Origin of the sequence: Achromobacter sp. Marseille-Q4962, from assembly GCF_943737005.1 — a bacterium.
Classification (GTDB): domain Bacteria; phylum Pseudomonadota; class Gammaproteobacteria; order Burkholderiales; family Burkholderiaceae_B; genus Achromobacter.
In genome coordinates this window covers 1-110,599 of record NZ_CALSFU010000008.1, presented here as the reverse complement: position 1 = coordinate 110,599, position 110,599 = coordinate 1, and the positions used below count along the sequence as shown (strand labels likewise).

Sequence of the window (110,599 nt, the reverse complement as noted above, 5' to 3'; positions counted from 1 at the left end):
CTGCTGGCCGACCTCCTCATCAACGAAGACACCGTGGTCGGCATGGAAGACCCGGGCTATCCCGATGCGCGCAACATCTTCGCCAGCCGCACGCGGCACCTCCTGCCCTTGCCGGTGGATGGCGAGGGCCTGTGCACCGGCACCCACCTGCTGGGCTGCGACTACATCTTCGTCACGCCGGGCCACCAGTGCCCGACCACCGTCACCCTGTCGGCCCAGCGCCGCCAGGATCTGCTGACCCTGGCCGGCCAGACCGACAGCCTCATCATCGAAGACGACTTCGAAAGCGAGAGCCGCTGGGGCGAAGGCGCGATTCCCGCCTTGAAGAGCCTGGACCGCGAAGGCCGCGTCATCTACGTGGGCAGCCTGGCCAAGTCGTTCGCGCCCGGCCTGCGCATCGGCTACATCGTGGCCCCCCGCGAACTCACCAGCGAGCTGCGCGCGCTGCGCCGCCTCATGCTGCGGCATCCGTCGGCCTATATCCAGCGCGCGTTTTCGCTGTTCATTTCGCTCGGCCATCACCATGCGCTGCTGCGGCGGCAGTCGCAGGCCTACCAGCAGCGTGGCGCCGAACTGGCGCGCGCGCTGGCCGAGCACTTGCCCGATTTCCGGGTCACGCCGATCACCGGCTCGTCGTCCTGCTGGGTGCAGGGCCCCGCCTGGCTGGACGCCGTCGAGCTGGCGCAGGCCGCGCTGGCCGAAGGCGTCGTGGTGGAACCCGGCGACGTGTTCTTCATGGACGGCGCGCACGCGCCGCGCAACTGCCTGCGCATCGGCTTCACGTCCATCCGCGCCGGACAGATCGCGCCGGGCATCGCGCGGCTGGCCGACGTGGCGCGCCGCTGCCGGATGCGGGCGGCGGCCTGAACGCCGCGCCCCGGGGCCAGCCCGCGCCGCCAGGCTCCGCCGCAGCGTCTTCTACAGCACTTCGTCGCGCAGGTAATACCAGCGGTACAGCAAGCCCTGTCCGATGCGCCGGAACGGCGCGAAAACATGGCCGGGCAACGGCGTGTCGTAAATGGGCAAGTCCCAGGGTGCGCCGTCCTGGCCCATGATGCGTTGCGCCAGCCGCCTGCCCGCCTGCGCCGAAAACGAGACGCCGTTGCCGCCGTAGCCGAATGCGTAGTAAAGCGGCTGGTCCGGATCGGGCTGGCTGATGCGCGGCATCATGTCGTGGCTCACATCCACCCAGCCCCACCACGAGTAGGCCACCTCCACGTCGCGCAGCGCGGGAAACTTGCGCGCCAGCCCCTCGCGCAGCAGCGCCAGGTGGCGCGGATTGCGGGCATCCGCGCCGCGCAGGGCGCTACGGCTGCCGATCTGCATGCGGCCGTCGGGCAGCAGGCGGTAGTAGAAGCGCAGCGTGCGCGTGTCGGTGATGAACACCGTGCTTTTCAGGCCGGCGCGCTCGCGCTCCTCGGCGCTCAACACGCGCGTCACCATGGAGTTGGAAAGCACGGGCATGATGCGGTTGTCCAGCAAGGGATCGATGCCCTGCGCGGTGTAGCCGCCCGTGGCGAACGCCACCTTGCGGGCCCGCACCGTGCCGCCCGGCGTGCGCAGCAGGTAGGCGCCGTTTTCGCGCCGCCACCCCAGCACGGGACTGGCCGGATGCAGGCTCGCCCCCAGGGCGCGGGCCTGCCTCATGTAGCCGAACGCGAGCTTCAGCGGATGCACGCCCACGCCGTCCGGCTCCAGCATGGCTCCTACCGCCTCGTGGTCGTCCACGTAGCGCTCGCGCAGCTCGTCTTTGCTCAGGATGCGCGTGTCGTAGCCGAACACTTCGCGCATGACGCGGGCCTCGCTGCGCAGAAAGCCCATCTTCTTCTCGCGGTGCGCGGTGTAGAGGTGGCCGCCGGGCTGCGCGTCGCAATCGAACTGCGCCACCAGGCTTTTCCAGTATTCGAAACCGTCGCGGATTTCCGCGTCCAGGCGGCGGGCGGTGTCCACGCCCCAGCGCTGGATCCACTGCGAGCGGTACAGGCGGCCCGATGCGTTCTGCCCCTGCCCGCCGTTGCGGCTGGTGCAGCCCCAGACCGCCCGGTTGGCTTCCAGCACCGTCGCGCGCACGCCGAAGTCGCGCGCCAGCGTCAACGCCGCCGACAGCCCCGTGAAGCCGGACCCCACGATGACCACGTCTGCGTCCGCGTCGCCCTCGACCGGCCCGTCGTCCTCGGGCGGCGGGCCGGCCGTGGCGACCCAGTACGTAGGCGCATAGTCCTGCCCTCGCCCGGGGCGGGAAACCAACGGATCGTAGTCGGGATCGTAGGGGCTGGACGGCGGGCGCGCGCCCGCAACGGAAGTCTGGACATCCATGGCGGCTCCTTGGCAGCGGCGCGTCAGGCTTGTGCGGGCAGCGGCGGGCGCTGCTTGCGGAAGGCGTTCTTGACCTGGATCTTGCCGTCCTTGAACGTGAACACATCCACCATGTCGGCCTCCACGCGCGTGCCGTCGGCCGCGGTGCCCGTGAACGTGGACTCGGACACGCCGCGGTCGCCGGCGACCCAGTGGCGGCCGTTGCGCCATTGCGCGTCGGGAAAGTTCTGCCATGCCGCCGCGAAGGCCGCGCGCACCGCGTCGCGGCCCGTATGCCGGCTGCCCCAGGCCTCGGGGCCGGCCACGGTTTCGAACACGCAATCCTCGCTCATGAACGACATCAGGGCCTCGATATCGTGGCGGTTCCACGCGGCCGCGAACTCGGCCAGCATCTCCACGGTAACGGTCTTCTGCATTACGGCTCTCCTCCGCGCGACATGCGCCATGCCAGATGCCAAGGTAAAAGGCGCGCGGCGCAGGGTCTAGAACCAGACGCGGGGAATCGCTTGCACCAGTTGCGGCCCCCTCTGGAGATGCCCTCCCCCGAAACGCCCGCGGCGCGCCCTCCTCGGCCGGCCCTGCTCGAGGGGGGCGCGCCGGTTGCTTGCGCGGGGCATCTTGCCTGGCTGCGGGGCGGCATGTCGCATGCGCGCGCCGCGGCTCAGGATATGTGTGCGGCGCGGTTCAGGTTTGCGGCGATGAGATCGGGGGAGGTCTGGCCGCGCAAAGCGATGAGCACCAGGGCGGGGAAGGATGCGTCTTCCGGCCGCGCCGCCTGCGTGTCGTAGCGCACGCGACCGCCGGCGAGCTGGACGAGAACCCAGCCATGGCGCTGCGTGCGCACCCATCCCTTGGCGCGCAGGATGGCGCGTGGCAGTTGCCTGAGTGCCTGCGCGAAGCGGTCGGCGTCCAGCAGCGCGGGAGCTTGCCAGGTCCAGCTCTGGAAGGGATGGACGGCGGGTTCGGGGTGCGTCTGGCGCGCGAGCACGCCGCCATGGACGGGCGCGCGGACCTCTTCATGCGGATGCCCGGGCGCGCAGCCGCCGGCGCGGCATTCCGCCTGCCCGCCGGCGTCGAGCAGTGCGTGCAGATCGACCCTGCCCTCGCTCGTCTCCAGCACCGGCGCTCCGCCGGATGCCTCTTCCAGCCAGCGGCGCAGGTTCCCGGCCTGCGCCGGGTCGGCCAGGTCGGTCTTGTTCAGCACCAGCAGCCCCGCCGCGCGCAACTGGCGCGCCAGGGTATCGGCCAGCAGCGGATCGGCGGCCTGGGCGCGTATCGCGGCCGCGTCGGCCACGACGACCACGGTTTCCAACTGCAGCAGCGGATCGGACAGGCCGACCTGCGCGATGCGTCCCGGGTCCGAGACGCCGCTCGCCTCGATCACGATCCACGCCGGCGGCGGGTCCAGCGCCAGCATGCGCGCCAGGGCCTCGTCCAGGCCGCTGGACAGCGAGCAACAGACGCAGCCGTTGGCCAGCCGCACGACCTCGTCCGCGCGGCCGGCGACCAGCCCCGCGTCGATGTCCATCGGCCCGAAGTCGTTGACCAGCACCGCCGTGCGCCGTGGCGCCGATTGCAGGACATGGCGCAGCAGCGTGGTCTTGCCCGCACCCAGGAAACCGCCCACCACCGTCAGGGGAATGCGCGGCATCTCAGGCGGGCTCCAGGTCCAGCGGCCGGCCGCCGATCACCGTGCCGCGCGGCGCGATGTCCTTGAGCCGCTCGGGCGCGGCGGCGGAAGGATCTTCGTCCAGCACGCAGAAATCCGCGTACTTGCCCACTTCGATCGAGCCCGCCAGGTGGTCCATGTGCAGCGTGTAGGCCGCGCCCAGCGTAATGGCGCGCAGCGCCTCGCCCACACCGATGCGCTCGCTTTCGCCCAGCACACGGCCGGACGCCGTGCAACGGTTGACGGCGCACCAGGCGGTGAACAGCGGACCCAGCGGCGTAATGGGCGCGTCGGAGTGGATGGCGTATGGCACCCCGGCGCGGGCGGCCGACGCGCATGCGTCCATGCGGTTGGCGCGGTCCGGACCCATGGTGAGCGCGTAGTGCGCGTCGCCCCAATAGTAGATGTGGTTGGCGAACAGGTTGGCGCACATGCCCAGGCTGGCCATGCGGCGGAATTGCGCCGCGTCCGCCATCTGGCAATGCTGCAGGGTATGGCGGTGATCCAGGCGCGGATGCTTCTGCAGCGCGCGCTGCACGGCATCGATGGCCAGCTCGGTGGCTTCGTCGCCATTGGTGTGGATGTGCAGCTGCACGCCGGCCTCGTGATACGCCTGCACCATGGCGTCGAGCTCGCCGGGCGCAATGACCCAGATGCCGTTCGGCGCGCCGTTGTAATAGCCCGGCCAGCGGACCCGGGCCGTGAACCCCTGGATGGAGCCGTCCACCACCAGCTTGACCATGCCCAGCCGCAGCTTGTCGTGGTTGAGCCGGCGCACTTCCTGCAGCCTGGCCAGGCAACGCGCGGGATCGCCCGCATAGGTCAGCGCGGAAGCGGCCGGCACGATGCGCACCGGGTAGTCGTCCTCGGCCGTGATGCGCGCGAGCCGCGCCAGGCCGTCGCCGTCGAGCTCGTTGACCAGGTCGGTGGCGGTGGTGACGCCGGCCCACTGCGCCACCTTGCCGAACAGGCGCAGGCCGTCTTCCGACAGCCCCACGGTGCGGAACGGGTTGCCGATCAGCCGCAGCACCGGGAACATGGCGGCGAACTCGCACAGCTCGCCGCTCGGGCTGCCGTCTTCCAGCCGGCTGACGCCGTCCACGTCGGTATCGGCATCGATGCCGGCGCGCTCCAGCATGAGCGTGTTCACGTTCATCAGGTGCATGCTGGCGTGCATGACCACGACCGGCCGCGCGCGCGACACCGCGTCCAGATGCGCGCGGTTCATGCGCTCGCCGCCGAAGAAGATCGGGTCGAAGCCCCAGCCGATCAGGGTTTCGCCCGGCGCCAGCGACCGCTCGGCCTCGCGCAGGCGGCCGGCCACGGCCTCGAAGCTGCGCAGGCCCTCCCACAGCCTGCCGTCGGGCCCGCGGCGGTCGTAGTAGCCCACGTAGACGAACTTCCACATGCCGCCCTCCGGCAGGTGGCAATGCCCCTCCACCAGCCCGGGCATGAGCACGCGGTCCGCGTAACGGTCGTCCAGTTCGGCCGGCCCCCAGCCCGCCAGGTCGTCCCGGCCGCCCACGCCCAGAATGCGTCCGTCGCGCACCGCCACATGGGTGGCGCGCGGCTGCGCCGGATTCATGGTCAGGATGGTGCGCGCGGCGTAGATGGTCGTCCTGGCGCTGGATGAATGCATGGTTCTGTCCTCGATATTTGAGAAGCGGGAAATATGGCGCGGAAGGCCGTTGCGCCCGGATCATGTCCAGCCTAGAGCGGCGCGGTCACGGCGCCGTCGCGCACCGCCACGAAATGACAGGCCACGCTGTGGCCGGGCGCCACTTCGCGCAGCGGCGGCTCGCGCTCGGAACAGGCGGGCGCCGCGGCGGGACAACGGCCCGCGAAGCGGCAGCCTGGCGGCGGGTCCACGGGGCTGGGCGGGTCGCCCGACAGCCGCACGCGGCGGGCGGCCACCTCGCGCCCGCCCTTGACCGTGGGCACCGCGGACATCAGCGCCACGCTGTACGGATGCAGCGGCCGCGTGAAGAACGCCCGGCGCGAGGCGCGCTCGATGATCTTGCCCAGGTACATCACGGCGATGTCGTCGCAGATGTGCTCCACCACCGCCATGTCGTGCGAAATGAAAAGAAACGACTGTCCCTGCTCGCGCTGGATGCGCCGCAGCAGATTGAGGATCTGCGCACGGATGGCGATGTCCAGCGCGGAAACGGGCTCGTCGCACACGATCAGGTCCGGCGCGCTGGCCAGCGCCCGCGCCACGTTGAGCCGCTGCCGCTGGCCGCCCGAGAACTGATGCGGGAACATGGTCCGCTGTTCGGGCCTCAGCCCCACCAGTTCGAACATCTGCGCCACCCGCGCCTCGCGCCCGCCCGGCGGGTCGATGCCCATCAGGTCCAGCGGCGCGCGCACGATGTCGCCGGCGCGCTGGCGCGGGTTGAGCGAGGAGTACGGATCCTGGAATACGAGCTGCAGCCGGCGCCGCATCTTGCGCAGCGGCTCCCCGCGCAGGGCGGTGAGGTCCTGCCCGTCGAAATGGATGGAGCCGGACGTGGGCTCGGACAGGCGCAGCACGGACAGCGCCGTGGTGGTCTTGCCCGAACCGGACTCGCCCACGATGGCGAGCGTGCGCCCGCGCTCCAGGTCGAACGACACGCCGTCCACCGCCTTGACCACCACGGGCCGCCCGGCGCGCCGGCCGGCCGGGAAATGCACCGCCAGGTCCCGCACCGACAGCAGCGGCGCGGCCCCGCCGGCCGCCGATTGCGCTTGCGCCATTACGTCGTCTCCGGATAGAGCCAGCATGCCACGTCGTGCCCGCGCGCGCCCGCCTGTGCGAGCGGCGGAAAGGCGCCGCGGCAGCGCGGCATGGCCTGGCCGCAACGGTCGAAGAAAGGACAGCCCTCGCCGCGGTCCCAGATGGAAGGTACGACGCCCGGAATCTCGGGCAGGTCCGGGCGCAGGTCGCCCGGCGCGCGGTCCAGCTCGGGCAGACAGGCGATCAGCCCCCGGGTGTATGGATGCAGCGGCCGCGACAGCACCTCGCCGGCAGCCCCTTGCTCCACCACGCGGCCGCCATACATCACGACCACGCGGTCCGCCATTTCCGATACCGCGCCCATGTCGTGCGTGATGAGCAATACGGCGGTTCCCCGCCGCGCCTGCTGTTCTCGCAACAGGTCGAAGATCTGCGCCTGCACGGTAACGTCCAGCGCCGTGGTGGGTTCGTCGGCGATCAGCACCTCCGGGTCACAGGCCAGCGCGATGGCGATCATGACGCGCTGGCGCATGCCGCCCGACATCTGGTGCGGATAATCGTCCACGCGCCGCTCCGGCAGCGGAATGCCCACCGAGCGCAGCATCTCGACGGCGCGTTCGCGCGCCTGGCGCCGGTCCAGGCCCTGGTGCAGACGCAGCGGCTCGGCGATCTGTTCGCCCACGGTGTAGACGGGGTTCAGCGCCGTCATGGGCTCCTGGAAAATCATGGAGAGATGGTTGCCGCGCACCCGCCGCATGGCCGCTTCGTCCAGGCTGGCGAGGTCGGCGCCGCGCAGGCGCACCCGTCCGCCGCCGATGCGGCCCGGCGGCGGCACCAGCCGCATGATCGCCAGCGCCGTCATGCTCTTGCCACATCCCGATTCGCCCACCAGGCACAGCGTTTCGCCGGCCCGCAGCGCGAAGCTCACGCAGCTCAGCACCTCGGCGCTGCGGCCGCGGGCGCGGAACTCCAGCGACAGGTCTTCCACCTGCAGCACCGTGGCGGGCGCGCCCGCCGATGCCGGCGCATCGCCCGCAATATCCATCGCGGCCTCGCGCGCCGCCGTCATGCCCGCCCCCGCGAGTTGGGATTGAGGGCGTCGTTCAGACCGTCGCCGATCAGGCTGACCGCCAGCACCGTGAGGAAGATGGCGGCGCCGGGCAAGGTCACGGCCCACCAGGCCGTGAGAATGTAGGGCCGGTTGCTGCCTATCATCAGGCCCCAGCTCATGATGTTGGGGTCGCCCAGGCCCAGGAAGGACAGGCCCGCCTCGAAGAGCACGGCCGTGCCCACGGCCAGCGTGGCCGACACGATGAGCGGGGCCAGCGCGTTGGGCAGGATCACGCGCCAGATGATGCGCGCGTCGCGGGCCCCGATGACTCTCTCGGCAAGCACGTATTCGCGCCGCTTGAGCCGCAGGAACTCGCCGCGCGCCAGGCGGGCGGTGCCCGTCCAGCTCACCACGCCGATGGCCACGGCGATGGTCGCCAGCGAGGGCGAGAACAGCGTCACCAGCACCATGGCGAAGAGCAGCGTGGGCAACACCTGGAAGAACTCCGTCACGCGCATCAGCGCCTCGTCGATCCAACCGCCGTAGTAGCCGGCGAGCGCGCCCACGGTCACGCCGATCAGCACCGACAGCACGGCCGCCACCACGCCCACCAGCAGCGTGGCGCGTCCCCCGTGCACGATGCCCACGAGCACGTCGCGGCCCAGGTAGTCGGTGCCCAGCGGCAGGTCGGCGCCCGGCGGGTCCATGGGAGCCCCGGCGATTTCGAACGGGTCGGCGGGCATGAGCACCGGCCCGACCAGCGTGACCGCGAGGATGGCCAGCAGCAGCATCACGCCGAACACGGCCGAGGGGTTGCGGAAGAATACGCGCAGGGATTCCCAGGACTGCGGAGCCGGCGCGCGGCTCGCGGCGGCGGGAACCCGGTCGAGGGGTGCGACGGGAGTCTGGCTCATGAGGTCTTGATCCTGGGGTCTATCAGGCGATAGGCCGCGTCGGTGAGCTGGTTCATCACCACCACCAGCATCGAGGCGAACAGCAGAATGCCGAGCAGCGTGGGATAGTCGCGGCGCAGCACCGAATCGAACGCCAGCCGGCCCAGGCCGGGCCAGTTGAACACCGTCTCCACCAGAATGGCCCCGGCCAGCACATTGCCGAACTGCAGGCCCAGCATGGTGACCACCGGCAGCACGCCGTTGCGCAGGGCGTGCTTGTAGAGCACCGTGTTTTCCGCCAGACCCTTGGCGCGGGCCGTGCGGATGTAATCCGCCGACAACGCCTCCATGACGCTGGCGCGCGCGAGCCGGCTGTACTGCGCCAGGTACACGAAACCCAGCGTGAAGGCGGGCAGCGCCAGATGATGCAGCACGTCGGCCGCGCCCGCCCAGCCTTCGTCCGGCCCGCCGGCGCTGCGCATGTCGGATACCGGAAACACCGGCAGCACCGAGGCGAACAGGATGATGAGAATGATGCCGGTCCAGAACACCGGCGCCGAGTACCCCACGATGGACAACAGCGTGATGCCCTGCGAAAGCGGCCCGTTGGGCTTCCTGGCGGCCAGCGTGCCCAGCAGCGTGCCCGAGATGAAGGCGCCCAGCACGGCCGTCACCACCAGCAGCAGCGTGGCGGGCACGCGGTCCCAGATCAGCTGCGACACCGGCAGGTTGAAATAATAGGAATAGCCAAGGTCGCCATGCAGCACCTGCATCAGGTAGAGCCCGAGCTGCGTCAGGAACGGCTTGTCCAGCCCGTACTGGGCGCGCAACTGCGCCCGCAGCTCCTCGCTGATGCCGCCCATGGATCCGGCGATGGTTTCGACCGGATCGCCCGGCGAGATGTGGATCAGCAGGAAATTCAGCGTGACCACCGCCAGCAGCAGCAACAATGCATACGCCAGACGTCGCCCCAGGTATCGCAGCATGGCGCCCTCCCGCTACTGGATGTAGGTTTCGTCCAGGGGCGAGAGCAGGCCCCAGATGCCGTCGGGCAGCCCGTGCACCTTCCTGGAGTAAAGGGTGTGGTATGGGATCACCGTCAGGAAATCGATCGGCAGGTCTTCCGTGACGATCTTCTGGAATTCCGCGTACAGCGCCTTGCGCCTGGCTTCGTCGGTTTCCACGCCGGCCTGCTCCAGCAGCGCGTCCACCCTGGGGTTGGCGTAAGACTGCGTATTGGTCCAGATGATGTCGCGGATGTTGGTGGACAGGTAGGTGCGGTGCACGCCGATGACCGGATCGCCCCAGTTGAAGACGATGTCGGTGGTCATGTCGAAATCCTTGCCGGCGATGCGCTTGGCCCAGGTCGGAAAATCGGGCGAAGCGCGCACCTGCACCGCCACGCCGATCTTCTTGAGCTGGCTGCGCAGGTACTCGGCCACGTTCTTGCCCTGCACGTCGCTGCCCGGCATGTAGTCCACGGTGAGCGACATGCGCTGGCCGTTGCCGTCTTTCTTGAACCCCGCCTCGTCCAGCAGCTGCTCCGCGCGCTTGAGATCGAGCGGATACTTCTTGACGTCCTGCGCGGCGAAGGGGCTGGTGCCGATGATGGGGCCATCGGCCGGCGTGGCGAAGCCGCCGTTGAGCGCCTTGGTAATGAAGCGCTTGTCCACCGCGTAGGCGATGGCCTGGCGCACGCGCACGTCGTCCAGCGGTTTGCGCGCGGTATTGAAGGCCAGCCAGCTCAGCGCGCCGATGCCCTCGTAGCCGCGGCCGGTCATGGCCAGCGCGGCGTTGTCCTTGGCCCGCCGCAGAATGGAGGGCTCGGTCATGTAGGGCAACACCTGGATGTCGCCGCGTTCCAGGCCGATGAGCAGGTTGGTGGCGTCGGGGTTGATCTTCACCACCACGCGGTCCAGATAGGGCCTGCCCTTGAGGAAGAACTTGTCGAAGCGCTCCAGCACCACTTCCTGGCCCGGCTTGAACTCCTTGAGCACATACGGCCCGGAGCCCACCACGTTCGCCGAATTGCGCGGATGCGACTTCAGGTCCTGCCCATCGCCATAAATGTGCTTGGGCAGCACCGGCATCAGCGCCGGCGACATGGCCAGCAGGATCGCGGGGTGAGGCTTGGACATGTGCAGCACGGCCGTATGCGGGTCGGGCGTGTCCACCTTCTCCACCGGCGCCAGCATGCTCTGGAACGGATGATTCTGCTTGACCGCCATGACCGAGAACGCCACGTCTTCGGCGGTGACGGGCTTGCCGTCGTGGAACACCGCGTCCTTGCGCAGATGCAGGGTCAGCGTGCGCGCATCGGGCGACAGCTCCCAGGACTCGGCCAGGTAAGGCTGCGGCTTCCAGTCGGCGTCTAAACGCAGCGGACTGGCGAACAACTGCGTGCTGGGCATGGCGGTGGCGATGCCCGATTGCACGGCCCCGTTGAGATGCCGCGGCACCTGCGTGGAGCCGATCACCAGCGTGCCGCCGGGCTTGGGCGCGTCGGCCGCCAGCGCGCCCTGCGCGCCCGCCGCCATCGCCGCCGCGGCGGCCATCGAAGCCAGGAACTGCCATGCGCTGCGCATATTCATCCCCTTGAGTTATTGCGCCCGGGCCTTGCGTGGCCGGGCTGTGGCATAAGCGTAGCCATCCGGGCGGGCCGGGCTTAGTACCAGACGGCCACACTTGTTGGTGCCAGCCGCCCGCGCGGGCCCGCGCTACCCTTCCAGCGCGCGGGCATACAGCACGGCCAGCGCGCAGCTGTCCACCCGCGCCTGCACCGTGTCCGAACGGCTGGTGAGCAGCACCGGCACGCGCGTGCCCAGCACCAGTCCCGCCGCGCCGGCGCCAGCCATCCAGGTCAGTTCCTTGTAGAGCATGTTGCCGGCCTCGATGTCGGGCACGAGCAGGATGTCGGCGTCGCCCGCCACGCAGGAGCGGATGCCCTTCTGCTCGGCGGCCTGGCGCGATATGGCGTTGTCGAAGGCCAGCGGCCCGTCGATGTCGCCGCCGCGTATCTGTCCGCGGTCGGCCATTTTCGAGAGCGCCGCCGCGTCCAGCGTGGCCGGCATGGACGGGTTGACGGATTCGGTGGCGCACAGCACCGCGGCCTTGGGACGCTCCACGCCGAGCGCGCGCGCCAGGTCGATGGCGTTCTGGGCGATGTCGGCCTTTTCCTGCAGGCTGGGTGCGATGTTCACCGCCGCATCGGTCAGCAGGAAAAGCTTGGGATAGGCGTGCGCGGACATCACGAAGGCGTGGCTCACCCGCCTGCCCGTGCGCAGGCCCGCGTCGCGCGCCACCACCGCGCCCATGTAGCGGTCGGTATGCAGGCTGCCCTTCATGAGCATGGCGACCTCGCCGTCGCGCGCCAGCGCCGCGGCCGCCTGCGCCGCCTGCGTCTCGTCGTCGGGCGTGTCGACGATCTCCAGCCCTTCGCCGCCCAGGCCCATGGCCTCCAGCAGCGCGAGCAGCCGGCTGGCCGGGCCCACGAGCACGGGTTCTATGTAGCCCGCGTCGCGCGCGAGCACGGCCGCGCCGATGCTGCTCTCGCACAGCGGATACGCGACGGCGGTGCGCCGCCTGCCCGCCGATCGCGCAGCCGCGCGCAGCGGGTCGAACAATCCATCGCTTGCCATGTCCTGATGCTCCCGCCGGCCGCTCGTTGATGGACGCGGCCGGCACTGGACCCGGCGCGCTCGCGCCGGGTCGGACGCGCGCCGCGCGAAGGCGCGGCGCGTTGCCGCCTTGTTTCCGCGCGCGCCGCGGACCGTTCAGCGGCCCGCGGGCTCCACCGGCAGCGGCGTTTCGCCCGGCTCGAAAGGCTGGTTCACATAGGGCTTGTACTTGTCCAGGAAGCGCACCGGCTGCTTGAGCGCATCGCGGCGGAACGGGTCGCCCAGCTCCTGGCTCACCATCATTTCCAGCACGGTGGTCTTGCCCTCCGCCTGCGCCTGGCATGCCGCCTGCAGCGCCGCGCCCACCTGGTCGGCGTGCTCCACGCGCACGCCCTCGGCGCCCATGGCGCGCGCCAGCTCGGCGAAGTTCGGGTTCTTCAGGTTGCTGCCCACGAAGCGCCGGCCGTAGAAATCGACCTGGTTCTTCTTCTCGGCGCCCCACTGCCCGTTGTGGAAGACCACCGCCGTCACCGGAATCTGCTCGCGCACGCAGGTCAGCAGCTCCTGGAAGCTCATGCACCACGCGCCATCGCCCACATAGGCCACGGCCGGCCGGTCGGGGCGCCCCAGCTTGGCGCCGATGAGCGCGGGCAGCGCATAGCCGCAATTGCCGAAGCTCATCGCGGCCAGCATGGAATTGGGCTCGTCGAAACGCAGGTAACTATTGGACACCGAGCAGATGTTGCCGATGTCGGTCGACACCATGACGTGCCGGGGCATGGCGCGTTCCAGCTCGCGCAGCATGCGGCGCGGGTGCATGCGGCCGCCGCTGTGCTCGATGATGTCCACGCTCCAGTCGTCGCGCTCGTGGGTCCACTCGTTCAGCTCGTTTTCCCAGGCGGCCTTTTCGTCGGCGATGGCCCGGGCGCGCTGCTCGCGGGTGGCCGCGCTGGCCACCTCGAGGGTCTTGAGCCGTGCCGTCAGCGAGGCGGCCGCGGGCCTGGCGTCGCCGCAGATGCTAACCGACACCGGGCGCACCAGGCCCAGCATGCGGTGGTCGGCGTCCACCTGGATGATGCGCGCATTCTGCGGCCAGTAGTCCAGGCCGTGCTGCGGCAAGGTGCCGAAAGGCCCCAGCCGCGTGCCCAGCGCGAGCACCACGTCGGCCTGCGACAGCAGCTTCATGCCGGCCTTGGAACCCTGGTAGCCCAGCGGGCCGCACCACAACGGATGGCTGGCCGGGAAGGCGTCGTTGTGCAGATAGCTGGTCACCACGGGCGCGCCCAGCAGTTCCGCCAGCGCCACGCATTCCGCCTGCCCGTCCGAGAACAGCACGCCGCCGCCGGCCACGATGACGGGAAACTTCGCCTGAGCCAGCAGGCGCGCCGCCTCTTCCAGGTCTTCCTCCGCGCCCGGTCCGCGGCGCAGGCGGCGCGGCTCGGGAATGGCCACGTCGATCTCGCCATAGAAATAATCGCGCGGAATGTTGAGCTGGGCCGGGCCGCGCTCGGCCATGGCATTGTCAAACGCCTTGGCCGTGAATTCCGCGATGCGGTCGGGCCGGTTCACGTGGGCCTGGTACTTGGTGATGCGCGAGAAGATCGGCATCTGGTCGGTTTCCTGGAACCCGCCCAGGCCCATGCCCGACGTGCCGGTTTCGGGCGTGATGGCCACCACGGGGCTGTGGGCCCAGTACGCGGCCGCCACGCCAGTGACGAAATTCGTGATGCCGGGGCCGTTCTGCGCGATGCACACGCCATGGCGGCCCGTCACGCGCGAATAGCCGTCGGCCATGTGCGCGGCGCCCTGCTCGTGCACCGTGGGCACGAAGCGGATGCCCGCGGCGGGAAACAGGTCCAGCGCGTCCATGAAGGCCGAACCCACAATGCCGAACACGTCCTTGACGCCCTGGGCCACCAGCGTCTCCACGAACGCTTCGCTGGGGGTCATGTGTTGCTTGCTGCTCATGTCTCTCTCCTGGCGGGACCGGCCCGGAACGCATTGCATATTGGCCGGAGTGATCCGATACTGCAGCAGAACCCGCGTCATGCCCACCCTGGTGCGTTCCATTTTTCGCAAAATCCGCAATCCCACGCCGCCAGGCCGCCGAATCTTCAATTATTGAAAGATGAAAGACGAATCCTCCGCCGCGCTGCGCGCGCTTTCGCTGCTGGAACAGGTGGCCCGCTCCCCCAATCCGGTGAGCCTGGCCGCCCTCACCGAAGCCACCGGGCTGCCCAAACCCTCGGTGCTGCGCATCCTCTCCAGGCTGGTGGACGCCGGCATGCTGCTGCGCGAACCGGCCGGCAAGAGCTACGTCAGCGGTCCCCGCCTGTGCGCCATGGCGCGCGACACCCTGCTCAACTCGCCGCTGCGGGCCGAACGCCACCGCATCCTCGACAGCCTGGTCGACGCCATCGGCGAAACCTGCAACTGCACCATGCTCGACGGCGACGAGGTCATCTACCTGGACCGCGTCGAAACCGCCTGGCCGCTGCGCGTCAACCTGCAGTCGGGGTCGCGCGTGCCGCTGCACTGCACGGCCAGCGGCAAGCTGTTCCTCGCCCACATGCGGCGCGAGGCCCGCCAGCGCGTGCTGCGCGCCGCCGAGCTGCCCCGCTACACGCCCAACACCGTGTGCGACCCGGACGCGCTGGAAGAAGAGCTGCGCGTGATCCGCAAGGAAGGCGCGAGCTTCGACCGCGAGGAATTCCTGCTCGGCATCGTGTGCATGGCCGCGCCCATCATGCAGGGCAACCGCGTCGTGGCCGCCGTGGCCCTGCATGCCCCCGTCGCCCGGCTCACGATCGACGCCGCGCGCGCCTGGCTGCCGCGCATGCAGCAGGCCGCCACGGCGCTGGCGCGCACCTACGAGCCGCCCGCGCCGCCGCCCGCCGGCTAGGGCGCGCCGACCCGCCAGGGCTTACACTCACGCCCTACGCTTCTTATTGCGCCCCCCCTTCGTGGCGGGCCCGCCTTGCCGTGACCGACACCGAGTTCTCCACCCTGCCCCTTGCGCCCGCCCTGCTTCAGAACCTGCAAAGCCTGGGCTTCGAGCGCATGACGCCCATCCAGGCGCAAAGCCTGCCGCTCATCCTCGAAGGCCGCGACCTGATCGCCCAGGCCAAGACCGGCAGCGGCAAGACCGCCGCCTTCGGCCTGGGCGCGCTGCAGAAAGTCAACCCGCCCTGGTTCGCCCCGCAAACGCTGGCGCTGTGCCCCACGCGCGAACTGGCCGACCAGGTCGCCCAGGAACTGCGCCGGCTGGCCCGCCTCATTCCCAACATCAAGGTGCTCACCCTGTGCGGCGGCGCCGCGGTGCGCCCGCAGGCCGAGTCCCTGGCCCGCGGCGCCCACGTCGTCGTCGGCACCCCCGGCCGCGTCCTGGACCACCTCGCGCGCGGCAATCTAGACCTGGCCGGGCTCAACACCCTGGTGCTGGACGAAGCCGACCGCATGGTCGACATGGGCTTCTACGACGACATCGTGGCCATCGTTTCGCACTGCCCGGCCAAGCGCCAGACCCTGCTGTTCTCGGCCACCTACCCGGACAACATCCGCAAGCTCAGCGCCCGCTTCCTGCGCAACCCCGCCGAGGTCAAGGTCGAAGCCCGGCACGACGCCAGCCGCATCGAACAGATCTTTTACGAAATCGCCCCCGAAGAACGGCTCGACGCCGTCGCGCGCCTGCTCGCCCACTTCCGCCCCGCCTCCACCCTGGCCTTCTGCAACACCAAGGCCCGCAGCCACGACCTGGTGCAAACCCTGCGCGACCAGGGCGTGAGCGCCCTCGCGCTGCATGGCGACCTCGAACAGCGCGAGCGCGACGAGATCCTCATCCAGTTCGCCAACCAGAGCTGCGCCGTCCTCGTCGCCACCGACGTGGCCGCCCGCGGGCTGGATATCCAGAACCTGGGCGCCGTCATCAACGTGGATGTCACCAAAGACACCGAGGTGCACATCCACCGCATCGGACGCAGCGGCCGCGGCGAACAGAAGGGCCTGGCGCTCAGCCTGTGCGCCGCCGACGAAATGCGCTGGGCCACCCTCATCGAGCAATACCAGGGCGCCCCCCCTGGTCTGGGGCGATCTCCAGTCGCTGCGCCCGCGCGCCGACCGGCCGCTGCGCGCACCCATGGTGACCCTCTGCATCCAGGGCGGCAAGAAAGACAAGCTGCGCCCCGGCGATCTGGTCGGCGCCTTCACCGGCGAAGGCGGGCTGGCCTTCGAACAGCTGGGCAAGATCAACGTCACCGAATACAACACCTATGTCGCCCTGGACCGCCGCATCGCCAGGCAGGCCTACGGCCGGCTTTCCGCCTGCAACATCAAAGGCCGGCGCTTCCGCATGCGCTATCTGGAAGAGCTGTAAGCGTTAGTTAACGCTCCGGGGACAAAAGCTTGATGATTTTCCCCGGGTCTTGCCATAATGGCCGCGCCTGTCCGGCATTCCGGACTAAAAAAGAGAATCCAGACATGTTCAAATCCGACGACACTGGCAAGCTGGTCCTGCGCCTGGCGCTGGGCATCCTGATCCTGTTGCACGGTCTTTTCAAGATCACCGGCGGCGGCGTCGGCGGCATCGCCGGCATGCTGTCCTCGCACGGCCTGCCCGGATTTCTCGCCTACGGCGTCTATATCGGCGAAATCCTCGCCCCGGTGCTCATCATCGTGGGCATCTACACCCGCCTGGGCGGCCTCATCATCGCCATCAATATGGTGGTCGCCATCCTGCTCGCGCACACCGGGCAAATCTCCAGCCTGAACAATAGCGGCGGCTGGGCGCTGGAACTACAGGGCATGTTCCTCTTCTGCGCGCTCGCTATCGCGTTCATGGGAGCCGGAAGGTTCAGCCTGGCCGGAAATGGCGGCAAGTGGAATTAAACGCGCGCGCCGCTTGGGCGCACGGACCGGCGGCGCCAGCCGCCGCGCCGGAAGGAGCGGCCGCCGAAGAGGCGGCCTTTGTTTTCGAGGCCGGCCGATATTCAAGGAATGCGCATCTTCATTCCCGAACCATAAAGCTTGAACTATTATTGCCCCGCGTTCCTGCATGTACGCATCGCAGCACCGATCAACTCCGAATAACAACATAGGAGATTTTCATGAGCGGTTACTTTGAATTGAAGCGCAGCGGCGATCAGTATGTGTTCAACCTGAAAGCGGGCAATCACGAAATCATTCTCAGCAGCCAGCGCTATTCCTCGAAAGCCAGCGCCCAGGACGGCATTGCGTCGGTCCGCCAGAATGCGCCGATCGATGCGAGGTATGAGCGCAAGACGGCGGCCAATGGTTCGCCGTATTTCACGCTGACCGCGGCAAACGGGCAGGTGATCGGCCAGAGCGAAATGTATTCGGGCACCGCGGCGCGGGATAACGGCATCGAATCCGTCAAGGCCAATGCCCCCGCCGCCACCGTGAAAGACCACACCTGATCGTGGCCCGGGCCGCGCCGGCCTTCCGGTCGCGGCGGCGCGGCCCGCCCTTCGACCCGTCACCTTTATCCTTGCGCCCGCCGCCGTTATTCTTGGCATCCGACGCAGCCCCATACAAGGAAACGCAGATGTCACGTTGGACTTTCTATACCGCTCCCGGCACGTGCGCGCTGGCCACTCATATCGCGCTGCGCGAGGCGGACGCCGATTTCGATCTGGTGAAGCTCGATTTCTCCGCCGGGCAGCAGCAGAGCGCGGAGTACCTGCGCGTGAATCCCAAGGGCCGGGTGCCGGCGCTGGCCACGCCGCAGGGCGTGCTGACGGAGACGCCTGCCCTGCTGGCTTTCGTGGCGCAGAGCTTTCCGGACGCGAAGCTGGCCCCGCTGGACGATCCGTTCGCCTTCGCGCGGCTTCAGGAGCTGGCGAGCTATCTGGCTTCGACGGCGCACGTGGCGCATGCGCACAAACGGCGCGGCGCGCGCTGGGCGGACGACCCCGCGGCGCACGAAGCGATGCGGGCCAAGGTTCCCGAAACGATGACGGCCTGCGCGGCCTACCTCGAAACGCAGATCGCCGGCCCCTGGGCGGCGGGCGACCGCTACAGCTACGTCGACGGCTATCTGTACACGATCGGCAGCTGGCTGGAGGGCGACGGCGTGGACATGACGCGGTTTCCCAAGCTGACGGCCTACCTGGAGCGTGTCGGCAACCGCCCGGCGGTGCAGCGCGCGGTGGCGGAGGCCCAGGCCTGAACCTGAACGTGCGGCCCCCGGCTGCCATGAAGTGAAGTCCGTTGCGTGCCGGCCCGCGCGCGCCCTTTCCCGGGCGCCGCGCCGTGCACCGCCTTTCCCCGTTTCATTGCAATTCCCTGTTCGTCTCTTATATGTCCGTTCCGATGGTCCTGCCGCGCCTGGTGGTCCGCGCGCTCTTCTGCGCGCTCGTCAGCCTGATCTCTTGCCCTGCGCAGGCCGCCCCGCCCTCGCTGGCGCAATGCCACGGCATCAAGGACCTGGCTTTCGTGGCCCACCTGGATGACGATCTGCTGTTCATGAACCCGGATATCGCCGCCAACATCGAGGCGGGCGGCTGTGTGCGGGTGGTGTACCTGACCGCCAGCGACGCCGGCGAGGGCGAAGGCTATATGCTGGGCCGCGAGCGCGGCATACGCTCGGCCTACGCCTATATGGCGCATCAGCCCGACGACTGGCGGGAAGACGCGGGCACCGTGAGCGGGCGCACCATCGCGCGCTTCACCTTGCGCGGCAATCCGCGCGTGCAGCTCTGGCACATGCGCCTGAAAGATCCCTGGCTGGGCAAGGGCTGGGGCAGCCTGACGCCGCTGAGCCGCACCGAGTCCGAGCCCGGGCAGCGCGTGGACACGCTGGGCCCGCATGTGGAGGTCTACACGCGCGCGCAGCTCGTGGATACCCTGGCCGGCCTGATCCGCCAGTACGGCCCGACCACGGTGCGCCACCTGGACGATACGATCAGCGTTCCGTACACGGAGCTGTGCTGGCGTTGCGCGGGCCACGGGCATCCCGACCACATCGCCAGCGCGCGGCTGGTGCGCGAAGCCATGCTGCGCGTGCCCGGCAACTATGCCGAGGCGGGCTACATCGACTATCCGAGCCAGGAACGCGCCAGCAACCTGGACGACGCGGAAATCGCCGATAAGTCCATGATCTTCCAGCACTACGCCTGGAACGACTACCACTACTGCGCGGGGCCGACCGGCTGCAAGGAGCCCGCGGGGCCGGCCGCGGCCTGGGTGCAGCGCGCCTATTACGTGTCGCGCAAGGACATGGCGCCGCAGGTGTATTCGGACGGGCGCGGCGGGCTGGTGGTGTTTGCCGCCGGCGAAACCAACGCGGCCGTCAATCGCTGGGATTCCGGCCAGCGCCGCTGGCAATGCCTGGGCGGACGCACCAACGGACCGCTAGTGACGTTCGCCCATGCCGACGGCACGGCCGGCCTGATGGTGCGCGACCCGCTGGGCGGCGTGTGGGCGAACAAGCAGCGCCATGACGGCACCTGGCAGGGCTGGCAGGCGCTGGGCGGCTTGCGCGTGGCCAAGATCCCCGTCGTGGCGCCGCTGGGCGAGGCGGCGGCCGTGGCGCTGGGCTACGACGGGCAGCTGCACTGGATCGCGCCGTCCGGCATCGATGGCAGTTGGGGCGCCTGGCAGGCCCTGCCCGCGCTGGAAGGCGTGACCGGCGCGCCGGCCGTGGCGCGCGGCGCGGACGGGCGCTACGTGGTTTTCGCCGTCACCGAAGCGGGCGAGCTTTTCTATACGCGGCAACTGCCGGCCGGCAAGGGCGAGCAGCCCGCCTGGCAGGCATGGCGCCGCGTGCCGGCGCCGCAGGCGGCCGGCGGCCTGGCGGCGATCCGCGGCCGCGACCAGCGCGTCGAGCTCTATTTCCGCCGGCGCGACGACAATCACCTGACCCGGCTGGTGGAAGATGGCGACACCAGCAACCTGGACATGGAATGGAGCGCCCCGGCGGACCTCGGACTGCCCTATGTCGGACGGCCCGCCATCGGCGCCGATGCGCAGGGCAACGTCGTGCTCGCGATCCTGGAACGGACGGGCGGCCAGCTCTGGCTGATAGAGCACGGCAAGCCGGTGAGCCTGGATGCCGAGGCCGCTTCGCCGCCCGCGCTCAGCATTATCGGCGACACGCTTTACATCGTCGCGCGCACGGCTGGCGCGCGCCAGCGTTACCAGGTGCTATCGCGCCACGGCGGCGCCTGGGCCCAGCCCCTGACCCTCGACGGCTTGCCGCCCAGCGGCGGCGGACCGTTCACGGCCGTGGCCGCCCGCCCCGCCGACCTGCCCAACCTGGGCGCCGGCCACGCCGACAACGCCGTCGTGGTGCGGCCCTCGCCCAGCCACCCCGACACGCTTGCCGTACAGCGCATGCCCAGCCAGGCTTCGCGCACGGCCACGCCGACTTCCGTGCATTGACGCGCGGTTTCCCGCCGGCATGCGCCCGGCGGGGACGCGATCGAAGCGCACCTGAAGGGCCCGGTCCTGCTCTCCGAAGCCTGACGCCCCCCAAATCGCACAGACCGCTACGCCAGACACGCCCGGTCACCGGCGCGCAAACATCGGTCACGCGAAAGCTGTTTCGGAACGATTACACGGACGAACGCCGGACCGCGAGTCGTGGCCTAATCTGCACGAGCCCGGATCTGGCGGTGCCAGGGCCGCGCGCTCGCAGGAGTTTGTCAAAATGAAGAAAAGCCTGTTGTTGCTGCTTGCGCTGACCAGTCTGCTGAGCGGTTGCATCGTGGTGCCCGCGCGGCATGCGCCGCATTATCGTCCGGCGCCGCATTACTACTATCCCGTCTACCCGGGCCCGCATTACTACTACCGCGCCTATTGAGGGCGCATCGGGGAACCGCCATGACATTGCGCCCTGCCTGGAGGCGGCCCGCGGCCGCCGCGCTCCTGTCCGCCGCCTGCTTCGGGGCATGGGCCCAGGTCGCGGCCCCGGCGGCGCCCGCCGCGCCAGCGGCGCCGGCCTATGACTATGACGCAACGGATCCGGCCGGCGCGAACCTCGCGCCGGTGGACCGCAGCCCCGAGCCGCCGCCGCCCCTGCCCGTCTACACACAGCCGCCGCCCCCGGCGGACGGCTATATCTGGGTGCCCGGCTACTGGAGCCGCAACGCCTACGGCTTCTTCTGGGTGCCGGGCGCATGGGTGCCGGCGCCCTACACCGGCGCGCTCTGGACGCCGGGCTACTGGGCTTACGCCGATGGCGCATACCTGTGGCACCCGGGGTACTGGGGCCCTCACATCGGCTTCTACGGCGGCATCGATTACGGTTTCGGCTACATCGGCATCGGCTTCGTGGGCGGCTACTGGAAGAGCGGCCATTACTACTACAACCGCGCCGTGACCAACGTGAACATCACGCGCATCACCCACGTGTATTCGCATCCTGTGACGATTCGCCACGACAACCGCCGCATCAGCTATCACGGCGGCCCGGGCGGCATACGGCGCGCGCCCGATCCGCGCGAGCTGGCCGCGCGCCATGAGCGCCACGATCCGCCCACGGACATGCAGCGCGGTTTCGCACGCGAGGCGGGCGCCAACCGCGCGCAGTTCTTCGAGCACAACCGCGGCCGGCCGCCGCATGCCTACGTGGACCATGCGCCGGAACGCGGCAGGCCCGGACGCGACGGGCGCCCCGATGCGGCGCACGCTCCTGGCCCCGACGCAGGCCGCGGCCCCGGCCGCCGCCCTGGCGCGCCGGACGTGCCCGATGCTCCGCGCGGCGCCGGCTTGCGGCCGGGGCATGACGCCGTCCGTGGACCATCGCCGCAACCCGGGCGCGATGACTTGCACCGCACAGGCCAGCCCGGGGCCGATGCCGCGCGCCCGCCGGGCTCGCAACCCGGGCGCGATGCCCTGCACCGCGCGGGCCAGCAGCCGGGGCACGACGGCGCGCGCGGGCCTCGGCCGCAGCCCGGGTCCGATGCCGGGCCGCGCGGACCGGCGCGCGATGCCGGTGCGGAACGCTTCCGCGCGCCGCCGCGCGGCGGCCAGGAACGCGCTCCCGAAGCGGACCGGCGCGGCGGCGACAGGCCCGGCTGGCAGGGCTCGCGTCCGGAGGCGCAGCCGCGCGAACGCCGCGACACGGGCCCGCGCGCGGAACGCGGCGGGCCGCAGGCGGGCGACCGCGGAGCGCGCGGCGCGCAACCCGGCGGCGAACACCGGGGAGGCCGCGGCGAGCGCGATGGCCCGGGTCGGGACTAATATCGGGAAAGATGGAACAAGCCGCCGCCGTTCGCGGCGGCGCCGGATTTCTCCAGGGAGATTTCAATGACGCGTATCGCCACCCTGCTGCTGGCCTGCGGCCTGCTCGCCACTTCGCCCGCCCGGGCCGCGCTGGACGTGGGCGCGCCCGCCCCCGATTTCACCGCCCCCGCCTCGCTGGGCGGCAAGGTGTATGACTTCCACCTGCAGCAGGCGCTCAAGCAAGGCCCCGTCGTGCTGTATTTCTTCCCGGCGGCCTTCACCCAGGGCTGCACCATCGAGGCCCACGATTTCGCCGAAGCCACGGACGAATACAAGGCGCTGGGCGCCACCGTCATCGGCGTGTCGGCCGACGACATCGACACCTTGCGCAAGTTCTCGGTCAGCGAATGCCGCAGCAAGTTCGCGGTGGCCGCCGACGGCGACGGCAAGATCATGCGCGCCTACGATGCCGTGCACGACCGCCGCCCCGACCGCGCGCAGCGCGTGTCCTATGTGATTTCGCCGCAGGGCAAGGTGCTGTACGAGTACACGGACATGAATCCCGACCGGCACGTGGCCAACACACTGCGCGCCCTGAAGGAATGGAAGGCCCGCCAGCCGTAGCGGGCCGGCTTCTCCGGCGGACGGCCCCGGCCGCGTTTACGCAAAAGGCCAGACGGGCGGATGCGTGCCCGGCGGGCACGACGGACGGGTCCAGCGCGCCGGCGTGTCCGCGAACTGCGCGGCGTGCCGCACGGCCTCGAGCTCGCCGAAACCGGAAGGCCCGGTTTCCAGCAACCCGTCGAAACCCGGCATGGGACAGGACAACCCGCCCTCGACGCGGCCCAGGCCGCGCAGCCAATGGGCGGTCTGCGCCAGCGAAACGCGGACGTGCCAGCTTCCGCCTTCGGTGGCCTGGCGCGCCAGGGCCACCTGCGCGCCGAACGCCATCAGATAGCCCGAGGCATGGTCCAGAATCTGTACCGGCATGGGCTTGGGCGCGGCCTGGCCCGCGGCCTCGGCCTCGGCGTGGTTGAAGCCGGTGGCCGTCTGCACCAGCGAGTCGAAGCCGCGCCGCCCGGCCCAGGGCCCTTGCGTACCGTAGGCCGACAGCGACACATAGACGATGCCGGGCCGGATGCGCGCGGCGTCTTCGGGGCCGAAGCCCAGCGCCGCGAGCCCGCCGGGCCGATATCCCTGCACGAACACGTGGGCCGTGCGCAGCAGGTTGCCCAGGGCGATGCGGCCGTCGGCGGTGTCCAGGTCGGCCAGCACCGAGAGCTTGCCTCGGCTGGTGTCGATGATGTTGTCGATGTTGGGCAGCAGCGGCGAATTGACCAGCATCACGTCGGCGCCGTAGGCCGCCAGCGCGCGGCCGCAGACCGGGCCCGCGATGATGCGCGTGAGGTCGAGCACGCGGATGTCCTTCAGCGGCCGGGCGTCGGGCGCGTACTTGGGCAGCGGCCGGGGATCGGCCTCGCCGATGCGCTCGATGGTAAAGAGCGGTTGCCTGGCCACCGCCTGGCCCTGCGGGTGGCGGTCCCATTCATCGAAGCTGCGCATGGCCGCGGCCACCATGCCGGCGTCGGCCGCCACCTGCTCGAAATCGGCGGCGCGCCAGCGCTGCAGGGCGCGTTCCACCGCTTCGCGTTTGGTGCCTTCGCCGGGCGGGCAGCCCAGCAAGGCCAGCGCGCCGTCGCGATGATGCGCGAAATTGGCATGGATGCGCACCCAGCCGTCGGCGCAAGGATACACGCCGGTGATCGGATCCCACGGATTGGGGATGATGCCGTTGATCTTGAAATAGCTGCGGCATTCCTGCGCGGCGTGCAGCATGTCCACGGACACCCGCTGGCGCGGCCCGCCGCGCAGGTGGCGCAGTTCGGCCGCCGCCAGCGCCGCCGCCGCGATGCTGGCCTGCGCCGCGGTGCCCACCGCGAAGGAAGAAGGCAGCACCGGCTCGGCGCCGGGCAGGTCCACGAAATCGAGCGCTTCGCCCGGCAGGTCAGCGAGACGCCACAATCCCTGCAGGACCTGTTGCGGCGACAGGCCGGCGCAAGTGCGTCCTTGCAGCGCGGACGGGCGGAAGTCCATCAGATGTCCCATGGTATCGATCTTGTTGATTGTTGGTCCGATTACATGCCCGCCCCCAGGCCGCGTCAATACGCCGGCCGGGCCAGCGTGTTTCACGGTTTGACGGACCGCGCGGGCCGCGCCGCACGCTCCGCGGACGCATCCGCCGCCGCATGAAGCATCCTGGCGCGCCCTCGGCAGGCCGGATGCCCAGGCACGCCGCCAGACACATCTGCTCTTAGTTTTTACATCGGCTTCCATGCCCGGGCCCGGTCGGGCGCGTCTTGCCTAGCTGCCCTCGCCGCGCGTGGCGGCCTGCTTGTCCAGGCGCTTGAGAAAGACCTGGATTTCCTTGACGACCTGCTGGTCGCCGCGCGCCTGCGCGGCTTGCAAGCCGGATTCCCAGGCCGCGCGCGCGCCCTGGACATCGCCGGCGCCCAGGCAGGCCTTGCCCAGCCATTTCCAGGCCACCGAGTAGCCGGGGTCGAAAGCCAGCGCGGCGCGCAGATGCGCCTGGGCCTGCTCGTGGCGCTCCTGCTCGGCATAGGCCTTGCCCAGCGAAAATCGCAACAACATGTTGTCCGTGCCCTGGGCCAGCATGGCTTCGAGCCGTTCCGTCATTCCCTGCAAGGTCTTCTCCCGAGAAAGCCGATACGCCCAGCGGGCGCGTGGCGCCTGCCTGCATCATAGGCCGGGCTCGCGGCGGGCGCTGCCATGGCCCTGCCGGCGCCGCGGATTGCGCGCTTTCGCAAACGATCCGTTTCCTCGCGTTTCAAGCGGCGCCGCGCCGGGAGCGGCCGGCCGATTATCCTGTCCCACGCTAGTCGAGTCCAATAAAGGTGCCCGTTTCATGCCGTACCCGCGCCTGCTGTCGCTGTGCCTTGCGCCCCTGATGCTGCTGCCCCTGGCGGCGCAGTCCCAGCCTCCCGCCGCTCCCGCCGCGTCGCCGCGCGATGCGGCGCTCGTCAACCGCCTCACCTGGGGCGCCACGCCCGCCGAACTGGCCCGCCTGCGCGAGCTGGGGCCCGAACGCTATCTGCAGGCGCAACTGCGCCCCGACCCGAAAGCCGCGCTGCCGCCCGACGTGCAGGCCAGCATCGACGCCCTGCCCATCGCGCGCGAGAGCGCGGCGCAGGCGCTGGCCCGGCAGCAGGCCATGCGGCGCGAGGCGAAAGACAAGCCGCCCGCCGCCGCGCAGCAGATCCAGCGCCAGGCGCGCCTCGTCTCGCGCGAGCGCGCCGAGGCCACCGCGAGCCGGGCGCTGCTGCGCGCCGTGTATGCGCCCAACCAGCTCCAGGAGCAGATGACCTGGTTCTGGATGAACCATTTCAACGTCTACGCCAACAAGAGCGATATCGGCACCTATATCGACCAGTACGAAGACCGCGCGATACGCCCGCATGCGCTGGGCAAGTTCCGCGACCTGCTGGCCGCCACGCTGCGCTCGCCGGCCATGCTGGTCTACCTGGACAACACGCGCAACACCGCGGGGCACATCAACGAAAACTACGCGCGCGAGCTCATGGAGCTGCATACGCTGGGCGTCAAGGGAGGCTACACGCAGACCGACGTGCAGGAACTGGCGCGCATACTCACCGGCCTGGGTGTGAACACCAGCGGGGAGCCGCCCCGCGTCAAGCCTGCGCTGCGCGCGCAAGTGGTCCAAGACGGACTGTTCCTGTTCAACCCGGCCCGCCACGACTATGGCGAGAAGCGCTTTCTCGGACGCCGGATCGCCGGCGCGGGCATGGCCGAAGTGGACCAGGCGGTAGACATGCTGGCCCGCCATCCCGCCACCGCGCGGCATATCAGCGCCAAGCTGGCGCAGTTCTTCATGGGCGATGCCCCGCCCGACGCCGCCATCGCGCGCATGGCCCGCCGCTTCCAGGAAACGGACGGCGACATCGCCGCCACGCTGGAGGCGCTGTTCCGCTCGCCCGAGTTCGCGCAGTCGCTCGAAAAGGGAGTTTTCAAGGATCCGGTGCATTATGTGTATTCGTCGCTGCGCCTGGCCTATGCCGGCCTGCCGCCCATCGTCAACCCGCGGCCCGGGCTGGCGCTGCTGCGCCGCCTGGGCCAGCCGCTCAATCTGCGCCTCACGCCCGACGGCTACCCGCTGTCGCAATCGGACTGGTCGGGATCGGGCCAGATGACGGCGCGTTTCGAGGCCGCCCGCGCCATCGCCGCCGCGCCGGCCGCGTTCTACCGCAAGAACAAGAACGAAGCGCCCGAGCCCGTCCGCCTGCCCGACCTGCTCGAGGCCGACGCGCGAAGCGGCCTGTTCACCGGGCTCTCGTCCGCCACGCGACAGGCCATCGAAAGCGCCCGCAATCCTCGCGACGCCAACACCTACCTGCTGGCCTCGCCCGAATTCATGCGGCGCTGAGGAGTTTTCATGGATCGCCGACAACTGCTCAAGACCCTGGCCGCCGCTCCGCTCGCGCTGGGCGCCGGCCGCCTCTATGCCGCGCCCGCCGCCGGCGGCAACCGGCTGCTCGTCGTTTTCATGCGGGGCGCCTACGATGCCGCCAGCCTGCTGGTGCCGGCGGACAGCGATTTCTATTACGAATCGCGTCCGCACATTGCCATCGCGCGGCCCGGCTCCGGCGCGCAGGCCGCGCTGCCGCTGGCCGACGGCTGGGCCCTGCATCCGGCGCTGGCCGAAAGCCTGCTGCCCTTCTACCGCAAGCGCCAGCTCGCCTTCGTGCCTTTCGCGGGCACCGGCGACACCAGCCGCAGCCATTTCGACACCCAGAACCGGATCGAGCTGGGCCAGGGCGCGGCCAAGGGCGCCGATGGCGATTACCGCTCGGGCTTCCTCAACCGGCTGGCCGTGGCGCTCGGCGGCCAGCGCGCCAGCCCGGCGGCCTTCACCTCGGATGTGCCGCAGATCTTCCGCGGCCCGGACCGGGTGCCCAATATCGACCTCGGCGGCGCGGCCGGCAAGTCGCGCCTGCGCGAGCAGGACAGCGCCGCCATCGCCGCCATGTACCGGGGCACCGACCTGGCCGCGTCGGTCAGCGAGGGCCAGCGCATCATGAGCGCCGCGCAGGCAAACCTGCAGGCCGAGATGCAGGCGGCCAACGGCAACGCGGTTTCGGCCGACAGGCTCGAGCAGGAGGCCCGGCGCATCGCGCGCTTCATGAGCGGCAGCTACAACCTGGGCTTCGTGGACGTGGGCGGCTGGGACACCCACGTCGGCCAGGGCGCCGCCTCGGGGCTGCTCGCCAACCGGCTGGGCCAGCTCGGCCGCGCGCTGGCCGCTTATGCAGACGGCATGGGCGCGGCCTGGAACCAGACGACCGTGGTCGTCATCAGCGAATTCGGCCGCACCTTCCGCGAGAATGGCAACAAAGGCACGGACCACGGCCACGGCACGGTGTACTGGGTGCTGGGAGGCCAGGTGCGGGGCGGACGCATCGCGGGCCGGCAGGTGGCGGTGCGCCGCGACACCCTCTTTCAGGACCGCGATTACCCGGTGCTCAACGAATACCGCGCCGTGTTCGCCGGCCTGTTCTCGCGGCTGTACGGGCTGGACCGCTCGCGGCTCGCCCAGGTGTTTCCCGGGGTGACGCCGGCCGATCTGGGCCTGGTGTAAGCCGGCCGGCATCAGGGTATACCCTGGTCGACGGCAGGGGCTTGCGGGGGCCGCCTGCGCGCCTGCCCTAGAATGGCGGGCGTTTTTTTCCTTCGCGCCGCGCTGTCTTTTTCGCCGGCGCCTCCCGCTGCGCCCTCTCCCATGCCCCTGCACCTCATTGCGCTGGCCGCCGCCGCTTTCGGCATCGGCACGAGCGAATTCGTCATCATGGGCCTGCTGCCCAATGTGGCGGCCGACCTCCACATCTCGATCGACATCGCCGGCTTGCTGATCACCGGCTACGCCATGGGCGTGGTGATCGGCGCCCCCATCATGGCCATCGTCACGGCGCGCCTGCCGCGCAAGGCCACGCTGATCGGGCTGGCCAGCACCTTCGTGCTGGGCAACCTGCTCTGTGCGCTGGCGCCCGGCTACGGGCTGCTGATGGCCGCGCGCGTCTTCACGGCGTTCTGCCACGGCGCGTTCTTCGGCATCGGGGCCGTGGTGGCGGCCGATCTGGTGCCGCGCCATCAGCGCTCCAGCGCCATCGCCCTCATGTTCACCGGCCTCACGCTGGCCAACGTGCTGGGCGTGCCGCTGGGCACCGCGCTCGGGCAGGCCGCCGGCTGGCGGTCCACGTTCTGGGTGGTGAGCGGCATCGGCATGGCCGCCGTCGCGGCCCTGGCGGCCTGGATTCCCGGCCGCATCCCCATGCAGCCCGGCAACATCCTGCGCGAATTCCGGGTGCTGAAAGACGTGCGCGTGCTGTGGCCGCTGGCCGCCAGCGTGCTGGCGTCGGCGGCCCTCTTCTGCGTGCTGACCTACATCGCCCCGCTGCTGCGCGAAGTAACCGGCGTTTCCGAGCGCGGCATCACCGGCGTGCTGCTGCTGTTCGGGGTGGCGCTCACGGTAGGCAGCACCCTGGGCGGCAAGCTGGGCGATCGCAGCCTCGAAACCTCGCTGCGCCGGGTTTTCGCGGGGCTGCTGGCGGTGTTCGCCGTGCTGCCCGGGGCGTCGCACGCGCTCGCGCCCATGCTGACGGTTACCTTCGTCTGGGGCGTGCTGGGCTTTGCCGTGGTGCCCCTGCTGCAGACGCTGATCGTGGACCAGGCGGCCGACGCCCCCAACCTGGCTTCCACCCTCAACCAGGGCGCGTTCAACCTGGGCAATGCCTGCGGCGCCGGCCTGGGCAGCGTGGCGCTGGGCCACGGCCTGCCCCTGACCGGGCTGCCGTGGCTGTCCGCGGCCATGACGGCCGCCGTGCTGCTGCTGGCCTCCTGGGGCACGCGCCGCCACGGCCGGCGTGGCGCTACACTGCCTACGCCATCCTCCGCGCTGACGCCGTCGCGCTCGGATGCCTGATACGCCCCGAGGAGCCTCATGAGCACGATCTACGATTTCTCCGCCCGCACCATCGACGGCGCGGAACAATCCCTCGACACCTACCGCGGCCGCGTGCTGCTGGTGGTGAACGTGGCCTCCAAGTGCGGTTTCACGCCGCAGTACTCCGGCCTGGAAGATCTGTACCGTTCGTACCGCGAAGACGGCCTCACCGTGCTGGGCTTCCCGTGCGACCAGTTCGGCCGCCAGGAGCCGGGCGACGAAGCCGAGATCCGCAATTTCTGCACCACGCAGTACGACATCACGTTTCCGCTCTTTGCCAAGATCGAGGTCAACGGCGAGCAGGCGCACCCGCTGTACCGCTGGCTCAAGTCGCAACAGCCCGGCGTGTTCGGCACCGAGGGCATCAAGTGGAACTTCACCAAGTTCCTGGTGGGGCGCGACGGCCAGGTGATCAAGCGCTATGCGCCCACCGACGCGCCCGACAGCCTGCGCGACGACATCGCCCAGGCCCTGGCCGCGCCCGCGCCCTGAGCCGGCGGCCGGCTTGCGCTCAGCGCAGCGGCGGCAGGCGCCGCCGCACGGTGTGGTCCTTGACGATGGCGGTATTGGTTTCGGCGTGTTCGCTCAGCCTGTCCAGGATGCCGTCCAGGTGGCCGATAGAACGCAGCGCCATGCGCGCGATGAAGCAGTCGTCGCCGGTGACCTTGTCGCACTCCACGAATTCCTCGATCTCGCGGATCAGGCCTTCCACCCGCTTGAGCTGGCCGGGCAGCGGCCGGATGCGCACGATGGCCGCCAGCGTGTAGCCCAGCGCCTGCGGGTCCACGTCCAGCGTGTAGCCCCGGATCACGCCCGATTCCTCCAGCCGCCGCAAGCGGTCGGCCACGCTGGGCGCGGACATGCCCACCTGGCGCGCGAGATCGGCCGTGGTCGTGCGCGCGTTGGCCGTCAGCAGTTCCACCAGCCGGCGGTCGATGCCATCCAGGACGGGATTTTCGTTTCTAAGGTTTTCCGGCATAAATATCCCTCCAAAAAAGGCATTTGGTCGAAATCTTCGATTTCTCATCATATGTCCGGCCGGATCCGCCTGGAATAATTTCTCCATGAAATGCCCGGTCATGCCGGGCCAGGAGAAACGACATGCCTATCCCGTCCGAACGCGGCGGCCTCTGGCAGATGGCCGCCGCGATGACCCTGTCCGGCACCCTGGGCGTCTTCGTGCTGGAATCCGGCCAGAGCGCCTGGAACGTGGTGTTCTTCCGCTGCCTCTTCGGCTCGCTCTCGCTGGCGGCCTATTGCGCGGCGCGCGGCCTGCTGCGGCCCGGGCTGTACACCGCGCGCACGCTGGGCCTGGCGCTGGCCGCCGGCGCCGCGCTGGTGCTCAACTGGGTGCTGCTGTTCTCGGCCTACCGGCTGGCCTCCATCTCGCTGTCCACCGCCGTCTACAACGTCCAGCCGTTCTTCCTCATCGGCCTGGGCGCGCTGCTGCTGGGCGAGCGCCCGTCGCGCGGCAAGCTGGCCTGGTCGGTGCTGGCGTTCGCCGGGCTGCTGCTGGTGCTGCGTCCCTGGGCATTGAGCGCGCCGCAGGGCTATCTGGCGGGCCTGATGCTGGGCCTGGGGGCCGCCGCGCTCTATGCCGCCGCGGCCGTCATCGTGAAGCACCTCAAGCACATCCCGCCGCAGGTGCTGGCCCTGACGCAGGTGACGCTGGGCGCGGCCATGCTGCTGCCCATGGCCGACTTCCACGCCCTGCCCGCCGCGCCCTCGCAATGGGCCTGCCTGGTCGCACTGGGGCTGGTGCACACCTGCCTGATGTACATCCTGATGTACTCGGCCATCCAGAAGCTGCCCACCACCTCCACGGCGGCGCTCAGCTTCATCTACCCGGCCGTCGCCATCGTGCTGGATTTCGCGGTGTACGGCCACCGCATGAACCTGGCGCAGGTCGGCGGGGTGGCGATGATCTTCCTGGCCGCCGCGGGCGTGAGCCTGGGCTGGCGGCTGCCGCGGCGCGCGCGGGCGCTGGGCGCGGGCGGCGGCTGCGCTTAGGATGGATTGCCGCCAGACGCGCAAACCCGCGCCGCGGCCCCGGGTATTCGGGGCCGCGCTCGGCCTGAGCCGCTATCATGGGCGGCCAGCCCGCCCGGCCCGCGAAGGGCCGGGCGCCGTTTCCGCCACCCAGGAAGCCTCCATGATCGATCTCTACTACTGGACCACCCCCAACGGCCACAAGATCACGCTGTTCCTCGAAGAAACCGGCCTGCCTTACAAGATTCACCCCGTCAACATCAGCAAGGGCGACCAGTTCAAGCCCGAATTCCTGGCGATCTCGCCCAACAACCGCATTCCCGCCATCGTGGACCAGTCGCCCGCCGATGGCGGCGGCCCGCTCTCGCTGTTCGAGTCCGGCGCCATCCTGCTGTACCTGGCCGAGAAAACCGGCCGCTTCCTGCCGCGGGATCTGCGCGGGCGCGCCGACGTGCTGCAATGGCTGTTCTGGCAGATGGGCGGCCTGGGCCCCATGGCCGGCCAGAACCACCATTTCTCGCAGTACGCGCCCGAGCGCATTCCCTACGCCACGGAGCGCTACGTCAAGGAAACCAACCGGCTGTACGGCGTGCTCGACAAGCGCCTGGCCGACCGCGAATTCGTGGCGGGCGAGTACTCCATCGCCGACATGGCGGCCTACCCCTGGATCGTGCCCCACAAGCGCCAGGGCCAGGACCTGAACGACTTCCCCCACCTCAGGCGCTGGTTCGAGGCGATTGCCGCGCGGCCGGCCACGCAGCGCGCCTACGCGCTGGCCGACACCATCAACACCGCGCCCTCCGTGAGCGACGAGGAATCGCGCCGCATCCTGTTTGGCCAGACCGCGCAAAGCACGCAGCGCTGAGGCCCGCCATGACCGCTGCGCCGCTGACGTTCCGCCGCGCCCGCATCGGCGATCTGCCGGCCATCATCGCCATGCTGGCCGACGACGCGCTCGGGTCCGCGCGCGAAGACCCCGCGCTGCCTCCCAACCCCCGCTACACTGCGGCTTTCGCGGCTATCGAACACGACGCCAACCAGTTCCTGGCCGTGGCCGAACGCGGCGGCGAGCCGGTGGGCTGCCTGCAGCTGACGTTCATCCCCGGCCTGTCGCGGCAAGGCATGTGGCGCGGCCAGATCGAAAGCGTGCGGATCGCCGCGGCGGCGCGCGGCCAGGGGCTGGGCCGCGCCATGTTCGAATGGGCCATCGGCCAGTGCCGCCGCCAGGGCTGCGGCCTGGTCCAGCTCACGACCGACCGCGCCCGCCCCGACGCGCGCCGTTTTTACGAAAGCCTGGGCTTCGAGGCCACCCACGACGGCATGAAGCTCAGCCTCGACCTTTGATCCAAGGAGCGCCCATGCATGGCGAATACAAAGTCCCCGGCGGCAAGCTCGTCGTCGCGGACGTGGAACTGCGCGACGGCCGCCTGGCCGAGGTGCGCATCAGCGGCGATTTCTTCCTGGAGCCGCCCGAGGCCCTGGACGCCATCAACCGCGGCCTGACCGGCATGCCGGCCGACGCCGGCGAACTCGAACTGGCGCTGGCCGTGCAGTCGTCCCTGCCCACGGAGGCCGAAATGTTCGGCTTCTCGGCCGAGGCTGTCGCGGTGGCCCTGCGGAGGGCGCTGGCATGACGCGCACCGACTGGAACGACTACGACTGGCAGCTCATCCACGAAGGCCCGCAGATGCCCGCCTTGCACATGGCGCTGGACGCTGTGATCACCGACGAGGTGGGCGCGGGGCTGCGCCCGCCCACGCTGCGCATCTGGGAGTGGGCCGCCCCCGCGGTGGTCATCGGCCGCTTCCAATCGCTCAAGAACGAAGTCGACCCCGAGGGCGCGCGCCGCCACGGCATCACGGTGGTGCGCCGCGTAAGCGGCGGCGGCGCCATGTTCGTGGAGCCGGGCAACACCATCACTTATTCGTTGAGCGTGCCGCAAGCCCTGGTGCACGGCATGAGCTTCCAGGAGTCCTACGAATTCCTGGACGCGTGGGTGCTGCAGGCGCTGAAGGATCTCGGCATCAAGGCGTGGTACCAGCCCCTGAACGACATCGCTTCCGAGGCCGGCAAGATCGGCGGGGCGGCCCAGGCCCGCCGCGGCGGCGCGGTGCTGCACCACGTCACCATGTCTTATGACATCGACGCCGATAAAATGGTGCAGGTCTTGCGCATAGGGCGCGAGAAACTGTCGGACAAGGGCACTACGAGCGCCAAGAAGCGGGTGGATCCGCTGCGCACCCAGACCGGGCTGCCGCGCGAAACCATCATCCAGCGCATGGTCGACACCTTCGCGGGCATGCACCGGCTGACGCCGGGCGAGATCGGCGCCGGCACGCTGGCCAAAGCCCAGGCCCAGGCCGACGAGAAGTTCTCCACCGTCGAATGGACGGCGACGGTGCCTTGATTTCTGGAGGTTTTCCGATGCGTTCCCTCTGCTCGCCGGCCAGCGCGCCGCGCCTGCTGCTTGCCGCGACGCTGCTCGCCCTGGCGGGTTGCGGCAGCTCGCCGCCCGCCAACATCACCCTGGCTTCGCCCGCCGACGCGGCCGCCACGCCCCGATCCGTGGGCGACCTGGATGTGCAGCGCATCGAATGGTCGGGCGCCAAGCCGGGCTGCGAAGGCGACTGCCCCCGCATCGAAATCGACAGCGTGGCGTTTCCGGGCATTCCGAAACTCACTGCCCTGGTGGATCACGTGCTGGCCTACATGACCGGCACCGACGCCAACCGGCGCGGCCCCTACGACACGCTGTCGGAATATACGCGCTATTTCTGGACCGTCGCGCGCGCGCGCGACGCCACCTATTTCAAGGCCCGCGTCAAGGACACGGTGGGCGACATCATCGCCATCGAGCTGCATACCGAGCAGTTCATCACCGGCGCGGCCCACGGCATTCCGGCCACCCAGTACCTGAACTGGGAACGCAGCCGGGGCCGGGTCATGAGCCTGGAAGAGGCGCTCATCCCGGGCCGGCATCCGCAGTATGTCGAAGCCCTGCGGCGCGCGCACGCCAAATGGCTGGCGCAGAATCCCGACGCCCAGCGCGACCCGGCCGCCTACGACAAGATGTGGCCGTTCCAGGAAAGCGACAACTTCGCGCTCACCCGCGAGGGCATGGTGGTGAAGTACAACGCCTACTCCATCGCGCCCTACTCGCACGGCGAGCCCGAGCTCACCCTGCCCTACGCCGAACTGCGCGGCATACTCAAGCCGGCCCTGCTGCCGGCCTCCTGAGCAACCGCCGATAAAACAAGCCCGCCCGGCGCGGGCGCCGCGGGGCCGGCCCGACGGCGCCGCCCCATGGGCGGGCTTTTCCTGTCCCGGGCGGCCCGCCCGAAGCGGGCGCCCGGCCGCGGGAAGCGGATCAGGGATACAGGCCGCGCACCTGGCGAGCCTGCAGGATGCGCGTGCAAGCCACGATGAACGCGGCGGTGCGCAGGGTCACCTTGTGCTCGCGCGCCACCTGCGACACGGCGGCGTAGGCTTCGCGCATGATGCGCTCCAGGCGCACGTTGATTTCCTCTTCGCTCCAGAAGAAGCTGGAGAAGTCCTGCACCCATTCGAAGTACGACACGGTCACGCCGCCGGCGTTGGCCAGCACGTCGGGCACCACGTACACGCCGTGCTCGAACAGGATGTCGTCCGCTTCGGGCGTGGTGGGGCCGTTGGCGCCTTCGACCACGATGCGGGCGCGCACCTTGGGCGCATTCTCGGCGGTGATCTGGCTTTCCAGGGCAGCCGGGATGAGGAACTCGGTTTCCAGCGTCCAGAATTCCTGCTTGTCCATGGCTTCGCCGCCGGAGAAACCGCCCACGCCGCCATGCTGCGCCACGTAGGCCAGCAGCTTGTGCACGTCCAGTCCGTTGGCGTTGTGCACGGTGCCGGTGTGGTCCTGCACGGCGATCACCTTGGCGCCGGCCTCGTGGAACAGCCGTCCGGCGGTGCCGCCCACGTTGCCGAAGCCCTGCACCACCACGCGGGCGCCGGCCACGTCGATGTTCAGGTCGCGCGCGGCTTCGCAAGCCACCACGAACACGCCCCGGCCGGTGGCTTCCACGCGGCCCAGGCTGCCGCCCAGCGCGATCGGCTTGCCGGTGACGACGCCGGTGGCGGTGGCGCCTTCGTTCATGGAGTAGGTGTCCATCATCCACGCCATGACCTGGGCGTTGGTGTTGACGTCGGGCGCGGGAATGTCCTTGGCCGGGCCGATGATGACGCCGATTTCGGAAGTGTAGCGGCGGGTCACGCGCTCCAGCTCGGCCATGGAAAGCTTGCGGGGATCGACGCGGATGCCGCCCTTGGCGCCGCCGTACGGCAGGTTGACCGCCGCGTTCTTGATGGACATCCACGCCGCCAGCGCCATGACTTCGGAGAGGGTCACATCCTGGTGGAAGCGCACGCCGCCCTTGCCCGGACCGCGCGAGGTGTTGTGCTGCACGCGGTAGCCCTCGAAGTGGGCGATGCTGCCGTCGTCCATTTCGATAGGCACGTCCACGATGAGCGAACGCTTGGGACGCTTCAGGGTCTCGACCCAGCGCGCGAGCGGGCCGAGGTACGGCGTGACCCGATCGACTTGTTGCAGGTAATTACCCCAGGGGCCGAGATCGTCGGCATTCAGATAAGACGGCAAGGCGTGGGTGGAGGTTTGAGACATGAGCATGCTCTCCTGACAAAGTTGCGCCATTTTATCCATGAAACCAGTATCGTCCCCATTTTAAAAATAATATTTTAAATAGGGACACAATAATGGACCCGCGGCGGAGCCTGCATCGCCAGTCCCATTCTATGCGCCCGGACGCAAGAAGGCGCTACGCGTAGACCCTGCCTCCAGGAAAACGCGCAGCGCCTTGCGGGGAACGATTTGCGGGGCGCGTTTCCGGCGGCGCCCCGTCGATTTCAGACCGAGAGCAGTTGCCAGGCCAGGCGGGCGGCGGCGCGCGCGCCGTGCCCGTCTATATCGAAGCGTGGGTTGTATTCCGCCAGGTCGGCCAGCCTGAGCTTGCCGCTCGCCTTGACCCGCAGCACGATCTCCTCGATCACGGCCAGCGGCACCCCATAGGGAGCAGGCGCGGACACGCCCGGCATGACGGCGGCCGGCAGCACGTCCAGGTCCACCGTCAGGTAGACGTGGGCCGCGTCGGCCAGCAAGGCGTCCACGTCGGCCAGCCGGTCGGCCAGGTGCCGCTCCTGCATCTCGCGGTCTTCGCGCCACACTGCCCCCACTTCGGCCGCGCGCGCGTAAAGCGCCGGCGTATTGGACAGGCGCGAGACGCCCAGGCAGGCATATTGCAGCGCCTGCCCGCGCGCCTGGCAGTCGGCCGCAATCTGGTCGAACGGCGTACCCGAGCTGCCGGGGCGGCCGGTGCGCAAATCGAAGTGGGCGTCGAGGTTGAGCACGAGCACCGGGCCGGCCTGGCCCGCGGCCTGCATCCAGCGGGCCAGCCCCTGGAAGCTGCCCCAGGCGATCTCATGGCCGCCGCCCAGCACCACCGGCCGCGCGCCCTGCCCCAGCAGCGCCGCCAGCCTGGCGGCCAGCCGGTCCTGGGCGTCTTCCAGCGCGTCGCCCGCGCATGCCACGTCGCCGGCATCCAGCAACCGCGTCATGCCGTGCGCGGGCAGCCCCGCCAGATAGCGCCGGATGGCGGCCGGCCCGCCGGCGGCGCCGGTGCGTCCCTGGTTGCGGGCCACCCCGGCGTCGCTGGCGAACCCCAACAGCACGGGCTCGCCTGCCTCAGGCAAGCCCGCGGGCTGCACGATGTGCGCCAGGCGGCGCGTGTCGCCGCGTTCGGCGCTGTCGTCGCGCGCGGCCCAAAGGCCGCGGTCGAATTCTCCGCTCATGCCGCCCCCTGCCCCGAGCTGAGCACGGCCTGCAGGAATTCACGCGTGCGCGCCTGCCTGGGCTGACTGAAAATGACCTCGGGCTTGCCGGATTCCAGGATGACGCCGCCGTCCATGACGGCCACCACGTCTGCCACGTCGCGGGCAAAGCCCATTTCGTGCGTGACCACCATCATGGTCATGCCTTCGCGCGCCAGCAGCTTCATGACCTGCAGCACTTCGCCCACCAGTTCCGGGTCCAGCGCCGACGTGGGCTCGTCGAACAGCATGACCTTGGGCTGCATGGCCAGCGCCCGCGCGATGGCCACGCGCTGCTTCTGACCGCCCGACAGGCTGGCCGGCATGGCCGACATCTTCTGGCTCAGCCCCACCTTGGCCAGCAGGTCGGCCGCCAGCGCATTGGCCTGCTCGCGCCCCATGCCGCGCAGCTTGCGCGGGCCCACGGTAACGTTGTCCAGCACCGACAGGTGCGGAAACAGGTTGAACGACTGGAACACCATGCCCACCTGCATGCGCAGCTGGTTGAGCTGGGCCTCGGGCAGCAGCCTGCCGTTGTCCTGCAGGGTCTGCCCGCAGATTTCCACGGTGCCGCCCTGCGCCACTTCCAGGCCGTTGCAGCAGCGCAGCAGCGTGCTCTTGCCCGACCCGCTGGGCCCGATCACCACCACCACCTGCGAAGGCAGCACCTCGAAATCGATGCCGCGCAGCACGGCGTGGTCGCCGTACGATTTGCGCAGCCCGCGGATGCGGATCATTTCTTCGCTCATTGCACCATCCCTCCGGCGCGCAGGCGCTGTTCGACCTTGCGCAAAATCATCATGGTCACGGTCGTCAGCACCAGGTAGATCAGGGCCACCACCAGATACGTCTCCAGCGAGCGGTACGACACGCTGATGATCTTCTGGCCCTCGTGCATCAGGTCATGGATGGTGAGCAGCGACACCAGCGCCGAATTCTTGATCAGCGCGATGAATTCGTTGCCCAGCGGCGGAATCATGCGCACCACCGCCTGGGGCAGGATGATGATGCGCATGGCCTGCCCGGACGACATGCCCAGCGAGCGCGCCGCCTCGGTCTGGCCGCGGTCCACCGACTGGATCGCGCCGCGCACGATTTCCGACACGTAGGCGCCCGAATACATGCCCAGGCCCAGCACGCCGCAGGCGAACGCCGGCAGCGTCACGCCGAACTGCGGCAGGCCGAAGAACCAGATGAACAGCTGCACCAGCAGCGGCGTGCCGCGGAAAAACAGCAGATACGTGCTGCACAGGTTGTAGATGATGCGGTGCCTGGGGTTGAGCCGGCCCACGCCGACCAGCAGGCCGATGACGCAGCCCAGCAGCAAGGCGCCCGCCGTCACCTCGATGGTGACGGCCGCGCCCCGCAGCAGGGCGTCGAAGTCGGCGAAAACGGGAGAGAAATCCAGCATCATTTCGCGGGCGCCTCGAACCACTTGTTGACGATGGCCTGGTAAGTGCCGTCGGCCTTCAGCTTCTGCAGCGCGGCGTTCAGTTCGCGCGTGAGCTCAGGCTTGTTCTTGGGCACGGCGATGCCGTAGTCCTCGGTGGTGATCTGCTCGCCCAGCACGGTGAGATCGGGCGTGCTCTGGGCGAACAGCTTGGCCGCCGGCTTGCCCGTCACGGCGGCATCGGCGCGGCCGATCTGCACCAGGTTGAACATTTCCTGGTTCTTTTCGACTTCCACGCGCTGCACCTTCGGGAAGTGCTCCTTCAGGTAATTGACCGACTTGGTGCCGACCTGCACCGACACCTTGCGGCCGTCCAGGTCTTTGATGGCCTTGACCGGGCCGTCTTTCTTGGTCAGCACGACCAGGCCGCCCGCGTAGTACGGATCGGTGAAATCCACCACCTTGGCGCGGTCCGGCGTGATGTAGATGGCCGAGACGGCGATGTCGGCGCGGCCGGCCTGCAGCGCGGGGATCAGGCCCTTGAAGTCGATGTCGATCCACTCGATTTTCTTGCCCATGGCCTTGCCCAGGGCCTCGACCAGCTCGATGTCGAAACCGGTGCGCTTGCCATCCTTCACGAATTCCATGGGCGGAAAGGTCGCATCGGTCACCGCGCGCAGGGTTTCCTGGGCATGCGCGGCTCCAGCGCCCCAGGCCAGGCCCAGGGTGACAACAGCGGTAAGCAGTTTGCGGCGGGTAATCATGGTGTAGTCGTCCTTAGGAAAGAGATACGGCGGTTGCGGGCGGTTGAGGCCGGGATGGATAAGGCATCAGGCACTGCGGAACGGTCCGCGGACGGACCGGAAGAAAACAAGGGCGGACGCGCGCATCGGCATGGCGGACTCAATGGCTCTGCAGGCGGGCCGAGATGCGCCGCGCCGCCGCCACCGTCTGGTCGATCAGCGCGTCGGGGCGCTGCGCCGCGCGGGTGGAAGGCGCCATGAGCGTGATCGAGGCCACGGCCTGGTTGGCGCGCTGGAACACCGGCACGCTCACGCCCCAGACTCCCGCGTCCACCTCGCCGTCGGTGACGGCATAGCCGCGCGCCCGGATGGCGTCCAGTTCGGCGGCCAGCGCCTCGGTATCGGCGCCGGTGTCGGCCGCGATGGCGTCCAGGGCCGCCTGGCGCCGGGCCGCGGGCATGAAGGCCATCAGCGACTTGGCCGAGGCGCCGCGCACCAGCGGCAGGCCGCGCCCCTTGACGAAGGAGCAACGCAGCGGATGCTGGCTCTCCACCATATCCAGGCACACGGCCTGGTCTTTCACGGCCACGAGCAGCCCCACGGTTTCTCCGGAAGACGCGGCCAGCGCGTTCATGTCCGGCTGCGCCTCGTGCACCAGAAATGAGGACTGGTCGAACCCCCAGGCGAGCTGCACGCACAGCGGCCCCGGGCCGTATTCGCCTTCGTGCTCGGCCACGAACCCCCAGCGCTTGAGCAGCCCCACCTGCCGGTACAGGGTGCTCTGCGCCAGGCCGGTCTTCTCGGCCAGCGCGGCAATGCTGAGGGGGCCATCGTGCCGGGCCAGCGTGGCCAGCACGTAAAGCACGCGGTCGGCCCCCGCGCCAACGGTGGGATTACGCATAAGAAAAAAGCTGCTCCAGGTTGATGGCGCGCAGATTATCAATCTATGGAGTAGAGAGCATGAAATTTTCCCATTAATCGAGAATATTTAGGGAAAACCCCGAAAATCAGCCGATCCGGTCCGGGCAGGCCGGAGGCAAGAAAGACCCTCGGCGCACCCGCTGCGTTGCTTGCTGCCCCGGGGAGCGTTTTTTGTCTTGGCGCTGCCCGGCAAAAAAAACCGCCCCTGGGGGCGGTCGGCAAACCGATGTGCGGGAGCGCGCCGGTCAGGGCGAGGCGGGCTCGTCGTAGCTGTTGAGCCGCACGCCCGACACGCCCTGCACCCGCGAGCGGTCGGGCCCGGACTCGGGCCCGGCCGCCGCGGCGGCAGGCGCGGGAACGGACTCGGCGACAGGCGCGGCGGCAGGCGCGGCGGCAGGCGCCTCGGCGGCCGGTTCGGCGGCCCCGCCCGCCCGGCGCGCGCGCTTGGCGGCATCGGCGCTGGCGATCCGCCGGGCCAGCTCATCGGCCAGCGCCGTGGACTTGCCCATGCGCGCCCAGTCGGCCGCGCTCTGGCCCTTGAGGTCGCGCGTGGTGATGTCGGCGCCTGCGTCCAGCAGCAACTGCACCATGGGGCGGCTGCCCGAGAGCGCGGCCATCATGAGCGGCGTGGCCCCGTCCGGCGAAGGCGCATTGACCAAGGCGCGCTTTTCGAGAAGCAGCTTCGCCACGCCCAGTTGCCCTTTCGAGGCCGCGTAGTGCAGCGGCGTCCATCCCAGCCGGTTGACCTGCGCGCCGCGCGCGATGAGCTGGCGCGCGCGCTCGGTCTGGCCGGCGATGGCCAGGTACATCAGCGGCGTTTCGCCCGCGGGGTTCTCGATATTGAGATCGGTGCGCTTGTCGGCTGCCAGCACGTCGAAAACCTTCCAGGCGCCGTCCGCCACCGCCCGCATGATGGCGGGCTGGCCGTTTTTGTAGCGCACGTTGGGGTCGGCCCCCTGGGCCAGGAGTTCGCGGATGTCGTCGGGGTAGTCATTGGCCACATACACCCACCAGTCGGCCGCGTTGGCGGCGTGCGCCGCGGGCAGCCCGCCCAATGCCAGCGCCACGGCCAGCAGGCCCCGGCGGCAGCAGGAAAGAAGGCGGAAAGAAAGCGCCGATGCGCGGGTCATGGCCAACTCCTGAGAAATTACTTTAAATATTATGGATTAAGTTATGTTTTTATCTTTCTGAAAAGATTGAAGAAATTATCCGTGGACGCGCGCGCCACGTCCGCCACGGGTATTCCCTTCAGGTCGGCGATCTTCTCGGCCACGTGAATCACCTTGGACGGATCATTCAGCTTGCCGCGGTACGGCACCGGCGCCAGATACGGCGAATCGGTCTCGATGAGCAAGCGGTCCAGCGGCACCTTGGCGGCCACTTCGTGCACGACCTGGGCGTTCTTGAAGGTGACGATGCCGGAAAGCGAAATGTAGAAGTTCTGGTCCAGCGCAGCCTGGGCGACGTCCCAGTTCTCGGTAAAACAGTGCATGACGCCGCCCACCTCGGCGGCCTTCTCCTCGCGCAGCATGCGCACCGTGTCTTCCGCGGACGCGCGCGTGTGCACGATGAGCGGCAGCCCGGTATCGCGCGCCGCGCGGATATGGCGCCGGAACCGCTCGCGCTGCCAGTCCAGCGGCTCGGACAGCCGGTAATAGTCCAGCCCGGTCTCGCCGATGGCGACCACCTTGGGATGCCCGGACAGGCAGGCAAGCTCCTCGGGCGAGGGATCGGGCGTGTCTTCGTAGTCCGGGTGCACACCCACCGAGGCCCACAGGTTGGCGTGCGGCTCCACCAGCGAGATCAGGCCGGGCCATTCCGGCATGTTCACGCTCACGACCAGCGCGTGCGTGACCTGGTTGGCGGCCATGCGCTCGAGGATGGCGGGCAGGTCGTCCGCCAGTTCGGGAAAATTCAGATGACAGTGGGAATCGACGTACATAGCATTTGGAGCATCGCGGCCCCCCGCGCCAGCCCGGGCGCGGGGAACCTGTTCATGCCTGGCAGGATAGCACCACGCGCTGCAGCGCCGCGTGGGCAAAGAGCTTGCCGTTCAGGGGATGGCTGGCCAGGGCGCGCTGCCGGGTGAGCCAGCGCGCCGCCTCGGCCGCGCGGGCCGCATTCATGCGCGTCCCCACTTTGCCGGTAAGACCGGCCAGCCCCGGAAAATAGCGCGGTGGCTGGCCCGCCGCGGCCAGCATCAGGTCGGTGAACAGGCGCTGCAGGGCGTCTATCCACTCGGCGGGCGGCGCTTTTTCCAGCGATTCGGCCATGCCGCCCACATCGGGCGCCTGCCCCTGCGCGAGGGGTTCCAGCAACTGGGACAGCCAGGGCGGGCACGGCGCCTGCCCTCCCTGGGCCATGCGCAGGGCGGCCAGCGGCGCGCCGCCCGCGGCGGCCAGCCAGTCGCGCGCCGGCTCCACGTTCTGCTCGCGCAGCCAGCGCAGCGCAGTATCGGCGTCCGGAGCCGGCAGCGGCAGGCGCCGGCAGCGCGACACCAGCGTGGGCAGCAGCCGGTCAGGCGCGTCGGCCACCAGCAGGAACACCGTATGCGGCGGCGGCTCTTCCAGCACCTTGAGCAAGGCGTTGGCCGATATCACATTGAGCGCCTGCGCCGGATACAGCAGCGCCACCCGCCAGCCGCCCCGGTGGGTGGCGGTGTTGAACCAGGATTCCAGCGCGCGGATCTGGTCGATGCGGATTTCCTTGGACGGCGCGCGCTTGGACGCCGCCGTGGCCGGCTCCGCCTCCTCGGCGGCCTCGGCCTGCGCCGCCCCTTCCTCCAGCGCCACGGCTTCGGGCCGGATGCGCCGCAGGTCGGGATGGTTGCCGCTGGCGAACCAGGCGCAGGCCGCGCAATGCCCGCAGGCCAGCCCGTCCCGCGGCGTTTCGCACAGCAGGCTGGCGGCCGCGGCCACGGCGAAGTCCAGCTTGCCGATGCCCGCCAGGCCGTGCACCAGCCAGGCATGCGCGAAGCGGTCGCGCTGCCCCAGCCAGGCGCGCGCGGTGTCCAACTGCCACGGCAGGAACTGCGGAGCGTTCGCCGGCGCGGCTTCGTGCTGCGCGCCGCGCGATTCGCCCCGGGAACGGTCCGCCGGGCTCATTCCCGCCCCGCCAGCAGCGATTCCAGCCCGGCCTGCAGTTCCGCGCGGACCTCGGCGATCGGGCGCGTGGAATCGATGATGCGGATGCGGTCCGGCTCGGCGGCCGCGCGCGCGTGGTAGGCCGCGCGCGTGCGCTCGAAGAAGGCCGCGCCCTCGCGTTCGAAGCGGTCGGGCTCGCGCGCGCCGGCCAGCCGCTGGCGCGCCACGTCCAGCGGCACATCGAAGAGCCAGGTCCGGTCCGGCCTGCCGGCCCGCATCCAGGCTTCCAGCGCCGCCACGCGCGCCTCGCCCAGGCCGCGCCCCCCGCCCTGGTAGGCATAGGTCGCATCGGTAAAGCGATCGCAGACCACCCAGGCGCCGCGCGCCAGCGCGGGCTCGATGACCTGCCGCACGTGCTCGCAGCGGGCGGCGAACATGATGAGGGTTTCGGTGTCCAGGCCCATGGGCTCGGCCAGGGCCAGCGCGCGCAGCTTTTCGCCCAGGGGCGTGCCGCCGGGCTCGCGCGTGGAGACCACTTCCAGGCCCTGTGCGCGCAGGAAATCGGCGATCCAGCCGGTGTGCGTGCTCTTGCCCGCGCCGTCCACGCCTTCGAGCGTGATGAAGCGTCCGCGCGCGCTCATCGGTCCTGCCCCAGCACGTAGCGGGAAACGTTGCGGTTGTGATCGGATAGGTTCACGGAAAACTCGCTGGTGCCATTGCCCCGGGAAACAAAATACAGGAACTTGTGCTGCTCCGGCTGCACCGCCGCCAGCAGCGCGGCGCGCCCGGGCGCGGCGATGGGGGTGGGCGGCAGGCCCGGACGGGTATACGTATTCCAGGGCGTGTCGGTCTGCAGGTCGCGCTTGCGGATGCGGCCCTGGTAGGCTTCGCCCATGCCGTAGATCACGGTGGGATCGGTCTGCAACGGCATGCCGATGCGCAGGCGGTTCGTGAACACGCCCGCCACGCGCCGGCGGTCGGGGCCGTGCCCGGTTTCCTTCTCGACGATGGAGGCCAGCACCAGGGCCTCATAGGGCGTGGAGACAGGCAGGTCGGGCGCGCGCTGCGCCCAGGTGTCGCGCAGGATGCGCTGGCCCTCTTCGTAGGCGCGCCGCAGCAGTTCGTAGTCGGTGCTGCCCGGCGTGAAGACATAGGTATCGGGAAAGAACATGCCTTCGGGGTGCTTGATGTCCGAACCCAGCCGGGCCATCAGCTCCTCGTCGCTCACGCCGTCCAGCGTCTGCCTGACGTCGGGATTGGCGCGCAGCGCCTGCCGGATCTGCCGGTAGGTCCAGCCTTCCACGAAGGTGATCTGGCGCTGGGACATGTCGCCGCGCGCAATGCGTTCGAGCAGCCGCCAGGGCGTATCGCCCTCCTGCGCCTGGTAGCCGCCGGCCTTCATGAGCTTGTCGCGCTCCGACAGCCGCGCCATCCATACGAATCCGGGCTCCCAGACCTGCACGCCGGCCGCGTTGAGCGCGCGCGCCACCATGCGCGGGCTCGCGCCGGGATCCACCACGAAATCCACCTTGGGAGCCGCCAGGTGCAGCGGCCGGTGCATCCAGGTCCATGCGGCGCCCGCCAGCACGGCCGCGGCCAGCACCAGGATCAGGGACGCCCAGAGGAGATAAAAACCGAGTCGTTGCTTCTTCATAAGAGACGGAAGTGTAATGGATCGCGCGGCCCGGCCGCGGGCGCGGCCACGGCCCTTTTTTCGACCGGGACATGCGCATGCGGACGGCGCAACCCGGCTATCATCATTGCTTTGACGATAGACCGCCGGGCCCGTGCCCGATTTCCCTGCCGCCATGCATGCTTTTTACGCTTCGATTCCCGCGCGCGCCGAAGGTTGCGCGCAATGCTCGCCCCTGGACGATTTCCAGGTCGTCGCCGCGGCCGGCGCGGACGCGATTTCCTTCCTGCACGGCCAATTGACCCAGGACGTGGCCGCCCTGCCGCAAGACGCCGCGCGCCTGGCCGGCTATTGCACGGCCAAGGGACGGCTGCTGGCCACGCTGCTGATGTGGCGCGCCGCGCCCGGGCCCGACGACGCGCCCGTGCTGTATGCCCTGGCGCGCGCCGACCTCGCGCCCGCGCTGCTCAAGCGCCTGTCCATGTTCGTGCTGCGCGCCAAGGTCAAGCTGGCCGCCGCGCCGCTGCACGCGGCCGGCGTGCAGGCCGCGCCCGGCCAGCTCGCCGCGCTCGAAACCGCCGCCGGCGGCGCGCTGCCCCGCTCGCCCTGGCAGCGCGCCGACCTGCCCACCGGCACCTGGATCGCCGCCCCCGCGGCCGGCGAGCGCCTGCGCTGGTGGTGGATCGCCTCCGGCGAGCAGCTCGACGCGGCGCACGCCCTGCCCGGCGCGCTGGGCCTGGACTCCGCCGAGTCCTGGCGCGCCGGCGATCTGGCCGCCGGCATCCCCTGGATCGGCGCGGCCACGCAGGACGTGTTCATTCCGCAGACCGTGAACCTGGAGCTGATCCAGGGCGTGAGCTTCACCAAGGGCTGTTATCCCGGCCAGGAGGTGGTGGCCCGCAGCCACTACCGCGGCACGATCAAGCGCCGCATGGCCTACGGGTTGGTGGAAAGCGCGCCCGAGACGCCCGCCGCCGCGCTCGCCGGCCAGGACGTGTACGATGCCGCCCAGCCCGGCGAACCCGTGGGGCGCGTCGTGGACGCGGCCCGCGCCGGCGCCGGCCTGTCGCTGCTGTTCGAAATCGCGCTCTCCGCGCTGCACGCCGACCTGCGCCTGGGCGCGGCCGACGGCCCGCGCCTCTCGCGCCGCGACCTGCCCTACGCCATCGAGCCCGAGGCGCGCTGAGCCGCCCGCCCCGGCCGCGGCCGGGCGTATCGGCATGCCCTAGACGTTCACCCCGAAGAGCGCGCCCACGCCCGCCGTGATGGCCATGGCCAGGGCGCCCAGCACCGTCACGCGCAGGGCCGCCCGGCCCATGGGCGCGCCGCCCGCGCGCGCCGCGAGCGCCCCCAGCGCGCCCAGACAGGCGACCGACGCCCCCGTGACCCACGCCAGCACGTCGGCCAGCGGCGCGGCGGCGGCCACGGCCAGCGGCACCACGGCGCCCGCCGCGAACGAGGCCGCCGACGCCAGTGCGGCCTGCACGGGCCGGGCCCGGTTGAAAAGGGAAATGCCCAGCTCGTCGCGCGCATGCGCGTCCAGCGCGTCGTGCAGCGTAAGCTGGCGGGCCACCTGCTCGGCCAGCTCCGGCGTCAGCCCGCGCTCCACGTAGATGCCGGTAAGCTCGTCCAGCTCCTCGACGGAGTTGCGCCGCAAGGAACGCTGCTCCAGCTTGAGATCGGCGGCCTCGATGTCAGCCTGCGAGTGGACCGAGACGTATTCGCCCGCCGCCATGGAAAGCGCGCCCGCCACGAGCGCCGCCAGGCCCGACGTAAGTATGATGCCGTGGCTGACCTGCGAGGCCGCCACGCCCGTAATGAGGCTGGCGGTGGACACGATGCCGTCGTTGGCGCCCAGCACGGCTGCGCGCAGCCAGCTGCTGCGGAAAATCCGGTGATGTTCTTTGGGAGGCATGGATCCGATTGCGCGCGGCGCCCGCGAAGGACGCCCGCGCGCTCATCGCGGCGTCACACGCACCGCGGTGAGCAAGCCTACCACGCACAGCGTGGACTCGCCTTCATCTTCGGCGCGCACCTCCACCTGGCAGATGGACAGCCGCTTGCCCGGCTTGAGCACGCGGCCGCTGGCCACGAAACGCGAACCGCGCGCCGGGGCCAGGAAGTTCATCTTGAACTCCGACGACAGCACGTCCTCGCCCGGTTCGAACAGGCTGTAGGCGGCGTAGCCGCCCGCCGAATCCGCGATGGTCGTGGAGATGCCGGCGTGCAGAAAGCCGTTCTGCTGGCAGAGATCGGCGCGGTACGGCAGCACGATCTCCACCTCGCCCGGCGCCACCCTCCCAAGCCCCGCCCCGATCAGGGCCATGATGGACTGCCGCTCGAAACTCGCGCGCACCCGCTGCGCCGCATCCTGCAAAACCGTCATGCCGGTCTTCCTCCCCTTCGCCCGTCGCCATCGCGTACGAACCGCCATCCGGGCGCGGGCGGATGGCGGACAGGGCCCGTCCGGGCCTTACTCTTTCCGGAACAGGTTGACGATGCTGGAGAAATCGAGCCTGCCCGAGCCGCCCGCGCTGTGCAGCGAGTACAGGTTGCGCGCCAGCTCGCCCAGCGGAATCGAGGAGCGCGTGGACAGGGCCGCCTCGGCCGCCAGGCCCAGGTCCTTGAGCATCAGGTCCACGCCGAAGCCGCCCGCATATCCCTTGGACGCGGGCACGTGCTCCATGACGCCCGGCCAGGGGTTGTAGAGCTCGGTGGCCCAGTTGCGGCCCGAGCTCTTGGCGATGATGTCCGACAGCACCTTGGGGTCGAGCCCGTTGGCCACGCCCAGCGCCAGCGCCTCGGACGTGCCCGCCATCAGAATGCCGAGCAGCATGTTGTTGCAGATCTTGGCCACCTGGCCCGCGCCGGCCGGGCCGGCATGGAAGATGTTCTTGCCCATTTTCTCGAGCACCGGGCGGGCGCGCTCCAGCGCCGCTTCGGGGCCGCCCACGATGAAGGTGAGCGTGCCGGCCGCGGCGCCCGCCGTGCCGCCGGAAACCGGGGCATCGACCATGGCCAGGCCGCGCGCCTCGGCGGCGGCCGCGACGCGTCGCGCCGCGTCGGGCGCGATGGTGCTGCACTCGATCACCAGCGCGCTGGACGGGATCTTGCCCAGCAGGCCCTGATCGAGATACAGGCCCTCCACGTGCTTGCTCGCCGGCAGCATGGAAATCACGACATCGACGCCCTGCACCGCGTCGTCGGCCGACGCGGCCGCACGGGCGCCCGCGTCGGTGAGGGTCTTGACCGCCGCCGGCACCAGGTCGTAGACCTTCAGGTCGTGGCCGGCCTTGACCAGGTTGAGGGCCATCGGCGCGCCCATGTTGCCCAGGCCGATGAATGCAATGGTGCTCATGATGTCTTGTCTCCTGCCATTGTCGGTTTATGAATAGGGGAAATCCCGGCGCGCGTTCAGCGGCCCTGCCGGCCCAGGTCGGCCAGCGGATGCGGTTCGTCCTCGGGCCAGGGTTCGTCGAAGAACTTCTGCACCCAGGCATCGGAGGCGTCTTCCAGCGTGGCCGGATTCCAGCGCGGCTTCTTGTCCTTGTCGATGAGCAGCGCGCGTATGCCCTCGGCGAAATCGCCGTGCGCGGCGCAGGCCAGCGCCGCCACGTATTCGGCGCGGAACACGTCGTCCAGCGAGCGCAGGCGCAGTCGCTGCTGCAACGCGAAAGCCAGCCGCACCGAGCCCGGCGAACCCGCCAGCATGGTGTTGGCCGCCCGCGCCAGCCAGGGATCGTCGTGGTTGCGCAGCGCTGCCAGCTCATCGTAGATGTCGTCCAGGCGGTTGCCGCTGCACAGGCTGTTGATGAGGAAGGAATGCTGGCGCAGGTGGCCCGGCTCCAGCGGCGTCTGCGGCTCCAGCGCGGCCAGCGCGCGGCGCAGCAGGCCGTCGTTGATCGAGCGCGGCGCGATGCCGCCCTGCTCGGCCGAGGCGGCCTGGCCGGCCCAGGGCTGTTCGCGCAGCGATTCCAGCAGCCGCGGCCAGTCCTGGTGATTGAGCCGGAAATCGGCCAGGCCCGCGAAGAACGCGTCCGAGGTGTTCATCTGCGCGCCGGTCAGCGCCAGGAACATGCCGGTGCGCCCCGGCATGCGGTTCAACAGCCAGCTTCCGCCCACGTCGGGAAACAGGCCGATGGTGACCTCGGGCATGGCCAGCCGCGAAGACTCGCTCACCACGCGGTGGCTGGCGCCCATCATCAGCCCGATGCCCCCGCCCATGACAATGCCGTGCCCCCAGCAGAGCACGGGTTTGGGATAGGTATGGATGCGATAGTCGAGGCGGTATTCCTGCTCGAAGAAACGGCGCGCATAGGCATTGCCCCAAGGGCCCTTGCCCTCGTTTTCCTTCATGCTGCGGTACAGGCCGTGCAGGTCGCCGCCGGCGCAGAAGGCCTTGTCGCCCGCCCCTTGCAGCGCCACCAGCGCAACGCCGGGATCCTGCGCCCATTCTTCCAGGCGAGCCGACAGCAGCTCCACCATTTCCAGCGACAGCCCGTTGAGCGTTTGCGGCGCATTGAGGGTGGCCACGCCCAGGCGCATGCCATTGGCGGCGGTCAATTCTTCGAACAGCACGGGGACATTCATCGCAGGTCGGCTCCTTTTTCCAACAACTGGCGGGCGATGATCACACGCATGATCTCGTTGGTCCCCTCCAGAATCTGATGAACGCGAGTATCGCGCACCAGGCGCTCCAAGGGATAGTCCCGCAGGTAGCCGTAGCCGCCGTGGATCTGCTGCGCGTCCAGGCACACCTGGAAGCCCAGGTCGGTGGCGAAGCGCTTGGCCATGGCGCAGTATGTCGAGGCGTCGGGCGCGCCGGCATCCAGCTTGCACGCCGCCAGCCGCACCATCTGGCGCGAGGCCACCACGTGCGTGGCCATGTCGGCCAGCTTGAACTGCAGCGCCTGGAATTCGGCCAGGCGGCGGTTGAACTGGCGGCGCTCGTCCATGTAGCGCCGCGCCGCGTCCAGCGCGCCCTGGGCCGCGCCCACCGAGCAGGTGCCGATATTGATGCGCCCGCCGTCCAGGCCCTTCATGGCGATCTTGAAGCCCTCGCCCTCCTCGCCCAGCATGTGACTGGCGGGCACGCGCACGTTCTCGAACACGATGGGCCGCGTGGACTGGCTGTTCCAGCCCATTTTCTCTTCCTTGCGGCCATAGCTGATGCCGGCGCTGCCGGCCGGCACCGCGAAGGCGCTGATGCCCGAGGGGCCCTCGCCGCCGGTGCGCGCCATCACGACCAGCAGATCGGTGTCGCCGCCGCCCGAGATAAAGGCCTTGGCGCCGTTCAGCACATAATCGCCGCCGTCGCGCTGCGCGCGCGTGGAAAGCGAGCCCGCGTCGGAACCGGCCCCCGGCTCCGTCAGGCAGTACGACGCCAGCTTCTGGCCGCTGGCCAGCGCCGGCCCCCACTCCTGCCGCAGGCCGGGCTGGCCCCAGTTGCCGACCATCCAGGTCGCCATGTTGTGAATGGTGAGGAATGCCGTGGTCGACGGGTCCACCGCCGCCATTTCCTCGAAGACCAGCGTAGCGTCCAGGCGAGGCAGGCCCAGGCCGCCGATTTCCTCGCTGGCATAGATGCCGCAGAAACCCAGCTCGCCGGCGCGGGCGAATGCCTCGCGCGGGAAGATGCATTCGGCGTCCCAGCGCGCCGCGTTCGGCGCCAGTTCGCCCTGGGCGTAGTCGCGCGCGGCCTGCGCAAACGCGCGCTGTTCGTCGGTGAGTTCCAAATCCACAGCCTGTCTCCTCGCTGATCGTTGTCGCTTCGGGGCTGCCCGCGTCTTGCGCGCACCGGCCCCGCGATTTTTACACGAATGACGTTAACGTAAACGTAAGTGCTGACTGAAAGCCATATTACGCCAGAAGCGGCGGCGCGATTTGTCTTGTTCGTGACAATGTGCCGGCGGCGGCGGGCCGGACAGGCCCGGCGCAGGCTGGAGGCCCTTACAGCAGTCCGGCCGGCCGGATGCGGCCGTTGCGGGCCGTAGCCGCGCGGCGGTGCTCGGCGCGGCGGCGGCGCGATTCCTTGGGGTCGAAGACGAGGCCGCGATAGATTTCCACGCGGTCGCCATCGGCCAGCGCATCCTGCGGCGAGGCCAGCCTGCCGAAAATGCCCACCCCGCCCGCCAGCGGGTCCTGGCCGGGAAACGCCTGCGCATAGCCGCTGGCGGCCAGCGCGTCGGCCACCGTGGCGCCGGCCGGCAGCGTCAGCTCGCGCATCCAGGCTCGTCCCGGCTGCGCGTGGCAGACACGGACTTTCACGGTGGCGTCATTCCCCATACTTGGCCTGCGCGCGCTTGGTGAACGAATCGATGAAGCTGGTGGCGATGCGGTTGAACACGGGGCCCACCACCATCTCCAGCGGCCGGTTCGAGAATGCGTACTCCATGGTGAACAACACCTTGCAGGCGTCCTCGGCCAGCGCCTGGAATTCCCAGTGCCCCGCCAGGCTGGAAAACGGCCCGTCCACCAGTTCCAGGTCGATGCGGCGCGGGTAATCGTGCGTGTTGCGCGTGGTGAAGCGCTGCTTCATGCCCGCGAAACTGATGAGGATGGACGCCTGCATGCCGTGCTCGTCGCGGCGCTGCACCTCCGCGCCCCCGCACCAGGGCATGAACTCGGGGTACTTTTCCACGTCGGCCACCAGGTCGAACATCTGGGCGGCGCTGTAGGGCACGAGGACGGAGCGTTGGACTTTGTGCATCGGCTATCGCAAATGGCTAGAATGACGGGATTTTACCGGCACCGGGCAGTCCGGGCCGGCCCGGCCCGATCGCGCGGCGGCAAGACCGGCGACAAGAACCGGCAAGCCTTCCCGAAGATTTGAGGGATCAGACCCGCGCGATCAGCTCCCCCCGTCGGACCCGCGCGCTGCCGGCCCGCCGCAATCCGGCTTCACACTCATTCCGGCTTTATGAGCATCATCGACAACCGCAAGGCCTCACACGACTATTTCATCGAAGACCGCTACGAAGCGGGCCTCGTCCTGCAAGGCTGGGAAGTCAAGGCCATCCGCGAAGGCCGCGTGCAGCTCAAGGAAAGCTACGTCATCGTGCGCGACGGCGAGCTTTACCTGCTGGGCATGCACGTCAGCCCGCTGCCCACCGCCTCCACGCACATTCATCCCGACGCCATGCGCACGCGCAAGCTGCTGCTCAAGGCCGAGGAGATCAGCAAGCTGATCGGCAAGGTGGAACAGCGCGGCTACACGCTGGTGCCGCTCAACCTGCACTACAAGAACGGACGCATCAAGCTGGACTTCGCGCTGGGCCGCGGCAAGAAGCTCTACGACAAGCGCGACACCGCCCGCGAGAAAGACTGGCAGCGCGAGAAAGAACGCATCATGAAGCACGATACGCGCTCGCGGCGCGATAGCTGAGCCTCAGGCCGCGGCCGCCAGCGACTGCGCGGGCGCGCCCGGCCCTTCGACGCGATTGCGGCCTGCCGCCTTGGCCGCGTAGAGCGCGCGGTCGGCGCGCGCATACAGCCCCTGCAGATTCTCGCCCGGCACCCAATCCGCCACGCCCGCGCTGAAGGTGTACGAAATCGCCCCATCCGCATGGCTGCACGGCGTGCGCCTGACCGACGCCAGCAGCCGACCCGCGGCTTCCATCGCGGCCTCGGCGCGCATGTCGGGAAACAGCACGCCGAACTCCTCTCCCCCGACCCTTCCCACGTGATCGCCCGCGCGCAGCGTGGCCGTGGCGAGCAGCCCGAAATGGCGCAGCACCGCATCCCCCGCCGCATGCCCGAGCGCATCGTTGATCTGCTTGAAATGGTCGATGTCGAGCAGCATCAGCGCCAGCGGCCGGCGTGTGCGCAGGGCGTGCGCGCAGCAGCGCTCGGCCTGCAGCCACCACGCCTTGCGCGACATCAGGCCCGTCAGGAAATCGGTGTTGGCCTCCCGCTCGCGCTCGGCCAGCATGCGGTCGTGGATGATCATGATGGTGCCCATGGTGAGGCACGGCATGGCCAGCACGCTGGGCACCATGAAGACGGCGTTCCAGGCCTTGAGGTCGAGGGCATTCTGCGCCTGCATCACCTCGGCCAGGTACAGCACGGCGCGTCCGCCGCAGACCGCCGCCAGCGCCACGCCCACCCACCAGACGTAGCGGTAGCTGTAGCCGGAACGGTTGTTGGGCATGGCGCGCCGCGCCGACGCCGCCGTGCCCAGCATGAAGGCCAGCATCAGGCACGACATCGCCGCCACCCGTCGCGGCATCGACGGCGCCGCATAGGTGTAGTAGACCAGCGCGCCCAGCGCCGCCGCGCAGCACAGCGCCATCAGGCGGCGCGGCACCCGCAGCCCGAGCGCGCGCCGCAGTCCCGAGAAATAGGCGCACAGCGCCAGCGCCACGCCCGCGTTGGCCAGGATCACGCACAGCCACAGCGGCGCTTCATACTGCTGCAGCGCCAGCAGAGGCATGGACAGCACGAGCAGCACATTGGCGCGCATGGTGTCGGCGATGCCCGCCATGCCGCTGCGCGCCAGCGACCCCAGCACGCACAGCGCCAGGACCCCTGCCAGCACGGCGGTCAGCAGCAGGTGGACGGGAGCGATCATGCGCGGCGCGCCGGAACGCGGGTTCAGGGATTGCGCGTGGACTTCACGATGGTCATGGCCGAGGCGATCATGCCGCCCACGTCCGACAGATTGGCCGGAAGGATGAGGGTGTTGCCTTCCTTGGCCACGTTGCCGAACGCCTCGACGTAGCGCTCGGCCACCTTGAGGTTCACCGCCTCCATGCCGCCCGGCTGGCGCACAGCGCCGGCCACCTGCGTGATGGCCTTGGCCGTGGCCTCGGCGATGGCCAGCACCGCCGCCGCCTCGCCCTGAGCCTGGTTGATCTGCGCCTGCTTCTCGCCCTCGGAGCGGGCGATGGCCGCCTCGCGCTCGCCGGTGGCGATGTTGATCTGCTCCTGGCGGCGGCCTTCGGACGCGGCGATGAGGGCCCGCTTCTCGCGCTCGGCCGTGATCTGCGCCTGCATCGCGCGCAGGATCTCGTTGGGCGGAGTCAGATCCTTGATTTCGTAGCGCAGCACCTTCACGCCCCAGTTGAGCGCCGCCTCGTCCAGCGACGACACGATGGTGCTGTTGATGGCTTCGCGCTCCTCGAAAGTGCGGTCGAGCTCCATCTTGCCGATGACCGAGCGCAGCGTGGTCTGCGCGAGCTGCGTGATGGCGGAGATGTAATTCGACGAGCCGTAGGACGCGCGCATCGGGTCCGTGACCTGGAAGTACAGCACGCCGTCCACCTGCAGCTGCGTGTTGTCGCGCGTGATGCAGACCTGGCTGGGCACGTCCAGCGGAATTTCCTTGAGCGAGTGCCGGTAGGCCACCCGCTCGACAAAGGGAATCACGAAGCCCGCCCCGGGAGACAGCACCCGGTCGAACTTGCCCAGCCGCTCGACGACCCAGGCATGCTGCTGCGGAACGATGGCGATCGCCTTGACGACGATCAGGATGGCCAGCGCCACGATGACGAGCAGGACGATGGTGGATGTCTCGATCATGATAGAACCCTCATTACGAATGGGAAATGCGGCGCGCCCTCTTGGCGGTGCGCCCTCTTGGCGGCGCGCCCTCTTGACGGTGCGCCCTCATGGCGGTGCGCCCTCCGGCCGTGCGCTCCTCCGGGCGGCGGCCCTAGCGGCCGCCCGCCGCGTCCTTGGGGGTGAGCACCAGGCGCGTGCCCCGCAGCTCGGTGATGACGTGCTCGCCGCCGTGGGCCGGCTGCCCGGCGGCAAGCTCGGCCTGCCAGTGCGCGCCGCGGTACCAGACCCGCGCCGTGCCGTTGGCGGCCCAGGCATCGACCATGACGGTCTGGCCGATGTCCAGGTTTACGTCGGCGTTGCGGCCGGGATCGACTTCGCGCTTTTTCAGGACGCGCGCCTTGCGCAGCGCCGCCAGCCCCAGCAGCACCACCACGCCGCAGGCGACGAGCTGCCATTCGATGTGGGCGCCGAACCATGCCGCCACGCCGCCGGCGGCCAATCCGAGGGCCACCAGCAGCAGATAGAAGGTTCCCGTGGCCAGCTCCCCGATGAGCGCCAGCGCGGCCAGCCCAAGCCAAATCCACATGATGTCCGGGTCGCCTGTAAGTAGGTTGTGAGTCAGGTGATTGTACGTATTCCGGGACGGAACGGAAACGCCCGCCCTCGCACGCCGTGCATTATCATGTCCGCGTTGACCATCGGCGCCGCGGGCCGTCCCGCGCGCCCGTCGCCCTTTTCTCCCCATGACTTCTGCCGCTTCCGACCCTGTCGCCCCCCTGCCCGTGCTCATCCTGCACACCGGCGATCCCGAAGACGTCCTCAGAAACCGGTTCGGCGGCTACGCCGAACAGATGGCCCGGGCCGCCAGGCTCGAGCCTGGCGAGGCCGAGATCGTGGCCGTCCATGCCGGCCGGCTCCCCGGGCCGCCGGCCGCGTACCGGGCCGCGCTGATCACGGGCTCGCCGGCCATGGTCACCGACCTCGATCCCTGGAGCGAGGCGGCCGCCCAATGGCTGCGCGAGGCGGCCGCGGCCGGCCTGCCCATGTTCGGCGTCTGCTACGGCCACCAGTTGCTGGCCCACGCGCTGGGAGGCAAGGTCGGCTACAACCCCGCCGGCCGCGAAGTGGGTACGCAGACCATAGAACTGCAGCCCGCCGCCGCCGGCGACCGGGTGCTCGCGGGCCTGCCCCAGAGCTTCCCGGCCCAGACGCTGCACGCGCAGACCGTGCTGCAGACGCCGCCCGGCGCCACCGTGCTGGCGCGTTCCGACCTCGACGCCCACCAGATGATCCGCATCGGCCGCAACATCTATTCCACCCAGTTCCACCCGGAGTTCAGCCCCGAATTCATCCGCGCGCACCTGGAACTGCACGGCCGGGCTTATGCCGCCGAGCACCTGGACGTGCCCAATCTGGTCGCCAACGCGCGCGCCACGCCCGTGGCCTGCAGCCTGGTCCGGCGCTTTCTCGACACCTGCGCGCCCGCGAGCGCGGCGCCCCTGGCGCACGCGGCCGCCTAAGAGGGGCCAACGCGGAAAGGCGAAGCCCTGGCAGCGCAACAAGCGGAGTGCGGGCCGGGCCCGGAATTGAGATGCTCCGATCAAAGCGCGACAACGGCGGGCCCCGCCCGCCGGCGCCCCTCCAGGAGTCCAGCATGAATCAAGCCGCCGCCCTGCCGAAACAGCACACCGCCGCCATCGAGCGCGCCTGCCGCGCGCTGGAAAGCCAGGAGCCTCCCGATCTTTCCACCCTGGCCCGCGAGGCCGGCATGAGCCGCTTCCATTTCCACCGCGTTTTCAAGGCGGTCACCGGCATCACGCCCAAGGCCTATGCCGACGCCCTGCGCGCGCGCCGCGCGCGCCAGCAGCTCGACCGCAGCGCCAGCATCACCGACGCCATGTACAGCGCCGGCTTCAACTCCAGCGGCCGCTTTTACGAGGCTGCGCCCGCCATGCTGGGCATGACGCCCACCGTCTTCCGCAAGAAAGGCGAAGGCGTGGACATCCGTTTCGCGGTCGGCCAGTGCTCGCTGGGCGCGCTGCTCGTGGCCGCCACCCCTGCGGGCGTCTGCGAAATCGCCCTGGACGAAGACCCCGACAGCCTGGTGCGCGGACTGCAAGACCGTTTCCGGGCCGCCCGCCTGATCGGCGGCGATCCGGAATTCGAACGCTGGGTGGCCGCCGTGGTGGGCTTCGTGGAAGATCCGTCCGTGGGGCTGGACCTGCCCCTGGACGTGCGCGGCACGGCGTTCCAGCGCAAGGTATGGCAGGCGCTGCGCGACATCCCGCCGGGCTCGACCATTACCTATACCGAGCTGGCCCGCCGCATCGGCTCGCCGCGCGCCGTGCGCGCCGTGGCGCGCGCTTGCGCCACCAATCCCGTCGCCCTGGCCATCCCCTGCCACCGCGTCGTGCGCACCGACGGCTCGCTGGCCGGCTACCGCTGGGGCATCGACCGCAAACGCGAACTCATCGCCCGCGAAGCCCGCAACGCCCATCCCGCGCCAGACCCCGCCCGCGCCTGAAACGCGCCGCGCCAACAAAAAAAAAACGGCGCCCTCACGGGCGCCGGGGGGTTCTCGACTCAATCTCCCTCGCGCGGCCCCCGCAAGACACGAGGGCCCAAAACCAGAACGTTCCCCAAGCCGGGGGCGCGTGGATCCGGCTTTGCCGGTCCACGGCGCCTCGGCGGTGGACCGGCTACTTCGCCAGGCGCTGCCAGGTATCCACCACCGTGTCGGGGTTCAGCGACATGGAGAGAATGCCCTCGTCCTTCAGCCATTGGGCGAAGTCGGGGTGATCGCTGGGGCCCTGGCCGCAAATGCCCACGTACTTGTTGGCCGCCAGGCACGCCTTGATCGCGCGGCGCAGCATGAACTTCACGGCCTCGTCGCGTTCGTCGAAATCGGCGGCCAGCAGCTCCATGCCGGAGTCGCGGTCCAGGCCCAGCGTGAGCTGGGTCATGTCGTTGGAGCCGATCGAGAAACCGTCGAAGTACTGCAGGAACTCGTCGGCCAGGATGGCGTTGGAAGGCACTTCGCACATCATGATGAGCTTCAGGCCATTCTCGCCGCGCGCCAGGCCGTGCGCGGCCAGCAGCTTCACCACGCGATCCGCCTGGCTCAGCGTGCGCACGAACGGCACCATGATCTCGACGTTGGTCAGGCCCATTTCGTCGCGCACCTTCTTGAGCGCCTCGCATTCCATGCGGAAGCACTCGGCGAAGTCCTCGGCGATGTAGCGCGAGGCGCCTCGGAAGCCCAGCATGGGGTTCTCTTCCTCGGGCTCGTAGCGCGAGCCGCCCACCAGTTTGCGGTATTCGTTCGACTTGAAGTCGGACATGCGCACGATGACCGGCTTGGGATAGAACGCCGCCGCGATGGTGGCCACGCCTTCGGCCATCTTCTCGACGAAGAAAGCGCGCGGGCTGGCATGGCCGCGGGCGGCCGATTCCACGGCCTTCTTCAGCTCGCCGTCCACGTTCGGATAGTCCAGCACCGCCTTGGGGTGGATCCCGATGTTGTTGTTGATGATGAACTCCAGGCGGGCCAGGCCCACGCCGGCGTTGGGGATCTGCGCGAAGTCGAAGGCGAGCTGGGGGTTGCCCACGTTCATCATGATCTTCACGTCGATGGCCGGCATTTCGCCGCGGCGGACTTCCTCGACCTCGGTCTCGATCAGGCCGTCGTAGATGCGGCCTTCGTCGCCTTCGGCGCACGACACCGTCACGGACTGGCCCTCCTTCAGCACGTCGGTGGCGTTGCCGCAGCCGACCACGGCCGGGATGCCCAGCTCGCGCGCGATGATGGCTGCGTGGCAGGTGCGGCCGCCGCGGTTGGTGACGATGGCGGAGGCGCGTTTCATCACCGGCTCCCAGTTGGGATCGGTCATGTCGGTGACCAGCACGTCGCCGGCCTGGACCTTGTCCATGTCGGAAATGTCGGCCACCACGCGCACCGGGCCCGAGCCGATCTTCTGGCCGATGGCGCGGCCGGTGATCAGCACCTGGCCGGTGGCCTTCAGGCGGTAGCGCTGCTGCACGTCATGGCCGGCCTGCTGCGACTTCACGGTTTCGGGGCGCGCCTGCAGGATGTAGAGCTTGCCGTCGATGCCGTCGCGGCCCCACTCGATGTCCATCGGACGGCCGTAGTGCTTCTCGATGATGACCGCGTAGCGGGCCAGCTCGATCACTTCGTCATCGGTGAGCGAATAGCGGTTGCGTTCCGACACGGGGACGTCCACCGTGCGCACGGCCCGGCCGCCGGGGCGTTCCGGGTCGAATTCCATTTTGATGAGCTTGGAGCCGATGCGCCGGCCCACGATGGGCTGGTGGCCGCTGGCCAGCGTGGGCTTGAACACATAGAACTCGTCGGGATTCACGGCGCCCTGCACCACAGTTTCGCCCAGGCCGTAGGACGAGGTGATGAACACCACGTCCTGGAAGCCCGACTCGGTGTCGATGGTGAACATGACGCCGGCGCTGCCCTTGTCGGAACGCACCATGCGCTGCACGCCGGCCGAAAGCGCCACGTCGGCATGGGCATAGCCCTTGTGCACGCGGTACGAGATGGCGCGGTCGTTGTAGAGCGAAGCGAACACGTGGCGGATCTTGTCCAGCACGTCGTCGATGCCCACCACGTTGAGGAAGGTTTCCTGCTGCCCGGCGAACGAGGCGTCGGGCAGGTCTTCGGCGGTGGCGGACGAACGCACGGCGAACGAACCCTTGCCGTCGGCGTCCAGCGCGGCGAAAGCGTCGCGGATCTGCTTTTCGAACTCAGGGGAGAACGGCGCGTCGACGATCCACTGGCGGATCTCGGCGCCCGCCGAGGCCAGTTCGCGCACGTCTTCCGGATTCAGCGCGGCCAGCCTGTCGGCAATGCGCTTGTCCAGCCCGGAAGCCTTGAGGAAATCGCGGAATGCTTCCGCGGTGGTGGCGAAACCGCCCGGCACGCGCACGCCCGCGCCCGCGAGCTGGCTGATCATTTCGCCCAGTGATGCGTTCTTGCCTCCTACCGAGTCCACGTCCGTCATGCGGAGCTGCTCGAACGAAACGACATACGACATTGAAGTCACCTTTTACAATGGAATGAAAGCGAGTTTGGTCAGGGTATGGATCGAGCCATCCACACGCTGACCAAACTGGCCTGGAACCGCCCCTTGGGGTGACTTATCGGGGCCTGATTGTACTCGGTGGAGCACATCCGGCCATCCGCCCGGTTGGAATTTTTTACACATGACATCAAGCCCCAACGCCCGCGTCGTATACATCGTTTCGGACAGCACCGGCATCACCGCCGAGACGTTCAGCCAATCCGTGCTCTCGCAGTTCGAGGGGGTGGAATTCAAGCCCGTGCGGCTGCCCTTCGTCGACACCCTGGAAAAAGCCGCCGAGGTGGCCGCCCGCATCGACCGCAGCGCCCAGGACACGGGCGTGCCGCCCATCGTGTTCAGCACCCTGGTCAACCCCGACATCCTGGCGCGCGTTCGCCAGGCGAACGGCATTTTCCTCGACCTGTTCGGAACCTTCGTGAGCCACATCGAGCAGGCGCTGGGTCTCAAATCCAGCCATTCCATCGGCCGCTCGCACATGGCGGCCAACTCGGAAAAGTACCGCAATCGCATCGACGCCATCAACTTCAGCCTGGCCCACGACGACGGCCAGTTCGTCAACCAGCTCGACCAGGCCGACGTGATCCTGGTCGGGGTGTCGCGCTGCGGCAAGACCCCCACCAGCCTCTACCTCGCCATGCAGTACGCTGTAAAGGCGGCCAACTTCCCGCTCACGCCCGACGACTTCGAGCGCGGCGCCCTGCCCTCCACCATCGCCCCCTACCGCTCCAAGCTCTTCGGCCTGTCCATCCAGCCCGAGCGGCTGGCGGAAGTGCGCAACGAACGCCGCCCCAACAGCCGCTACGCCCAGCTCGAGCAGTGCCGCTACGAGGTGGCCGAGGCCGAACGCATGATGCGCCGCGAAGGCATCTCGTGGCTGTCCACCACCACCAAGTCCATCGAGGAAATCTCCACCACCGTGCTGCAGGAAGTCGGGCTGGACAAGGCCTGAGCCCAGAGGCGGCTCGGGCAGCCCGAGCCGGTCCGAGGTCCGAGGATGCAGGGCGCGGCGCGCCCGCTCTTGCCGGCGGGCCGCGGCCGAGGCCGGGCTCAACGCCCGCCGTGGCGCAGGGCCTGGCGGCGCTGTTCGAAGAGGCAGATGGCGGCGGCCGCGCCCACGTTGAGCGACTCCACCGCGGCCGCGTCATGCGGAATGCGCACTTTCAGGGCGGCGGCGGCCAGCAGCTCGGGCGCCACGCCTTGGCCTTCGTGGCCGAACACCCAGGCGCAGCGCCCGGGCAGGCTGCCGTCGTACAGGTCGCGCGCGCCTTCCAGGGCGGTGGCGACCAGCGGCACTTTCAGCCGCGGCAAGAGCGCGGGCAGATCCGCGTGCTCGTGGATGGCCAGCGCGAAATGCGCGCCCTGGCCGCTGCGCAGCACTTTCGGCGACCATGCCGCCGCCGTGCCCGTGGCCAGGAACACCCGCCGCACGCCCGCCGCGGCGCAAGTGCGCAACAGGGTGCCGACATTGCCGGGATCCTGGATCCGGTCGAAGAGCACGCAGTTCTCCTCGACAGCGGCCGGCATGGCCGGCGCGGGCGGGCGAACCACGAAAGCCACGCCCTGCCCGCTTTCCACACTGGCCAGCACACGCATCAGCCGCCCGTCCAGGGCCAGGCAGCGTTCGGCCGGCACCTGGCGCGCCAGGGCGGCGATTTCGGGCGCGTCCAGGCGCGCGGCGTCGAACACGGCCTGCTCGGGCGCGCCATGGCGCTGCAGCCAGGCCTGGCACAGATGCACGCCGTCCAGCAGCACGGCTTCGCCGCGTTTTCCGGCGTGCGCGGCCAGGCGAGCCAGCGCCTTCACGGCGGGATTCTCGCGCGAGCTGACGTATTTCATGCGACCAGGCCGAAAGCCTTGATGGGCGCGAAGCTGCGCCGGTGCTCGGGGCACGGGCCGTGCAACCGCAGGCGTTCCAGGTGCAGCGGTGTGCCGTAGCCCTTGTGCTGGTCGAAGCCGTACTGGGGATATTGCTCGTGCAGCCGCAGCAGATCGGCGTCGCGGGCGGTCTTGGCCAGGATAGACGCCGCGGAAATGGCCGGCACCCGCGCGTCGCCCTTGATGACGGTCTGCACGGTGCAGCCCAGCCGGGGCGCCTGGTTGCCGTCCACCAGGGCGAGCTGGGGCGCGGTGGCCAGCCCCCGCACGGCGCGCTGCATGGCCAGCATGGTGGCGCGCAGGATATTCAGGCTGTCGATTTCGGCCACGCTGGCGCAAGCCACGGACCAGGCCCAGGCTCGCGCCCGTATCTCCAGCGCCAGGGCCTCGCGCGTTTCGGCCTTGAGCGCCTTGGAGTCCGCCAGGCCGGCGATGGGACGGTCGGGATGCAGAATGACGGCCGCCGCGTAAACGGCCCCCGCCAGCGGGCCGCGGCCGGCCTCGTCCACGCCGGCGGTCACCAGCGCGGGCTGTGCGGGCGCGGAGAAAAGCTCAGGCTGCTCCATCAGCCACCTCCAGGATCGCCTGGGCCGCCAGCGCCGGCGTATCGCGCAGCAGCTCCTGGTGCAGGGCCGCGAAGCGCGATTCGATGCGCGCGGCCAGCGCCTCGTCGGTGAGCGCGGCCCAGGTCGCTTCGGCCAGTTTCTCAGGCGTGGCGTCGTCCTGCAAGAGTTCGGGCACGGCGAAATCGCGCAGCAGCACATTGGGCAGCCCCACCCAGGGCAGGTAGGGCCGCTGCTGGCCGGATTTCCAGGCCATGATGCGTCGCATCCAGGGCGAGAGCACGTAGGAGATCACCATGGGCCGCTTGTACAGCGCGGTTTCGAGCGTGGCGGTGCCGCTGGCCACCAGCACGGCGTTGCTGGCCTCCATGACCGACCAGGCCACCGGCGCCTGGCGCTCGCCTTGCGCGCCATGAAGGTCCTGGGCGGTGATGCAGCGCAGCCCGGGCACCGGGTGGCGGGCCAGGATGGCCTGGAATTCCTCGCGCCGCTGGTCGTTCACCATGGGCACCACGCACTGCAGGGCCGGATCGCGCTTGAGCAACCGCTGGGCGGCCTGCAGGAAGCGAGGGGCCAGCAGGCGGATCTCGGACGAGCGGCTGCCCGGCAGAATGGCCAGTACGCGGGCATGCGGGTCGATGCCCAGGCGTGCGCGGGCGGCGGCCCGGTCGGGCTCCATGGGGATGGCGCCGGCCAGCGGATGGCCGACATACGTCACCGGAATGCCTTCCTTGCGGTAGATCTCTTCCTCGAACGGAAACAGCACCAGCATGTGCGACACCGCGGCCTTGATCTTGTGGATGCGCTCGTAGCGCCAGGCCCAGATGGAGGGCCCCACGAAATGCACGGTGGGCGTGCCGGCCTCGCGCAGCTGCTGTTCCAGCCGCAGGTTGAAGTCGGGCGCGTCGATGCCGACGAACACCGAGGGCGGTTCGGCCAGCCAGCGCTGCTTCACGTCGCGGTACGTACCCAGCAGGCTGGGCAGCCGCTTGAGGGCGTCCACGTAGCCGAACACGGTCAGCGCATGCATGGGATGCCAGGCCTCGAAATCCTGCGCCTGCATCTGCGGCCCGCCGATGCCCGCGCAGGCCAGGTCGGGCTGGCGCGCGCGCAGGCCGGCAATGATGCGGCCGGCCAGCAGGTCGCCCGAAGGCTCGCCAGCCACCATGCCGATGCGCACGGTCATGGGCGGATGATGCCGCGCGAGGCGACGTCCAGGAAGTCGAGCATGACCTGCAGGTGCTCGGCTACCTCGGGTTCGGCCTGCTGGCGCGCGCGCAGTTCGGCGCGCGCGGCGTCCAGCGCGAGCCCGCGCCGGTAGATGATCTTGTAGGCGTCGCGCAGGGCCGAAATGGCGGCGGCCGAAAAGCCGCGGCGCTTCAGGCCCTCGACGTTGATGCCCACCGGGCGGCACGGGTTGCCCGCCGCCAGCACGAACGGAGGCGTGTCCTGCATGAGCGAGCTGTTGCCGCCCGTCATGCTGTGCGCGCCGATGCGCGAAAACTGGTGCACGCCGGTCAGTCCGCCCACGATAGCCCAGTCGCCCACGTGCACGTGGCCGCCCAGCTGCACGGAGTTGGCCAGGATGGTGTTGTTGCCGACGTGGCAATCGTGGGCGATGTGCACGTAGGCCATGATCCAGTTGTCATTGCCCAGCGTGGTGACCCCTCCATCCTGCACGGTGCCGGTATTGAAGGTCGTGAACTCGCGCACCGTGTTGCGGTCGCCGATTTCCAGCCGCGTGGGCTCGCCCTTGTACTTCTTGTCCTGCGGCATGCCGCCGATGGAGCAGTAGCGGTAGAAACGGTTGTCGCGTCCGATGGAGGTCACGCCGTCGACCACGCAATGCTCGCCGATGTGCGTGCCCGCGCCGACGGTGACGTTCGGCCCGATGACGGTGTAGGCGCCGATGACGGCGCTGGGGTCGATCTTGGCCGCCGGGTCGACGATGGCGGTAGGATGGATGTTCCCGGGCATTTACTCTTCCAGGCTGCGGATCGCGCACATCAGCTTGGCCGACGCCACTTCCTGCCCATCGACCAGGGCGCGCGCTTGGTACTTACAGATGCTGCGGCTCAGGCGCTCGGCTTCCACTTCGATGCGCAACTGGTCGCCCGGCACCACGGGGCGGCGGAAACGCGCGCCGTCGATGCCCACCAGATAATACGCCGTCTTGGAGCCTTCGCACTTCAGGCCGCCGTTTTCGTCGGTGAACGAAAACAGCGCGGACGCCTGGGCCATGGCTTCGACGATGAGCACGCCCGGCATGACCGGATGGTGCGGGAAATGGCCAGTGAAGAACGGCTCGTTGATGGAGACGTTCTTGATGGCCACGATGGACTTTCCGGGGACCATTTCGATGACGCGATCGATCAGCAGCATCGGATAGCGATGCGGCAGCCTCTCCATGATCCCCTTGATGTCGAGTTCCATTTTTGTATGAATTCCTGCGAAATGAAATGAATCGGGCGGCGCGCGCCAGGGCCGGTGCGGACCGGCCCTACTCCTTTTCCAGCGCGCGCACGCGACGGCGCAACTGCGCCAATTGTTGTATCACGGCGGCGTTGCGCTGCCATTCGCCGTGTTCCGCGTAGGGGTAGACCCCCGTGTAGCGGCCGGGCTTCGTGATGTTGGACGTCACCGCCGTGCCGCCCGAAATGTGCACGTCGTCGCCCAGCGTGAGGTGGCCCGACAGCATGGCCGCGCCGCCTATGGTGCAGCGCTCGCCGATCGTGGTCGAGCCGGCCACGCCCACGCAGGCCGCCATGGCCGTGTGGGCGCCGATGCGCACGTTGTGCGCCACCATGATCTGGTTGTCGAGCTTCACGCCGTCGGACACGACGGTGTCTTCCAGCGCGCCGCGGTCGATGGTGGTGTTGGCGCCGATCTCGACGTCGTCGCCGATGGTCACGCCGCCCAGCTGCGGGATCTTGCCCCAGGCGCCCTTGCCCAGGGTGGGATCGGGCGCGAAGCCGAATCCGTCGGCGCCCAGCACGGCGCCGCTGTGGATGATGGCGCGCGCGCCCACCTTGACGCCCTCGTAGAGGGTGACGTTGGCATGCAGCCGGCTGGACGGGCCGACGGACGAACCCCGGCCGATCACACAGCCCGGCCCGAGCACGGTGCCGCGGCCGATGCGCGCGCCCGGCTCGATGACGCAGTTCGGCCCCACGCGGACCCCGTCCTCGATCACCGCATCGGAAGCCACCACGGCGGACGGATGCACCTCGCCCGGCAGCGCGGGGCGGCGTGCGGCGTCGAACCATTGCGCCACCCGGGCGTAGAGCAGGTAGGGGTGCTTGCACACGACCAGCGCCAGGCGCTCGCCGACGCCCTGCCCGGCCAGCGCGCCGGCTGCCTCGGGCCCGACGATGACCGCGCCCGCCCGGGTAGACCCGAGCTGGCTCTGGTAGCGGGGATTGGCCAGGAAGCTGATTTCTTCCGGGCCGGCGGATGACAGGGTGCCGATGCCGCGGACCCGAATCGCGTCCGCGCCGGAATGGCCGCCGATGCGCCAGTCCAGACCCTGGGTGTTGACGGCGCTCAGCAGCTCGTGAAGCGTGGGCGCGCGGGCATGATCCAGCAAGACCGGCATGGCGTGCGGATGCGGCTTACTTGCCCAGGCTCTGGATCACCTTGTCGGTGATGTCGATGCGGGGGTTGACCGTCACGGCGTCCTGGATGATCAGGTCGTAGTTTTCCTGCTCGGCGATGCGCTTGATGGCTTCGTTGGCCTTGGCCACGATGGCCGAGAATTCCTCGTTGCGGCGACGGTTGAAGTCTTCCTGGAATTCGCGGCGCTTGCGCTGCAGGTCGGTGTCCAGGTTGGACAGTTCGCGCTGGCGCTTCACGCGGTCGGATTCCGACAGCACGGGCGCGTCCTTGTCGAACTTCTCGGCCTGTGCGCGCAGATTGGAGCTCATGCGCTGGAGCTCGTCATCGCGCCTCTTGAATTCGGATTCGATCTTGCTTTGCGCCGTCTTGGCCGGGCCCGATTCGCGCAGGATCCGTTCCGTGTTCACGAAGCCGATCTTGGTGCCTTGCGCCTGGGCGGGAACCGCCGCCGAACCGAGAAGGAGCGCACCTACCAGAGCCAGCGAGCCGCCCAGCTTGCCCAGGCGCTTGCCGCCCGGAACGTTCGAGGATTTAAGTGCGAAATCAGACATCATGAAAATCTCACCTTCGAGTAAGGCAAAGCCAAAGTGTGTATTGTGCCACTAAACCGCAGGGGAGCCGGATCGGCGCCCCCTGCCCTTGTTTTCAAGCGTAACGGCCGCTCAGAACCCCGTTCCGATCTGGAACTGGAAGCTCTGCTTGTCGTCGCCCGACTTCGAGTTGAGCGGACGGGCATACGAAAGCTGCAGCGGCCCCATGGGCGACTGCCACGACAGGCCGATACCGGCCGAGAACCGCCAGCCGCACGGATCCTCGACCTCGGAGTTGTCCTTGCCCCGCGAGCACGACTGGCCGCTGCTGGCGCCCACCTGGCCGGCGTCCGTGAACAGGAACCAGCGCAGCGTGCGGTCTTTCGAGGCGCCCGGGAACGGCAGGAACAACTGGGCGTTGGCCACGATGCGGCGGGTGCCGCCCAGGTAGTCGCCCGTAACGGTATCGCGCGGGCCGAGCGACGAGCCTTCGTAGCCCCGCACCGTGCCGATGCCGCCGGCATACACGTTCTTGATGATCGGATACGCCTTGCTGCCGTAGCTGCGGCCCCAGTCCACCATGCCGTTCAGGGCCAGCGTATAGGCGCCGCCCAGCGGCACGAAATACTGCTGCTGCGCGCTCAGCATGTAGTACTGCAGGTCCACCGTGCCCAGGTCGGCCTTCAGGCGGGTGTACGAGCCGCGCGTGGGCGCCAGCGCGCTGTCGCGCGTGTCCTTGCTCCAGCCGGCGTTGAAGATGACCGAATTGGTGGAGTCGCCGTACTCGTCCACGAAGTCGCGGTACGCCTTGGGCGAGTTGTCGTACAGGTCGATCTGGTTGTGCTCGAGGTTGGCGCCCAGGAAGATGCGGTCGTATTCCGAGATGGGCACGCCGAAGTTCATGCCCAGGCCCATGGACTTCACGCGGTAGTCGCCGTCGTTGTTGTTCCAGGGCTCGGTGACGCGGTAGTACGCCGACGTGGTGCGGCTGATGCCGTCCTTGGTCCAGTACGGATCGGTGTGCGAGAGCACCACCGCGCGGTTGGTCTTGCTGGTGTTCAGTTGCAGCGTCAGGTTGGTGCCGCTGCCGAAGACGTTGTCCTCGCTGATGCCCGCCGACAGGATGGCTTTTTCGGACGAGCCGTAGCCCACGCCCAGGTTGATCATGCCGGTGGGCTTTTCCTTCACGTCCACGTTGACGTCGACCTGGTCGGGCGAGCCCGGCACGGGGTCGGTCTTGACGTTGACGTCGCTGAAGTAGCCCAGGCGGTCGATACGGTCGCGGGAGGTCTTGATGTCTTTCGCGTCGTACCACGCCGCTTCCTGCTGGCGCATCTCGCGCCGCACCACTTCGTCGCGGGTGCGGGTGTTGCCGCCGATCTGGATGCGGCGCACGTAGACGCGGCGGCTCGGATCGACGTAGAAGGTCACGTCGGCCTCGTGCTTGGCGCGGTCGAGCTGCGGATTGGGGTTGACGTTGGCGAAGGCATAGCCCAGCTCGCCGAGGTAGTCGGTGATGGCCTTGGCGGAATCGTTGGCCTTGGCCGCCGAGAACGTCTCGCCCGGCTTGGTCTGCACGAGCTGCTCGATTTCCTTGTCCAGGCCCAGCAGGTTGCCGGCCAGCTTCACGCTGCGCACCTTGTACGGCTCGCCTTCATGCAGCGTGATCGTGATGCGGATGTCTTTGCGGTCGGGCGAAATCGTGACCTGCGGCGGCTCGACGGAAAACTCGAGATAGCCGCGGTCGAGGTAGAAGGAGCGCAGGCGCTCCAGGTCGCCCTCGAGCTTTTCGCGCGAATACTTGTCGGTGTCGGTGTACCAGGTCAGCCAGCCCGGCGTGGTGAGCTTGAATTCGTCGAGCAGGTCGCTCTCGGAAAACGCCTTGTTGCCCACGAAGCGGATTTCCTGGATGCGCGCCACCGCCCCTTCGAACACGTCGAAGCTGACGCCCACGCGGTTGCGCGGCAGCGGCGTGACCGTGGCGGTCACTTCGACGCCGTACTTGCCCTTGGAAAGGTATTGCTGCTTGAGTTCGTACTCGGCGCGCTCGAGCATGGAGCGGTCGAAGATGCGGCCTTCGGCGAAGCCCACCTGCGCCAGCGAGGTGATGATGGCCTTGGAGTCGAACTCGCGCATGCCGCTGAAATTGATCGACGCGATGGTGGGCCGCTCCTGGACCACCACGACCACGACGTTGTTCTCGGTTTCGATCTTGACGTCGGTGAAGAAGCCGGTGCCGTACAGGCGGCGGATGGCCTCGGTGGCTTCTTCCTCGGTGAACTGCTCGCCCACCTTGACCGGCAGGTACCCGAAGACGGTGCCGGGGTCGGTCCGTTGTATCCCTTCGACGCGGATATCCCGCACGACAAAAGGGTCGAAGGCATGGGCCATGGCCGGCGCCAGCAATGCGGCGATCAGACTCGGCAATACGCCCGGCAGTACACCCTTTTTGTGATGAAACATCCGGCGAAAAGACATCCTTGAGTATCCTCGGTCGTGCAAATGGCGGGGGATTTTATGCTAATTCGCGCCCGGTGTCGTGCCCCGGCCGCGCCTGCGCGCGGGGCGGGCGCTCCGGGCGGCGCACTAGGTGAACAGGCGCGTGAAGTCGTTGAAAAGAGCAAGGCCCATGAGGGCCACCAGAATGCCTAGCCCGGCGCGCTGTCCGATGCCGATCCAGCGCTCCGGCGGCGGGCTGCCCCGCACGATTTCGACGAGATAGTACAGCAGATGGCCCCCATCCAGCATGGGAATGGGAAGCAAATTCAGAACGCCGAGGCTGATGCTGATCAAGGCGATATAAGCGATGTACGCAACAATGCCGATGCGTGCGGTCTGGCCGGCGTAGTCGGCGATGGTGACCGGACCGCTGACGTTGCGCCAGGATACTTCGCCCAGGACCATGCGCCCCATCATGCGCAGCGAGAACCAGGCGGTGTCCCAGGTGCGCGCCGCGGCCCGCTGCAGGCTCTCGCCCAGACCGTAGCTGACCGTCACGCGGGGGATGTCCGCGCCCAGCTGCACGCCCAGGCGGCCGATTTCGCGGCCGTCGACCTTTTCGGCGCGGGGCGTCACGCCCACGGTGACGAGCGCGCCCTCGCGCTGCACGGACAGGGACATGTGGCGTCCCGCGCTTTCCCGGATGAGGCGCACGAGCTCGCCGGTGTCCGTGGCGGGCTGGCCGTCCGCCGCGACGATGCGGTCGCCCTGGCGCAGTCCGGCCGCCTGCCCTTCTCCGCCTTCGATGACCGAGCGCACCACCGGGCGAGGCTGGGCGAGCCGTATGCCGGCCGCGGCCAGCGGATCTTCTCCGCCCGGGGCCATGTCGTTGGGCGGCAGCACGAGCTCGCGCTCATGGGCCGCCCCCGAGGGCGCGGCCACCTCGACGCGCACGCGTCCGCCGGTGGACAGCACGTCGAGCAGACGCCAGCGGGCGTCCGTCCAGGAGGCGACTTCCTGGCCGTCGATGGAGAGAATGCGGTCGCCTTGCGCCAGCCCCGCCTGCGCGGCGGGCGTGCCCGCGGCCGGCTGGGCCAGGATGGCCTGCGGCTCCTCGGTGCCGGCGAGGTTCAGGCCGGTGTAGAGCAGCACGGCGAGCAGCAGGTTGAAGACCGGGCCGGCCAGCACGATGGCGATGCGCTTGCCCACGGGCTGGGCGTTGAAGGCCCCGGCCGCCTCGGCCGCCGGCGCGCCGGGCGGCGCGTCGTCCTGCATCTTGACGTAGCCGCCCAGGGGCAGCGCCGAAATTGCCCATTCGGTGCCGTGCTTGTCGATGCGGCGCAGCACGACCCTGCCGAAACCCAGCGAAAAGCGCAGCACCCGGACGCCGCACAGCCGCGCCACCCAGTAGTGCCCGAACTCATGGAAGATGATCAGGGAGCCAAGCGCGATGGCAAAGGCCAGCAGGGTGAAAAGCATGGGGATCCGAACCTGGAAGGCGCGCCGGTCTCAGGCGAGCCCGAGGTTGCCGGCATAGGCCCGCGACTCCGCATCGAGGGCCAGTATGTCGTCGAGATCATCGAGCGTAACAGATGCCCGTCCGGCCTGCCACTCCAGGGCGGCCTCGATGACGCGGGGAATCCAGGTGTAGGCCAGGCGTCCGGCCAGGAATGCCGCCACCGCGACCTCGTTGGCGGCATTCAGCGCCACACAGGCAGCCTGCCCGGCGCGCAGCGCGTCGAACGAGAGCGCCAGGCACGGAAACCGCGCGAAATCCGGTTTTTCGAAGTCCAGCCGGCCCAGCCGCGCCAGGTCCAGCGGCCCCACCCCGCTGTCGATGCGTTCGGGAAAACCCAGCCCGTAGGCGATGGGGGTGCGCATGTCGGGCTGGCCCAGCTGCGCCAGGATGGAGCCGTCCTCGTACTCCACCATCGAGTGCACCACGCTCTGCGGATGGACCACCACCTCGATGCGCTCGGGCGGCATGGCGAACAGCCAGTGCGCCTCGATGACTTCCAGGCCCTTGTTCAGCATGGTGGCCGAATCCACCGAGATCTTGCGTCCCATGCTCCAGTTGGGATGGGCACAGGCCTGGGCCGGGGTGACGTCGTGCAGGTCTTCGAGATCGCGCCCGCGGAACGGGCCGCCCGAGGCGGTGAGCAGCAGCCGCCGCACGCCGGGCGCGGGCGCCTGGGGCGCGATCGCCCGTCCGCCATGCGGCAGACACTGGAAGATGGCGTTATGTTCGCTGTCGATAGGCAGCAGTTCGGCGCCGTTGTCGCGCACGGCCTGCATGAACAGCGTGCCGGCGGCGACCAGCGCCTCTTTGTTGGCGAGCAGCACGCGCTTGCCCGCGCGGGCGGCGGCCAGCGCCGCCGGCAGCCCGGCCGCCCCCACGATGGCCGCCATGACGGCGTCGCATTGCGGATCGGCCGCCGTCTCGACCAGCGCCCGCGCACCCACGCGGATCTCGGGCGCCGGCCGGCCCGCCGGCCAGAGCTGCAGAAACTTCCTGCGCGCCGCGTCATCGGGCACCACCACCACCGCCGCGCCGCTGGCCTGCGCCTGCCGGGCCAGCCGGTCGATGCGGCTGTATGCCGACAGCGCATAGACCGCCAGCCGCTCCGGATGGCGCGCGATCACATCCAGCGTGCTTTCACCGATGGAACCCGTGGACCCCAGCACCACGACGCGTTGAAAAGCCGTCAAAACAACACTCCAGACAAAATTAGCGCAACCGGCGCGACCGGCAGGATCGCGTCGATGCGGTCGTACACGCCGCCGTGGCCCGGCAGCAGCCCGCTGGAATCCTTGCGGCCGGCGCGGCGCTTGAGCAGCGATTCGAACAGGTCGCCCATGATGGACACCACGCCGAGCAGCGCCGCCAGCGGCAGCGCCAGCCAGAATCCCCAGCGCGCCACCAGCGCGTGCCCGTAGCTGTCCTGCCAGAGGCTGGACAGGCCGATCCAGATCACGGCGCCCAGCACGCCGGCCACCGCGCCCTCCACCGTCTTGCCCGGGCTGACCCGCGGCGCCAGTTTACGCTTGCCGAAGGCGCGTCCGGCAAAGTATGCAGCGATGTCCGCCACCCACACCAGCGCCAGCAGCGACACCACGAACCCCGCGCCGCGGGCCAGGTACATCTGCGCCAGCACGGCCCAGGCGGCAATGACGGCGGGAATGGAGAACAGCGACCAGGGCAGGCTGGCCGGCGGGGCGTCGGACCGCCCCCGGACCACGGCGGTGCCGGCGCCCGCCAGCCAGACGGCCGCCACCAGCGGAGCCAGGTAATCGAGCAGCCAGGCGGGATCGGCCCACCCGGACCGCCGCCCCGCCAGCCAGGCCGAAGCCAGGACCAGCAGGACCGCGAAGACCAGGGCGGCCACGCCGACGGCCACCGGGCGCGACGGCGGCTGAGGAAGGGTGAGGCGCAGCCATTCCCAGTTGGCGCAGGCGGCGGCCAGGGCCAGCAGAGCCAGGAGCCACCACGGGTTGGCGCTGGCCATGGCCGCGGCCAGGATGGCCAGCAGAATGGCAGCGGTAACAATGCGCTGACCCAGCATATGAGGAGGTCTCCCTGGAGTTGGCGCGCCCGCCGGCGCTTATTTTGCCCCGCTTTCGAGAAGCTGGGCGCTGGTGCGGCCGAAGCGGCGCTCGCGCGTGCGGTACCAGTCGAATGCCGCCTGCAGTTCGTCCGCGCCGAAATCCGGCCAATAGCGCTCCGTGAAGTAGAACTCCGCGTAGGCCATCTGCCAGATCAGGAAATTGGAAATGCGCTGCTCGCCGCCGGTGCGGATGAACAGGTCGGGCTCGGGCGCCCAGGCCATGGACAGGTGCCGCGACAGGCTTTCCTCGTCCACGCGCTCGGGGTGGCTGGCCAGAGCAGGGTCGGCGGCCAGCATGGCGCGCACGGCCTGCAGGATGTCCCAGCGGCCGCCGTAATTGGCCGCCACGGTCAGGTGCAGGCGGTCGTTATGGCGCGTGCGCTCCTGGGCCGCATGGATCAGCTCCTGCAGCCGGGGCTCGAAGGCGGAAAGATCGCCGATGACGTGCAGGCGCACGCCCTGCTCCTGGAGCTTGTCGACCTCGCGCTCCAGGGCCTGCACGAAGAGGCGCATGAGCAGCGAGACTTCCTCGGCGGGCCGGCGCCAGTTCTCGGAGCTGAAGGCAAAGAGGGTCAGGTAGCGCACCCCCGCTCGGCCGCAGGCCTCGACCACGCGGCGCACCGCCTGCACGCCCTTGGCGTGCCCCGCCGTCCTGGGCAGCAGCCGCTTCGTCGCCCACCGCCCATTGCCATCCATGATGATGGCCACGTGTTCGGGAATGTCCCGGGTTTCGGGTATCGCCTGAGTCGAGCTGATTGCCATGAGGTAAGGACTTGCGCGGAATGGCCGGCTGGAAAAGGAAGGCCTGGGCCGTCGCGCCGCTTCGCCGGGCGTGGCGGCGCGCGGGGACCAGGATGCTGGCCGCGCGGACGGATGCGGCCCGTCCGGCGCGACGCGCCGCGCGGCGGCGCGGCGCCAGCGATTATACGGTCATGATTTCCGCTTCTTTCTGGGCGACCATCTTGTCGATCTCGGCGACATGGCGGTCGGTCAGCTTCTGGACGTCGTCCTGGGCGCGGCGCTCGTCGTCCTCGGAGATCTCCTTGTCCTTGACGAGTTTCTTCAGGGCGTCGTTGGCCTCGCGGCGCAGGTTGCGCACGGCGACCTTGGCATCCTCGCCTTCGCTGCGCACGACCTTGGTGAGATCGCGGCGGCGCTCTTCGGTGAGGGCCGGCATGGGAACGCGGATGGTATCACCCATGGACATGGGGTTCAGGCCCAGGTCCGACTCGCGGATCGCCTTCTCGATGACCGAGGCCATGTTCTTCTCGTAGGGCTGCACGCTGATGGTGCGCGCGTCGACCAGGTTGAGGTTGGCGACCTGGCTCACGGGCACCGGCGAACCGTAGTACTCGACCTGGACGTGATCCAGGATGCCGGTGTGGGCGCGGCCCGTGCGGATCTTGGACAGGTTGGTCTTGAGCGTTTCAAGCGACTTGACCATCCTGGATTCTGCGGATTTGCGGATATCTGCGACGCTCATGGTATTTCCTTTTTTAAACGTGTACCAACGTGCCTTCGTCTTCGCCGGCGACCACGCGCTTGAGCGCGCCGGACTTGTTGATCGAAAACACCTTGATCGGCAGTTTCTGGTCGCGGCACAGCGCGAAAGCGGTGGCGTCCATGACCTCGAGGCGGCGGACGATGGCCTCGTCGAAGCTGATGCGCGCATAGCGCGTGGCGGTGGGATCCTTGTTGGGATCCGCGCTGTAGATGCCGTCGACCTTGGTGGCCTTCAGCACGATCTCCGCGCCGATCTCGGCGCCGCGCAGGGCGGCGGCGGTATCGGTCGTGAAGAACGGATTGCCCGTGCCGGCGGCGAAGATGACGACCCGGCCTTCTTCCAGGTAGCGCAGGGCCTTGGGCCGGATGTAGGGTTCGACGACCTGGTCGATATTCAGGGCGGATTGCACGCGGGTGTCCACGCCCTTGTGTTTGAGCGCGTCCTGCAGGGCAAGCGCGTTCATGATGGTGGCCATCATGCCCATGTAGTCGGCGGTGGCGCGGTCCATGCCCTGCGCCCCCGGGGCGACGCCACGGAAGATGTTGCCCCCGCCGATGACGATGGCCAGCTCGACGCCCATGGCGGCAACCTCGGCGATCTCATCGGTCATGCGGACGATGGTGGCGCGGTTGATGCCGAAGGCGTCCTCGCCCATCAGCGCCTCGCCGGAAAGTTTGAGAAGAACCCGTTTGTATGATCTGCTGCTCATAGGAGATATCCCGAGGAACAATCCGACGAAAGTGTAAGACAAGAAATAGGCCGGACTAGAAATATCTAGCACCGGCCCTTAAGCACTACCTTGCAGCTCAGGCGCGGCCGGCGGCAGCGGCGGCAACCTCAGCGGCAAAATCGCTGGTCTTCTTCTCGATACCTTCGCCGACGACGAACAGCACGAACTTGCTGATCGAAGCGCCCTTTTCCTTGAGCATCTGCTCGACGGACTGCTTGTCGTTCTTGACGAAGGGCTGCGACAGCAGCGTCACTTCCTTCAGGTACTTCTGGATCGAACCTTCGACCATCTTGGCGACGATCTCGGCGGGCTTGCCCGACTCGGCGGCCTTCTGCTCGGCGACCGAGCGCTCGGCGGCGATGTCGGCGGCCGGCACGCCATCGGCGTTCAGGGCCTTGGGCTTGGTGGCCGCGATGTGCATGGCCAGGTCCTTGCCCACTTCCTCGGCGCCGGCGTACTCGACCAGCACGCCGATGCGGCCGCCGTGCACGTAGCTGGCCAGCGCGTTCGGCGTCTCGATGCGCTCGAAGCGGCGGATGGTCATGTTTTCGCCGATCTTGCCGATCAGGGCGGTGCGGGTGGTTTCGACGGTGCCTTCACCGTAGGGCAGCGCGGACAGCGCGGCCACGTCAGCGGGGTTCTGCGTGGTGACCAGCTCGGCCAGCTTGTTCACGAAGGCGACGAAGTCATCGTTCTTGGCCACGAAGTCGGTTTCGCAGTTGACTTCGATGACGGCGCCCTTCTTGGCGTCGGGAGAGATGAACAGACCGATCAGGCCTTCGGCCGTGACGCGGGCGGCGGCCTTGCTGGCCTTGTTGCCCAGCTTGACGCGCAGGATTTCTTCGGCGCGGGCCAGATCGCCTTCGGCCTCCGTCAAGGCCTTCTTGCACTCCATCATGGGCGCATCGGTCTTTTCGCGCAGTTCCTTGACCAGGGCGGCGGTAATTTCAGCCATGTTTGCTCCAAATTTCGCTAAGACTTGCCCCGGCAGGCCGGGGCAATGATTGATTCGGTGTGGAGCCCACCGCGGGGGGCGGGCGGAGGAAGACGGGAGCCCGTCCTCGCAGGCCGGCCGGGCCGGGGCGGCGCGCGCCCCGGAACGCTATCGGCCGGACCGACAGGCTCAGGCCTGGTTGTCCTGCACTTCCACGAACTCTTCCTGGCCTTCGCCCAGCTCTTCGACCAGGCCGTTCAGGTTCTGCTCGCGGCCTTCCAGCACCGCGTCGGCGACGCCCTTGGCGTACAGCGCGATGGCCTTGGCCGAGTCGTCGTTGCCAGGGATGACGTAGTCGATGCCTTCGGGCGAGTGGTTGGTGTCAACCACGGCCACGACCGGGATGCCCAGCTTCTTGGCTTCGGCGATGGCGATCTTGTGGTAGCCGACGTCGATGACGAACAGCGCATCGGGCAAGCCGTTCATGTCCTTGATGCCGCCGATGGACTTGTTCAACTTTTCCAGTTCGCGCTGGAACAGCAGGCCTTCCTTCTTGATCATGCGCTCGGCGCCGCCTTCGGCGACCACGGCTTCCATGTCCTTCAGGCGCTTGACCGAGCTCTTGACCGTCTTGAAGTTGGTCAGCATGCCGCCGAGCCAGCGGGCGTCGACGTAGGGCATGCCGCAGCGGGCGGCTTCGGCGGCCACCAGTTCGCGGGCGGCGCGCTTCGTGCCCACGAACAGGATGTTGCCGCCGCGGGCGGCGAGCTGCTTCACGAACTTGGTGGCTTCGAGGTACTTCTCAACCGTCTTTTCGAGGTTGATGATGTGAATCTTGTTGCGATGGCCGAAGATAAAGGGGGCCATCTTGGGGTTCCAGTAGCGGGTCTGGTGACCGAAGTGGACACCCGCTTCCAGCATTTCGCGCATCAGGGACATGACATTCTCCAAGGGTTGTTTCTTGCGCCGCACCTGCATCGGCCTCCGGCCGACACCCTGGGTGGTGCTGCGCGCGATTTCCCGCCTCATGGCGGGATTACAGGATTTTAACCGGGCCGGCCGATCGCCGCCTCGTGCCGCGGCGCCCGAAGGCACCGCGGCACGAGGCGGCAATGAAACCCAGACAGCCGTCACGATCGAGAGCCGCGCCATGCGCGGATGGTTTCACGGGCGGTTCATAACCCGGCCATGCCTTGTTGGCCGCGACATCCGGCTACCTTGCGCCGGGCGGTGTCGCCACCGCCCGGGCCATCAGACCGCCGGGGCATTTCTTGAGAAAACACCAGGGTTTTCAAGAACTTAATCCGCGATCCGCACGGAACCTGCATCGCTGCTCGAAGGCACGGCCGGGCTTACAGACACGCCGCACCCGGCAACACTTTCCGGTGCGCCTGCCTGCCGCGGACCGCTCCTTGCGGATCGCGCCGCCGCCCTGTCGCGCCGCCCGCGCAACGCCCGGTCCGCGCCGCGCGCCCCGCCCGCCAGCCTGGCTGCAACCTTCGCTTGCAACCAGACGGCAGGCGACACGCGCCGCCCGAAACCAGGCCCCGCGCAAGCCGCGCGGCAGGCCGCCGGCAAACCCGACAGGACCAACCGCAACAGGCCGGCAAACGCCAAAAAACGCCGCCGGGCCCGGCTCTTGCCGTAACCCTCTGAACCGCCTCTAAAACTGTTTCTAGAACCGTCTCTAAAACCGTCTCTAAAACCGTCTCTTAACCGCGTCTCTTAATCGTAGACCCGATCAATACTCAATACCGACCCCAAAAATTCGGGGAAGCCTATAATTCTACTATTCTTTCAGCCAGACATTCAAGCAAGAGAGCCTCAGTCATCCATGGGCATCATCACGAACGCGGCCGACCTGGCCAAAATGCGCGCCGCCTGCCAGGACGCCGCCAAGATCCTCGATTTCATCACGCCGTACGTCAAGCCGGGAGTGACCACGGGCGAGCTCGACCGCCTGTGCCTGGAGTACCTCACCGATGAGCTCAAGGTGAAATCGGCCACCGTGGGCTACGCCCCGCCGGGCTATCCGCCCTTTCCCGGCGCCATCTGTACCTCGGTCAACCACCAGGTCTGCCATGGCATCCCGGGCGACAAGGTCCTGAAAAACGGGGACTGCCTCAACATCGACGTCACCATCATCAAGGACGGCTGGTTCGGCGACACCAGCCGCATGTACGCGGTGGGCGAGCAGTCCATCCTGGCCCGCCGCCTCACCGACATCACTTTCGAGTGCATGTGGAAGGGCATCCAGCAGGTCAGGCACGGCGCCACGCTGGGCGACGTGGGCAACGCCATCCAGCGCCATGCCGAGGCCAACGGCTTCTCGGTGGTGCGCGAATTCTGCGGTCACGGCATCGGCCAGCGCTTCCACGAAGACCCGCAGGTGCTGCACTACGGCAAGCCCGGCACGGGCGTGACGCTCGAAACCGGCATGCTCTTCACCATCGAGCCTATGATCAACGCCGGCCGCCGCGAAATCCGCCAGCTGTCCGACGGATGGACGGTCGTGACGCGCGATCACAGCCTGTCCGCGCAATGGGAGCATGCTGTGTGCGTAACCGAAACGGGCTGCGAAGTGCTGACGGTGTCGCCCGGCATGCCCCGGCCGCCCGCTTTCATCGAGGGCTCGTCCGTCGTCCTCGCCCCCGTCTGATCCACCCTGCCCGACCCGCTCCGCCATGACCGCCGCCAGTCTCACTTCGCTGCGAGAACGCATCCAGGAATCCCGGCGCAAGGCGGTGGAGCAGTTTCGCCAGCACGAGCGCCCCGACACGCTGTTGACGGAGCTGCGCCGCATCGTGGACGCGGCGCTGCGCGACCTCGTCAAGCATGCGCCCCTGCCGGCCGGCGCGGCGCTGGCCGCCGTGGGCGGCTACGGACGCGGCGAGCTGTATCCGCATTCGGACGTGGACCTGCTCATCCTGCTGCCCCACCCGCCCACGCCCGAAGACGAGTCGGCCATCGAAAAACTCGTGGCCGCGCTGTGGGACCTCGGGCTGGAACCCGGCCACAGCGTGCGCACCATCGAAGACTGCGAGCGCGAGGCCGCGGCGGACATCACGGTCGAGACGGCGCTGCTGGAATCGCGCTTCCTGGCCGGCAGCCGCACGCTGATGAAGAAATTCGAGGCCGCGACCCGGTCGCGCCTGGATCCGCGCGCCTTCTTCCGCGCCAAGCGGGTCGAAATGCAGCAGCGGCATGCGCGCTACCAGGACACGCCCTACGCCCTGGAGCCCAACTGCAAGGAATCGCCGGGCGGCCTGCGCGACCTGCAGGTCATCCTGTGGATGGCGCGCGCCGCCGGCTTCGGCAGCACCTGGCGCGCGGTCGCCCAGAACGGGCTGCTGACGCAGTCCGAGGCGCGCGACCTGCGCCGGGCCGAGCAAGCCTTCAAGCGTCTGCGCATCGAATTGCACCTGCTCGCGCGCCGGCGCGAAGACCGGGTGCTGTTCGACCTGCAGCCCGCGCTGGCCGGGGTGTACGGCATCCACGCCACGGCGACCCGCCGCGGCAGCGAGCTGCTGATGCAGCGCTACTACTGGGCGGCCCGCCTCGTCACGCAGCTCAACGTCATCCTGGTCCAGAACATCGAGGAGCGCCTGTTTCCGCGGCCTGACGGCGACGCGCACGACATCGACGACGATTTCCGCAACCTGCGCGACCGCCTCGACATCATTCGCGACGACGGTTTCGAGCGCAACCCGACCCTGCTGCTGCGCGCGTTCCTGGTCATGCAGCAGCATCCCGAACTGATCGGCATGTCGGCGCGCACCCTGCGCGCCATCTGGCACTCGCGTCACCGCATCGACGCGCAGTTCCGCCGCAATCCGGTGAACCGCAAACTGTTCCTGCAGATCCTGCAGCAGCCGCGCGGCATCGTGCACGAGCTGCGCCGCATGACCATGCTGAACATCCTGCCGCGCTACCTGCCGGTCTTCCGCCGCATCGTGGGCCAGATGCAGCACGATCTCTTCCATGCCTACACGGTGGACCAGCACACGCTGGCGGTGGTGCGCAACCTGCGGCGCTTCACCATGCCCGAGCATGCCCAGGAGTATCCGCTGGCCAGCCAGCTCATCGCCGGGCTCGACCGCCACTGGCTGCTCTACGTGGCGGCGCTTTTCCACGATATCGCGAAGGGCCGGGGCGGCGACCATTCCGAACTGGGCGCGCGCGAGGTGCGCCGCTTCGCCCTGGACCACGGGCTGGATCCCGAAGACGCGAAGCTGGTGGAATTCCTGGTGCGCCAGCACCTGCTGATGTCGGCCGTGGCGCAGAAGCGCGACCTCTCCGACCCGGCGGTCATCCAGGATTTCGCCGCCACCGTCAAGGACGAGCGCCACCTCACCGCGCTCTACCTGCTGACCGTGGCCGACATCCGGGGCACCAGCCCCAAGGTCTGGAACGCCTGGAAAGGCAAGTTGCTCGAAGACCTGTACCGGCTCACGCTGGCGGCGCTGGGCGGCGCCCATGCCGACGCCCATACGGTGCTGACGGAGCGCAAGGAGGAAGCCGCGCGCCTCACGCGGCTGGCCGGCCTGCGCGATGAAGCCCGCGAGGCATTCTGGAACCAGCTCGACGTGGCGTATTTCCTGCGCCACGAAGCGTCCGACATCGCCTGGCACACGCGCCATCTCTATTACCAGGTGGCGCCCGACGGGCCGGTGGTGCGCGCCCGCCCCACGGAGCACGGCGAAGGCCTGCAGGTCATGGTGTACACGCGCGACGTGCCCGACCTGTTCGTGGCGATCTGCGGCTACTTCGACGCCAAATCGCTCTCCATCCAGGACGCGCGCATCCACACCACCCGCCACGGGTGGGCGCTGGACAGTTTCATCGTGCTGCCGCCGGACGGCGCATCCGACCTGCGCGCGCAGGCCACGCTGATCGAGCATGAGCTGGCCGGGCGCCTGCGCGATCCGCAAGGCGCCCATGCGCCCGCGACAGGCCATTTCGGCCGCGCGCGCCAGTCGCGCGTCTCCAAAGTGTTTCCCGTCATGCCCCAGGCCGAATTGCAGCCGGACGAACGCAGCAAGTCGTGGCGGCTGTCGGTAACGGCCACCGACCGCCCCGGGCTGCTGTACGCGCTGGCCCGCGTATTCGCCCGCCACGAAGTGAACCTGCTCATGGCCAAGATCATGACGCTGGGCGACCGGGTGGAAGACGTGTTCATCGTGGACGGCGCCGCGCTGGAGCGGCCGCGCTCGCAGATGCAGTTCGAACGCGACGTGCTGGACGCCCTGGCGGGCGAGGATACCCGCCGGCAGGCCGCCTGACGCCGCGGCGCGCCAGCGCATACAATCCGGTTTTCGGCCCGCCTTCCTGCTGCCCATGGGGATCAACGACTTTCTGCGCGCGTTCGGCTCCAGCTTTTTCTTCACCGTGGCCACGCTGCTGCCGTTTCTCAATCCGCCCGCCATCGCGCCGATCTTTCTCTCGCTGACCGAGGGCGCGTCGTCGGCCACCCGCACGGTGCTGGCCAAGCGCGTCGCCATCAACGTGGGGCTGATGCTGGCGGTGGCCATGGTGGCGGGCAACGTGGTGCTGAGCTTTTTCGGCATTTCCCTGTCCATCGTGCGCGTGGGCGGCGGCATGCTGGTCATCGCCAGCGCCTGGCGCCTGGTCAACTCGCCGGACGCGGACACCGAGCGCGTCGCGCGCATGGCCGAGTCGTTCACGCCCGAAATGGCGCGCTCGCGGGCCTTTTACCCCCTGACCTTTCCCATCAGCTGCGGCCCGGGCTCCATCGCCGCGGCCATCACCGTGGGCGTTTCGCTGCGCGACCAGCACGCCGGGCTCAGCCTGCTGCGGCTGGCGGGCTCGCTGCCGGGCATTCTGCTGGTTTCGGCCACGCTCTACGTCTGCCTGCGCTTCGCCGCGCAGATGCTGCACCGGCTGGGCGACAACGGCACCGCGGTCTTCATGCGCATGTCGGCCTTCATCATGCTCTGCCTGGGCGTGCAGATCTTCTGGGAAGGCGCGCGCGACCTGGTGCTGGCCCTGTTGCAGCAGTCCATGCAACCAATTCCCGTCCACCCGGCCTAAAGCGTGTCGCCCCTGGACCCACGCCATTCTCCCGGCCTATTTCCCTGTCCTGCTTCCCATGCCCATGCATTCCCATTCCCAACGCCTGCTCCGTCTCATCGCCCTCTTCTGCTTCGCGGCGGTCGGCATCGCGCTCGCGTCCCAGCATCTGTTCGACATGCCGCCCTGCGCGTGGTGCGTCATGCAGCGCCTGATCTACCTGGTCATCGGCGTGGCCGCCCTGCTGTGCAGCCTGGGCGGGGGCGGACTGGCGCGCCTGGGCGGCGGACTGGCCGCGGCGCTGTCGCTCTGCGGCGTCGCGGCGGCCTGGTACCAGTACAGCGTGGCCGCACAGATGCTGTCGTGCGACCAGACCTTCGCCGACCGCTTCATGAGCGGCCTGGGCCTGGACGCCGCCGTGCCCTGGCTGTTCGGCATCTACGCCACCTGCATGGACGCGGTGGTGTCGGTAATGGGCATCGAGTACGCGTTGTGGAGCCTGGCGCTTTTCGCGATCCTGTTCTTCATGGCGCTGCCCGTGCTGTTCCGGCGCGGCGCGCAATGAAAAACCCCCGGCGCCCGGATGCGATTCCGGGCGCCGGGGGCAGGTCCGGGCGCGGCAGGCGTTCTTGCGCGCTCCGCCGCGGCCTCAGCCCTCAGGCGTCGTTGGCCGCGTAGCCCATGTTGAACTGCAGCCCGCCCGGCGGCTCGTCGGTGCCGGCGTCCGCGCGCGACTGGCCCAGGCGGGCCAGGTATTCGGCGGTGATATCCCCGGTGACGTATTCTCCGTCGAAGCACGACGCCTCGAAGCGGGTCAGCGCGGGATTGATGTCGCGCACGGCCTGCTGCATGTCGGCCAGGTCCTGGTAGACCAGGCTGTCGGCGCCGATGGTGCGGGCGATTTCCTCGTCGCTGCGGCCGGTGGCGATGAGCTCCTTCTGGGTGGGCATGTCGATGCCGTACACGTTGGGGAAGCGCACCGGAGGCGCGGCCGAGGCGAAGTACACCTTGTTGGCGCCCGCCGCGCGCGCCATTTCGACGATTTCGCGGCTGGTGGTGCCGCGCACGATGGAGTCGTCGACCAGCAGCACGTTCTTGCCCTTGAACTCCATGCCAATGGCATTGAGCTTCTGGCGCACCGACTTGCGGCGCACGGCCTGCCCGGGCATGATGAAGGTGCGCCCCACGTAGCGGTTCTTGATGAGCCCCTCGCGGTAGTCCAGGTTCAGGCGCGCGGCGAGCTGCATGGCGGCCGGGCGCGACGAATCGGGAATCGGCATGACCACGTCGATGTCGCCCAGGCGCATGTTGCGCGCCACCTTGTCGGCCAGGTATTCGCCCATGCGCAGGCGGGCGTCGTAGACGGACACGCCGTCGATCAGCGAATCCGGGCGGGCGAAGTACACGTATTCGAAAATGCAGGGCACGAGCTGCGGATTCTCGGCGCACTGGCGGCTCACCAGGCGGCCGTCCAGGTCGATGAACACCGCCTCGCCCGGCGCCACGTCGCGCACGAACGAAAAGCCGCTGCCCTCCAGCGCCACCGATTCCGAGGCCACCATCCATTCGACACCTTCGTCGGTGTCCTGGCGGCCGATGCACAGCGGACGGATGCCGTAGGGGTCGCGGAAGGCCAGCAGGCCGTAGCCCGAGATCTGCGCCACCACCGCATAGGCGCCCCGCACGCGCTTGTGCACGGCGGCCACCGCGCGGAACATGGCGTCGTCGTCCAGCGACACACCGCTGGCGGCCGATTGCAGCTCGTGCGCGAGCACGTTGAGCAGCACTTCGGAATCGGAATTGGTGTTGATGTGGCGGCGATCGACGCGGTAGAGCGATTCGCGCAGCTCGCGCCAGTTGGTCAGGTTGCCGTTGTGGGCGAACATGATGCCGAACGGGGCGTTCACGTAGAACGGCTGGGCTTCTTCTTCGCTGGCGCTGGAGCCCGCGGTGGGATAGCGAACCTGTCCGATGCCCGAGTTGCCGGGCAGCGCGCGCATGTTGCGCGTGCGGAAGACGTCGCGCACCAGCCCATGCGCCTTGAACATATTGAACTGGGTGCCCTGCGACGTCGCAATGCCCGCGGCGTCCTGCCCGCGATGCTGCAACAGCAGCAAGCTGTCATAGAGGAGCTGGTTGACCGGCCCGCGCCCGATGACGCCTACGATTCCACACATGGTGAGATTTCCTGGTTGATTTAAAGCAGATCAATACGGCAGCAGCGCCGCCAGCGAAGGCGGCAGCCACGTCTTGATGTGTCGGATGGCCTCGATGGCCGAATGCGAAAACATGGCGTCCTTCCACCACGGCTCTTCGGGCAGCGGCGTATAGCCGGCCGCGGCGACCAGGGCCAGCACGATCAACAGCCCCCGCGCCAACCCGAACATCCCGCCCAGGCCGTGGTCGGCGGGACCGAGTCCGGTGGTGCGGATCAAGGCGGCAAGCGTCATGTTGACCAGACCCACGCCCAGCAGCACGATGATGAACACGGCGGCGTAGGACACCCCCATGCGCAGCATCGTCGTTTCAATATAGGGCTCCAGCCAGCCATAGACCGTGGGGCCCCACCACACGGCCGCCACGAACGCCAGCAGATACGCCAGCAGCGACAGCACCTCTTTCAGCAGGCCGCGCACCAGGCCCAGCACACCCGATACCGCCAGGATGGCCAGCACGACGAAATCGAAGCCGGTCACTACTGGGCGGCGATGAAGCCATTGTCATAGCCCAGGGTGCGCAGGCGCGCCTGGGCCGCTTGCGCCGCCTCGCGCGAGGGGAACGGCCCCACGCGCAGGCGGTACTGCTGCTTGCCTCCGATGTTGGCGGGCTCGACGAAAGCATTGGTGACGCCGGCCTGGTGCAGCTTGGTCCGGCGCGACTGCGCGTCTTCCGCCGTGGTGTAGGCCGCGATCTGCAGCACGAAATTGCCTTTGGACGACTGCGCCTTGGGCGCGGAGGCGGCCGGGGCCGAGTGCCCTTCGAGCAGCGCCAGGGCGCGCGAGCCGTCGTCGGTGCGGCTGTCGGCGGGCTTGGCCGCCGGCTTGGGTTCGGGCTTGGGCTCGGCGGGCTTCGTTTCCGGCCTGGTCTCGGGCCGGCTTTCGGGCTTGGCCGCGGCCGCCGGCGGCTGCGCATGCTGCGGCGCCTGGGCGGCAGCGGGAGGCTGCTGCGGCGTGGCCGAGGCCAGCGGCGGCGGAACCGCGGCGGGGTCGGAAGACGCGGCGGGCGGGGTTTCCTCGGCAGGAGCGGCGGGCGCCGCGGCCTGGGGCTCGCTCACCTGAGGCTGGAACGGCGTATTGCGCTCGGGGACGCGGATGGGAATGTTGTCGGCGACCGGCTGGGGCTGCGAATCGAGCACCATGGGCAGCACGATGACCGCTGCCAACACCAGCGCGACGGCTCCGGCCAGCCTGCGCCGCGCCCTGCCGCGCATTTCGGCGGCCTGGACCTCGCTGGGCACGGCAGCCCGTCGGGAGGTCTGCGCCTGCTCGGCGGGATCTTTGCGTTTGAAAAAACCCATGGAAGAGAATTCCTTGCGGCGGCTTGCGACGGTGCATCGGGCCGCCGCGCTTGCGGCCCTTGCCTAGGCCTTGCGGCCCAGCGCCTGCAAAACCGAGGCGACGGTAAGAAACGAACCGAATACCACGATTCTATCATTCTCCCCCGCCTGTTCGCGCGCCGCCGCATAGGCCGCCGCCGGGTCGGGGAAGGCGCGCACGGAGGGGCTGTCCTCGCCCGCGGCCGGAGGCGGCAGGGCCACGCGCACCCGCTCGGCCAGCTCCTCTCCCGTGCCGCCGCGCGGCCCGGGCAGGCCCGCACAGAACCAGTTGTCGACACGCGCGCCCAGCCTGGCCACCACGCCGGCCAGGTCCTTGTCGCTCAGCATGCCGAACACCGCGTGGGTGTAGGGATGAAAGCCCATGTTGTCGAGGTTCTGCGCAAGCACAGCCGCGGCGTGCGGATTGTGCGCCACGTCCAGGATGACCGTGGGCTGACCCGGCAGGATCTGGAAGCGCCCCGGCAGAGAAGCCTGCAGCAGCCCCTGACGCACCGCCTGCTGGGGCACCGGTAGGCGGTCGCGCACCGATTCCAGCGCCGCCAGCGCCGCCGAGGCATTGAGCAGCTGGTTGGCGCCGCGCAGGGCCGGATAGGCCAGCGCGCTGCGGCGCTGCGAGCGGCCGCCATAGGCCCATTGCTGGCGGTCGCCCGAGTAATTGAAGTCGCGCCCGAACAGCCAGAGGTCCGCGCCGATTTCCGCGGCGTGGTCGAGCAGGGATTGCGGCGGCTGCGGGTCGCTGCACACGGCCGGACGCCCGGGGCGGAAGATGTGCGCCTTCTCGAAGCCGATTTTCTCGCGCGTGTCGCCCAGCCAGTCGGTATGGTCGAGATCGACGCTGGTGACGATGGCGCAGTCGGCGTCCACGATGTTGACGGCGTCCAGCCGCCCGCCCAGTCCCACTTCCAGCACCACGGCGTCGAGCCGGGCGAGCGAAAACAGGCGCAGAATGGCCAGGGTGGTGAACTCGAAATAGGTGAGCGACACCTCGCCCCGCGCGGCCTCCACCGCCTCGAACTGGGCGATGAGGTCGGCGTCGGAGGCGATCTGGCCGTTGATGCGGGCCCGCTCGTTGAAATCGATGAGGTGCGGCGACGTATACAGCCCCACCTTGTAGCCCGCGGCCAGCAGGATGGATTCGAGCATGGCGCAGGTGGAGCCTTTGCCGTTGGTGCCGCCCACAACGAATTTCACGCCGTCCAGCGCCAGCCCCAGCCGCCGCGCCACTTCCCGCACGCGGTCCAGCCCCAGGTCGATGGCCGTGGCGTGGATGGACTCCAGGTATTGCAGCCAATCGGCCAAAGTGGCGGCGGCCTCGGGTTTGGATATGGGTTTGCGCACGGAGGGCATGGCGAAAAGCGGGAAAGGGACAGCCCGTCATTCTAGCAGCGCCGACCCGGTGTTTTCCCTGATTTCCCCAGGCGCGGCGGGGTCGGCCGGCAAAAAAGCCCTTGCCCTGGTTTTTCTCATACGTGAAAATGAATTCACATATAAAAATTATGGAGACCTCCATGACGCAGCGATCGACCCCCTCCTGGCTGGTGCGCGAGGCGGAAGTGCCCGGCTACCATCCCGCCAACCATACCGGCACGCTCAACCGCCGCCTCATCGGCCCCGACACGGTCGGCTCGCGCCACGTGGAAGTGCTGCTGGGCGTCATCGAAAAAGGCCAGGGCGCCCTGCCCCACGCGCACCCGGGCATCGAGCAGGTCTGCTACCTGATCTCGGGCACCGCGCGCGCCCAGGTCGCAGACGAGTCCGCCGACATGCAGCCGGGCGACTGCTGTTATTTCCCACCCGACATCCCCCATGTCTTTACCGTCACCAGCGACGAGCCCGCAAGGCTGCTGGTGATCTACACCCCGCCCTACGAGGAATCCCCGGACCGCGTCATCCGCGGCTTCGCGGCGTCCTGACACGGCGTACCGCCGGCAGCGGCCGGAGAAAGCCGCGCCACTCCATCCCTCCAACGGAGACAACCGATGCAAGCCAAAACCCTGTTGCGCGCCCTGGCGGCCGCCTGCGCCGTCCTCGCGGCCGCGCCGGCCGCGCGGGCCGACACCTACCCCAGCAAGCCCATCACGCTGATCGTGCCCTTCCCCGCGGGCTCGGGCACCGATGCCGTGGGCCGCATCTTCGGCGCCGAGCTCGGCAACATCCTGGGCCAGCAGATCGTCGTGGAGAACAAGCCCGGCGCCAATGCGACCATCGCCGCCAGCTATGTGGCGCGCGCCAAGCCGGACGGCTACACGCTGTTCGTCACCACCAACACCTCGCATTCGGCCGCGCCCTTCCTGATGAAGAACGTGCCATACGATCCCGTCAAGGATTTCACCCCCATCGCGCGCGGCGGCAACCTGCCCTTCATCCTGGTGGTCAATCCGAAGCGGCCCTGGAAATCGGTGGGCGACCTGATCGCCGACGCGCGCCAGCATCCAGGCAAGATCACCTATGCCAGCGGCAACAGCACGGGCATCGTGGCCGGGGCCACGCTGTCCAACCGCGCCAAGGTGGATCTGCTGCACATTCCCTACAAGGGCACGCCGCAGGCCCTGACCGACGTGGTCGGCGGCCAGGTGGATTTCATGTTCACCGACCTCGCCTCGGGCCTGCCGTTCGTGCAGTCGGGCCAATTGCGCGCCCTGGCGGTGTCGACCGCCCAGCGCAGCGCCATCGTGCCCGACCTGCCCTCCATGGCCGAGTCCGGCGTGCCCGACTTCGACCTCAATTCCTGGAACGGCTATTTCGGCCCGGCCGGCATGCCGCCGGACATCGTGGCCAAGCTCAACGCCGCCATCAAACAGGTGGTTGCCAAACCCGACGTGCGCCAGCGCCTGGCCGCGCTCGGATTCGACGCCTTCTCCAGCACGCCCGAGGAATTCGCGCAGTTCGTCAGCGAACAGCGCGACCTCTGGGGCAAGCTCATCCGCGACGCGGGGATCGAACAGCAATGACGGAATCCGCATCCCAAGGCGCCGCCGGCCCGCTGGCCGGCGTGCGCATCCTGGACCTGAGCTCGGTGGTGATGGGCCCGTACGCGACGCAGGTGCTGGCGGACCTGGGCGCCGACGTCGTCAAGGTCGAATCGCCGGCCGGCGACAATATGCGGGCGGTGGGGCCCATGCGCAATCCCGGCATGGGCCATCTCTACCTGCACCTGAACCGCAACAAGCGCTCGGTGGTCCTGGACCTGAAGACGCCGGAGGGCCGCGAGGCCTGCCTGAAACTGGCCGAGGACTGCGACGCCCTGCTCTACAACATCCGGCCGCAAGCCATGGCCCGGCTGGGCCTGTCGTACGAGGACGTGGCGGCGCGCAATCCGCGCATCGTCTACCTGGGCGCCTACGGTTTCAGCGAAGACGGGCCGTATGCGGGCCGCCCCGCCTACGACGACCTGATCCAGGGGCAGACCGGCATCGCCGCCCTGTACCAGCAGCAGACCGGCGACGTGCCGCGCTATGCGCCGCTCACCCTGGCCGACCGCGCCGTGGGCCTGCACGTGGGCATCGCGCTGGTGTCGGCCGTGCTGCACGCGCGCCAGTCCGGCCGGGGACAGCAGGTGGAGATTCCCATGTTCGAAGGCATGGCCCACCTGGTGCTCGGCGACCACCTGGGCGGCGCCACCTTCGATCCGCCGCTCGGCCCCACCGGCTACGCGCGCCTGCTGGCGCCGCACCGCCGCCCCTACGCCACATCCGACGGCTATATCTGCCTGCTGATCTACAACGACAAGCACTGGCGCAATTTCTTCGACCTGATCGGCCGCCCCGAACTCGGCCAGGATCCGCGCTTCTGCACGCACGGCGCGCGCGCCGCGCACATCGGCGAGGTGTACGCCTTCGTGGCCGAGGTCATCGCCACGCGCGACACGGCATCCTGGCTGCGCGACCTGGCCGGGGCCGACATCCCGGCCTCGGCGCTCTACACCGTGGACGCCCTGCTGGAAGACGAGCACCTGGCGGCCACGCGCTTCGTCCGCGACGTGGACCACCCCACCGAGGGCAGGCTGCGCACCACCGCCCCGCTGGGCCGCTACCAGGGCACCCCGACCGCGATCCGCCGGCCCGCCCCCACGCTGGGCCAGCACAGCCGCGAAATACTGGGCGAAGCGGGCTACGACGCCGCGCAGATCGACGCCATGATCGCCCGTGGCATTACCCAAGAGGGAACCTGACGATGGACTTTGAATTCACTTCCGAGCAACTGGCGCTGCGTGACGCCGTCTCCCGCATCTGCGAACGCTACACCGACGAATACTGGCTGGAGCGCGACCGCGAGGGCGGGTTTCCCGAACCCCTGCACGCCGACCTGGCGCGCGACGGCTGGCTGGGCATCGCCATGCCCCAGGAATACGGCGGCGCCGGTCTGGGCATGACCGAGGCCGCCCTCATGATGCAGACCATCTCCGCCTCCGGCGCGGGGTTCACGGGCGCCTCCGCCGTGCACATGAACATCTTCGGGCTCAACCCCGTCGTGGTGTTCGGCACCGACGAGCAGCGCAAGCGCTGGCTGGAACCGCTGATCGCGGGCCGCGAAAAAGCCTGCTTCGCCGTCACCGAGCCGGACGCCGGCCTGGACACCACCAAGCTGGGCACGCGCGCGGTGCGCGAGGGCGACGAATACGTCGTGCACGGCCGCAAGATATGGATCTCCACCGCCCAGGTGGCCGACAAGATGCTGCTGCTGGCGCGCACCACGCCGCTGTCGGAAGTGAGCAAGCCCACCCAGGGCCTGTCGCTCTTCTATACCGACCTGGACCGCTCCAAGGTCGAGGTGCGCGAAATCGAGAAAATGGGCCGCAAGGCGGTGGACTCCAACATGTTGTTCATCGACGGCCTGCGCATTCCGGTGGCCGACCGCATCGGCGAGGAAGGCCGCGGGTTCGAGTACATCCTGCATGGCCTGAACCCCGAGCGCATCCTCATCGCGGCCGAGGCGGTCGGCATCGGCCGCGCCGCCCTGGACCGGGCCGTGAAATACGCGGGAGAGCGCGTGGTGTTCGGCCGGCCCATCGGCCAGAACCAGGGTATCCAGCATCCCCTGGCCCAGGCCTGGATGCAGCTCGAGGCCGCCGACCTGATGGTTTTCAAGGCGGCCAGTCTCTACGACGCCGGCAAACCCTGCGGCCCCTACGCCAATTCGGCCAAGTACCTGGCCGCCGAGGCCGGCTACAACGCCTGCCAGACCGCCGTCATGACCCTGGGCGGCATGGGCTACGCCAAGGAGTACCACGTGGAGCGCCTGCTGCGCGAGAGCTTCATTCCGCGCATCGCGCCGGTCAGCCCGCAGCTCATCATGTGCTTCATCGCGGAAAAGGTGCTGGGCCTGCCCAAGTCTTACTGAACGCCGCCCCGGGGCCGTCCCGCCGCGCGGGACAGCCCGGCGGCGCGTTCACGCCTGCTGCTCCAGCGCCGTGCAGGCCGCGCGCAGGATGCGCGCGTATTCTTCCTGGCGCGGCTCGATCCGGTAGATCGGCCCGCCCACCGAAATGGCGTAATGCTCGCCCGAGAGCGTCAGGGGCCAGGCGATGGCCCCCACGTCCGCGATCGACTCCCCGCTGTTCATGAACCAGCCGCGCTGGCGCGAGAGGCGGATATCCTCTTCCAGCGCCTGCAGGCTGGTCAGCGTGCGCTCGTTGTAGCGGGTGAGCGGCTGGCCGCCCAGCATCTGCGCGCGGGTTTTCTCGTCTTGTAGCGAAATGAGCGCTTTTCCCAGCGAATTCGCGTGAATATCCTTGAATTCGCCGGCAACCGGCGCATACCGGATGGTGTGCGGCGAATCGAGCACGTCCAGGTAGACCACGCGGGCGTCGGGCGTGAGCTTGGCAAAGACCACGGTTTCGCGCGTGGCGTCGCGCAGCTCGGTAAGGCTGGGATACACCCGGTCCAGCACCGGGTCGGCGCGGGCGATGCGCTGCGCCATGGCCAGCAGGCGGCCCGTGGGGTAATAGCCCTGGCGCCGGCCCGTTTCATACAGATATCCCAGCCCGGTCAGGGTGCGGATGAGCGCCAGGCAGCTCGATACCGGCACGTCGAGCAGGCGGGCAAGTTCCGACAGCGGCAGGGCGCGCTTCTCGCGGGCATAGGTTTCGATGATTTCGATCACGCGCAGCGCGGTCTTGACGCTCATTGCCCCATCCAGACGATTAGCTTGTGAAACATTTCGGCCGCCCGGCCCTAAAGTTCATTCTGACGTGGCCGTAATGGTAGCTGAGAATTCCCTGAAAACAGCGCGTTCCTCCGAGACGCACCACGCCTGCTGGAGTGATCATGGCCGTATCTCCCATCGCCCCCGCCGCCGTCCTCGCGACGCCTGCGGCGGCCGCCCCCGTCCCCGTTGCCGCCGAACCGGCCGTCTCGGTGACGCCCGCGGCGGCCGCTACCGACAACGCGGGGCCGGACTCCTCGACTTCCCGCCAGCAGTCCGGGTCGCAGAAGCTGCCCATCGAAAGGGCGCTGGACGAAATCAACGACCAGATGAAAGCCTGGTCCACCCAATTGCAGTTCGAGGTGGACCCCGACGTGCACCAGGTGGTGGTGTCCGTGGTGGACGCCGAGTCGGGCGACGTGATCCGCACGATACCCAGCGAAGCCGTGCTGAAGATCGCCAAAATGATCGTGAACATGCAAGGAAACGGCATCAAGACCTCGGCCTGAGCGTTTTTCCGCGCCCAACCCGGCGGAAAGGCCGAAATAGGCCCCCCTTATGCCCTTGCCCGGCCGATCGCCGGCGCCCCTTATTTGACAGAATCGTAGCTAGAAGGAATTTCATACATGGCCTCTATTACTAATCTTGGCGCGGTCTCGGGCCTGCCCCTCGAAGAGACCCTGAGCAAGCTGCAGGAAGCCGAGGACAAGAAACTCGAGATCTACACGCAGCGCCAGGAGAGCTTCCAGACCCGCATCGACGCCTACACGCAGCTCCAGAGCTACCTGGAATCGCTGCAGACGGCCGCCGCCACGCTGGGCAAGCCCGAGACCATGAGCGCCATGAAGGGCAGCGTGACCGGCGGCAGCGCCCTCACCGCCACGGTGGCCGCCGAGGGCGCCGCCTCGGGCCTGTACACCATTTACGTCAACAAGCTCGCCACCGCGCAGAGCCTGCAGTCCACGGCCGTGGCCGACCGCGCCGCCAAGCACGGCGACACCGGCTCCTTCGAGATCGAGCTGGCCGACGGCACCAAGACCACCATCGACCTGGGCAGCGACACCTCGCTCGACGGCATCGTCAAGGCCATCAACGCCAACGACAAGGCGGGCCTGTCGGCCACCGTCATCAACGACGGCAATGGCAACAACTACCTGATGCTCACCGCCAAGAACACCGGCGAGAAGGCCGCGGTGAAGAACATCACCGTCACCGGCGACCAGAGCCTGCAGGACCTGCTCGGCTTCAGCACCGCCGCCGACGGCACCACGAGCGGCATGGCCGCCACCGCGGCCACCAACGCCGAAGTGGTCATCAACGGCATCACCGTCACCAGCGGCTCGAACAACATCGAGGGCGCCATCGACGGCATCACCCTGAACCTTGCCGAAACCACCGAGGCCAACAAGCCCATCACGCTCAAGCTGGAGCGCGACACCTCCGTGGCCAGCACCGCGGTGCAGAACTTCGTGAAGGCCTACAACGCCCTGCAGAGCACGATCAAGAACCTCACCGCCTTCGACGCCCAGGCCGCCACCAACCAGCCGCTCACCGGGGACAGCACCACGCGCTCCATCCAGTCGCAGCTGGCCGGCGTGCTGCAAACCGTGGTGGGCGAAGGCTCGGTGCGCACGCTGGCCGACCTGGGCATCACCACCGACCCGCTGGCCCGCGAGCTCAAGCTCGACACCACCAAGCTCGACAAGGCGCTCAAGGAAAACTCGGCCGACGTCGCCACCCTGCTCACCGGCAAGGACGGCGTGGGCGAGAAGTTCGCCGCCGTCTTCGACGACATCCTGGGCTCCAACGGCATGATCAAGACGCGTCAGGACGGCCTGGCCAAGAGCATCGCCGCCGTGAAAGACCAGCAGACGCGCGCCAAGGAAGCCAGCGACGCCGAAATGGCGCAATTGCGCACCCGTTTCGTGGCGCTCGACACCTTCGTGGCGCAGATGACCAGCATGGGCAACTACCTGACGCAGCAATTCGAAGCCCTGAGCAAATCGACCAAGTAATCGTAGAAGCGCCTTAAATGACCTATGCCGCCCGCCGTCCCTCGGGATCCTACTCCGTCCGTTCCTACGCCGACATCGGCCTGGAAACCCAGGTCATGGGCGCCAGCCCGGAGCGGCTGATCACCCTGCTGTTCACGGGCGCGCGGACGGCCATCGGGCAAGCGCGCATACACCTGCAGGAGGGCCGGGTCGCCGAGCGCGGCGCGGCCATCTCCAAGGCAATCCGGATCGTCGACGAGGGCCTGAAAACCGGCCTCAACATGGAAGCGGGCGGGGAAATCGCCGCCAACCTGGCCAGTCTCTACGATTACATCGTTCGCACCCTGCTCACGGCGAACCTGAGGGCCGATCTCGCCCAGCTCGACCTCGCCGACCGCCTTCTGGCCGACCTGGCCGAAGCCTGGCAGACCTCCATAGACCGCCCGGCCGGCGTCCATGGTTCCGAGGTCCCCAGCACCCCTACTTCTGCCTGACTTCGCCCGCGCGAGATTTCCATGACGTCCCTTACCCAGTATTCCACCCCCATCCTGGAGTATTACCAGGAGATCGCCTACATCACGGGCGAGATGCTTTCGGCCGCGCGGGCGGGCGACTGGGATGCGGCCATGGCGCATGGGCAGCAGTATTGCGAACTGGTCGAGCGCCTGCGCCTGACCGAACCCGCCGCCCCCCTCGACGAGGCGGGCCGGGCCATGAAGTACGACCTGCTGGTGCGCATCCTGGAAAACGACGCGCTCACCCGCAACCTCGCCATTCCGCAACTGGCCCGGCTGGGCGAGCTGCTGGGCCGCATGAAGCGCCAGCAGTCCTTGCTCTCGACCTACGGCTACCAGGCGCCTGACCAATGAGCGTAGGTCCCGCCGCACTTGGCAACGTCCTGGTGCAGCGGCTGGATGCGGTGCTCGGCACCACCATGTCCGCCGCCAGCGCCAACCAGGTTTCCGGGGCGCGCCCCGACGCGGTGGCGCAACCCGGCAATATCGAGAAACCGGGGCAATCCGACGGCTCCGCGCGCGATCCCCGCCAGGGCGGACAGGCGGGCGCCGCCCGCGGCGACCGGCCCGCGGCGCCCCTGGTGGACGCCAAGACCGCCGCCGCGCTGGCGCTCGCCGCCCGCGGCGTCGTCACCAGCAGCGATTCCACCGCCTCGGCGCCCACGACGCTCGGCCGCACGGCGCGCGCCATACTCTCGCTGCTCGCGCAGTATCCCGGCGCCGCGCCGGCCGTGCAGGGACGCGCACCGCTCTGGAACGCCGGCGCGCCCGCCGAAGGCGCGGCGCCGCCGCCCCAGGCCGACGCCGGCGCGCAAGCGCGCCCCGCCGGCACGCCGCCCGGGCAGATCCTGCCGGGAGCGGCGTCCGCCGGCGGCCCGGCGGCAGCCGGCGCGGCCGCGGCGTCCCACCCGGCGTCGCCGCTGGTGCAGCCCGCGCCGGCGGCCGCATCGGTTCCGACGCATCCGGCCGCCCTGTCCGGCCCGGCCGGCACGCAGCAGGCGCAGGCCGCCGGCGCGCGCGCTCCCGCCGCGGCGATGCTCGCCCAGGCCCTGCGCCAGGCCCTGCAAGGCAGCGGCCTCTTCTACGAATCCCACCTGACCGACCTGGCATTCGGCAAGCGCAGCCTCGCCGAACTGCAGGAAGCGCCGCAGGCCCGGCTGTCTCGCGACGGCATCGCGCGCGAACCCCTGCCGCTGCCGGGGCGCGACACGGCCGGCGCCCGCGCCGCCGAAGGCGCGGGTCCGTCCGCCGGCCAAGCCCAGACGCCGTCCCCGGGCGCGCCCGTGCCCGGCATACACCAGGATCTCAACACCCTGGTGCGCCAGCAGCTCGACGTGCTGGCCAACCAGACCATTGCCTGGCAGGGCGAAGCCTGGCCCGGCACGCCCATGGAATGGGAAGTGCAGCGCGACCCCTACGGCGGCGATCCCGAATCCGCCGCGCCCGCCTGGGCCACGCGCCTCAAGCTCGATCTGCCGCGCCTGGGTCTGGTGGATGCCCGCCTGAACCTCTCGGGGGACCAGCTCGTGCTCCAGGTCGTCGCGCCGCTGGCCGCGGGCGAGATCAGCACCTCGTCCGACGAGTTGCGCGCGCGCCTGCTTGCCGCCGGCCTGACGCTCAGCCATCTCGCCGTCCATGTCGCCGACCCGCGGCCCGTCCTGGATCCCGACCTCGCATGACCGCCCCCAGCCGCCCCGCCAGCAACGCGCCGGACGCCGGCCGCAACGCCGCGGTCGCCCTCTCGTATGACGAGCAGGACGGCGCGCCGCGCGTCGTCGCCAAGGGCTACGGCCAGCTCGCCGACACCATCGTGCGCACCGCCGAAGAGCACGGCCTGTACGTGCACGAGTCGCGCGAACTGGTGGGCCTGCTCATGCAGGTGGACCTGGACGCGCACATTCCCCCACAACTCTACGTGGCAGTGGCAGAATTGCTGGCCTGGCTGTATCGCCTGGAGTCCCGAGACCTCCCGGACGCAGCGTCCCCTGCCTGATCCACGCCCAAGGAGACAACCCCATGGACACCGGCGATCCGGAGTTCCTGCTCACCCGTCCCGAAGAGCTGCGCGCCGCGTTGTTCGAGCTCACCCATCCGGACAGCCACATCCTGGTGCGCGACGCGGCCGATCGCGAGATCGCCGTGCTCATCCTGGGCGCCGACAGGCATGCGCACCAGTTCTTCTGGCGGCCGCGCGATTACGCCGGCGCCGACTTCGGCGAAACCGACAGCATGGGCCTGCTGAGCGGGGGCAGCTATTATTTCCACGCCACCGCCTATGGCGGCGTGCAGATCCGCTTCCGGGTGCCCCGCCCTGGCGTAATCCATTTCGACGACGGCAGCGCGGCCCTGGTATCGGCGTTTCCGGAGCAGCTCGCGCGCATCCAGCGGCGCAAGATGTTCCGCGCCTCGCTGGCGGGCGCCGCCTACCGCGGCAAGGCCACGTGGCATCCGCCGGAGCAGCCCCAGCCGCTGGCCTTCAGCGTGCGCGACATTTCCGTGGACGGCGTGGGCCTGCGCGCGGAACTCGCCGTGCCCGGCCTGCCCCGGGTGGGCGATGTCATGGAAAACGTGCGGCTCGACTTCGGCGAGCTGGGCTCTCTCAGCGCCACGCTGCAGGTCCGCAACGTCTACCCCATTTCCGGCCAGCCCATGACCCAGCCCGAGCCGGGCCAGCCCGCGCCGGCGCATGTCTCGCTGACCGGCGAGCCTCCGCTCAGCCACCTGGGCGCGGTGTTTCTGGATCTGAATGCGCGCCAGGAAACCTGGCTGCAGCAAATGGTATGGCGCCTCGAGAGAGGCGCGCAGCGCGGCTGACGCCCGGGCTCCCTGGCCGGCCCGGCAGCGGCGGCGCAAGACGCCGGCGGCGTCACATCGCCATGGACGAGATTTCCTTGTAGGCCGCCACGAGCTTGTTGCGCACCTGGACCGCGGTCTGGAACCCGATGCTGGCCTTCTGCATGTCGACCATCACGTCGTTGAGCGAGATGTCCGGCGCGCCCAGCTCGAATGCCTTGGCCTGGGCCGTGGCCGCATTCTGCGCGCCGGACACGCGGCGCAGCGAGCGTTGCAGCTCGGCCGCGAAACCGTCGGAGCGCACGGCTGAGGGCTCCGAGCCGCCCAGCGCTCCGCCCTCGGCCTGTTTCACGACCGCGCGCATCTGCGCGAGCATGGTTTCGATGCCGGACAAGCCAGAGACAGCCATTTCGGGGTTCCTTGCGTAATGTGTTTGCGGTGGGCCGGATTGCCCGCATAGCGTAACCGCCCCAGCCGGCGGTCATAGCGTCTAAAAGCCGCCAAAAACCCCGATATTTCCCCTGTTGAGTGCCGATATTTCCCGCGCTGGCCCCTGCGCGGACCCGGGCGGCGCGCGCCCCGCCCGCCCTGGGGGACATAGAGGATAAGTAACGCCAAAAACCCGCCGTTTTCGGCGATTGGGATTGCGGCGCCGCACGCAATAATCCACGCTCTCCCCAGACCAGAAGCACGTTGCATGTGTAATCTGCCCTATCCGAACATGAAGTCCAATTCCCTGCACAGCGTTGCCGGCGGGAGCCGTCCATGAACCCGTCGGCGACCCTGAGTTCCACGCTGCTGGCGAAGTTTCCCGTGCTGGAAAAGGTCAAGGCGCTGCCCAAGCCGGTGCTGCTGGGAGCGGCCGCTGCCCTGGTGGCCCTGATCGCCGCCGCAGTCATGTGGAGCAGCGAGCCTCAATACAAGGTGCTGTTCTCGAACCTGGACGACCGCGACGGCGGCGCCATCGTGACGGCCCTGGGACAGATGAACGTCCCTTATAAGTACAACGAAAACGGCACGGCGCTGCTGGTGCCGGCCGACCGCGTCTACGACGCCCGCCTCCAGCTCGCCAGCCAGGGCCTGCCGCGCGGCGGCACGGTCGGCTTCGAGCTGATGGACAATGCCCGCTTCGGCGCCAGCCAGTTCGCCGAACAGATCAACTACCAGCGCGGCCTCGAGGGAGAGCTGGCCCGTTCGATCGAATCCATGCACACGGTGCAGCACGCCCGTGTGCACCTGGCCATGCCGCGCCAGTCGCTTTTCGTGCGCGAACGCCAGGCCCCCACCGCCTCCGTGCTGCTCAACCTGTATCCGGGCCGCAGCCTCAGCGACGCTCAGGTTTCGGCCATTTCCTGGCTGGTGGCCTCCAGCGTGCCCGAACTCACCGCGGAAAACGTCTCCATCGTGGACCAGAACGGCCGCCTGCTGTCGGCCCCGCTGGGCGAAGGGCGCGGCATGGACGCCGACCAGCTGCGCTACGTGCGCGAAATGGAACAGCGCACGGTCGAACGCATCCTGACCATCCTGAATCCCCTGGTCGGCCCGGGCAACGTGCACGCCCAGGCCACCGCCGACATCGACTTCTCGCGCCGCGAAGAAACCTCCGAGGTCTACCGCCCCAACCAGGAACCCGGACAGGCCGCCATCCGCAGCCAGCAGACCAGCGATTCGCGCCAGCACGGCGGCGGTCCGGCCCAGGGCGTGCCGGGCGCTTTGTCGAACCAGCCGCCCGGCAACGCGCAGGCGCCCATCGTCAATCCCCAGCAAAACCCGCAGCAGGCGCAGCAGCGCCCCGGTCAGCCGCCGCAACAGGGCCAGCAAGGCCAGCAGGCCCAGCAGACCGGCACGCAAACGGCCTCGGCCAGCCTCAACGAGCGCCACGACGCCACCACCAACTACGAAGTGGACCGCACCATCAGCCACATCAAGCAGCCGGTGGGCATGCTCAAGCGCATGTCCGTGGCCGTGGTGGTCAACTACATCCGCGACAAGGACGGCGAGCTCCAGCCGCTGCCGCCCGAGGAACTCACCAAGCTGACCAATCTGGTCCGCGAGGCCATGGGCTATTCCGAAACCCGCGGCGATTCCCTCAACGTGGTCAACAGCCAGTTCAACGACGGCCCGCCGCCGCTGCCGATGTGGCGCGACCCCGAGCTGATCGCCCTGTTCAAGACCGTCATGGCGTGGCTGCTCGGCCTGGTGGTGGCGTTCTGGCTGTACCGCAAGCTGCGGCGCGTCGTGGGCGACTACCTCTATCCGCCGGTCGATCCCGAGGCCGCCGAAGCCGAGCGCGCCGAGGCCGCGCGCGAGGCCCAGGAAGCGGCCCGCGTCAAGGAGGTCAGCCGCTACGAAGACAACCTCGAACGGGCCCGCACGATGGCGAACAAGGATCCGCGCGCCGTCGCGATGGTCCTGCGCACCTGGATGAGCAAAGATGAAAAATGATTCCAAACCCATGGACGGCATGACGCGCAGCGCCGTGCTGATGATGTCGCTGGGCGAGGACGCGGCGGCCGAAGTCTTCAAGTACCTGTCGGCGCGCGAAGTCCAGCAGGTCGGCGCGGCCATGGCCAGCCTCAAGCAGGTCACCCGCAACGACGTGGCGACCGTGCTGGAGGAATTCCGCCAGGAGGCCGACCAGTTCATGGCCGTGACGCTGGGCTCGGACGACTATATCCGCACCGTGCTCACCAAGGCCCTGGGCAGCGATCGCGCTGCCGGCCTGATCGAAGACATCCTGGAAGCCGGCGAAGGCGGCAGCGGCATCGACGCCCTGAACTGGCTCGACCCCAATACCGTGGCCGAGCTGATCGGCGACGAGCACCCGCAGATCATCGCCACCATCCTGGTGCACCTGGAGCGCGACCGCGCCGCGGGCGTGCTGGCCCTGCTCACCGAACGCCTGCGCAACGACGTCATGCTGCGCATCGCCACCTTCGGCGGCGTGCAGCCGGCCGCGCTGTCCGAGCTCACCGAAGTGCTCAATTCGGTGCTGGCCGGCCAGGGCGCCAAGCGCTCGAAGATGGGCGGCGTGCGCACGGCGGCCGAGATCCTCAACATGATGAATTCGGCCCAGGAAGAAACCGTCGTCGCCAGCCTGCGCGAGCGCGACGCCGACCTGGCGCAGAAGATCATCGACGAGATGTTCGTGTTCGACAACCTCATCGACGTCGAAGACCGCGGCATCCAGCTCATCCTCAAGGAAATCGACAACGACACGCTCATGGTCGCGCTCAAGGGCGCCCCGGAAGAGCTGCGCGCCAAGTTCCTGCGCAACATGTCCAGCCGCGCCGCCGAAATGCTGCGAGAAGACCTGGAGGCGCAAGGCCCCATCCGCATGTCCAAGGTCGAGGCCGAGCAGAAGAAGATCCTGCAGATCGCCCGCCGCCTGGCCGAGAGCGGCCAGATCGTCCTGGGCAACCAGGGAGACGATGCGTATGTCTGAGCCGGACAACGGGCCGGTCACGCTGTCGCGCGGCGCCGCCTGGCGCCGCTGGCAGATGCTGTCGTTCGACGAGCCGCAGGTCCAGCCGGAACCCGAGCCCGAACCCGATCCGGGTCCGGACCCGGATATCGTGCTCGCCCAGTTGCGCGCGCAGGCGGTTGCCGAGGGCCGCGAGGAAGGCCACGCCCAGGGCCACGCCGCCGGCGTGGAGGCGGGCCGCCGGGAAGGCTACGAGGCCGGGCTGGCCGCCGGCCGCGAGGCCGGCTACGCCGAAGGCCTGGCGCAGGCCCGCGAACAGGGCGCGGCCGAAGCCCGCCAGTTGCACGACCTGATGGAAAACTGCGCGGCCTCGCTGGCCGCGCTCGAAGAAAAAATGGGACAGGGCCTGCTCACGCTGGCCCTGGACATCGCGCAGCAGGTGCTGCGCGCCACGCTGGCCGAACAGCCCGAGACGCTGGTGAGCGCCGTGCGCGAAGTACTGCACATCAACCCCAGCGCCAACGGACAGATGCGGCTGTGGGCCAACCCCGCCGACATCGAGCTGATCCGGCTGCACCTGGCCGACGAGCTCAAGGAAGGCCACTGGCGCGTGCTGCCCGACGAGTCCATCGCACGCGGCGGCTGCCGGGCCGAGACCCCGTTCGGCGACATCGACGCCACGCTGCAGACGCGCTGGCGCCGCGTCGCCGCCTCGCTGGGCCGCAACGTCGCCTGGGAGGACCCCGCATGACGGCGCAGCAGACCGTGCCCGTGCTCGACCGCTGGCAGACCCAGCTGCAGATCGCCTCGATCCGCGCGGCGTCTACCGACCCCTGGCTGGTAAGCGGGCGCATCACGCGCGCCACCGGCCTGGTCCTGCACGCGACCGGCCTGCGCCTGCCCGTGGGCGCCGCCGCGCGCATCGAAATCGCGCGCGGCCACGATCACTGGGCCGATGCCGAGGTCGTGGGTTTCGACGGCCATACGCTGTATCTCATGCCCCAGGCGGACATCTCCGGCCTGCCGCCGGGCGCCCGCGTGGTGCCGGGCGAGCCCCCCGTGCAGCGCCAGATTCCCCTGCCCCGCAAGGCCGAACTCAACGGCAACGCCAAGCCCCAGCTGGGCCGCCACCTGCCCGTGGGCAACGCCCTGCTGGGCCGCGTGCTGGACGGCGCGGGCCGCCCGCTGGACGGGTTGGGCCCCCTCGCCGGCGCCGAGCTGGCGCCGCTGGCCGCCCAGCCCATCAATCCGCTCTCGCGCGCGCCCATCGACACGGTGCTGGACACCGGCGTGCGGGCGATCAATGGCCTGCTCACGGTGGGGCGGGGCCAGCGCATGGGCCTGTTCGCCGGCTCCGGCGTGGGCAAGAGCGTGCTGCTGGGCATGATGGCGCGCTACACGCGCGCCGACGTCATCGTGGTCGGACTCATCGGCGAGCGCGGCCGCGAGGTCAAGGAATTCATCGAGCACAACCTAGGCCCCGAGGGCCTGGCCCGCTCCGTCGTGGTCGCCGCGCCCGCCGACGTTTCCGCGCTGCTGCGGCTGCAAGGCGCCGCCTACGCCACCCGGCTCGCCGAGCACTTCCGCGACCAGGGCCTGGACGTGCTGCTCATCATGGACTCGCTCACCCGCTACGCCATGGCGCAGCGCGAAATCGCGCTGGCCATCGGCGAGCCGCCCGCCACCAAGGGCTACCCGCCGTCGGTGTTCGCCAAACTGCCCTCGCTGGTCGAGCGCGCCGGCATGGGTGCGCCGGGCCCCTCGGGCAAGGCGGGCTCCATCACGGCCTTCTACACCGTGCTGGCCGAAGGCGACGACCAGCAGGATCCCATCGCCGATTCGGCCCGCGCCATCCTGGACGGACACGTGGTGCTGTCGCGGCACCTGGCCGAAGCGGGCCACTATCCGGCCATCGACATCGAGGCGTCCATCTCGCGCGCCATGACCTCGCTCATCCCGCAGGAGCAGTTCGCCGTGGTGCGCCGCTTCAAGCAGACGCTGTCGCGCTACCAGCGCAACCGCGACCTCATCGCCGTGGGCGCCTATACCGCCGGCAACGATCCGCAGCTCGACGACGCCATCGCGCGCTACCCGCGCCTGGAGGCTTTCCTGCAGCAGGACATCGGCGAAAACGTGGACTACGCCAGCGCCATCGCGCAACTGCGCGCCAGCTTCGAACTGAGGGACACCTATGCCTAGCCAACTACCCTTGGACACGCTCATCGGCCTCGCCAAGGAAAGCACCGACGAGGCCGCCCGCCTGCTGGGCCGGCTCACCGCCGAGCGCAGCAACGCCGAACGCCAGCTCGCCATGCTGCGCGACTACCGCCAGGACTATCTCGAGCGGCTGCAGCAGGCGATGACGCGCGGCATGTCGGCCAGCGACTGCCACAATTACCAGCGCTTCATCGGCACCCTGGACGACGCCATCGGCCAGCAGCAGGACGTGCTGCGCCAGGCCGACGAAAACCTGGCCAAGGGCCGTCTCTACTGGCAGCAGGAGAAGCGCAAGCTCAATTCCTACGATGCCCTGGCGCAGCGCGAAGCGCGCGCCCAGGCGCTGGTCGAATCCCGCCGCGAGCAGCGGCTCAACGACGAATATTCCGCCCGCCTGGTCCAGCGCCAGGCCGGCCTGCACTGAGCAATACGTAACAGGAAGGCCCACATGACCGCTCCCCTGCCCGCCCTCGCCGCCACCGCGCCCGCCAGCGCTGCCGACGCGCTCGCCGCGCGTGCCGGCGCCGCCGACGCCAAGAACGCCTTTTCGAGCATTCTGGCCCAGCAGCAGCCCGCGGCCCCGCTCGCGGGCGGCACGCCCAAGGCGCCCTCGACCGATCTCGCCGCGATAGCGGAAGGCGCCGCTGCGGCGGCCATCGACGACGCGGCGCGGGCCGCCGCGCAAGCCGACGCCGGCGCGCTCGCCGTAGCCGCCACGCAGCTCCCGGTTACCCCGGTCACCCTGCCGGAGCAGGCGCTGGAAATCGCGGCCGAAGCCGCGGCCCAGGTCCAGCGCGCCCGCGGCGCCGCGCAGGCCGCCGCCACGGCGGTCCACACCGGCGCCACCGCGCTGGCCGCCACGCTGAAGTCCGCGGACGCCGAGCTGACGATCCTGCCGCCCGCACCGCTCACCGCGCAGCAGGCCGAGGCCGCCGCCGCGCAGGCTGGCCGCGAGGCCGAAGCGCGCCAGCCCGTGCTGACCGAGGCCGCCCGGCCGGGCCGTACCGCGGCGCAGGGCGAAGCCGCGCCCGCCCCTGCCGCGCTTGCCTCGCCGTCGCCCGCCGCGTTGCCGGCTCATGGCGACGCCGCGCTCCTGCCGGCGCATGCCGCCGCCGGCCGCGACGACGCCGCGCCGTCCGTCTCCGCTTTCCAATTGCCGCAGCACGCCGCCGCCCAGCCTCAGGGCCAGGATGCGCTGGCGCTGGCGCAGGCCCTGGCCGCCGCCGCGCAGCAGCCCGGCGCGCCGCAGGCCGGCCCCTCGCCCATCGCGCTGGCCGTGGCCGCCCCGGTCGGCGCCTCGCACTGGGGAACCGAGCTCGGACAACAGGTCGTGGCGCTGGGCAGCCAGGCCCGCGACGGCGTGCACACCGCCGAACTGCGCCTCGATCCGCCCGACCTGGGCCCGCTGCGCGTCAGCCTGAACCTGGCCGACGGCGTGGCTTCCGCCAGCTTCGTTTCGGCGCACGCCTCCGTGCGCCACGCCGTGGAAGCGGCCATCCCGCAACTGCAGCAGGCGCTTGCGCAGGCCGGCATTTCGCTGGGACAGACCAGCGTGGGCGAGCACGCCATGCCGCAGCAGCAGTTCGCCGGCCAGGAAGGCGGCTCGGGCGCGGCCGCCCGCCAGCAGGGCAGCGGCGGCGCGGCGACGGCCGGCGCCGATGCGGCCGCCGAGCCCGTGCAGGCGGCGGCCAGCCCGCGCGCGCGCAACGCGCTGGTCGACACCTTCGCCTGACGCGCCGGCCCGCGCGCGGACAGGGCGCGCGGGCATCGCAGCAATAGCTTGAGATACCCCGCTTTCGCCCTGTTTTTCCCTCCCAATCGGGGCGGGGAATTCGGGCAGAATGCTTTCATCAACCCAGTATCCGTTTACCTGACGGCAAATACGCATCGACACCAAGATGGCGACCACAAAAGCACCCAACATGCCGGCGCGCGGCGACTCCAAATCCGGCGGCTCGGGCCGCATCCTCCGTCTGCTGCTCGCGCTCATCGTGCTGCTGCTCGTGGCGGCCGCCAGCGCCGGCGTGACCTGGTTCCTGACCCAGCGCATGCAGCCCCAGCCCCAGGGCGGCGCCAACGTGCAGCTCGCGGTCGGCCAGGGCCAGGTCGGTCCCGACGGCCACCCGGTGGCGGGCCCGCAGGCCGCGCCCACCAACTTCGTCGCGCCGCCGGCCACGCCGCAGGCCGTGCCCGCTCCGATCTTCGTGCCCATCGATCCCTTCACCGTGACGCTGCAGAACGCCGACATGGAACGCATCGTGCACGTGGGCCTGACGCTGCGCGTGAGCGACGAGCAGAGCCGCACGCGCATCGAGAAATACATGCCCGAAGTGCGAAGCCGCATCCTGATGGTGCTGTCCTCGCAGTCGCCCTCGGCCGTCCAGACGCAACAGGGCAAGATCGACCTGGCCAATGCCGTCAAGCAGGCCGTCAACCGTCCTTTCTCGCCGCTGCCTGACGGCCAGTACGTCACCGACGTGCTGTTCACGGCGTTCGTGGTGCAATAAGCATGGCCTACGAGGCGTTTCTTTCGCAGGATGAGGTCGATGCGCTGCTGGCCGGCGTCACCGGCGAGAGCGACAGCAAAAAAGAGGCGGCCAACGTCAACGACGGCGCGCGCGCCTATGACCTGAGCTCTCCCGACCGCGTCGTGCGCCGGCGCATGCAGACGCTCGAGCTCATCAACGAGCGCTTCGCGCGCCAGATGCGGCACGTGCTGCTGAACTTCATGCGCCGCAGCGCCGACATCACGGTGGGCGCCATCAAGATCCTGAAGTACTCGGATTTCGAGCGCAACCTGCCCGTGCCCAGCAACCTGAACATGGTGCAGATGAAGCCGCTGCGCGGCACGGCGCTCTTCACGTACGACCCCAACCTGGTGTTCCTGGTCATCGACAGCCTGTTCGGCGGCGACGGCCGCTACCACACGCGGGTCGAAGGCCGCGACTTCACCACCACCGAGCAGCGCATCATCCGGCGCCTGCTCAACCTGACGCTGGAGAGCTACGGCAAGTCCTGGGACCCGGTCTACCCGATCGAGTTCGAGTACGTGCGCTCCGAAATGCACACCAAGTTCGCCAGCATCACCGGCAGCAACGAGGTGGTGGTGGTGAGTTCGTTCCACATCGAATTCGGCGCCACGGGCGGCGACCTGAACATCTGCCTGCCCTATTCCATGATCGAGCCGGTGCGCGACCTGCTCACGCGCCCCTTGCAGGAAACCACGCTCGAAGAAGTGGACCAGCGCTGGGCGCAGCAGCTTTCGCGCCAGGTGCGCAGCGCCGACGTGGACCTGATTGCCGAGTTCGCCACCATTCCCTCGACCATCCGCGAACTGATGAAGCTGAAAGTCGGCGACATCCTGCCCGTGGACGTACCCCAGACCGTCATTGCCCATGTGGACGGCGTGCCGCTGATGGAATGCGGCTACGGCGTTTTCAATGGCCAGTACGCGCTGCGCGTACAGAATATGCTCACTCACGATACCGACTCCAACGAGGCCCCCGACCATGACTGACAAGAACGAGCCCGGCGCCGGCTCGTCGCCGGCCGACGACTGGGCCGACGCCCTCGCCGAACAATCCCGTGCCGCCCCGCCGACCCAGGCCGACGGCCTGAAACCGCAGGACGACTGGGCGGCCGCCATGGCCGAGCAGACCGCGGCCGCGGCGCCGGCTGCCGCATCCGCCGCGCCCGCCGCCGCGCCCGCACAGCCGGCATCCCCGCCCGCCGCCGCCCCGGCGGCGCAATCGGTGTTCAAACCGCTGGCCGGCGGCGGCACCGGAAGCGGCACCGACATCGACCTCATCATGGACGTGCCCGTCCAGCTCACGGTGGAACTCGGCCGCACCCGCCTCACCATCAAGAACCTGCTGCAGCTCGGCCAGGGCTCGGTGGTCGAACTCGACGGCCTGGCCGGCGAACCGATGGACATCTTCGTCAACGGCTACCTGATCGCCCAGGGCGAGGTGGTCGTGGTCGAAGACCGGTACGGCATCCGCCTGACCGACATCATCACGCCGTCCGAGCGCATCAACCGCCTGAACAGCCGCCGCTGAAGCGCCGCCCCGCCATGAACGACACCGCCCTGCTGCGCGTCATTTTCGGGCTCGCCCTGGTGATCGCGGCCATTCTGGCCGCCGCCTGGCTCGCCCGCCGCGCCGGCCTGGCCCAGCGCGGCGGCGGCAGGCTGCTGCGCCACGTCGCCAGCCTGCCGCTGGGCGCGCGCCAGAGCATCGTCGTGGTGGAAGTGGAAAATACCTGGCTGGTGGTGGGCGTCGGCCCGAATCAGCTCACCACCCTGCATACCCTGCCCGCCGGCCAGTCGCCCGAGGAAGCGCCCGCGCCGGCCGCGGCCTTCGCGGCCCGGCTGGGCCAGGCGCTCAAGCGCCGCTAGCGTCCCGCCCGCCGACCGTTCCATGAGCCTGTTTTCCCGCACCATGCCCGCCCGCGCCCGCCGGGCCGCGCTGCCCACGCTGGCGGCCGCCGCCCTGCTCGGCCTGGCCGTCTTCCCCGCCGGCGTGGTGGCCCAGGCCACCCTGCCCGCCCTGACCGCCACGCCCGGCCCTAACGGCTCGGAGACCTATTCGCTCAGCATGCAGACCCTGCTGCTGATGACGTCGCTGTCTTTCCTGCCCGCCGCGCTCCTGATGATGACGGGCTTCACGCGCATCATCATCGTGCTCGGGCTGCTGCGCACGGCGATGGGCACCGCCATGTCGCCGCCCAACCACGTGCTGATCGGGCTGGCGCTCTTTCTCACCTTCTACACCATGTCGCCGGTGTTCGACAAAATCTACGCCGACGCCTACAAGCCGCTGTCCGAAGGCTCCATTCCGTTCGAGACCGCGGTCGAGCGGGCCACCGCGCCGCTGCGCACCTTCATGCTGCACCAGACCCGCGAGAACGACCTGTCGCTCTTTGCCAACCTGGCGCAGATGCCGGCCATGGAAGACCCCACGCAGGTGCCCCTGAAGATCCTGGTGCCGGCCTTCATCACCAGCGAACTGAAAACCGCGTTCCAGATCGGTTTCACGATCTTCATTCCGTTTCTCATCATTGACCTGGTGGTCGCCAGCGTGCTGATGGCCCTGGGCATGATGATGGTGCCGCCCGTGACCGTCGCCTTGCCGTTCAAGCTGATGCTGTTCGTGCTTGCAGACGGCTGGCACCTGCTCATGGGATCGCTCGCGCAGAGCTTCTACCAATGAACCGCGCACAGGGGGAATCGCCATGACCGCCGAAACCGTCATGACCATGGCCTACCAGGCGATGAAAATCGTGTTGGCCCTGGCCGGTCCGCTGCTCCTGGTCACGCTCGTCGTCGGGCTGGTCATCAGTATTTTCCAGGCCGCCACGCAGATCAATGAAATGACGCTGTCTTTCATTCCCAAGCTGCTTGCCATGTGCGGCGTGCTGGTGCTGCTCGGCCCCTGGCTCATCGGTCTGATGGTCGACTACATCCGCCAGCTCATCGGCCAGATCCCCGGGCTGGTGTCCTGACGCCGCTTCCGATGTTCGCCTTCACGATCGAACAGCTCAACGGCTGGATCGGCCAGTTCCTGTGGCCGTTCGTCCGCATCCTGGCGCTGGTCGGCACGGCCCCGCTCTTTTCCGAGTCGTCCATTCCCCTCAAGGTCAAGATCGGCCTGTCGTTCGCCCTGGCCGCGGCCGTCAGCCCGGCCCTGCCCCCCATGCCGCCCATCGCGCCGGGCTCCTATGCCGGACTGTGGATGGTCATGCAGCAGGTGCTGATCGGCATCGCCATGGGCTTCACGATGCGCATGGTGTTCGCGGCGGTGCAGACCGCGGGCGAATTCGTCGGCCTGCAGATGGGGCTGTCCTTCGCCTCCTTCTTCGACCCCAGCACCGGCGCCAACACGGCGGTGCTGTCGCGCCTGTTCAACATCCTGGCCATGCTGACCTTCCTTGCGCTGGACGGCCACCTGCTGGTGCTGGCGGCGCTGGTGCGCTCTTTCGACACCGTGCCGGTGGACGCCATCCAGCTGCACCAGAACGGCTGGGGCATCATCGTCGAATGGGGACGCACGGTCTTCGTTTCCGGCCTGCTGCTGGCGCTTCCGCTGATATGCGCGCTGCTCACCATCAACCTGGCCATGGGTATTCTCAACCGCAGCGCCCAGCAGCTTTCCGTGTTCTCGGTGGGCTTCCCCGTCACCCTCATCACGGGCGTCGTCATTCTGACTGTCGTGCTGCCGCACTCGGCGCCGTTCCTGGAATCCCTGTTCGAGTCCGGGCTCACCGAGATGAGCCGCGTGCTGGACGGTCTGGCCGGCAAGTAGGGAAAGCGCCCGCCGCCCGGCAAGCGCAGCCATGCGGACGCCCGGGCGGCGCTCAGGCGTTCGCGCCGATCCGGAAAACGCGCATGGTTTCGCGCAGCGCCATCGACTGCGCGCCCAGTTGCTGCACGGCGCCGCCCAGCTCCTCGACCAGGACCGTATTCTGTTCCGTCATGGCGTCCAGCTCGGTCACGGCGCCGTCCACCTGGTCGATGCCCGCCGCCTGCTCCTGCGACGCGCGCGCGATCTCGCCGATGATGTCCCGCACGCGCCGCACAGCGGCCACGATGTCCTCCACCGTGGCGCCCGCCTGCTCGGCCTGCGACGAACCCTCGGCGACCCGTCCCACCGAATCCTCGATCAGGTCCTTGATCTCCTTGGCGGCCTGGGCGCTCTTCTGCGCCAGGCTGCGCACCTCCCCGGCCACCACCGCGAACCCCTTGCCGGATTCGCCGGCCCGCGCAGCCTCCACGGCGGCATTGAGCGCGAGGATGTTGGTCTGGAACGCAATGCCCTCAATGATGCTGACGATATCGGCAATGCGGCGCGAGCTGTCCGAAATGCCGTGCATCGTCTGCACCACCCGGCCCACGGCTTCGCCGCCACGCCGGGCCACCGCCATGCTGCTGTCGGCCAGTTCGTTGGCCTGGCGGGCGCTGTCGGCGTTCTGCCGCACCGTGGACGTGAGCTGCTCCATGCTGGCGGCGGTCTGCTGCAACGATGCCGCCTGGTTTTCCGTGCGGCCCGACAGTTCCTGGTTGCCTCGCGCGATCTGCGCCGCGGCCCGCGTAGTGCCTTCGATGCCGACGGCGACGTCGCGGGCGATGCCGATGAGGCTCTTGCGCATGACTTCCAGCGAGAACTTCAGGCCGCCCACTTCGTCGTCCGACTCCGCCACGATCTCGGTGGTGAGGTTGCCGGCGGCCACCTGGCGCGCCATGTCCGCGGCGTCCTTGAGCGGGTCCAGCATGAACCGCGAAAGCCGCCAGCCCATGACGAAAATGCCCGCCGTCGCCAGCGCCAGCAACCCGCAGCCCAGGACTGCGCCGGCAGTGTCGAGCTGGCTCCAGTTCGCCCGCAGGCCATAGGCGCCGGCCGCGACCAGGACAGCCGCGGTCAGCACCGAATGGCGCAGCATGCGGTTGCGCACGCCGCGCCCGAACGGAAAGGCCAGCGCATCGAAGATGCGCCGCCACCCCGCGCGCACCGGGCGTCCGCGCAGGATGCGCACGCCCCGCGCACGGCCCTCGCGCATGCGGGCGTACAGGGCCTCGGCCATCTCGATCTGCTCGTCCGTGGGCTTGATGCGCACCGAGGAATAGGCCACGACTTCCCCGTTCTCGACGATGGGCGTGGCGTTGGCCAGCACCCAGTAATAGCCGCCGTCCTTGCGGCGGTTCTTGACCAACCCCAGCCAGGACTCGCCCGCCTGCAGCGTGCGCCACAGGTCTTCGTAGGCAGCCGGCGGCATGTCCGGATGGCGCACGATATTGTGGGCCTTGCCGATCAGCTCTTCGCTCGAAAAGCCGCTGACCTCCACGAACGCCGGGTTGGCGTAGACGATGCGGCCCTTGGTATCGGTGCGCGAAATCAGGTACTGATCGTCGCGCAGCTTGGTTTCAACGTTCGTGACTGGAAGATTGACCCGCACTGTACATCTCCGCTTGCAACATATCGTGGTCGAACGGGCGGGCACACGCCCGCCTCGCCGTCCGATCCACGGCGGCGAATCGTGCTGCGGCGCGGCCAGATTGTGTACACACGCGTTTATCGGACGTTATGACAGTTAACGTCCGTATTTCCGGGAACTTAAATGCGCGATCCCCTCGCATCGCGGCGCCGGATGGACGCGGGGCCGGACGCGTCGCGCGGCCGGCCCCGCCTTCTGCCAAGCGGGTTTTTCGCCTGGATCAGGCGTGCGTCAAGGTCGGCGCGGCATAGCCGCCGAGCTGCTGGGCGGGCACCTCGATGACCTCGCCCGCGTTGATCTTGAACACCGACACCGCCTCGGCCAGCCGCTGCGCCTGCTCCTGCAGCGAACCGGCCGCAGCCGCCGCCTCCTCCACCAGCGCCGCGTTCTGCTGCGTCACCTCGTCCATCTGCGACACCGCCCGGTTCACCTGGT

The 110,599-nt window shown here is 69.1% G+C and carries 111 protein-coding genes and 2 pseudogenes (1 of these 113 cut by a window edge); 53 read left to right on the top strand and 60 right to left on the bottom strand.

Going from position 1 to position 110,599, the window contains the following annotated elements; all coding sequences use genetic code 11:
* On the top strand, positions 1–867 hold the 3' portion of the coding sequence (gene pdxR / locus NGJ44_RS09010; protein WP_053245983.1) for a MocR-like pyridoxine biosynthesis transcription factor PdxR. 666 nt of this gene lie to the left of the window's left edge; 867 of the gene's 1,533 nt are visible here — the last part of the coding sequence; its start codon lies off the left edge, out of view; its stop codon occupies positions 865–867.
* A 51-nt stretch (positions 868–918) separates the two neighbouring features.
* On the opposite strand, the gene NGJ44_RS09005 is transcribed toward pdxR, so the two are convergent.
* The 11 genes from NGJ44_RS09005 to xsc form a co-directional block, all read right to left on the bottom strand.
* Positions 919–2,316, bottom strand: a complete 1,398-nt coding sequence (locus NGJ44_RS09005) for an NAD(P)/FAD-dependent oxidoreductase (protein ID WP_053245982.1) — start codon at positions 2,314–2,316, stop codon at positions 919–921.
* Positions 2,317–2,339: 23 nt separating this feature from the next.
* Positions 2,340–2,732 (bottom strand): nuclear transport factor 2 family protein, encoded by a 393-nt coding sequence (locus NGJ44_RS09000; RefSeq protein ID WP_251863733.1) that lies wholly within the window; start codon positions 2,730–2,732, stop codon positions 2,340–2,342.
* Between the two features lie 245 nt (positions 2,733–2,977).
* On the bottom strand, positions 2,978–3,967 hold the full coding sequence (locus NGJ44_RS08995; RefSeq protein WP_053245980.1) for a CobW family GTP-binding protein: 990 nt from the start codon (positions 3,965–3,967) through the stop codon (positions 2,978–2,980).
* A gap of 1 nt (position 3,968) precedes the next feature.
* A complete protein-coding gene (locus tag NGJ44_RS08990) occupies positions 3,969–5,624 on the bottom strand; it encodes an amidohydrolase (RefSeq protein WP_251863732.1) in 1,656 nt (551 codons plus the stop codon).
* A gap of 71 nt (positions 5,625–5,695) precedes the next feature.
* Complete coding sequence (locus tag NGJ44_RS08985) at positions 5,696–6,721, bottom strand: ABC transporter ATP-binding protein (protein ID WP_251863731.1); 1,026 nt, start codon at positions 6,719–6,721, stop codon at positions 5,696–5,698.
* On the bottom strand, positions 6,721–7,746 hold the full coding sequence (locus tag NGJ44_RS08980; RefSeq protein ID WP_251863730.1) for an ABC transporter ATP-binding protein: 1,026 nt from the start codon (positions 7,744–7,746) through the stop codon (positions 6,721–6,723). Before NGJ44_RS08980 ends, NGJ44_RS08985 begins: the two co-directional genes overlap by 1 nt.
* Before the next feature lie 20 nt (positions 7,747–7,766).
* Positions 7,767–8,666 carry an ABC transporter permease gene (locus tag NGJ44_RS08975; RefSeq protein WP_251863729.1) on the bottom strand — a complete coding sequence of 300 codons (900 nt, stop codon included), beginning with the start codon at positions 8,664–8,666 and terminating at the stop codon, positions 7,767–7,769.
* A complete protein-coding gene (locus tag NGJ44_RS08970) occupies positions 8,663–9,631 on the bottom strand; it encodes an ABC transporter permease (protein ID WP_053246715.1) in 969 nt (322 codons plus the stop codon). The genes NGJ44_RS08975 and NGJ44_RS08970 overlap by 4 nt, the downstream gene beginning before the upstream one ends.
* Positions 9,632–9,643: 12 nt before the next feature.
* Complete coding sequence (locus NGJ44_RS08965) at positions 9,644–11,230, bottom strand: ABC transporter substrate-binding protein (protein ID WP_251863728.1); 1,587 nt, start codon at positions 11,228–11,230, stop codon at positions 9,644–9,646.
* A gap of 132 nt (positions 11,231–11,362) precedes the next feature.
* On the bottom strand, positions 11,363–12,283 hold the full coding sequence (locus tag NGJ44_RS08960; protein WP_251863727.1) for a bifunctional enoyl-CoA hydratase/phosphate acetyltransferase: 921 nt from the start codon (positions 12,281–12,283) through the stop codon (positions 11,363–11,365).
* A 135-nt stretch (positions 12,284–12,418) separates the two neighbouring features.
* Positions 12,419–14,230 carry a sulfoacetaldehyde acetyltransferase gene (xsc, locus tag NGJ44_RS08955; protein ID WP_251863726.1) on the bottom strand — a complete coding sequence of 604 codons (1,812 nt, stop codon included), beginning with the start codon at positions 14,228–14,230 and terminating at the stop codon, positions 12,419–12,421.
* Positions 14,231–14,390: 160 nt separating this feature from the next.
* On the opposite strand from xsc, the gene NGJ44_RS08950 reads away from it, so the two are divergent.
* The 9 genes and pseudogenes from NGJ44_RS08950 to NGJ44_RS08910 all read left to right on the top strand — a co-directional run bounded on the left by NGJ44_RS08950 (position 14,391) and on the right by NGJ44_RS08910 (position 23,068).
* Complete coding sequence (locus NGJ44_RS08950; protein WP_251863725.1) at positions 14,391–15,164, top strand: IclR family transcriptional regulator; 774 nt, start codon at positions 14,391–14,393, stop codon at positions 15,162–15,164.
* A gap of 80 nt (positions 15,165–15,244) precedes the next feature.
* Positions 15,245–16,634 (top strand): annotated as a pseudogene (gene dbpA / locus NGJ44_RS08945) (ATP-dependent RNA helicase DbpA).
* Positions 16,635–16,738: 104 nt separating this feature from the next.
* A complete protein-coding gene (locus NGJ44_RS08940) occupies positions 16,739–17,146 on the top strand; it encodes a DoxX family protein (protein ID WP_053246699.1) in 408 nt (135 codons plus the stop codon).
* 218 nt (positions 17,147–17,364) lie between these two features.
* The gene (locus NGJ44_RS08935) at positions 17,365–17,694 is read left to right on the top strand and encodes a YegP family protein (protein WP_251863724.1); all 330 of its coding nucleotides are present in this window, start codon (positions 17,365–17,367) and stop codon (positions 17,692–17,694) included.
* 128 nt (positions 17,695–17,822) lie between these two features.
* On the top strand, positions 17,823–18,446 hold the full coding sequence (locus tag NGJ44_RS08930; protein ID WP_053246697.1) for a glutathione S-transferase family protein: 624 nt from the start codon (positions 17,823–17,825) through the stop codon (positions 18,444–18,446).
* A 131-nt stretch (positions 18,447–18,577) separates the two neighbouring features.
* Positions 18,578–20,659, top strand: coding sequence for a DUF8189 domain-containing protein (locus tag NGJ44_RS08925; RefSeq protein WP_251863723.1), 2,082 nt, complete (start codon positions 18,578–18,580; stop codon positions 20,657–20,659).
* Positions 20,660–20,927: 268 nt separating this feature from the next.
* The gene (locus NGJ44_RS08920; protein ID WP_251863722.1) at positions 20,928–21,080 is read left to right on the top strand and encodes a hypothetical protein; all 153 of its coding nucleotides are present in this window, start codon (positions 20,928–20,930) and stop codon (positions 21,078–21,080) included.
* Positions 21,081–21,100: 20 nt separating this feature from the next.
* A complete protein-coding gene (locus tag NGJ44_RS08915) occupies positions 21,101–22,462 on the top strand; it encodes an adenylate cyclase (protein ID WP_251863721.1) in 1,362 nt (453 codons plus the stop codon).
* 66 nt (positions 22,463–22,528) lie between these two features.
* Positions 22,529–23,068, top strand: coding sequence for a peroxiredoxin (locus tag NGJ44_RS08910; RefSeq protein WP_251863720.1), 540 nt, complete (start codon positions 22,529–22,531; stop codon positions 23,066–23,068).
* Positions 23,069–23,104: 36 nt separating this feature from the next.
* Here NGJ44_RS08910 and NGJ44_RS08905 read toward each other — a convergent pair whose 3' ends face one another.
* Entirely contained in the window at positions 23,105–24,550 is a 1,446-nt protein-coding gene (locus tag NGJ44_RS08905; protein WP_251863719.1) for a CoA transferase, read from the bottom strand.
* 255 nt (positions 24,551–24,805) lie between these two features.
* The gene (locus NGJ44_RS08900) at positions 24,806–25,147 is read right to left on the bottom strand and encodes a tetratricopeptide repeat protein (protein WP_251863718.1); all 342 of its coding nucleotides are present in this window, start codon (positions 25,145–25,147) and stop codon (positions 24,806–24,808) included.
* 220 nt (positions 25,148–25,367) lie between these two features.
* Here NGJ44_RS08900 and NGJ44_RS08895 point away from each other — a divergent pair, with 220 nt between their 5' ends.
* The 4 genes from NGJ44_RS08895 to NGJ44_RS08880 all read left to right on the top strand — a co-directional run bounded on the left by NGJ44_RS08895 (position 25,368) and on the right by NGJ44_RS08880 (position 29,969).
* A complete protein-coding gene (locus NGJ44_RS08895; protein WP_251863717.1) occupies positions 25,368–26,903 on the top strand; it encodes a DUF1800 domain-containing protein in 1,536 nt (511 codons plus the stop codon).
* Positions 26,904–26,912: 9 nt separating this feature from the next.
* Entirely contained in the window at positions 26,913–28,115 is a 1,203-nt protein-coding gene (locus NGJ44_RS08890) for a DUF1501 domain-containing protein (protein WP_251863716.1), read from the top strand.
* A gap of 141 nt (positions 28,116–28,256) precedes the next feature.
* Positions 28,257–29,456 carry an MFS transporter gene (locus tag NGJ44_RS08885; protein WP_251863715.1) on the top strand — a complete coding sequence of 400 codons (1,200 nt, stop codon included), beginning with the start codon at positions 28,257–28,259 and terminating at the stop codon, positions 29,454–29,456.
* An 18-nt stretch (positions 29,457–29,474) separates the two neighbouring features.
* Positions 29,475–29,969 carry a glutathione peroxidase gene (locus NGJ44_RS08880; RefSeq protein WP_053246124.1) on the top strand — a complete coding sequence of 165 codons (495 nt, stop codon included), beginning with the start codon at positions 29,475–29,477 and terminating at the stop codon, positions 29,967–29,969.
* A gap of 19 nt (positions 29,970–29,988) precedes the next feature.
* Here NGJ44_RS08880 and NGJ44_RS08875 read toward each other — a convergent pair whose 3' ends face one another.
* The gene (locus NGJ44_RS08875; protein WP_053246123.1) at positions 29,989–30,456 is read right to left on the bottom strand and encodes an Lrp/AsnC family transcriptional regulator; all 468 of its coding nucleotides are present in this window, start codon (positions 30,454–30,456) and stop codon (positions 29,989–29,991) included.
* A gap of 122 nt (positions 30,457–30,578) precedes the next feature.
* On the opposite strand from NGJ44_RS08875, the gene NGJ44_RS08870 reads away from it, so the two are divergent.
* From NGJ44_RS08870 to NGJ44_RS08845, 6 genes are all read left to right on the top strand, one after another.
* Positions 30,579–31,487 (top strand): DMT family transporter, encoded by a 909-nt coding sequence (locus NGJ44_RS08870; RefSeq protein ID WP_251863714.1) that lies wholly within the window; start codon positions 30,579–30,581, stop codon positions 31,485–31,487.
* A gap of 142 nt (positions 31,488–31,629) precedes the next feature.
* The gene (locus tag NGJ44_RS08865) at positions 31,630–32,331 is read left to right on the top strand and encodes a glutathione S-transferase N-terminal domain-containing protein (RefSeq protein ID WP_053246127.1); all 702 of its coding nucleotides are present in this window, start codon (positions 31,630–31,632) and stop codon (positions 32,329–32,331) included.
* Between the two features lie 8 nt (positions 32,332–32,339).
* Positions 32,340–32,810 (top strand): GNAT family N-acetyltransferase, encoded by a 471-nt coding sequence (locus NGJ44_RS08860; RefSeq protein WP_251863713.1) that lies wholly within the window; start codon positions 32,340–32,342, stop codon positions 32,808–32,810.
* 14 nt (positions 32,811–32,824) lie between these two features.
* Entirely contained in the window at positions 32,825–33,100 is a 276-nt protein-coding gene (gene lplB / locus NGJ44_RS08855) for a lipoate-protein ligase small subunit (protein WP_053246121.1), read from the top strand.
* A complete protein-coding gene (locus NGJ44_RS08850) occupies positions 33,097–33,873 on the top strand; it encodes a lipoate--protein ligase family protein (protein WP_053246120.1) in 777 nt (258 codons plus the stop codon). Before lplB ends, NGJ44_RS08850 begins: the two co-directional genes overlap by 4 nt.
* A gap of 17 nt (positions 33,874–33,890) precedes the next feature.
* Positions 33,891–34,703 (top strand): RsiV family protein, encoded by an 813-nt coding sequence (locus tag NGJ44_RS08845; protein ID WP_053246119.1) that lies wholly within the window; start codon positions 33,891–33,893, stop codon positions 34,701–34,703.
* Positions 34,704–34,833: 130 nt separating this feature from the next.
* Here NGJ44_RS08845 and NGJ44_RS08840 read toward each other — a convergent pair whose 3' ends face one another.
* The 11 genes from NGJ44_RS08840 to mltG all read right to left on the bottom strand — a co-directional run bounded on the left by NGJ44_RS08840 (position 34,834) and on the right by mltG (position 45,116).
* Entirely contained in the window at positions 34,834–36,123 is a 1,290-nt protein-coding gene (locus NGJ44_RS08840; RefSeq protein WP_053245327.1) for a Glu/Leu/Phe/Val family dehydrogenase, read from the bottom strand.
* Positions 36,124–36,365: 242 nt separating this feature from the next.
* Positions 36,366–37,307, bottom strand: a complete 942-nt coding sequence (gene hutG, locus NGJ44_RS08835) for a formimidoylglutamase (RefSeq protein WP_251863712.1) — start codon at positions 37,305–37,307, stop codon at positions 36,366–36,368.
* Positions 37,304–38,074: an amino acid ABC transporter ATP-binding protein gene (locus NGJ44_RS08830; protein ID WP_152968064.1), complete on the bottom strand. Its 771-nt coding sequence runs from the start codon at positions 38,072–38,074 to the stop codon at positions 37,304–37,306. The genes hutG and NGJ44_RS08830 overlap by 4 nt, the downstream gene beginning before the upstream one ends.
* Positions 38,071–38,739, bottom strand: coding sequence for an amino acid ABC transporter permease (locus tag NGJ44_RS08825; protein WP_053245307.1), 669 nt, complete (start codon positions 38,737–38,739; stop codon positions 38,071–38,073). Before NGJ44_RS08825 ends, NGJ44_RS08830 begins: the two co-directional genes overlap by 4 nt.
* Complete coding sequence (locus NGJ44_RS08820; RefSeq protein WP_053245308.1) at positions 38,736–39,479, bottom strand: glutamine ABC transporter substrate-binding protein; 744 nt, start codon at positions 39,477–39,479, stop codon at positions 38,736–38,738. The genes NGJ44_RS08825 and NGJ44_RS08820 overlap by 4 nt, the downstream gene beginning before the upstream one ends.
* 139 nt (positions 39,480–39,618) lie before the next feature.
* Positions 39,619–40,359, bottom strand: a complete 741-nt coding sequence (locus NGJ44_RS08815) for an IclR family transcriptional regulator (RefSeq protein WP_053245309.1) — start codon at positions 40,357–40,359, stop codon at positions 39,619–39,621.
* 265 nt (positions 40,360–40,624) lie between these two features.
* On the bottom strand, positions 40,625–41,509 hold the full coding sequence (locus NGJ44_RS08810; RefSeq protein WP_251863711.1) for an ankyrin repeat domain-containing protein: 885 nt from the start codon (positions 41,507–41,509) through the stop codon (positions 40,625–40,627).
* Between the two features lie 41 nt (positions 41,510–41,550).
* Entirely contained in the window at positions 41,551–42,321 is a 771-nt protein-coding gene (locus NGJ44_RS08805) for a TatD family hydrolase (protein ID WP_251863710.1), read from the bottom strand.
* Positions 42,322–42,373: 52 nt separating this feature from the next.
* Complete coding sequence (holB, locus tag NGJ44_RS08800) at positions 42,374–43,483, bottom strand: DNA polymerase III subunit delta' (RefSeq protein WP_251863709.1); 1,110 nt, start codon at positions 43,481–43,483, stop codon at positions 42,374–42,376.
* The gene (gene tmk / locus NGJ44_RS08795; RefSeq protein ID WP_251863708.1) at positions 43,480–44,103 is read right to left on the bottom strand and encodes a dTMP kinase; all 624 of its coding nucleotides are present in this window, start codon (positions 44,101–44,103) and stop codon (positions 43,480–43,482) included. The genes holB and tmk overlap by 4 nt, the downstream gene beginning before the upstream one ends.
* Complete coding sequence (gene mltG / locus NGJ44_RS08790) at positions 44,100–45,116, bottom strand: endolytic transglycosylase MltG (protein ID WP_251863707.1); 1,017 nt, start codon at positions 45,114–45,116, stop codon at positions 44,100–44,102. Before mltG ends, tmk begins: the two co-directional genes overlap by 4 nt.
* Positions 45,117–45,270: 154 nt before the next feature.
* Here mltG and ygfZ point away from each other — a divergent pair, with 154 nt between their 5' ends.
* Positions 45,271–46,281 (top strand): CAF17-like 4Fe-4S cluster assembly/insertion protein YgfZ, encoded by a 1,011-nt coding sequence (ygfZ, locus tag NGJ44_RS08785; RefSeq protein WP_251863706.1) that lies wholly within the window; start codon positions 45,271–45,273, stop codon positions 46,279–46,281.
* 39 nt (positions 46,282–46,320) lie between these two features.
* On the opposite strand, the gene NGJ44_RS08780 is transcribed toward ygfZ, so the two are convergent.
* The 7 genes from NGJ44_RS08780 to NGJ44_RS08750 all read right to left on the bottom strand — a co-directional run bounded on the left by NGJ44_RS08780 (position 46,321) and on the right by NGJ44_RS08750 (position 51,804).
* Complete coding sequence (locus tag NGJ44_RS08780) at positions 46,321–47,010, bottom strand: VIT1/CCC1 transporter family protein (protein ID WP_251863705.1); 690 nt, start codon at positions 47,008–47,010, stop codon at positions 46,321–46,323.
* A 42-nt stretch (positions 47,011–47,052) separates the two neighbouring features.
* Complete coding sequence (locus NGJ44_RS08775; protein WP_251863704.1) at positions 47,053–47,481, bottom strand: PaaI family thioesterase; 429 nt, start codon at positions 47,479–47,481, stop codon at positions 47,053–47,055.
* An 87-nt stretch (positions 47,482–47,568) separates the two neighbouring features.
* On the bottom strand, positions 47,569–48,453 hold the full coding sequence (gene mmsB / locus NGJ44_RS08770; RefSeq protein WP_251863703.1) for a 3-hydroxyisobutyrate dehydrogenase: 885 nt from the start codon (positions 48,451–48,453) through the stop codon (positions 47,569–47,571).
* Positions 48,454–48,509: 56 nt separating this feature from the next.
* Complete coding sequence (locus tag NGJ44_RS08765) at positions 48,510–49,685, bottom strand: enoyl-CoA hydratase/isomerase family protein (protein ID WP_251863702.1); 1,176 nt, start codon at positions 49,683–49,685, stop codon at positions 48,510–48,512.
* Positions 49,682–50,836: an acyl-CoA dehydrogenase family protein gene (locus NGJ44_RS08760; RefSeq protein ID WP_251863701.1), complete on the bottom strand. Its 1,155-nt coding sequence runs from the start codon at positions 50,834–50,836 to the stop codon at positions 49,682–49,684. Before NGJ44_RS08760 ends, NGJ44_RS08765 begins: the two co-directional genes overlap by 4 nt.
* A gap of 208 nt (positions 50,837–51,044) precedes the next feature.
* Positions 51,045–51,380: an RnfH family protein gene (locus NGJ44_RS08755; RefSeq protein WP_251863700.1), complete on the bottom strand. Its 336-nt coding sequence runs from the start codon at positions 51,378–51,380 to the stop codon at positions 51,045–51,047.
* Positions 51,370–51,804, bottom strand: coding sequence for a type II toxin-antitoxin system RatA family toxin (locus NGJ44_RS08750; protein WP_053245251.1), 435 nt, complete (start codon positions 51,802–51,804; stop codon positions 51,370–51,372). The genes NGJ44_RS08755 and NGJ44_RS08750 overlap by 11 nt, the downstream gene beginning before the upstream one ends.
* Positions 51,805–52,014: 210 nt before the next feature.
* Between NGJ44_RS08750 and smpB the strand changes: the two genes are divergently transcribed.
* Positions 52,015–52,479, top strand: a complete 465-nt coding sequence (gene smpB, locus NGJ44_RS08745) for an SsrA-binding protein SmpB (RefSeq protein ID WP_053245250.1) — start codon at positions 52,015–52,017, stop codon at positions 52,477–52,479.
* Positions 52,480–52,482: 3 nt separating this feature from the next.
* On the opposite strand, the gene NGJ44_RS08740 is transcribed toward smpB, so the two are convergent.
* The 3 genes from NGJ44_RS08740 to NGJ44_RS08730 all read right to left on the bottom strand — a co-directional run bounded on the left by NGJ44_RS08740 (position 52,483) and on the right by NGJ44_RS08730 (position 55,182).
* On the bottom strand, positions 52,483–53,664 hold the full coding sequence (locus NGJ44_RS08740) for a sensor domain-containing diguanylate cyclase (RefSeq protein ID WP_251863699.1): 1,182 nt from the start codon (positions 53,662–53,664) through the stop codon (positions 52,483–52,485).
* 23 nt (positions 53,665–53,687) lie between these two features.
* A complete protein-coding gene (locus tag NGJ44_RS08735) occupies positions 53,688–54,614 on the bottom strand; it encodes an SPFH domain-containing protein (RefSeq protein ID WP_053245249.1) in 927 nt (308 codons plus the stop codon).
* A 133-nt stretch (positions 54,615–54,747) separates the two neighbouring features.
* A complete protein-coding gene (locus NGJ44_RS08730; RefSeq protein ID WP_251863698.1) occupies positions 54,748–55,182 on the bottom strand; it encodes an NfeD family protein in 435 nt (144 codons plus the stop codon).
* Between the two features lie 157 nt (positions 55,183–55,339).
* Here NGJ44_RS08730 and NGJ44_RS08725 point away from each other — a divergent pair, with 157 nt between their 5' ends.
* On the top strand, positions 55,340–56,116 hold the full coding sequence (locus tag NGJ44_RS08725) for a glutamine amidotransferase (protein ID WP_251863697.1): 777 nt from the start codon (positions 55,340–55,342) through the stop codon (positions 56,114–56,116).
* A 134-nt stretch (positions 56,117–56,250) separates the two neighbouring features.
* On the top strand, positions 56,251–57,120 hold the full coding sequence (locus tag NGJ44_RS08720; RefSeq protein ID WP_251863696.1) for a bifunctional transcriptional activator/DNA repair enzyme AdaA: 870 nt from the start codon (positions 56,251–56,253) through the stop codon (positions 57,118–57,120).
* 175 nt (positions 57,121–57,295) lie between these two features.
* Here the strand turns inward: NGJ44_RS08720 and ppsA are convergent, their stop codons facing one another.
* Entirely contained in the window at positions 57,296–59,659 is a 2,364-nt protein-coding gene (gene ppsA / locus NGJ44_RS08715) for a phosphoenolpyruvate synthase (protein ID WP_053245252.1), read from the bottom strand.
* A gap of 169 nt (positions 59,660–59,828) precedes the next feature.
* Here ppsA and ppsR point away from each other — a divergent pair, with 169 nt between their 5' ends.
* Positions 59,829–60,656, top strand: a complete 828-nt coding sequence (ppsR, locus tag NGJ44_RS08710; protein ID WP_053245253.1) for a posphoenolpyruvate synthetase regulatory kinase/phosphorylase PpsR — start codon at positions 59,829–59,831, stop codon at positions 60,654–60,656.
* A 98-nt stretch (positions 60,657–60,754) separates the two neighbouring features.
* On the opposite strand, the gene NGJ44_RS08705 is transcribed toward ppsR, so the two are convergent.
* The 16 genes from NGJ44_RS08705 to rpsB form a co-directional block, all read right to left on the bottom strand.
* The gene (locus NGJ44_RS08705; RefSeq protein ID WP_251863695.1) at positions 60,755–61,543 is read right to left on the bottom strand and encodes a TrmH family RNA methyltransferase; all 789 of its coding nucleotides are present in this window, start codon (positions 61,541–61,543) and stop codon (positions 60,755–60,757) included.
* Positions 61,540–62,148, bottom strand: coding sequence for a ribonuclease HII (rnhB, locus tag NGJ44_RS08700; RefSeq protein WP_053245254.1), 609 nt, complete (start codon positions 62,146–62,148; stop codon positions 61,540–61,542). The genes NGJ44_RS08705 and rnhB overlap by 4 nt, the downstream gene beginning before the upstream one ends.
* Positions 62,135–63,331, bottom strand: coding sequence for a lipid-A-disaccharide synthase (gene lpxB / locus NGJ44_RS08695; protein WP_251863694.1), 1,197 nt, complete (start codon positions 63,329–63,331; stop codon positions 62,135–62,137). Before lpxB ends, rnhB begins: the two co-directional genes overlap by 14 nt.
* Positions 63,328–64,122 carry an acyl-ACP--UDP-N-acetylglucosamine O-acyltransferase gene (gene lpxA, locus NGJ44_RS08690; RefSeq protein WP_053245255.1) on the bottom strand — a complete coding sequence of 265 codons (795 nt, stop codon included), beginning with the start codon at positions 64,120–64,122 and terminating at the stop codon, positions 63,328–63,330. The genes lpxB and lpxA overlap by 4 nt, the downstream gene beginning before the upstream one ends.
* Positions 64,123–64,578: a 3-hydroxyacyl-ACP dehydratase FabZ gene (fabZ, locus tag NGJ44_RS08685; RefSeq protein WP_053245256.1), complete on the bottom strand. Its 456-nt coding sequence runs from the start codon at positions 64,576–64,578 to the stop codon at positions 64,123–64,125.
* A 67-nt stretch (positions 64,579–64,645) separates the two neighbouring features.
* Positions 64,646–65,740 (bottom strand): UDP-3-O-(3-hydroxymyristoyl)glucosamine N-acyltransferase, encoded by a 1,095-nt coding sequence (gene lpxD, locus NGJ44_RS08680; protein WP_251863693.1) that lies wholly within the window; start codon positions 65,738–65,740, stop codon positions 64,646–64,648.
* A 16-nt stretch (positions 65,741–65,756) separates the two neighbouring features.
* Positions 65,757–66,314 (bottom strand): OmpH/Skp family outer membrane protein, encoded by a 558-nt coding sequence (locus NGJ44_RS08675; protein WP_053245257.1) that lies wholly within the window; start codon positions 66,312–66,314, stop codon positions 65,757–65,759.
* 108 nt (positions 66,315–66,422) lie between these two features.
* Entirely contained in the window at positions 66,423–68,768 is a 2,346-nt protein-coding gene (gene bamA, locus NGJ44_RS08670; RefSeq protein WP_053245258.1) for an outer membrane protein assembly factor BamA, read from the bottom strand.
* A gap of 108 nt (positions 68,769–68,876) precedes the next feature.
* A complete protein-coding gene (gene rseP / locus NGJ44_RS08665) occupies positions 68,877–70,208 on the bottom strand; it encodes an RIP metalloprotease RseP (protein WP_251863692.1) in 1,332 nt (443 codons plus the stop codon).
* A 30-nt stretch (positions 70,209–70,238) separates the two neighbouring features.
* The gene (locus NGJ44_RS08660) at positions 70,239–71,438 is read right to left on the bottom strand and encodes a 1-deoxy-D-xylulose-5-phosphate reductoisomerase (protein ID WP_251863691.1); all 1,200 of its coding nucleotides are present in this window, start codon (positions 71,436–71,438) and stop codon (positions 70,239–70,241) included.
* Positions 71,435–72,292 (bottom strand): phosphatidate cytidylyltransferase, encoded by an 858-nt coding sequence (locus tag NGJ44_RS08655; RefSeq protein WP_251863690.1) that lies wholly within the window; start codon positions 72,290–72,292, stop codon positions 71,435–71,437. The genes NGJ44_RS08660 and NGJ44_RS08655 overlap by 4 nt, the downstream gene beginning before the upstream one ends.
* A gap of 39 nt (positions 72,293–72,331) precedes the next feature.
* Complete coding sequence (gene uppS / locus NGJ44_RS08650; RefSeq protein WP_251863689.1) at positions 72,332–73,096, bottom strand: polyprenyl diphosphate synthase; 765 nt, start codon at positions 73,094–73,096, stop codon at positions 72,332–72,334.
* A gap of 160 nt (positions 73,097–73,256) precedes the next feature.
* Positions 73,257–73,817, bottom strand: a complete 561-nt coding sequence (gene frr / locus NGJ44_RS08645) for a ribosome recycling factor (protein WP_251863688.1) — start codon at positions 73,815–73,817, stop codon at positions 73,257–73,259.
* A gap of 13 nt (positions 73,818–73,830) precedes the next feature.
* Positions 73,831–74,547: a UMP kinase gene (pyrH, locus tag NGJ44_RS08640; protein WP_251863687.1), complete on the bottom strand. Its 717-nt coding sequence runs from the start codon at positions 74,545–74,547 to the stop codon at positions 73,831–73,833.
* Positions 74,548–74,644: 97 nt separating this feature from the next.
* Positions 74,645–75,523 carry a translation elongation factor Ts gene (gene tsf, locus NGJ44_RS08635; RefSeq protein ID WP_053245260.1) on the bottom strand — a complete coding sequence of 293 codons (879 nt, stop codon included), beginning with the start codon at positions 75,521–75,523 and terminating at the stop codon, positions 74,645–74,647.
* 168 nt (positions 75,524–75,691) lie between these two features.
* Entirely contained in the window at positions 75,692–76,441 is a 750-nt protein-coding gene (rpsB, locus tag NGJ44_RS08630) for a 30S ribosomal protein S2 (protein WP_053245259.1), read from the bottom strand.
* 895 nt (positions 76,442–77,336) lie between these two features.
* Between rpsB and map the strand changes: the two genes are divergently transcribed.
* From map to NGJ44_RS08610, 4 genes are all read left to right on the top strand, one after another.
* Positions 77,337–78,161: a type I methionyl aminopeptidase gene (map, locus tag NGJ44_RS08625; protein WP_053245261.1), complete on the top strand. Its 825-nt coding sequence runs from the start codon at positions 77,337–77,339 to the stop codon at positions 78,159–78,161.
* Between the two features lie 25 nt (positions 78,162–78,186).
* Positions 78,187–80,784: a [protein-PII] uridylyltransferase gene (locus NGJ44_RS08620; protein ID WP_251863686.1), complete on the top strand. Its 2,598-nt coding sequence runs from the start codon at positions 78,187–78,189 to the stop codon at positions 80,782–80,784.
* A 55-nt stretch (positions 80,785–80,839) separates the two neighbouring features.
* A complete protein-coding gene (locus NGJ44_RS08615; RefSeq protein ID WP_053245263.1) occupies positions 80,840–81,553 on the top strand; it encodes a MarC family protein in 714 nt (237 codons plus the stop codon).
* Between the two features lie 64 nt (positions 81,554–81,617).
* The gene (locus NGJ44_RS08610; RefSeq protein ID WP_053245266.1) at positions 81,618–82,097 is read left to right on the top strand and encodes a disulfide bond formation protein B; all 480 of its coding nucleotides are present in this window, start codon (positions 81,618–81,620) and stop codon (positions 82,095–82,097) included.
* 91 nt (positions 82,098–82,188) lie between these two features.
* Here NGJ44_RS08610 and purF read toward each other — a convergent pair whose 3' ends face one another.
* The 4 genes from purF to folC form a co-directional block, all read right to left on the bottom strand.
* On the bottom strand, positions 82,189–83,709 hold the full coding sequence (purF, locus tag NGJ44_RS08605; protein ID WP_053245264.1) for an amidophosphoribosyltransferase: 1,521 nt from the start codon (positions 83,707–83,709) through the stop codon (positions 82,189–82,191).
* A 30-nt stretch (positions 83,710–83,739) separates the two neighbouring features.
* Positions 83,740–84,228, bottom strand: coding sequence for a CvpA family protein (locus NGJ44_RS08600; protein WP_053245265.1), 489 nt, complete (start codon positions 84,226–84,228; stop codon positions 83,740–83,742).
* Positions 84,228–85,049 carry an SPOR domain-containing protein gene (locus tag NGJ44_RS08595; protein WP_251863685.1) on the bottom strand — a complete coding sequence of 274 codons (822 nt, stop codon included), beginning with the start codon at positions 85,047–85,049 and terminating at the stop codon, positions 84,228–84,230. Before NGJ44_RS08595 ends, NGJ44_RS08600 begins: the two co-directional genes overlap by 1 nt.
* A gap of 63 nt (positions 85,050–85,112) precedes the next feature.
* Positions 85,113–86,435, bottom strand: coding sequence for a bifunctional tetrahydrofolate synthase/dihydrofolate synthase (gene folC / locus NGJ44_RS08590; RefSeq protein ID WP_502802119.1), 1,323 nt, complete (start codon positions 86,433–86,435; stop codon positions 85,113–85,115).
* A 161-nt stretch (positions 86,436–86,596) separates the two neighbouring features.
* Here folC and NGJ44_RS08585 point away from each other — a divergent pair, with 161 nt between their 5' ends.
* The 4 genes from NGJ44_RS08585 to NGJ44_RS08570 all read left to right on the top strand — a co-directional run bounded on the left by NGJ44_RS08585 (position 86,597) and on the right by NGJ44_RS08570 (position 90,428).
* Positions 86,597–87,001, top strand: coding sequence for a cupin domain-containing protein (locus tag NGJ44_RS08585; protein ID WP_251863683.1), 405 nt, complete (start codon positions 86,597–86,599; stop codon positions 86,999–87,001).
* 66 nt (positions 87,002–87,067) lie between these two features.
* Entirely contained in the window at positions 87,068–88,039 is a 972-nt protein-coding gene (locus tag NGJ44_RS08580) for a Bug family tripartite tricarboxylate transporter substrate binding protein (protein WP_251863682.1), read from the top strand.
* Entirely contained in the window at positions 88,036–89,259 is a 1,224-nt protein-coding gene (locus tag NGJ44_RS08575; RefSeq protein WP_053246367.1) for a CaiB/BaiF CoA transferase family protein, read from the top strand. The genes NGJ44_RS08580 and NGJ44_RS08575 overlap by 4 nt, the downstream gene beginning before the upstream one ends.
* Positions 89,260–89,261: 2 nt before the next feature.
* Positions 89,262–90,428 (top strand): acyl-CoA dehydrogenase family protein, encoded by a 1,167-nt coding sequence (locus tag NGJ44_RS08570; protein ID WP_053246366.1) that lies wholly within the window; start codon positions 89,262–89,264, stop codon positions 90,426–90,428.
* A gap of 48 nt (positions 90,429–90,476) precedes the next feature.
* On the opposite strand, the gene NGJ44_RS08565 is transcribed toward NGJ44_RS08570, so the two are convergent.
* Positions 90,477–91,214, bottom strand: coding sequence for an IclR family transcriptional regulator (locus NGJ44_RS08565; RefSeq protein ID WP_053246365.1), 738 nt, complete (start codon positions 91,212–91,214; stop codon positions 90,477–90,479).
* Between the two features lie 140 nt (positions 91,215–91,354).
* Here NGJ44_RS08565 and NGJ44_RS08560 point away from each other — a divergent pair, with 140 nt between their 5' ends.
* The 7 genes from NGJ44_RS08560 to NGJ44_RS08530 all read left to right on the top strand — a co-directional run bounded on the left by NGJ44_RS08560 (position 91,355) and on the right by NGJ44_RS08530 (position 96,555).
* Positions 91,355–91,741: a flagellar protein FlaG gene (locus NGJ44_RS08560; RefSeq protein ID WP_053246364.1), complete on the top strand. Its 387-nt coding sequence runs from the start codon at positions 91,355–91,357 to the stop codon at positions 91,739–91,741.
* 117 nt (positions 91,742–91,858) lie between these two features.
* The gene (gene fliD / locus NGJ44_RS08555; protein ID WP_053246363.1) at positions 91,859–93,247 is read left to right on the top strand and encodes a flagellar filament capping protein FliD; all 1,389 of its coding nucleotides are present in this window, start codon (positions 91,859–91,861) and stop codon (positions 93,245–93,247) included.
* Positions 93,248–93,264: 17 nt separating this feature from the next.
* Positions 93,265–93,720 carry a flagellar export chaperone FliS gene (fliS, locus tag NGJ44_RS08550; RefSeq protein WP_053246362.1) on the top strand — a complete coding sequence of 152 codons (456 nt, stop codon included), beginning with the start codon at positions 93,265–93,267 and terminating at the stop codon, positions 93,718–93,720.
* Positions 93,721–93,741: 21 nt separating this feature from the next.
* Complete coding sequence (locus NGJ44_RS08545; RefSeq protein ID WP_053246361.1) at positions 93,742–94,095, top strand: flagellar protein FliT; 354 nt, start codon at positions 93,742–93,744, stop codon at positions 94,093–94,095.
* Entirely contained in the window at positions 94,092–95,420 is a 1,329-nt protein-coding gene (gene fliK, locus NGJ44_RS08540; RefSeq protein ID WP_251863681.1) for a flagellar hook-length control protein FliK, read from the top strand. Before NGJ44_RS08545 ends, fliK begins: the two co-directional genes overlap by 4 nt.
* Positions 95,417–95,734: an EscU/YscU/HrcU family type III secretion system export apparatus switch protein gene (locus NGJ44_RS08535; RefSeq protein ID WP_053246287.1), complete on the top strand. Its 318-nt coding sequence runs from the start codon at positions 95,417–95,419 to the stop codon at positions 95,732–95,734. Before fliK ends, NGJ44_RS08535 begins: the two co-directional genes overlap by 4 nt.
* Before the next feature lie 23 nt (positions 95,735–95,757).
* Positions 95,758–96,555: a flagellar brake protein gene (locus NGJ44_RS08530; RefSeq protein ID WP_053246286.1), complete on the top strand. Its 798-nt coding sequence runs from the start codon at positions 95,758–95,760 to the stop codon at positions 96,553–96,555.
* Positions 96,556–96,607: 52 nt separating this feature from the next.
* Here the strand turns inward: NGJ44_RS08530 and fliE are convergent, their stop codons facing one another.
* On the bottom strand, positions 96,608–96,943 hold the full coding sequence (fliE, locus tag NGJ44_RS08525; RefSeq protein WP_251863680.1) for a flagellar hook-basal body complex protein FliE: 336 nt from the start codon (positions 96,941–96,943) through the stop codon (positions 96,608–96,610).
* 356 nt (positions 96,944–97,299) lie between these two features.
* On the opposite strand from fliE, the gene fliF reads away from it, so the two are divergent.
* The 13 genes from fliF (at position 97,300) to fliR (ending at position 108,477) form a co-directional block, all read left to right on the top strand.
* A complete protein-coding gene (gene fliF, locus NGJ44_RS08520; protein ID WP_053246284.1) occupies positions 97,300–98,979 on the top strand; it encodes a flagellar basal-body MS-ring/collar protein FliF in 1,680 nt (559 codons plus the stop codon).
* Entirely contained in the window at positions 98,969–99,979 is a 1,011-nt protein-coding gene (gene fliG / locus NGJ44_RS08515) for a flagellar motor switch protein FliG (RefSeq protein ID WP_053246283.1), read from the top strand. The genes fliF and fliG overlap by 11 nt, the downstream gene beginning before the upstream one ends.
* On the top strand, positions 99,972–100,709 hold the full coding sequence (gene fliH, locus NGJ44_RS08510; protein ID WP_251863679.1) for a flagellar assembly protein FliH: 738 nt from the start codon (positions 99,972–99,974) through the stop codon (positions 100,707–100,709). Before fliG ends, fliH begins: the two co-directional genes overlap by 8 nt.
* Positions 100,706–102,157 (top strand): flagellar protein export ATPase FliI, encoded by a 1,452-nt coding sequence (gene fliI, locus NGJ44_RS08505; RefSeq protein WP_053246281.1) that lies wholly within the window; start codon positions 100,706–100,708, stop codon positions 102,155–102,157. Before fliH ends, fliI begins: the two co-directional genes overlap by 4 nt.
* Positions 102,150–102,599: a flagellar export protein FliJ gene (gene fliJ / locus NGJ44_RS08500; RefSeq protein WP_053246280.1), complete on the top strand. Its 450-nt coding sequence runs from the start codon at positions 102,150–102,152 to the stop codon at positions 102,597–102,599. Before fliI ends, fliJ begins: the two co-directional genes overlap by 8 nt.
* Positions 102,600–102,623: 24 nt before the next feature.
* Complete coding sequence (locus NGJ44_RS08495) at positions 102,624–103,907, top strand: flagellar hook-length control protein FliK (RefSeq protein WP_251863678.1); 1,284 nt, start codon at positions 102,624–102,626, stop codon at positions 103,905–103,907.
* Between the two features lie 166 nt (positions 103,908–104,073).
* The gene (gene fliL / locus NGJ44_RS08490; RefSeq protein WP_251863677.1) at positions 104,074–104,682 is read left to right on the top strand and encodes a flagellar basal body-associated protein FliL; all 609 of its coding nucleotides are present in this window, start codon (positions 104,074–104,076) and stop codon (positions 104,680–104,682) included.
* A gap of 2 nt (positions 104,683–104,684) precedes the next feature.
* Positions 104,685–105,692 carry a flagellar motor switch protein FliM gene (fliM, locus tag NGJ44_RS08485; protein WP_251863676.1) on the top strand — a complete coding sequence of 336 codons (1,008 nt, stop codon included), beginning with the start codon at positions 104,685–104,687 and terminating at the stop codon, positions 105,690–105,692.
* Positions 105,685–106,233: a flagellar motor switch protein FliN gene (fliN, locus tag NGJ44_RS08480; RefSeq protein ID WP_251863675.1), complete on the top strand. Its 549-nt coding sequence runs from the start codon at positions 105,685–105,687 to the stop codon at positions 106,231–106,233. The genes fliM and fliN overlap by 8 nt, the downstream gene beginning before the upstream one ends.
* Positions 106,234–106,247: 14 nt before the next feature.
* Positions 106,248–106,571 carry a flagellar biosynthetic protein FliO gene (fliO, locus tag NGJ44_RS08475; RefSeq protein ID WP_251863674.1) on the top strand — a complete coding sequence of 108 codons (324 nt, stop codon included), beginning with the start codon at positions 106,248–106,250 and terminating at the stop codon, positions 106,569–106,571.
* Positions 106,572–106,593: 22 nt separating this feature from the next.
* A complete protein-coding gene (gene fliP, locus NGJ44_RS08470) occupies positions 106,594–107,385 on the top strand; it encodes a flagellar type III secretion system pore protein FliP (RefSeq protein ID WP_251863673.1) in 792 nt (263 codons plus the stop codon).
* A 22-nt stretch (positions 107,386–107,407) separates the two neighbouring features.
* Positions 107,408–107,677, top strand: coding sequence for a flagellar biosynthesis protein FliQ (fliQ, locus tag NGJ44_RS08465; RefSeq protein ID WP_053246721.1), 270 nt, complete (start codon positions 107,408–107,410; stop codon positions 107,675–107,677).
* Between the two features lie 11 nt (positions 107,678–107,688).
* A complete protein-coding gene (gene fliR / locus NGJ44_RS08460; protein ID WP_053246720.1) occupies positions 107,689–108,477 on the top strand; it encodes a flagellar biosynthetic protein FliR in 789 nt (262 codons plus the stop codon).
* Positions 108,478–108,529: 52 nt separating this feature from the next.
* On the opposite strand, the gene NGJ44_RS08455 is transcribed toward fliR, so the two are convergent.
* Together NGJ44_RS08455 and NGJ44_RS08450 are read right to left on the bottom strand one after the other, a co-directional pair.
* Positions 108,530–110,125, bottom strand: a complete 1,596-nt coding sequence (locus NGJ44_RS08455; protein ID WP_251863672.1) for a methyl-accepting chemotaxis protein — start codon at positions 110,123–110,125, stop codon at positions 108,530–108,532.
* 259 nt (positions 110,126–110,384) lie between these two features.
* Positions 110,385–110,599, bottom strand: a pseudogene (locus NGJ44_RS08450) (methyl-accepting chemotaxis protein); the annotation flags it as partial.

Bases quoted from the DNA above. Each gene is read 5' to 3' on its own strand.
- NGJ44_RS09005 (WP_053245982.1), bottom strand. From the start codon at position 2,316: ATGGATGTCCAGACTTCCGTTGCGGGCGCGCGCCCGCCGTCCAGCCCC.
- NGJ44_RS09000 (WP_251863733.1), bottom strand. From the start codon at position 2,732: ATGCAGAAGACCGTTACCGTGGAGATGCTGGCCGAGTTCGCGGCCGCG.
- NGJ44_RS08995 (WP_053245980.1), bottom strand. From the start codon at position 3,967: ATGCCGCGCATTCCCCTGACGGTGGTGGGCGGTTTCCTGGGTGCGGGC.
- NGJ44_RS08990 (WP_251863732.1), bottom strand. From the start codon at position 5,624: ATGCATTCATCCAGCGCCAGGACGACCATCTACGCCGCGCGCACCATC.
- NGJ44_RS08985 (WP_251863731.1), bottom strand. From the start codon at position 6,721: ATGGCGCAAGCGCAATCGGCGGCCGGCGGGGCCGCGCCGCTGCTGTCG.
- NGJ44_RS08980 (WP_251863730.1), bottom strand. From the start codon at position 7,746: ATGGATATTGCGGGCGATGCGCCGGCATCGGCGGGCGCGCCCGCCACG.
- NGJ44_RS08975 (WP_251863729.1), bottom strand. From the start codon at position 8,666: ATGAGCCAGACTCCCGTCGCACCCCTCGACCGGGTTCCCGCCGCCGCG.
- NGJ44_RS08970 (WP_053246715.1), bottom strand. From the start codon at position 9,631: ATGCTGCGATACCTGGGGCGACGTCTGGCGTATGCATTGTTGCTGCTG.
- NGJ44_RS08965 (WP_251863728.1), bottom strand. From the start codon at position 11,230: ATGCGCAGCGCATGGCAGTTCCTGGCTTCGATGGCCGCCGCGGCGGCG.
- NGJ44_RS08960 (WP_251863727.1), bottom strand. From the start codon at position 12,283: ATGGCAAGCGATGGATTGTTCGACCCGCTGCGCGCGGCTGCGCGATCG.
- xsc (WP_251863726.1), bottom strand. From the start codon at position 14,230: ATGAGCAGCAAGCAACACATGACCCCCAGCGAAGCGTTCGTGGAGACG.
- NGJ44_RS08950 (WP_251863725.1), top strand. From the start codon at position 14,391: ATGAAAGACGAATCCTCCGCCGCGCTGCGCGCGCTTTCGCTGCTGGAA.
- NGJ44_RS08940 (WP_053246699.1), top strand. From the start codon at position 16,739: ATGTTCAAATCCGACGACACTGGCAAGCTGGTCCTGCGCCTGGCGCTG.
- NGJ44_RS08935 (WP_251863724.1), top strand. From the start codon at position 17,365: ATGAGCGGTTACTTTGAATTGAAGCGCAGCGGCGATCAGTATGTGTTC.
- NGJ44_RS08930 (WP_053246697.1), top strand. From the start codon at position 17,823: ATGTCACGTTGGACTTTCTATACCGCTCCCGGCACGTGCGCGCTGGCC.
- NGJ44_RS08925 (WP_251863723.1), top strand. From the start codon at position 18,578: ATGTCCGTTCCGATGGTCCTGCCGCGCCTGGTGGTCCGCGCGCTCTTC.
- NGJ44_RS08920 (WP_251863722.1), top strand. From the start codon at position 20,928: ATGAAGAAAAGCCTGTTGTTGCTGCTTGCGCTGACCAGTCTGCTGAGC.
- NGJ44_RS08915 (WP_251863721.1), top strand. From the start codon at position 21,101: ATGACATTGCGCCCTGCCTGGAGGCGGCCCGCGGCCGCCGCGCTCCTG.
- NGJ44_RS08910 (WP_251863720.1), top strand. From the start codon at position 22,529: ATGACGCGTATCGCCACCCTGCTGCTGGCCTGCGGCCTGCTCGCCACT.
- NGJ44_RS08905 (WP_251863719.1), bottom strand. From the start codon at position 24,550: ATGGGACATCTGATGGACTTCCGCCCGTCCGCGCTGCAAGGACGCACT.
- NGJ44_RS08895 (WP_251863717.1), top strand. From the start codon at position 25,368: ATGCCGTACCCGCGCCTGCTGTCGCTGTGCCTTGCGCCCCTGATGCTG.
- NGJ44_RS08890 (WP_251863716.1), top strand. From the start codon at position 26,913: ATGGATCGCCGACAACTGCTCAAGACCCTGGCCGCCGCTCCGCTCGCG.
- NGJ44_RS08885 (WP_251863715.1), top strand. From the start codon at position 28,257: ATGCCCCTGCACCTCATTGCGCTGGCCGCCGCCGCTTTCGGCATCGGC.
- NGJ44_RS08880 (WP_053246124.1), top strand. From the start codon at position 29,475: ATGAGCACGATCTACGATTTCTCCGCCCGCACCATCGACGGCGCGGAA.
- NGJ44_RS08875 (WP_053246123.1), bottom strand. From the start codon at position 30,456: ATGCCGGAAAACCTTAGAAACGAAAATCCCGTCCTGGATGGCATCGAC.
- NGJ44_RS08870 (WP_251863714.1), top strand. From the start codon at position 30,579: ATGCCTATCCCGTCCGAACGCGGCGGCCTCTGGCAGATGGCCGCCGCG.
- NGJ44_RS08865 (WP_053246127.1), top strand. From the start codon at position 31,630: ATGATCGATCTCTACTACTGGACCACCCCCAACGGCCACAAGATCACG.
- NGJ44_RS08860 (WP_251863713.1), top strand. From the start codon at position 32,340: ATGACCGCTGCGCCGCTGACGTTCCGCCGCGCCCGCATCGGCGATCTG.
- lplB (WP_053246121.1), top strand. From the start codon at position 32,825: ATGCATGGCGAATACAAAGTCCCCGGCGGCAAGCTCGTCGTCGCGGAC.
- NGJ44_RS08850 (WP_053246120.1), top strand. From the start codon at position 33,097: ATGACGCGCACCGACTGGAACGACTACGACTGGCAGCTCATCCACGAA.
- NGJ44_RS08845 (WP_053246119.1), top strand. From the start codon at position 33,891: ATGCGTTCCCTCTGCTCGCCGGCCAGCGCGCCGCGCCTGCTGCTTGCC.
- NGJ44_RS08840 (WP_053245327.1), bottom strand. From the start codon at position 36,123: ATGTCTCAAACCTCCACCCACGCCTTGCCGTCTTATCTGAATGCCGAC.
- hutG (WP_251863712.1), bottom strand. From the start codon at position 37,307: ATGAGCGGAGAATTCGACCGCGGCCTTTGGGCCGCGCGCGACGACAGC.
- NGJ44_RS08830 (WP_152968064.1), bottom strand. From the start codon at position 38,074: ATGAGCGAAGAAATGATCCGCATCCGCGGGCTGCGCAAATCGTACGGC.
- NGJ44_RS08825 (WP_053245307.1), bottom strand. From the start codon at position 38,739: ATGATGCTGGATTTCTCTCCCGTTTTCGCCGACTTCGACGCCCTGCTG.
- NGJ44_RS08820 (WP_053245308.1), bottom strand. From the start codon at position 39,479: ATGATTACCCGCCGCAAACTGCTTACCGCTGTTGTCACCCTGGGCCTG.
- NGJ44_RS08815 (WP_053245309.1), bottom strand. From the start codon at position 40,359: ATGCGTAATCCCACCGTTGGCGCGGGGGCCGACCGCGTGCTTTACGTG.
- NGJ44_RS08810 (WP_251863711.1), bottom strand. From the start codon at position 41,509: ATGACCCGCGCATCGGCGCTTTCTTTCCGCCTTCTTTCCTGCTGCCGC.
- NGJ44_RS08805 (WP_251863710.1), bottom strand. From the start codon at position 42,321: ATGTACGTCGATTCCCACTGTCATCTGAATTTTCCCGAACTGGCGGAC.
- holB (WP_251863709.1), bottom strand. From the start codon at position 43,483: ATGAGCCCGGCGGACCGTTCCCGGGGCGAATCGCGCGGCGCGCAGCAC.
- tmk (WP_251863708.1), bottom strand. From the start codon at position 44,103: ATGAGCGCGCGCGGACGCTTCATCACGCTCGAAGGCGTGGACGGCGCG.
- mltG (WP_251863707.1), bottom strand. From the start codon at position 45,116: ATGAAGAAGCAACGACTCGGTTTTTATCTCCTCTGGGCGTCCCTGATC.
- ygfZ (WP_251863706.1), top strand. From the start codon at position 45,271: ATGCATGCTTTTTACGCTTCGATTCCCGCGCGCGCCGAAGGTTGCGCG.
- NGJ44_RS08780 (WP_251863705.1), bottom strand. From the start codon at position 47,010: ATGCCTCCCAAAGAACATCACCGGATTTTCCGCAGCAGCTGGCTGCGC.
- NGJ44_RS08775 (WP_251863704.1), bottom strand. From the start codon at position 47,481: ATGACGGTTTTGCAGGATGCGGCGCAGCGGGTGCGCGCGAGTTTCGAG.
- mmsB (WP_251863703.1), bottom strand. From the start codon at position 48,453: ATGAGCACCATTGCATTCATCGGCCTGGGCAACATGGGCGCGCCGATG.
- NGJ44_RS08765 (WP_251863702.1), bottom strand. From the start codon at position 49,685: ATGAATGTCCCCGTGCTGTTCGAAGAATTGACCGCCGCCAATGGCATG.
- NGJ44_RS08755 (WP_251863700.1), bottom strand. From the start codon at position 51,380: ATGGGGAATGACGCCACCGTGAAAGTCCGTGTCTGCCACGCGCAGCCG.
- NGJ44_RS08750 (WP_053245251.1), bottom strand. From the start codon at position 51,804: ATGCACAAAGTCCAACGCTCCGTCCTCGTGCCCTACAGCGCCGCCCAG.
- smpB (WP_053245250.1), top strand. From the start codon at position 52,015: ATGAGCATCATCGACAACCGCAAGGCCTCACACGACTATTTCATCGAA.
- NGJ44_RS08740 (WP_251863699.1), bottom strand. From the start codon at position 53,664: ATGATCGCTCCCGTCCACCTGCTGCTGACCGCCGTGCTGGCAGGGGTC.
- NGJ44_RS08735 (WP_053245249.1), bottom strand. From the start codon at position 54,614: ATGATCGAGACATCCACCATCGTCCTGCTCGTCATCGTGGCGCTGGCC.
- NGJ44_RS08730 (WP_251863698.1), bottom strand. From the start codon at position 55,182: ATGTGGATTTGGCTTGGGCTGGCCGCGCTGGCGCTCATCGGGGAGCTG.
- NGJ44_RS08725 (WP_251863697.1), top strand. From the start codon at position 55,340: ATGACTTCTGCCGCTTCCGACCCTGTCGCCCCCCTGCCCGTGCTCATC.
- NGJ44_RS08720 (WP_251863696.1), top strand. From the start codon at position 56,251: ATGAATCAAGCCGCCGCCCTGCCGAAACAGCACACCGCCGCCATCGAG.
- ppsA (WP_053245252.1), bottom strand. From the start codon at position 59,659: ATGTCGTATGTCGTTTCGTTCGAGCAGCTCCGCATGACGGACGTGGAC.
- ppsR (WP_053245253.1), top strand. From the start codon at position 59,829: ATGACATCAAGCCCCAACGCCCGCGTCGTATACATCGTTTCGGACAGC.
- NGJ44_RS08705 (WP_251863695.1), bottom strand. From the start codon at position 61,543: ATGAAATACGTCAGCTCGCGCGAGAATCCCGCCGTGAAGGCGCTGGCT.
- rnhB (WP_053245254.1), bottom strand. From the start codon at position 62,148: ATGGAGCAGCCTGAGCTTTTCTCCGCGCCCGCACAGCCCGCGCTGGTG.
- lpxB (WP_251863694.1), bottom strand. From the start codon at position 63,331: ATGACCGTGCGCATCGGCATGGTGGCTGGCGAGCCTTCGGGCGACCTG.
- lpxA (WP_053245255.1), bottom strand. From the start codon at position 64,122: ATGCCCGGGAACATCCATCCTACCGCCATCGTCGACCCGGCGGCCAAG.
- fabZ (WP_053245256.1), bottom strand. From the start codon at position 64,578: ATGGAACTCGACATCAAGGGGATCATGGAGAGGCTGCCGCATCGCTAT.
- lpxD (WP_251863693.1), bottom strand. From the start codon at position 65,740: ATGCCGGTCTTGCTGGATCATGCCCGCGCGCCCACGCTTCACGAGCTG.
- NGJ44_RS08675 (WP_053245257.1), bottom strand. From the start codon at position 66,314: ATGATGTCTGATTTCGCACTTAAATCCTCGAACGTTCCGGGCGGCAAG.
- bamA (WP_053245258.1), bottom strand. From the start codon at position 68,768: ATGTCTTTTCGCCGGATGTTTCATCACAAAAAGGGTGTACTGCCGGGC.
- rseP (WP_251863692.1), bottom strand. From the start codon at position 70,208: ATGCTTTTCACCCTGCTGGCCTTTGCCATCGCGCTTGGCTCCCTGATC.
- NGJ44_RS08655 (WP_251863690.1), bottom strand. From the start codon at position 72,292: ATGCTGGGTCAGCGCATTGTTACCGCTGCCATTCTGCTGGCCATCCTG.
- uppS (WP_251863689.1), bottom strand. From the start codon at position 73,096: ATGGCAATCAGCTCGACTCAGGCGATACCCGAAACCCGGGACATTCCC.
- frr (WP_251863688.1), bottom strand. From the start codon at position 73,817: ATGAGCGTCGCAGATATCCGCAAATCCGCAGAATCCAGGATGGTCAAG.
- pyrH (WP_251863687.1), bottom strand. From the start codon at position 74,547: ATGAGCAGCAGATCATACAAACGGGTTCTTCTCAAACTTTCCGGCGAG.
- tsf (WP_053245260.1), bottom strand. From the start codon at position 75,523: ATGGCTGAAATTACCGCCGCCCTGGTCAAGGAACTGCGCGAAAAGACC.
- rpsB (WP_053245259.1), bottom strand. From the start codon at position 76,441: ATGTCCCTGATGCGCGAAATGCTGGAAGCGGGTGTCCACTTCGGTCAC.
- map (WP_053245261.1), top strand. From the start codon at position 77,337: ATGGGCATCATCACGAACGCGGCCGACCTGGCCAAAATGCGCGCCGCC.
- NGJ44_RS08620 (WP_251863686.1), top strand. From the start codon at position 78,187: ATGACCGCCGCCAGTCTCACTTCGCTGCGAGAACGCATCCAGGAATCC.
- NGJ44_RS08615 (WP_053245263.1), top strand. From the start codon at position 80,840: ATGGGGATCAACGACTTTCTGCGCGCGTTCGGCTCCAGCTTTTTCTTC.
- NGJ44_RS08610 (WP_053245266.1), top strand. From the start codon at position 81,618: ATGCATTCCCATTCCCAACGCCTGCTCCGTCTCATCGCCCTCTTCTGC.
- purF (WP_053245264.1), bottom strand. From the start codon at position 83,709: ATGTGTGGAATCGTAGGCGTCATCGGGCGCGGGCCGGTCAACCAGCTC.
- NGJ44_RS08595 (WP_251863685.1), bottom strand. From the start codon at position 85,049: ATGGGTTTTTTCAAACGCAAAGATCCCGCCGAGCAGGCGCAGACCTCC.
- folC (WP_502802119.1), bottom strand. From the start codon at position 86,435: ATGCCCTCCGTGCGCAAACCCATATCCAAACCCGAGGCCGCCGCCACT.
- NGJ44_RS08585 (WP_251863683.1), top strand. From the start codon at position 86,597: ATGACGCAGCGATCGACCCCCTCCTGGCTGGTGCGCGAGGCGGAAGTG.
- NGJ44_RS08580 (WP_251863682.1), top strand. From the start codon at position 87,068: ATGCAAGCCAAAACCCTGTTGCGCGCCCTGGCGGCCGCCTGCGCCGTC.
- NGJ44_RS08575 (WP_053246367.1), top strand. From the start codon at position 88,036: ATGACGGAATCCGCATCCCAAGGCGCCGCCGGCCCGCTGGCCGGCGTG.
- NGJ44_RS08570 (WP_053246366.1), top strand. From the start codon at position 89,262: ATGGACTTTGAATTCACTTCCGAGCAACTGGCGCTGCGTGACGCCGTC.
- NGJ44_RS08565 (WP_053246365.1), bottom strand. From the start codon at position 91,214: ATGAGCGTCAAGACCGCGCTGCGCGTGATCGAAATCATCGAAACCTAT.
- NGJ44_RS08560 (WP_053246364.1), top strand. From the start codon at position 91,355: ATGGCCGTATCTCCCATCGCCCCCGCCGCCGTCCTCGCGACGCCTGCG.
- fliD (WP_053246363.1), top strand. From the start codon at position 91,859: ATGGCCTCTATTACTAATCTTGGCGCGGTCTCGGGCCTGCCCCTCGAA.
- fliS (WP_053246362.1), top strand. From the start codon at position 93,265: ATGACCTATGCCGCCCGCCGTCCCTCGGGATCCTACTCCGTCCGTTCC.
- NGJ44_RS08545 (WP_053246361.1), top strand. From the start codon at position 93,742: ATGACGTCCCTTACCCAGTATTCCACCCCCATCCTGGAGTATTACCAG.
- fliK (WP_251863681.1), top strand. From the start codon at position 94,092: ATGAGCGTAGGTCCCGCCGCACTTGGCAACGTCCTGGTGCAGCGGCTG.
- NGJ44_RS08535 (WP_053246287.1), top strand. From the start codon at position 95,417: ATGACCGCCCCCAGCCGCCCCGCCAGCAACGCGCCGGACGCCGGCCGC.
- NGJ44_RS08530 (WP_053246286.1), top strand. From the start codon at position 95,758: ATGGACACCGGCGATCCGGAGTTCCTGCTCACCCGTCCCGAAGAGCTG.
- fliE (WP_251863680.1), bottom strand. From the start codon at position 96,943: ATGGCTGTCTCTGGCTTGTCCGGCATCGAAACCATGCTCGCGCAGATG.
- fliF (WP_053246284.1), top strand. From the start codon at position 97,300: ATGAACCCGTCGGCGACCCTGAGTTCCACGCTGCTGGCGAAGTTTCCC.
- fliG (WP_053246283.1), top strand. From the start codon at position 98,969: ATGAAAAATGATTCCAAACCCATGGACGGCATGACGCGCAGCGCCGTG.
- fliH (WP_251863679.1), top strand. From the start codon at position 99,972: ATGTCTGAGCCGGACAACGGGCCGGTCACGCTGTCGCGCGGCGCCGCC.
- fliI (WP_053246281.1), top strand. From the start codon at position 100,706: ATGACGGCGCAGCAGACCGTGCCCGTGCTCGACCGCTGGCAGACCCAG.
- fliJ (WP_053246280.1), top strand. From the start codon at position 102,150: ATGCCTAGCCAACTACCCTTGGACACGCTCATCGGCCTCGCCAAGGAA.
- NGJ44_RS08495 (WP_251863678.1), top strand. From the start codon at position 102,624: ATGACCGCTCCCCTGCCCGCCCTCGCCGCCACCGCGCCCGCCAGCGCT.
- fliL (WP_251863677.1), top strand. From the start codon at position 104,074: ATGGCGACCACAAAAGCACCCAACATGCCGGCGCGCGGCGACTCCAAA.
- fliM (WP_251863676.1), top strand. From the start codon at position 104,685: ATGGCCTACGAGGCGTTTCTTTCGCAGGATGAGGTCGATGCGCTGCTG.
- fliN (WP_251863675.1), top strand. From the start codon at position 105,685: ATGACTGACAAGAACGAGCCCGGCGCCGGCTCGTCGCCGGCCGACGAC.
- fliO (WP_251863674.1), top strand. From the start codon at position 106,248: ATGAACGACACCGCCCTGCTGCGCGTCATTTTCGGGCTCGCCCTGGTG.
- fliP (WP_251863673.1), top strand. From the start codon at position 106,594: ATGAGCCTGTTTTCCCGCACCATGCCCGCCCGCGCCCGCCGGGCCGCG.
- fliQ (WP_053246721.1), top strand. From the start codon at position 107,408: ATGACCGCCGAAACCGTCATGACCATGGCCTACCAGGCGATGAAAATC.
- fliR (WP_053246720.1), top strand. From the start codon at position 107,689: ATGTTCGCCTTCACGATCGAACAGCTCAACGGCTGGATCGGCCAGTTC.